We start from the raw sequence: 113,370 nt of genomic DNA, 5'->3' as shown, positions 1-113,370 counted from the left end.
TGATGGTCGCCACCCACCGGCCGCGCGGACTGTCGTGACCTTCGAGCTGGCCGCCGTGATGCGTCGGCGCGGACTGGAGGTCGCCTTCACCGTGTCGCCGGGCGAGACGGTGGCGCTGCTCGGCTCCAACGGGGCCGGCAAGTCCACCATCGTCGAGCTCTGCGCGGGTCTGCTGCGGCCCGATTCGGGTCGGGCCACCCTCGACAGGCAGGTCTTCTTCGATCTGGCGGCCGACGGTGCAGACCGTGTCGGCGGTGCAGACCGTGCCGACGGTGGGCGGCCGGGCATCTTCACACCGCCGCACGCCCGACGCACGGTGCTGCTCGCCCAGGAGCCGCTGCTCTTCCCGCACCTGAACGTGCGCGACAATGTGGCGTTCGGGCCGCGCAGCGCGGGGGAATCCCGGGCTGCGTCACGACTTCTCGCCGACGAGTGGCTCGCCGCCGCCGAGGTGTCCGACTTCGCCGACCGGCGGCCCGGGATGCTGTCCGGCGGCCAGGCCCAGCGGGTCGCGGTGGCCCGGGCTCTCGCGGCCAGCCCGCGGCTGCTGCTGCTCGACGAGCCCATGACCGCGCTCGACGTGGCGGCGGTGCCCGCCCAGCGCCAGTTGCTGCACCGGGTACTGCTCGATCGGTCCGTCATCCTGGTCACCCACGACCCGCTCGACGCCCTCGCGCTGGCCGACCGGGTGATTGTGCTGCAGGGCGGGCGCATCATCGAGGAGGGGCCGACCCGCTCGGTGTTCGCGCACCCGCAGGCCGAGTTCACCCGGGCCCTGACGTTCGGGCTCGACCTGTCTGCCTCGCCGTGACACCCCTGTCAGAGTTCGGTGTGCATTGCCCGGGGGAGGGAATACGCTGGTTGATATGACGTCTTCCGCTTCACCGTCCACCCGTGCGATGGCTCGCCCGCTGACGGACGAGGAAGTCGACCGCATCCGCAACGACTTCCCGATTCTCGATCAGCTGGTCAATGGGCATCCGCTCAATTACCTCGACTCGGGCGCTACCTCGCAGAACCCGCTCAGCGTCATGGAGGCCGAGCAGGAGTTCTACGAGCAGCGCAACGCAGCCGTGCACCGCGGGGCCCACACGCTCGCGTTCGGAGCCACCGAGACGTTCGAGGCAGCCCGGGCGACCGTGGCCGCGTTCATCGGGGCGGAGGCCGACGAGATCGTCTGGACGTCGAACGCGACCGAGGGCATCAACCTCGTCGCCTACGCCTTCTCCAACGCGTCGCTCGGCCTCGGCGGCCCCGCGGCGACACGATTCTCACTCGGCGCCGGCGACGAGATCGTCGTCACCGAGATGGAGCACCACGCCAACCTGATTCCGTGGCAGCAGCTCGCGTTGCGTACCGGCGCGACCCTGCGGTTCATCCCGGTTCAGGGTGACGGCACGCTCGACCTGGCCGCGGCGGCGGGAGTCATCGGAGCCCGCACCCGCCTGCTCGCGCTCACGCACGCCTCCAACGTGGTGGGCACGATCAACCCGGTCGCCGAGCTCGTAGCTCTGGCCCGCTCGGTGGGCGCGCTGGTGCTGCTGGACGCCTGCCAGTCGGTGCCGCATCTGCCTGTGGATGTCGCCGCCCTCGACGTGGACTTCGCCGTCTTCTCCGGGCACAAGATGCTCGGCCCGACCGGCATCGGTGTGCTCTACGGCAAGGCCGAGCTGCTCGCGGGCATGCCGCCGTTCCTCACCGGCGGATCCATGATCACCACCGTGGACATGCACACCGCCGAGTTCCTCGCCCCGCCGCAGCGGTTCGAGGCCGGTACCCAGCGCATCTCCCAGGCGATCGCCCTGGCCGCCGCGGTGGAGTACCTGACCGAGACCGGGATGGAACGCATCGCCGCGCGCGAGGCCGAACTGGGGCAGCGCCTCGTGGCCGGGCTCGTCGGCATTCCCGGGGTGCGTCTGCTCGGGCCGCCGGCCGGAGTCGACCGCATTGGTCTGGCCAGTTTCGACCTGGCCGGGGTGCACGCCCACGATGTCGGTCAGTACCTCGACGAGGCCGGTATCGCGGTGCGCGTCGGGCACCATTGCGCCCAGCCGCTGCACCGCCGGCTCGGCGTGACCGCGTCGACGCGGGCGAGCACCTACCTGTACACGACCACCGACGAGGTGGACCGGTTCCTGGCGACCCTGGCCGAGGTTGCCCCGTTCTTCGGAGTGAAGTCATGACCCAAAGTGCCATGCAGCAGCTCTACCAGCAGATCATTCTCGACCACGCCAAGGCCCGGCACGGTGCCTCGGCGGAGAGGCTGCCACCCCTCGAGGAAGCCGGGACTGCTGCCGGTGCTTCCCCTGCCGGTGCGGGTTCCGGGTTGCGCGTGACGGAGTCGCACCAGGTGAACACGACCTGCGGGGACGAGGTGACCGTGCGCATCGGCCTGCGTGCCGGTGAATCCGGCGGCTCGCCCGCGTCGGCCGGCGAGCCTGCCGACGACGTCGTGATCGAGGAGTTCGCCTGGGCCGGCGACGGATGCTCGATTTCGATGGCCTCGGCATCCGTGCTGCACGACATCGTGCGGGGCGAGAACGTCGCCACCGCGCGGGCCGTGCTGAACACCTTCCGCGAGATGCTGCGCTCGCGCGGCACGATCGAGCCCGACGAGGACGTGCTCGGTGACGCTGCCGCCTTCGCCGGCGTCTCTCGTTACCCGGCCCGCGTCAAGTGCGCGATGCTGCCGTGGGTGGCGTTCGAGGCGGCTCTGCTCGCGGGGTAGGGCTCGTGTAGGGCTTGTGTAGGTCTGCGCAGGGATCGCGCAGGCTCGGAGGCTAGGGTGGGCCGAGGCCGCGCGACGCGGCTCCGGACGACGGTTCAGTACCCGGCACGCGACAAGACTGGCCACGGGAGCTGTTGTCATGTCGTGGATCATTCTCATTGTGTCCGGGGTTCTGGAAGCGGTCTGGGCCACGGCGCTCGGTAAGTCGGCCGGGTTCACCCGACTGTGGCCATCCGTCGTGTTCGCGGTGGCGCTCGCGCTCAGCATGGGCGGGCTGGCCTTTGCCATGCGGGACATCTCGACCGGGACCGCGTATGCCGTCTGGGTCGGGATCGGTGCGGCGCTCACCGTGCTCTACGCCATGGTCTTCGGCGCCGAGCCGGCTTCTCTGCTGAAGATTCTGCTCATCCTCGGCCTAGTGGGGTGCGTCGTCGGGCTGAAATTCGTCGACGCCGCACACTGAGACGGACGCTGAGCGCGTCCGACGCTGCGAGCATCAGAGCATCGGAGCATCGGAGCATCGGAGCATCGGAGCATCGGAGCATCGGAGCATCGGAGCATCGGAACGGTGGAACATCAGAACGGTGGCGGCTCGTCCGCTTCGGGTGGCCGAGACCTCGCGTCAGATGAAGGCCCCGGCTGCGGCCCCGGCTTCGGTCGACGCTCCGGCGCACGGATGATCGTGGCCGGCTCACTGATGAACGTGCGCCCGGTCGGCGATGTCCACTTCAGCGTGCCGTCCGGCAGGTGCACGTAACTCCACCGGGTCTCTGACTTCAGCGCATGGTCGGCCGAACACAGATGCGCCAGGTTGTCGTGCTCCGTCAGCCCGTCGAACTGCCAGTCGAGGGTGTGGTCGATGTCGCACTGTGTCGCCGCCCGGCGGCAGCCCGGCCACCGGCAGGTTTCGTCTCGCACCCGGAGGTACCGTCGCAGTTCCTTCGGCACCTTGTAGCGGGTGCGCCCGACCGAGAGCACCACTCCCGTCTCCGGGTGGATCAGGATTCGGATGAAGCCGGGTGCCCGAGCCGCGATCTCGCGTGCGGTGTCGGGGTCGATCGGTCCGTATCCCTCGAGGTGGCCGGGTTCCTCGGAGTGGCCGAGGAGCGTCATCACCGGGACGGTCACGTGCACCGAGCCCCGGATTCCCTTGCCCACCCCGGAGGCGGTGACCCCGTCGAGGATGAGGTCTTCGAACACGTCCGCCCGCAGCTGCGTCAACGCGCGGGTCTCGTTCGGGCCCTGCAGGCTCATCCCCATCACGGTGAGGCGGTCGTACCCGGCCTTCACCTTCTCCGCCGAGTCGAACCAGTACAGCGACGCCATCCCGTCGGGCTCCGGCTCGAAGACCACCGTGCGGTCGGCCACCGATTTCTGGTGCCGGGCTGTGATCGACTCCGGGTGCTGCCGTTCCCGCATGACGCGTGCCTTGTACTTCAGGTTGGCCACGGTCAGGTGCGGAGCGGATTTCAACAGCGCCTCTTCGAACCCGGCCAGTGCCTCGGCGGGGAGTGACCAGGCCTGGTTCATGATCGCCTGCGCGTGCCGGTACGTGATCGACCCGTCCTGCAGCGCGGCCCGGGTGGCGGGCAGCTCATTCATCAGGGTCTGGCTTTCGGCGATCAGGGTCTCGGTCGAGCGCACCGGCAGCCGCAGGGTGCACGCCAGCTCGGTGACGAACTCCCGTTTGGCGACCATGGCGGCATCCCACCGGGCACGAGGCACCCCGGCCGTGACCCCGGACATGGCCGGAGGACCTTCCCGAGCCTTGTCTTTGGCTGCCTGGACCGCGTCCCGGGCCAGGGCCTCGGCGAACCGGCGGGCCTGATCGACCTGCTCGGCCAGGCGGGCGTCGACCCGGGCGGACTCCGCCTGCGTCTCCCGAATCGCATCGAAGTGACGACCCAGGCGTTCTAGCTGCTCACGGTATGAGGGCTTCATGAGTCACACGTTACGGGCGGCCACTGACATTCGTGGGGCCAGATCGACACCCGTCAGTACCCTGTGGATAACCTGATCACACCCGTATTGTGGAGGAGTAGAGCAACGCGCCCAGGGCCCGCTACGGGCATCCGCTACTGGGCCGGCGGCACGCATCCGTTGTCACGTAAACGCGGAGATTTCTGGCAAAACACCGGTTGTGGTCGCTGGTTGCCCGGCGTGTCGCGAGAATCTCCGAGGTCAGCGAATTCGACCGAGACGGATGCCCCGGCGAACCTCTGGAGGTCGACGCACCGGGTCTCGACAAGCTCGACCACCGGGCCGACCACCGGGGCTGGCCATCGGAAACGGCTCTTCACTCGGGCGGGCCTTCGGCGTATGTTTGAGGTGGAAAAAGCGAAAAGTCAACGCCCGCCGGGATGGTCAACCTACCCCTGCTGGGCGAAAAGTTCCGGCCACGATTCGCGCTCACCGCTTCACCGACAGTCGGCACTCCGCCTCGGTAGCACGCCCTGATCGACATCCAGTGCGGCGCGGGATGCCCGATACGCGGCGGCTTCAACGTCTACCCCTCCACACGCGGCACGAATCACCTGCACCACCAAGGAGGCGTTTCACAACGATGAAAGAACTGCACACCGTGTTACCGGCGGCGGAACTCAAACGAGCCCAGTCGTTCTACCACGACGCGCTCGGCCTCGACCCCGACGAAACCCACGAGGGAGTCCTCGTGTACCACGTCGGGTCGGGATCGGTCTTCGAGATCTACGAGACCAGTAAGGCCGGCACGGCCCAGAACACCCAGATGGGCTGGATCACGGATGACCTCGACGCCGAGATGAGCACGCTCCGCGAACGCGGAGTCGTCTTCGAGGAATTCGACATCCCCGGCATGAAGACGGTGAACGGGGTCGTCACGGCCGACGACATGAAATCGGCCTGGTTCCGCGACACCGAAGGCAACTTCATCTGAATCTCGCAGACGATCTAGCCACCCCAGTCACCCCACTCACCGATCCCGGGCGGCGCGGAGGCGCCGCCCGGTCCCTCGCTTGGCCGTCATGCTCGGCGCGTGCTCAGTGCGTGCTCAGTGCGTGCCCGGCGCATGCTCGGCGCATGCTCGGCGCGTGCCCGGCGCGTGCTCGGCGCGTACTCAGTGCGCGCCCAGCCGGTGTACCAACTCGCGAAGCACCACGACCAGGCGGTCGCCGAAACCCTGCGGGACCTGCTGCGGCAGGGCATCCGTCGGCCACCAGGCGACGTCTTCGCTCTCGTGGCTCGTCACGGGCATCGCATCGGCCCGTGCGACAGCCGCGAAACCGATGTCCCAGTGCGTGGTGCAGCGCCCGAACCGCGAACTGAGCGCGTGCCGGTGCACGTCGACCGGCAACGGGTCGCCGGTCCCGGCAACGAGTCGGCCGTCGAGAGGACTGAGTTCGGCGATGCCGCCCTCTTCGCGGGCCTCGCGCAGTGCGGCCGCGGCCACGGAGGGGTCGGATGCCTCGATGTGCCCGCCGAGTTGCAACCAGAACCGGCCCTTTTTATGGAAGCAGAGCAGCACGCGACTCAGGTCCGGAGTGAAGACGAAGCAACTCGCGGTCAGATGCTCGGCGCCGCCGTCGCGGTCGAGCGCAGAACCGCGGCCCGCCCGCACGAAGTCGATATATTCGCTTCGCAACCGGGCCTGGGCCGGGTCGACCGGCATCCAGCCGGCCAGGAGCGTCTCAACGTCGAGTGCTGCGGGGAGGTGGTGTGCGCCGCAATGCAGATCGATGCCCTGGGTCATATCCGAAGGCTATCCGCCGGGCGACACCCAGCAGTGCAGCCACTCGGTCGCCAAGCCGGCAGGGTGAGCCGTCCGGTCAGGCCGAGCGGGCACCCAGCTCGGCGCGGAGCGGCCAGTCCTGGCCGTCGAGGATGATCTGCGCCGAGCGACCGGACGCGGCATTGACGACGATCGGCGCCATCAGGTTCACGGTCGTTCCGTCCTCGCCGGGGTTCGTCACCACGAGCAGCAGCGCGTCATCCGGCCCGGTCAGGTCGAGCGATGCCGCGTGCTCGTCGCTGATCACGGGGGAGTAATCGGGCAGGTAGACGGATGCGTCGAGCACGAACAGACGGGTTCGCTGGTCCTCTGCGGACTGCAGCGAGAACAGGCCGTCGGCGCCGGGAATCTCGGTCAGGCTGAACTCGGTCAGCGGGTCCAGCCCGGGCGGCGGGGACACGAAGCTCAGGGCTGCGGTCACGGTGCCGGCGGTCGAAACGGCGCTCATCGGAGGAAGTCCATCAGCGTCGGCTGGAGCACCCGGGCGGTGACCGACAGGGCCGCCTGATAGGTGACCTCCTGCAGTTTCAGGTCCAGGATGGCCTGGCCGAGGTCGATATCCTCGATTCCGGCCCGCTGGGCCTCGAGATTTCCCTTGTGCTGCACGAGTGCTTCCCCGGCTTTCTGGATCTGGGCCTGACGCACACCGACATCGGTCTGCGCCGTGAGCACGGTCTTCATTGCCAAGTCTATGGCTGTGAGGTGGGCACCCACGTTCGTGCCGGCGCGCAAGTCGTCGGCGATGGTGCCGATCAGAGCAAAAATCGAATTCGTAGCCGTGCCGAAGATGGCGGCGCCGTCGGCGTCGACCCTCACGGTGGTGTCCGCGCCGATGCGGCGGTCGACGCTCGCGGTCGCGGTGCCCGTGAAGGTGAAGTCGGGGTCGTCCCGGAAGGCGAGCCCGGCATCCGAATTTCCGGCGAAGACGCTGCGGCCCAGGTAGTCGGCGTTCGCCTGCGCGAGCAGGTTCTGGGTGAGGCCGTCGAGGCGGGCCGCGATGGCCTCCTTCGCGGCGGGGGAGAGAGCGCCGTCGTTGGCACCCTGCACGGTCAGGTCGCGCACCTGGTTCAGCAGGTTCGTGGCCTCGGCCAGTGCCATGCTGGCGGTGGTGAGCCAGCCGTCGCCGTTGTCGGCGTTGCGGGCGTACTGCGTGACCGCGCGCTGCTCGGCGCGCACGGTGAGGGAATCGGCTGCCCGAGCGGGGTCGTCGGAGGGGCGGGCGATGGCCTTGAGCGTGGTGGCCTGCTCCTGCAACTGCGCCATCCGGGCGAGGTTGGCCTGCAGATTGGTCTGCGCGGAGCGCATCTGGGTCTGGGAGGTGACGCGGGCGATCATGGGTTACCTTCCCACCAGTCCGGTGCGATTGATCAGGGTGTCGAGCATTTCGTCCACGGCGGTCAGTACCCGGGCGGCGCCCTGGTACGCGTGCTGGAACATAAGAAGGTTGACGTTCTCCTCGTCGAGATCGACGGAGGAGTTCGACAGCTGAGCGCCCACCGCGGCGGTCGAGGTGAGGTCGGCGAGGGATGCCTGGCGCAGCGCGTTCTTCGTGGTCACGGCCAGCGAGGTGACAATGTTCGACCAGTCGGTGCTGGGGGACCGCACCGGGTTTCCCGCGGCGTCCACGGCCGTGCCGGCGCCGAGCTGGGCGATCCTGTCGGCGATGGAGCCGTCGAGGGCGCCGTTCGCGGTGAGCCCGGTTGAGAGCTCGGCGGCGTTCGTCGGCAGGACGAACAGGCCCAGCGCGGCCGGTCCCGTGCCCGCTGAGCCGAAGAAGGGGCCGGGGCGGGTCGAGTTGTCGCCGGTGGAGTAGATCGCGTTGACCTTCGCGGCCAGGCCCGTGGCGAAGGAGTTGTACGCCGCGGCGGCTTCGGCGAGGGCGCCGCCGGTGCCGGCGGCATCCGTTTTCGTGAGCAGGGAGAGCGCGCCGGCGAGCTCGCCGCCGTCGACGGGGATCGCGCCGGTGCGGTCGGCCCACTCCACGCGCACGGGCCCGGCGGTGCCGGCCGGGTCGGTGAGGCCGTTCGGACCGTCGAGGGTGCGCGCACCGAGCGCAACGAGTGGGCGGGCGGTGTCGCCGGTGACCAGCGCGTTGCCGCCCACGAGCACGTCGACGGTGCCGTCGGGGCGGTTGACGACGGTGCCGCCGGTGAGGGCGGCCAGGGTCGTGGTGAGACCGCTGCGCTGGTCGATCAGCTCGTTGGCGTTTCCGCCGCCCGCAATCGACTGACGGATGCGCGCGTTCAGCTCGGCCACCTGGGCGGCCGCGCCGTTGATCTCGGCGACCATGGTGTCCACGCTTCCGCGTTCCGACGACCACTTTGCGGCGACCGCCTGGTACCCCTGCCTGATCTGGGTGGTGACGGCGCCGGCCTGGGACAGCAGCACCCCGGCGGGCGCGGTCTCACCGGCGGCGTTGGCCACGTCGTGCCAGCCGGCCCAGAATTCCTGCAGCTGGGCGGAGAGCCCGTTCTCGCCGGGCTCCTTCAGCGAGGCCTCGACGGAGCTCAGCGCGTTCGCCCGCACCGCGGAGTATCCGGCGACCGCGGCGGTGCCGCGCACCTGGGCGTCCAGCGACGCGCTGCCGAGGCGGGCGATTCCGTCGACGCTGACACCCTGGCCGGGGCGCACCCCGGAATTCATCAGGCCCACACGGGTCGACGCGTCCACCGCGGAGGTCGTCACCCGCTGCCGGGTGTACCCCTCCGTGTTCGCGTTGGCGATGTTCTGGCCCACGACGTCGAGACCCTGCCGGGCGGCGACCAGGCCGGTGTAGGCGGTGTTGAGTCCTCCGAAGGTGCTCATCGCGGCATCCTCACAGAATCTGGTCGAAAAGTCGGGAGCCGGTGGGGCGCGCACCGGCGGCCCCGGTGGCGTCATACGTCTGGGTGTTCGCGCGCACGTCGGCCAGGGTCTCCTGGCTGGAGCGGGCGGCGGAGCGCAGCAGCTGCTCGTTGGCGTCGCGCAGTTCCTTGATCTGGGTGGTCAGTTCACCCATCGCCTTGAGGTGCGCGGCCATGATCTCGGACCACGGGCCGGCGGGGGCGTGAGCCACGAGCTCGCGCAGGGTGGCGTCTTCGGCCGTTCCCCAATCGAGGGCGACGGCGGCAACCTCGACCGAGCGGGCGAGGCCGGCATCCCGAACGTGGCCGAGCACCTGCTCCACCTCACGGGTGCCCTGCTGCAGCCAGCGGGTCTTGCCGTTGGTCAGCAGCAGCTGTTCCTCGTCGAGTTTGAAGACGAGCAGTTCGAGGAGCTCCCGCTCGCGCCACAGCAACGCTGATAGTTCATTGGCGCCCACGTCTCCTCCAACTGCCTGTCGTCTGGTGCGGCCGGTCCGCGCAAAATCGCGCAGGTCAACGGCTTGTTACTACGACTATCGGCAGGTGACGGCCCCCGGTTAGCCACGGTGTGGATTCAGACTGCCAGCCGAGACTGAAGGTGTCCACTAAAGGGAGGACACGATTCCGGCAGACACCGGATGCCTGGCCCCCGTTGCGGGGTGATCCGCCCCGATGTGGGGGTGCCTGGCCCCGTTGTGGGGGCACCGTTGCGCATTCGGCCACCGACCGCGCCTTTACGTTTTAATCATGGCCGCGAAGTTCTGTGGCCTGGGCCCCGAACCCCGGCGTCACATCCCCGCTTTCTCGCAACGTCCCCGTGCCTACCCGGCCACTCGTTCGACCAGGCCCTTGCCTGATCGATCGGGACAATTCAGGTGTCAAGCACTCAGGGAGTTCCGTGTGAATCGTGCAGAACGCAACCAATTGGTGATCGACAACCTCCCGCTCGTCGGCTACCTCGTTTCCGAAACCTGGGCCAAGGCCCGGCACCTCTCCCGCGACGACCTGGCCTCGGCCGGAGCTCTCGCCCTGATCACCTCGGCGGATGCCTTCAACGCCGACCTCGGCGTTCCGTTCGGAGCGTTCGCACGGCGCCGCATCATCGGCGCCTTCGCCGACGAGATGCGCTCCAATGACTGGGCCACTCGGATGGCCCGCCGCCGCATCAAGGAGACCCGTGCCGTTCAGCAGACGCTGGCCGGCGCCCTCGGCCGCGCGGCATCCGTCGACGAGGTTGCCGCCGCCCTCGGCGTCGACCGGGAGACCGCGATCGCCGGCCTGTCCGACTCCGAGCGCACCGTCTCGACCCTCGACGACGCCACCGCCGAGTTCCTGGTTTCCGGAACCGAACTCCCCGGCGACTCGCTGCTCTCCGCCGAGCGCCTGGCCTACCTGCACGCCGCCATCGCGGCACTGCCGGATAAGATGCGCGTGATCGTGCAGCAGGTCTACTTCGACGACCGCTCGGTCAAGGAGATCGCGGTCGAGCTCGGAATCACCCACTCGGCGGTGTCTCAGCAGCGGGCGGAGGCCATCCGTCTGCTCCGCGACGGCCTGGGCACGCACTACTCCGACGACGCCGAGGTGGAGTACGTTCCCGAGTCCCGAATTGCGCCGGCCCGCCGCAGCGCCTACCTCGCCCGCCTCGCCGACCAGGCCATGCTCGGCCTGGCGACCGCGAGCGGGGTGGCGTACGCCGCCGGGTCGACGGATGCTGCCGATCCTGCCGGTTCAGACACCCGGGAAGTTTTTTCGATCAACGGCTAACGCGGTCTCAGCAGAGGCCGATAGCTCACTGTGTCAGGCCATGGATGGCCTGGCGTTCACCACCCAATCACGGAGGATTTAATCATGGGTATGCAGATCAACACCAACCTCGCGGCCAACAACACGTACCGCAACCTAGCCGCCACGCAGAACGACATGTCCAAGTCCCTGGAGAAGCTCTCCAGCGGCCTCCGCATCAACCGCGCAGCGGATGACGCGGCCGGCCTGGCCATCTCCGAGGGCCTCAAGTCGCAGGTCGGTGGCCTCACGGTCGCCAGCCGCAACGCCCAGGACGGCATCTCGGTCATCCAGACCGCTGAGGGTTCCTTGAACGAGGTCACCTCGATCCTGCAGCGCGTTCGTGACCTCGCAGTCCAGGCCGGCAACGACTCGAATAACACCGATTCGCGTACCGCGATCACGACCGAGGTTCTTGCCCTGGGCAAGGAACTTACCCGTATCGGTGCCTCGACCAACTTCAACGGTACGGCCCTGCTCGACGGCGTCAAGGCGTCGCTGACCTTCCAGGTCGGCGCTGGCAGCGTCGCTGCAACCGACCAGATTGTCGTGAAACTCACGAACGTGTCTACTATTGGCGCCGCCATTGAGGTGCTGGGAACTGCAGCGACTGACGGTTTCAAGGACGCAGCAACGGCCCTGTCCACCATCGCCGCACTGGACCTGAACATCAAGGCCGTGTCCACGTCACGCGCCGAGCTTGGCGCGAACCAGAACCGGTTCGAGAGCGTCATCAAGAACCTGGCCGTCTCCAAGGAGAACCTCACCGCTGCCGGCTCGCGCATCCGCGACACCGACATGGCCGAGGAAATGGTCAAGTACACCCGTTCCAGCATCCTCTCGCAGGCCGGTACCGCCATGCTCGCGCAGGCCAACCAGTCCGCTCAGGGCGTGCTGTCGCTGCTCCGCTAACCCTGAGTAGCTGAACCTTTCGGGAAACCGCACGGTGAACTATGGCTGGTGGTGACCTAAGAGATGAACTGGACCTCATCCCTCGGCCGCCACCAGCCATTCACGTTTACACCCGCACCATCCAGCTTGATCGCAGAAACGTAAGAAGGGGAAGACATGACGAACGCCATCGACGGACTCGTCTCCGGGCTCGACACCACCTCCCTGATCAACTCCCTGATGCAGGTCGAAGCCGTTCCGCAGACGCTGCTGAAGGCCAAGGTCTCCTCGTCGCAGAACCTGATCTCGGCGCTGCAGGGCCTCAACACCCAGATCGCCGGCCTGGCCGATCTGGCCGGCAAGGCCGCGAAGCCGGCCGCACTCGATCTCTACTCGGCCACCAGTACCTCTCCCACCGTCACAACGGCGGTCTCGGCCAACGCCAGCGCCGGGCAACTCGACGTCGTCGTCGGGGCCCTCGCTCGCAGCCAGGTCGGCGTCTCAGCGGCCATGACCGCCTGGCCCGCCGACCCGGCCGTGCTGACCATCGTCTCCGGCGGTGTCACCACCGAGATTTCCGCCAGCTCGACCTCTCTCGACGCCGTCGCCACGGCGATTAACGCCGCCGGCACCGGGGTCACCGCCACGAAGGTCGCGTCCGGAGTGGATGCCGGCGGCGTCGCCCAGTACCGGCTCCAGCTCACCGGGAATGACTCCGGTGCGGCCAAGGCCTTCACGGTCCATCAGGGCACCGCCGCCGAGGTCACGGCGAACACCGCGCCCGACCTGCTGGCCGCCGCGGGTGCCGCCATCATCCGGACCGCCCAGAATGCCAGCGTCACCCTGTGGGCCGGCAGCGCCGCTGCCCAGACGATCACCTCGGCCACCAACACGTTCGCCAACCTGCTGCCCGGCGTCGCGATCACCGTTTCCGCGGCATCCGTCGACCCGGTCACCATCAAGGTCGCTCGTGACGACGCCCAGATCGGCTCCCTGGCCTCGGGCCTGGTCAGCTCCCTCAATGGCGTCTTCGCGCTGATCTCCACCAAGTCCGCGGTCGTCAACAGCACCAACGCGTCGGGGGCAGCCGTGTTGTCGGCCGGCATCTTCACCAGCGACAGCACCGTGCGCGACGTGAAGCAGCGCATCCTCACGGCCGCCTCGGCACCGATCAACGGTCACTCGCCCTCGGAATACGGCATCAGCATCACGAAGTCCGGAACGATGGAGTTCGACGCGGCCAAGTTCGCCGCGGCCCTCGCCAAGGACCCGGTGACCGTCAAAGCAGCAGTGCAAGAGATCGCGACCCGCGTCGCGGCAGCGGCGTCATCGGCGTCGGACAAATACGACGGGCAGATCACCGCGAAGATCACCGGTCAGCAGTCCACGGTTAAGAACCTCGGCGACCGCATCGCCGACTGGGACCGCAGCCTGGCCACCCGCCGGGCGACCCTGCAGAGCACCTACACCGCACTGGAAACCCAGCTCAGCGCCCTGAAAGCACAGTCCTCGTGGCTGAGTGCCCAGGTTGCCGGACTCCCGACCTCGAGCACAGGATGATGATGGCTGTTATGAGCATGATGGGTGGGGCACAGGCCCGGCGCGCACAGTTGAACCGCGAAGCGGTGCTCTCGGCCACGCCGGTGCGCCTGCTGACGATGCTCTACGACCGGTTGCTGCTCGACCTCGGCCGCGCCGAGATCGCCCAGAACATCGAGGACTGGGCCGTCGCCTCGGAGCACCTCCTGCACGCCCAGGCGATCGTCTCCGAACTGTCGACCTCGCTCAACGTGGAGGCCTGGGAGGGCGGCGAGGGTCTGTTCGCCCTGTACACCTACGTGTCCAACGCGTTGATGAGCGCCAACATCCATCGGGATGTCGCCCGCACCCGGGAGGCCATCGCCCTGCTCGAGCCGCTGCGGCAGACCTGGCACGAAGCGGCCGAGCTGCTGCCGGCCCAGAGCGCGGCGCGTGCCGGTGGGGAGTACGGTCTTGCCTAGGGTTCTGCTCGACACCCACGAATCTGCGAACGAGCGCCAGGAATGGCTGGATGTGCTCGACCAGCTCGAGTCGAGCCTCGGCTCGGGCGCCCGCGACGCCGTGCTGGCCGGCCCGGGGGAGCGCTTCTCTACCGGCGTGCAGTGGCGTGCGCCCGAACACCTGGGCCAGCTGCCCGCCGACCTCGAGACGCGCGCCCGGCGCCTGCTCTCCGGCCAGCTCGAACTGATCAGCGAGATCGAGGATGCCCGGCGCTCCGCCGGCGTGCACCTCGCCGCCGTGCGCACCATCATCTCGGCCCAGCACACCGACCAGGCCGTCTACCTCGACATAGCCGGCTGACTGCCCGCCCACCTCGCGCCCGTTGCCGGCTACCGCCGATGCGGGCCAACTGTTGCCCGCTCGGACATTTGTTGCCCGTGCGCGGGCAACAGTTGTCCGTTTCGACGACAGTTGCGGGGTCCCGCTCGAAAACGTGAGGAAAGAAGTTCCGCGACAACTCCTTACGCGCCTCGGCCACCGGCCGATAGCTAGGAGCGAGCAGGGATTGCTCGACCACAGGCCACGGATCGGCCGCCCTCGTTTTGCCGACGAATCGGGTATCCGTGTTTGAATCCGTGACCATGACGGCGCTCTCCAGCGCGCTGGACGGGCTGGCCCTGCGCCAGCGCACCATCGCGAACAACATCGCGAACGTGAACACGCCGAACTACCACGCCAAGCGTGTGGCGTTCGAGGATGCCCTGGCGCAGTCTGTGCAGGCCGGCAGCGGCAGCACTGTCGCCACCACCGCCAGTTCCCTCGAGCCCACCCGCCTCGACGGCAACAACGTCAACCTCGACACCGAGACCCTCTCCAACATCGACACCGTGCTGCGGTACCAGTTCGCGGCGCAGGCCGTCAACGGACCGTTCACGGCCATGCGCTCCGCGATGCGAACCAGCTGATGACCCTCGACGCCATTGGGATTGCCGGCAGCGGCCTCACCCTGCACCGCAAATGGCTCGACGCCGTCGCGGACAACATCGCCAACGCCAACACGGTCACCGCCACCGACGGTGACGCCTTCCAGGCGCGCTACATCGTCGCCCAGGCCGGCCAGGGCACCACCGGCGCCTATGCGGCCGGGACGGCACTCGGCGACGCCGAGGGAATCCTGACCTTCGACCCGAGCAACCCACTCGCCGACGAGGCCGGCTACGTGCGCCGCCCGGACGTCGACATGGCCGAGCAGATGGGCGCGCTGATCATGGCGCAGCGCGGCTACCAGGCCAACGCCGCCGTCGTCGACCGTGCCAAGACGACCTACGAAGCCGCACTCCAGATTGGACGCTCCTGATGACCATCGGTTCGATCAACCCGATCCAGTCCGTGACCGGCACGGGATACCTCTCCGGCGTGCAGGGCATGCAGGGTGTGCAGGGAACCACAGGGAGCCAGGGCACCGACGGGTCGGCCTTCGGCAGCGCCTTGGTCGGCGCCGTCGACAATCTGCAGCAGCTGCAGGCCACCTCCAACACCCTCACGGTGCAGGCCGTAACCGGAAACCTGACCGACATCCACTCGGCCGCCCTGGCCTCGACCCGCGCCCAGGTCACCCTCGAACTCGTGGCCGCCGTGCGCAATAAGGGTGTCGACGCGTTCAACGAGATCATGAGGATGCAGGCCTGATGCCCCGCCCGATCACGTCGGCCTTCGCACGCCTCGGCCAGAGCATCCGGTCCTTCTCCGTCGCCCAGCGCACGGTCGCCATCATCGGCGTCGCCGTGCTTGCCCTGGGCATCGCCGCCCTGAGCATGTGGGCCACCAAGCCGGCCTTCACGCCCCTGTTCTCCGGGCTGAGCGGTTCCGACGCGAATACCATCGTCGAGCAGCTTCGCACCGACGGCGTCGCCTACGAGCTCAGCGACGGTGGCGCGACGATCCTGGTGCCGCAGCAGAACGTCTACGACGAGCGCCTCAAGGCCGCCGCAGCCGGCCTGCCGTCCTCCAGCACGGGCGGCTACGGGCTGCTCGACACCATGGGTGTCACTTCCAGCGAGTTCCAGCAGTCGGTCACCTACAAGCGGGCGCTCGAGGGCGAACTCGCCAACACCGTCAAGGCCATGAAGGGCGTCAAGAACGCCTCAGTGCGCCTGGCGATCCCCGAAGAGACCGTGTTCGCGTCGGAGCAGAACGACCCCACGGCATCCGTCTTCGTGGAGACGGCCACCGGCAGCACCCTGAACGCCGACCAGGTGCAGTCCATCGTGCACCTCACCTCGGCCTCCATCGCCGGAATGGCACCCACCGACGTGGCCGTCATCGACTCCAAGGGTGTCGTGCTCTCGGCGGTCGGCGTGGGAGCGACCGGATCCGCCGACCAGCAGGCCGGCGCCTACGAGGACCGCGTGCGGGGGGCCGTGCAGGCCATGCTGGACAAGGTCGTCGGGCCCGGCAACGCCACCGTCGTCGTGGCCGCCGACATGAGCTACCAGTCGGCACAGCGGGTTGAGGAATCGTTCACCACCCCGACGGATGCCCCGGCCCTCAACGAGGCCGTCAAAACCGAGTCGTACACGGGCTCTGGCGGCTCCGCGGCCGGCGTCCTCGGCCCGGACAACATCGCCGTCCCGGCGGGCACCGAGGGCGATGGAACCTTCACCTCCGAGGACACCACCAAGAACAACGCGGTCAACAAGGTGACCGAGACCCGCACCATCCCGGCCGGGGAGATCAACCGGCAGACGGTCTCGGTGGCCGTGAACGCCGACGTCGTGGGTCAGCTCAACGTCGCCGACGTCACCTCGCTGGTGGCCTCGGCCGCCGGCATCGACGTGCAGCGCGGCGACGCGGTCACCGTCGAGGTAGTCAGCTTCAACGGCGGCGCGGCAGAGGATGCCGCCGCGGCCCTCGCGGCGACCGAAGCGGCGGCCGCCGCCGACCGGTTCGCAGAGATCATGCGCATCGCCATCATCACCGCGGGGATTGTCATCACTTTCGTGCTGGGGCTCATCCTCTACGCGCGTCGTTCGCGCCGCCAGAGCCGCGAGTCCATCGAGCTTGACGAAATGATGGAGGTCCGGCCCGCGCTGTCCGTGCCGGAGGTGCCGTTCCCGCTGAGCGCCCCGATCGCGCCGATCATGATCGACCCCACCCCGACCGTGGCCTACCTGCCGCCGGCCTCCGACCGGATGCGGGTGGAGATCGACGCACTCGCTCAGCGTGACCCCGCGAAGACCGCGGAATACCTCCGCGGCCTGATGGATGACCGGCAGCCCGCATGATCGACGCCCAGCCGGCCCTGACCGGCACGCAGAAGGTCGCCGTGGTGCTGATGAGTATGGAGCACCAGCGCGCCACCGAAGTGATGAAGCAGTTCACCGAGGCCGAGGCGGCCGATATCGCCGCGGAGATGGTGCAGTTGCGCCGGGTCGACCCGGAGGTGACCGAAACCACCGTTCTGGAGTTCCACGAACTCACGGTCAAGGGTGCCCACACCCGGCGCGGCGGTCACGCCTACGCGATCGGCCTGCTTGAGGCATCCTTCGGCGCGGAACGAGCGGCCGGCGTCATGGTCAAGGTGGCCTCGTCGATGGCCGGCAAGGCCTTCGAGTTTCTCGACGCCGCCGAGCCGCTGCAGATCCTCACCCTGCTTGACGGCGAACTGCCCCAGACCATCGCGCTCGTGCTCGCGCACCTGCGCCCCGGTCACGCCTCCGCCGTGCTCGGCGGCCTCGACGCCGACCTGCGCGCGGAGGTGGCGCAGTGTATCGCCGGCATGGGCACGGCCACCCCCGAGGCCGTGCGCGTGGTCACCGAGACCCTCAAGGCCCGGGTCGGCGCCGTCGCCTCCTCCCGCGACTCGGTGGAGATCGTCGGCGGCATCCAGCCGCTCGTCGAGATCATCAACCGGGCCGATGTGGCCACCGAACGCGCCCTTCTCGAAGCCCTCGATGCGCGCGATCCGGCCCTGGCCGAAGAGGTCCGGTCACGGATGCTGACCTTCGCCGACATCGTCAAGCTCGAAAACCGAGACGTACAGCAGGTGCTCCGCGGCATCGACGCGGGCATCCTCGCCATCGCCATGAAGGGCTCCGCGGACTCTGTGGTCTCGATCATTCGCACCAACCTGTCCGAGCGCAACCGGGAGATCCTCGACGACGAGGTCAAAGCCATGGCGCCCGTGCGGGTGTCGCAGGTCGAGGAAGCGCGCGCCACGATCGTGCGGGCCATCCGCGACCTCGAGGCGCAGGGGAGCATCACCGTGCAGCGTGCCGAGGAGGACGACTATGTTGTTTGACGCAGCGACCGCCCGGTCGAACTTCTCCGCCGTGACCTTTCCCAGCCTTCAGGGCGAGCGGGACGCAGGCGGCGACGCCTCCCGGGCCCGGGGGCACGCCGCCGGCTACACCGCGGGACTCCGCGCGGCCGCCGCCGAGGTGGATGCCCGGATCGCGCGGCTCGACGCCGAGCAGGCCGCCGCCGGTGCCATCGGCCAGGCGCGGATCGACCGGGCGGTCGCGCTGCTGGGTGCCGCCGCCGCCGCGCTGCACGAGCGCACCGTTCCGGTGATCCAGGAGGCGGAGGACACCCTTGTCGCGACCGCGCTGGAACTGGCCGAAGCGATCCTCGGCTACTCACTCGGCGACGCCGACGCCTCGGCGCGGGCCGCACTGGGCCGCACCCTCGCGACCGGAGCGACCGTCACCACCGGCGCACTCGGTACCGTTCGCCCGCACTCCGTGCGGATGAACCCCGCCGACCTTGCTCTGATCGACCTGATCACCCGCGCGGATGCCGGCGTGGACTTCACGGCGGACGCCGACCTCGCCCGTGGCGACGCGATCGCAGAGTTCCCCGATGGATTCCTTGACGCCCGGATCGGCACCGCGCTTACCCGCGCGAAGGCCGCCCTCACCGGAGCCCGGTCGTGACCCTGGCGCAGGCCCCCGCCTGGCGTCCGCGCGCGGGAAAGATCCGCTCCGCCCTCGACGCCGCGCGGCCCCAGCGGGTGGGCGTCGTCTCTTCGATCGTCGGTCTCGGTCTGGAGGTGCGCGGGCTCAATTCCGCGATCGGCGATCTGGTCACGGTCGGCGACGGCGGGGAGATCGACGCCGAGGTGGTCGCCACGACGCAGGGCGGCATCCGGTGCATGCCGCTCGGCCGGATGACCGGTATTCGGATCGGCGCGCCCGTGCGCTCGGACGGAACCCCGCACCTCGTGCCCACCGGCGCCGGCCTGTTCGGGCGCGTCATCGACGGCCTCGGCCGGCCCATCGACGGCAAAGGCCCTCTCTCCGGTGCCCGGTTCGTCGGCCTCGATCACGACAGCCCCTCCGCGATGGCCCGCTCCCGCATCCAGACGCCGCTCCAGCTGGGTGTGCGCGTGCTCGACACCCTCACCACCGTCGGGAAGGGACAGCGGATGGGCCTGTTCGCCGGCTCCGGCGTCGGCAAGTCCTCGCTGCTTTCGATGATCGCCCGCGGCACCGACGCGGAGGTCTCGGTCATCGCCCTGGTGGGGGAGCGCGGCCGCGAGGTGCGCGAATTCCTTGAAGACGACCTCGGACCCGAGGGGCTCGCCCGTTCGATCGTGGTCGTGTCCACCTCCGACGAACCGGCCATGATGCGGCTGCGCGCCGCCTTCCTGGCCACCCGGATCGCCGAGTCGTTCCGTGACGACGGAGCCGACGTGATGCTGATGATGGATTCACTCACCCGGGTGGCGATGGCCCAGCGCGAGATCGGCCTCTCGGTCGGCGAACCCCCCGCCACCCGCGGTTATCCGCCCTCGACCTTCTCCCTGCTCGCCCGCCTACTCGAGCGGGCCGGCACCGACGAAACCGGGTCGATCACGGGCGTCTACACGGTGCTCGTCGACGGCGACGACCACAATGAACCGATTGCGGATGCCGCCCGCTCGATCCTCGACGGACACGTCGTACTCGACCGCAAACTGGCTGTCCTCGGCCATTTCCCCGCTGTCGACGCGCTCTCCTCGATCTCCCGCGTCGCCTCCCGGGTCAACAGCCCCGAGCAGAACCAGGTCGCCGGCCTGTTGCGCCGGGTGCTCGCCGCACGCCGCACCGCGCAGGACCTGCTCGACGTCGGCGCGTACCGGCGGGGCACGAACCCGCTTGTCGACGCCGCCGTCGACAACGAGGGCGCCATCAACGCGTTCCTCCAGCAGCGCATGGACGACCAGACCTCGGCCCCGCTCGCTTGGGACCAACTCACGACACTTACTCGAACGCTGGGGGCGCTCTGATGAAACGCACTTTCGCTTTGGCCGGGCTCCTCCGGCTACGGCACCTGCAGCAAGACCAGGCCGCCGGCGACCTGGCCCAGGCCAACGCCGTCGTTCAGGCGAACGCGGCTCGCCGGGCCGCAACCAGGGCCACCCTGCGGCACACGCCGAGTCTGGCCAGCGGGGCTGACACGCTGACGGCGATCGCCTCCGCCCGCGCCTCGGCGCACAGCATGTTGGCCGACATGGAGGCCCTCGGCCGCAACTACCAGGTTGCCGTCGGCGAGGCGCAGGTCGCCTTCGACGCGACCCGTGCCGATACGGTGCGGTTGGAGAAGCTCGAGGGCCGGCACGGAGCCCTGGTCGCGGCCGACGACCTGCACCGCGAACAGGCCATCCTCGACGAGATTGCGTCGACCGGCTGGCACCGCAACCGGGGCGCGGACGGTGACCCGCGATGACCATGATCGCGGCGATGAGCCGGGTCAGCGAGATCCAGGCGACACTCGTACAGCTCTCGGCCGGGGCGAACGCCCAGAAGGCGCAGGCCACTGCCGCAGCCGGCAGCGCCACCGCCGGTGCGGGCGCGAGCACCTCGGCGAACACCTTCGCCGACGCCCTCGCGACGGCGTCGGGCGCCGCCGCGGTCCGCCCGGCCGCGCCGAACCCGGGCGGGGCCACCGGCGCCGACGTGGTCGACGCCGCGAAGAAGTACCTGGGCGTGCCCTACGTCTTCGGCGGTGAAGACGCCAGCGGCATGGACTGTTCCGGGTTGGTGCAAACCGTGTATGCCGAAATGGGCATAGACGTGCCGCGCCTCGTCTCGGGCCAGATGAAGATCGGCACCGAGGTCGGTTCCCTCGCCGAGGCCAAGCCCGGTGACCTGATCGTCACCGGCGGCGGCGAGCACATCCTGATCTACGCCGGCGACAACAAGGTCATCCACGCGCCCTACGAGGGCCGCACGGTCTCACTGGTCGAGGCCTACATGGACGACTCCGAGATCGACACCATCCGCCGTGTGATTCCGGATGCCCCGGCCGCCACCGCGAGCCCGGCGTCCTCGAGCACGGCCTCCGCTTCGTCAGCCGCCGGCAGCCAGCTCAGCGCCGCACTGGCCTCATTCATGAACGGAGCCTCCCGATGAGCGCCACGTCCGTCCGGCTGGCGCCGGCGCCCCACACCGCGGCGCAGGCGCTGGCATCCGCGTCCTCATCCGCCGCCGCGTCCTCATCCGCCTCCTCCGCCGCCTCCCCCTCGGCTTCGCGTGGCCCGCTGGGTGCCCGCCCGGGTGCCGGCTCATTCGCGTCCGTGCTGCAGGACACCCTCGCGGGCCCGCGCACCTCCGCGATCGCGTCTCCGCCGGGTTCCGCATCAACCTCATCCCGGGCTCCCGAGCCGACCTCGGAGCGCACCGCCGAACCGGCCTCCGGACCGACCACTGATCTGAGGAACGCCCAGACCGGCGCGGCGCCGGCCCCGGAGCACCAGCAGCCGAGCGCCATCCTGCCTCCCGCCGGGTTCAGCCGTCCGCCACTGCCGACCGGTGCGAAAGCCACCGGGGCGATAGCCACCGGAGCCGACAGTGCTGCCCTCGCCGACTCCGTCGGGACCGAGGCCGTGACCATCCCGACCGCCGCCGCCGGCACCGCCGCCGCCGAGACTTCCACCATCGTTGCCACCGAATCCGTAGCCGACTCAGACTCCACGGAGACGTCCGCCGCAGACTCCAACACTTTCACCGCAGCGAACGCCGCTGGCGGTACCGCGCTTCCGGCCGGGGCTCTCGCTGCCCCGGTGCCGGTGCCACCGGCACCCGCCGCCGTAGCGCCCGTCGCCACCGCAGCGCCCGGTGCCACCGCAGGGCCCGTAGCCGGGACGGCATCTTCCGCCGGAGCGACTGTCGCGGGCACGGCGCCCACGGGCCTCACGGCGCCCACGGGCCTCACGGCGCCCACGGGCCTCGGCGCGACCGCAGGGACATCCGTCGCCGGTGACCGCGCGGCCACCGTGAACCTGAACCAGGCCGAAGCCTCGGCGACTGCCGCCCTGCTCGTGCCGCTCGGCACCCCGGCCACGGCGGCCACCCCGGCCACCGCCCCCCTTGTGCCGCCCGGCGCCCCGGCCTCGGCCCCGGCAGCACCGCCCGCGCCACTGGCCGGCCAGGTGTCCCGACCCCTGTTCACCCTGGTGGGCGCCGCCAACGGCGACCACGTGCTGACCATCAGCGTGAGTCCCGACAATCTGGGCCCGGTCACCGTGCGGGCTCACGTGCGCGGGGAGCACATTCGGGTCGAGCTGTTCGCGCCCACGGACCTGGCCCGAGAGGCGCTCCGGGCCATCCTGCCCGACCTGCGCCGGGACCTGTCGGGCGGCGGGCTGAACGCGCAGCTCACCCTGTCGGCCGACGCCCGCGCCTCGGACCCCTCGGCCTCCCGACAGGGCGGACCCGACGCCCGCCAGGAGCGGCCGGCCGAAGACGACAGGGCGACCCGAGGCGACCGTGCGGCCGGCCCTGCCGTCGACCGTGCCGCCGACCGTGCCGCCGACCTCAGACTGTCTTCCCTGCGCGCCGCCGGCTCACACACCACCATCGACGTTCTCGCCTGACCTGCTGCCACCTCAGACCCCACCGACACAGACCCCACCATCCCAGAAAAGAGATCCTTTGACCATCGACGCAGTGGCAGCAGCCGCCCCGGCCGGGATGTACTCGACCGCCCCCGTGCGCGCCCCGAAACAGACCCTGGATTCCGAGGCGTTCATGTCGTTGCTGGTCACCCAGCTGCGCAACCAGGATCCCAGTTCGCCCATGGACACCAACCAGATGATCTCTCAGACCACGCAGCTGGCCATGATGGAGAAGCTGGCGGCGCTCTCAACGACCGCCGACGAGAATTTCTCCCTGCAGATGCGCGTCGCCGCAGCGGCCCTGGTCGGACAGGACGTCACCTTCACGAGGGCTGACGGCACTGTGGGCACCGGTACCGCCTCGAGCGTCTCCTACGCCGGGGCCGTTCCCCAGGTCACCGTCGACGGGACCCTCGTCGCCCTCGACCTGGTGACCGGCGTCACCTCGGGCGCGAGCGCCGCCGCCGGCACCACTCCCGGCCTCTCCGCCTGACCCACACCTCACATCCGTTCTCGTTCTCGTTTCCCACCGAAAGGCAGCACCCCATGCTTCGCTCCCTGTACTCCGGCATCTCCGGCCTCCGCTCGCACCAGACCATGCTCGACGTCACCGGCAACAACATCGCCAACGTCAACACCACCGCGTTCAAGGCGTCGGCCGTACAGTTCCAGGACACCCTTTCGCAGCTGAAGCAGGGTGCGGGCGGCCCCCAGGAGCAGGTGGGCGGCACGAACCCGGCTCAGGTCGGGCTCGGCGTGCAGGTGGCCGGGATCGCCACGAACTTCTCCCAGGGCTCCGCGCAGTCCACCGGGCGGGCCACCGACATGGCGATCTCCGGCGACGGGTTCTTCGTCACCCAACTGGCCGGCGAGACGCTCTATAGCCGTGCGGGTGCCTTCGACTTTGACGCCGAGGGTCGCCTGGTCTCCCCGGACGGTGCGATCGTGCAGGGCTGGAACGGCGCCAACGGGCAGATCAACGAGGGTGGCCCGGTGGGCAACATCACCCTGCCGCTGCAGGCCATGATCCCGGCGAAGGCAACCGGTGGCGTCACCATGGTCGGAAACCTGCCGGCGGATGCGGCGGCAGGCTCCGTCATCGTGCGCGACGTCAAGGTCTACGACGCGCTGGGTGCCGCCCGTACCCTGTCGGTCACCTTCGCACGTACGACCACCGGCTGGATCGCGAGCGGCACCGACGCAGTGGGTACCGGCTCCACGGCCTTGACCCTCGATGCAGAAGGTGTGCTCACGGCAACCGGTCCGTTCATCGTGAACGACGTCAAGGTGAATCTGACCGCCCTGACCGGGCAGGCGGGCCTGAGCACGGCCACGATCAGCAGCCAGGACGGTTCCACGGCGGGTTCCCTCCAGTCCTTCACCCTCGGCAAGGACGGAACCCTGGTGGGCCTGTTCAGCAACGGCAGCCAGACAGCCATCGCCCGCATCGCCCTGGCCACCTTCACCAACCCGGGCGGCCTCGAGAAGTCCGGTTCCTCGGCCTACCGCGCCACCTTCAACTCGGGCCAGGCGGCTCTCGGCGCCCCCGGTGACGGCGGCCTCGGCTCGCTCAGCGGCGGCACCCTCGAAATGTCCAACGTCGACCTGTCGCAGGAGTTCACCAACCTGATCGTCGCCCAGCGCGGCTTCCAGGCGAATGCGCGCATCATCACCACCTCCGACGAGGTGCTTCAGGAGCTCACCAACCTGAAGCGGTAGCGCCTACGCCGATAACCGGCGTCGGCGGGTCGTCAGGCCGCACATTTTTGCGCGCCATACTGGAATGACTGACGTTTCAACTGAGGAGCAAAGATGCAAATCCTGGTCAACACCGACAACAACATCGCGGGTACGGACGCAGTCGTGGCGGAGGTGGAGTCCTCGGTCAAAATTGTTCTGGCCCGGTTCAGCTCCCGGTTGACGCGGGTCGAGGTCCACCTCAGCGACGAGAGCGCAGGCAGGGCGACGACCGACGACATCCGTTGCCTGCTCGAGGTGCGTCCCGCCGGGGGCAACCCCCTCGCGGCAACCGACCATTCCTCCACGATGACCGGGGCCGTCAGCGGTGCGCTGCACAAGCTGGCCAGCGTGCTCGAGACCACGTTCGGTCGCATGGACGACCACAAGGGCGCATCCGCCATGGGTGACGACCACACGCCCTGAACCGCCTGCCTGACACGGTAAAGTTGGCCGTCCGCCTCGCCCGGGGGCTGAACCGAACCCGAGAGGACGGCCACAGTGAGCCTGATCAGGCTGAACGACGTCAGTATCCGTTTCGAGAACACCCAGATTCTGCGTGAGGCCTTCTTCCGACTGGAACCAGGCGACCGGGTTGGACTGATCGGCCGCAACGGGTCAGGTAAGTCGACGATTCTCAAGCTGGTCCTCGGCCAGGTGAGCGCGGATGCCGGCACCGTCACCCTCGAGGCCGGCACCCGGGTGGGCTACTTCTCCCAGTTCTCCGAACTGAACGGCGAATCCACGATCACCGAGGTGCTCGACGGCCTGTTCGCCCCGATCAAGGCCCTTGAGGCCGAGCTCGCGTCGATCGACGCCCAGATCGCGGCGGATTCCGCGCAGAGCGCCGAACTCGACCGGCTGATCCACCGCCAGGCCGAGTTGTTCGAAGACATGGACCGCCTCGATGGTTGGGACTACCCGCGGCGTATCGACGCCGCGCTGACCACCCTCGGGTTCGACGAGGCCCACCGCGTCTGCGCCATCGATTTGCTGTCCGGCGGTTGGCGCAACCGGGCGGCGCTGGCGAAGATCCTGCTCGAGCGGCCCGACGTGCTGCTCCTGGACGAACCAACCAACTACCTGGACGTCGCCGGCGTCGAGTGGCTCGAGGCCTGGTTCCGCTCATTCCGCGGTGCGGCCATCATCGTCTCGCACGATCGCCGGTTCCTTGACGGGGTCGTCACCCGCATCATTGAGGTCGAGAACTACCACCTGCACGAGTACCCCGGCAACTTCGGCGACTACGTGGTGCAGAAGCAATTTCGCCTGAAAACCCTCGAGCTGCAGTTCCTGCACGAGTCGGAACTGCTCGCTTTCGAGGCGGAGGGGATCAGCGACCGCCGCGAGGCCGCAAAGGCTGCCAGCCGCACCCTCGACAGCCAACTCGCGCACATCAAGAAGACCCGCAGCCCGCGGCCCGTCGACACGATCATCACCGAGATCTACGGCGGGCTGCACGTGAAGGACTCGCTCTGCCGCATCGAGTCGCTCAGCAAGTCCTACGGCGAGAAGGCGCTGTTCGCCGACCTCACCTTCGAGATCCGGCGCGGCAACCGCATCGTGGTCCTGGGCTCCAACGGCAGCGGCAAGACCACCCTGCTACGGGTTCTGGCAGGGGAGGAGAAGGCCGATTTCGGCGAGGTGGCCTGGGCCTCCGGCGCCGCCGTGGTCTCCTACAACCAGGTGCTCGACGGCCTTGACGACGATGACACCGTCAGCCACTCCGTGAACGCGATGCCGGGCAGTCTCGCCTTCACAGCGACCCGCAAGTCGGTCAACCGGTTCCTCGCGATGTTTCAATTCTCCGAGGCCGACCTCAAGCAGAAGATCGGCAACCTCTCCGGCGGGCAGCGGGCCCGCGTCGCCATGGCACAGTGCTTGCTGTCGGGGGCCGCTGTGCTCCTGCTCGACGAACCGACGAACCACCTCGACATGGCCAGCACCCAGGTGATGGAGCGCGCCCTCATCCACTTTCCGGGGGCCGTGATGGTGGTCAGCCACGACCGGTTCTTCACCGACAAGATCGCCACCCGACACCTGATCTTCGGCAGCGACGCGGCCGCGCCCGGCGAGATCCTGGTGCGCGCGGCGTAACCAATTCGACGGAGATTTTCGCGACAGAGCGCGGTTTTCTCGTCTTTGAGTGCGTTTTGGGCAGAATCTCCGTCGAATCAGTTCGACGGAGATTCTGGCTCTCCACACTCTTCCGTGTGTGCCGCCCCGGCGGAGCCCGTGTGTGCGGCCAACTCAGGACATCCGGCGGCCGGGTTGACCGTCCGCCGCGGACCTGTGCGGAAGCAGACCGGATTTCCGGCTCGGCCAGACGGATCTCCTGAGTTGGCCACAATCGGCGACGGATGTGGTCGTGCGGCTTTCCAGGTCAGGTCACGGGCTCAATGCGGCCGGCAGCTAACGCGCCCGGCCGGGCGGCCGACAGTGAGGCGTAACGGTTGCTGGAACCGTTCTGAACCCGGGGTGGACACCATGATCGTTGTGACGCGGCTGAACAACAGCCAGTTCGCGATCAACCCGGACCTGATCGAGCGCATCCACGCGAGCCCCGACACGACCCTGGTCATGGTCGACGGCGCCAAGTTCATCGTCACGGAGACCCTCGACGACGTCATCGAGAAGATCGCCCGGTTCCGGGCCCATGTGATCTCGCTGGCCTACCTGACGCCGGATGCCGACTACCGGCCGGGCATCCGTTCGCTCGAAATCGTCGAGGGGCCGCACGCGATCGAGGAAATCATCGAACCGGGCAGCACGGTTCCCGCCCGCCCGCGGAGGCTCTGATGGATCCGGCAACTCTGGTCGGCATCGCCATCGCCTTCGGCTCACTCTTCGCCATGATCACCCTCGAGGGCAGCAGCCTGCACTCGATCCTTCTGCCGGCACCGATGATTCTCGTGTTCGGCGCCACCATCGCGGTCGGCATCGCCGGCGGCACGATCAGGGACGCGATCTCCGCGTTCAAAGCCGTGCCCGCCGCCTTCATCGGCAAGACCACCCCGCCGCAGCAGGTCATCGACCAGGTCGTCGGCTTGGCCGAGAAGGCGCGCAGTTCCGGTCTGCTCGCCCTCGAGCAGGAGGCTGATAACGTCGCCGACCCGTTCCTGCGTGGCGCCCTGCAGAACATCGCCGACGGCACCGACGGCGATGAACTGCGCATCCTGCTGGAAGACGAGCTCGCGACCGCCACCAAGGAGAGCCGCAACGCTGCCAAGTTCTTCACCAGCCTCGGCGGCTACGCGCCCACGGTCGGCATCATCGGAACCGTCGTCTCGCTCACGCACGTGCTCGAGAACCTCGACACCCCGTCCACCCTCGGCCCGATGATCGCGGCCGCGTTCGTCGCGACCCTGTGGGGCCTGCTCACGGCCAACTTCCTCTGGCTGCCGATCGGCAGCCGGCTCAAGCGCCTCAGCGACATCGAAGTCGAACGGATGACCCTGCTCCTGGAGGGTGCGCTGGCCGTGCAGGCAGGCAGCCAGCCTCGGCTCCTCGGCGAGAGACTGCGCGCCATGGTGCCCGCGCCGGCCTCCGCCAGGGCAGGCAAACCGGGCAAACCGGGCAAACCCGGCAAGGGCCCCAAGGCGGACAAAGTGGACACGTCCCTGCCGAAGGCCGCATGAGCGGGCACGGACGCGGGCACGGCCGCAGGCGGGGCCTCGAGGAGGAGCACGTCGAGCACGTCGACGAGCGGTGGATGGCGTCGTACATGGACATGGTCACCGTGCTGATGTGCATGTTCATCGTGCTGTTCGCGATGTCTTCCGTCGACCAGGAGAAGTTCCTGCAGCTGAAGAACTCGCTCGCGACCGGGTTCGGGGCCACCGACGTCGGCAAGGTCGACACGGCCAAGGGCGTGGTCGTGACCAAGGACAAGGTCGCCCAGTCCGAGGTGACCGGGTTCACCGACATCGACCTCGCGGCGGCAGAGGTCACGGACCTCACCGCGGTGAAGGACGCCCTGCAGGCCGCAGTGGATGCCCAGGGCGTGGCCCAGCAGGTGCAGTTCACCATTGACGACCGCGGCCTGGTCATCGGGCTGATCGGCTCCGAGGCGTTTTTCGAACCCAACCTCGCCAACCTGAGCCGCCAGGCCGTGCAGGTCCTCGACGCCGTGGCGCCGATCCTCTCCGCCAACACCCGCGAGGTGAAAGTGGAGGGCCACGCCGACCGGCACGGCGTCACCACCAACTACCCCACCGACTGGGAGCTGTCCGCCGGCCGGGCGACCGCCGTACTCCGCCGCCTGGTCGAGTTCGGCGGCGTGGGTCAGGAACGGATCTCCGCCGTCGGCTACGGCTCGGCCCGGCCGGTCGCGGAGGGAGCCGATCTGGCGGCCCAGGCGCAGAACCGACGGGTCGACGTGGTGCTCCTCTCCAGCCAGCCGGAGGCGGTGCGCACGCTGATCCCCGACATCGTCTCGGGTTTCACCGCCGCCGGCACGGAACCTGCTGAAGACACGGGAACCACGGAAACCGTGGACACCACGGAAAAGACGAAAACCACGAAGACCGCGGGAACCGAAGTCGACAAAGACGCGGAAAAAGCACACTGAGCTGCTAACCATCCGTTTGCCCTGACCGATAGTCCTCACCGTGACGGTCCAGGAACAAGCAGTGATTGGTGTGCCCGCTTCGGCGAAGCGCACGGTCGAGGTGTACGACTTTCGTCGCCCGACAACGCTCGCACGCGAGCACTCCCGGGTGCTCGAACTCGCCTTCGAAACCTTCGCGCGCCAGTGGGGCACCCAGCTCACCGCCAAGGTGCGCGTCATGTCCCAGGTGAAATGCGACCACGTGCTCATGCGCACCTACGACGAATACGCGTCGTCGCTGCCTGCCACGACCGCCATGGTGCTCTGCCCGGTGAGTGGCATCCCCGCGAAAGCCGTCGTGCAGTTCCCGACCTCCGCGGCCCTGTCCTGGGTGAGCCACATGCTGGGCGGAACCGCGGTCACCATGCCGCCGGAACGGGCGTTCACCCAGATCGAGCTGGCCCTGGTGCGCCGGCTCATGGACGACGCCCTCGAGGACCTGCGTTACTCGCTGGGTTCCCTGCTCGTGCACACGATCACCGTCGGCGGCATCCAGTACAACTCCCAGTTCGCCCAGGCCGCGGCCACCGCCGACCTGATGATCGTCGCCAGCTTCACGATGCGCATCGGCGACGCGTCCTGCGCCGCCACGGTCGCCCTTCCGGCGGAGGCACTGTTGCCTCAACTCGTCGAGTCGGCTCCGGAGGCCGGAAGTGCCGACCCGGCCGACCTGCTGCGCGCCCAGCTGGCCCAGGTTCCGGTGGATGTCTCCTTGCAGCTGACGCCCGCGCTGGTTCTGCCCAGCGTCGTGCTGGGTCTCGCCGTGAATGATGTGCTGCCCCTTCCGCACCCCCAGCACCGCCCGCTCGACGTGGTCGTCGACGGCCACACGCTCGCCCGCGCCGCCGTCGGTTCCAACGGCTCCCGACTGGCCTGCATCGTCATCGACACCGAGGAGTCCACCCCATGACCGTCATCCCCATCGCCGTGCAGACGGCGGCCGTCGAGGCCCTGCTGGACGTGCTCCCCACCGTGACGCGGCTCCGGGCCGAGCCCTGCTCCGGTGCCGCTCTCGCCGGCCGGCTCGGCACCGCCGCGGTCGCCTCCTTCGTCGGCGTCACCTCCGCGGATCTCGCCGTCGTGCTTGCGGACCCGGCCGCGCTCGACTCCGCGTCCGGCCTCGATTCCTCGCTGATCTCCCGTCAGGACGTGCTGCGCCCGGCGTTGGAGAGCGCGTCCGGCGTCTTCGGGATCGGGGTCCTGGGGGACACCCGGTCCGACGACGCCACGGCCCTGTTCGCGGATCCCGCCACCAGCGTCTTCGAGCTGTCCGGCGACGGCCAGATCACCGGCTGGTTCGCCGTGCGGCTGCGTGACAACGGCGTCTCCAACGGTGCGGCCAGGTCCAGCCAGTCCGTGTCCGGCAAGCTCGGCCGGATCAACAGCGTGCAGATGTCGTTGACCGTGGAAATCGGGCGTACCCGCATGTCGGTGCGCGACGTGCTCTCGCTCGAACCGGGGGCCGTCATCGAACTCGACCGGTCCGCCGGGGCTCCCGCGGACATCCTGCTCAACGGCCGGCTGATCGCGCACGGCGAGATCGTGGTCGTCGACCAGGACTACGCGGTGCGGATCACCCAGATCCTCGATGTGGCCGAGAGCCTGACCTAGGTGGACACCATCCTGGTCGCGCTCCGGGTGGCGCTGTCCCTGGTCGCCGTGCTGGGGCTGCTCTGGGTGCTCCAGCGCAAGCTGACGAAGGGCTCCCTCGGTGGCCGCATCCCGAACCTGGTCACCGTGGTGGGCCGGCAGGGCGTCGGCCAGAAGGCATCCGTCGTCGTCGTCGACATCGAGGGCCGCCGGTTCGTGCTCGGCGTGACCGAGCAGTCGGTCAGCGTGCTGCACGACGGTCAGGCGCCGACGGATGCCGCGGCGCCCCTCCCGGCGCCCCTCACCGCCGCCCTCGCCGCCACCCTTCCCGGACGCCGCGCGCACCACGCCGCGGCCGACTTCGCCCGCGAGCTCGACCAGGCGACGCACGCCGCGCACGACGGCGCCACTCACGACGGCGCCACTCACGACGGCGAGGAACTCACGCCGCCGCTCATCCTCCGGCCGCGCCGGGACCGCGCCATTCCGGGCCGGATCGGCGGGTCGATCTTGTCTCCCGCCACCTGGCAGCAGACCGCTGCCGCCCTCCGGCAGGGCCGGTGACACTCGCGGCCGTGCGCACGGATCGAAGCCGGGACATCGCCCGGTACCTGATGATGGCGGCCCTCGTGCTCGTGATCGTCGCGGCGTTCGTGCTGCTCGTGGCGCCGGCGGGCCATGCCGCCCCGACGGATCCGGTCACGCCGACCGACCCGGTCACCCCCACGGAACCGGGCGGCGGCGGGCTCAACGTGCAGATCAACGGCCCGAACGGCGAACCGTCCTCGGCGATCGTGACCCTGATCGGGATCACCCTGCTGTCGGTCGCGCCGGCCCTGCTGCTGATGATGACCAGCTTCACGAAGATCTTCGTCGTGCTCGCGATGACCCGCAACGCGCTCGCACTGCCGTCGATCCCGCCGAACCAGGTGCTGGCCGGCCTGGCCCTGTTCCTGTCGCTGTTCATCATGTCGCCCATCCTCACCGACATCAACGACGGCGCCCTGCAGCCGTACCTGAACGGCACCATGTCCTTCGACGACGCCGTCACACTCGGCTCGAAGCCGCTGCGCACGTTCATGCTCGCGCACACCCGGGAGGAGGACCTCGCCCTGATGACCCGGGCCGCCGATCAGCCGAACCCGGAGACCCGCGAGGCCGTGTCGCTGCTCACGCTGATCCCGGCGTTCATGATCTCCGAGCTGCGTGCCGCGTTCATCATCGGGTTCGTCATCTTCGTGCCGTTCCTGGTGATCGACCTCGTCGTGTCCGCGGCGCTGATGTCGATGGGCATGATGATGCTGCCGCCGGTGATGATCTCGCTGCCGTTCAAGATCCTCCTGTTCGTGCTCGTCGACGGCTGGGGTCTGATCATCACGACCCTCGTCTCCAGTTACCGGGGTGGCTGATGGATACCAACGCCGTCCTCGACATCGGACTGCAGGGCATCCTGATCGCCGGCAAACTGTCCGCGCCGATCCTGATCACCGCCCTGGTCGTCGGTTTCGCCATTTCCCTGCTGCAGTCGATCACCCAGATCCAGGAGGTGACGCTGTCGTTCGTGCCCAAGGCCATCGCCGTGGCTGTGGCGCTGATCATCTCCGGGCACTGGATGATCTCCGAGATGGTGTCCTTCACGGAGATGCTCTTCGCCAAGATCCCCGGCCTCATCGGTGGCGGCTGATGAACATCACCCTTGACTTCGCCTGGATCGAAGCCACCATGCTCGCGGGCGTGCGGATGGTGGCGTTCCTCGTCGTGGCGCCGCCGTTCTCCTACAACGCGTTCCCCCTGCGGATCAAGGGCATGCTCGCCCTCGGCCTGGCCCTGGCGGTTTCGCCACGGGTCACGCCGGGCTGGGTCTCGCCCGACACCGGCGGTTTCTTCGCCGCCCTGCTCCTCGAGATCGTGGTCGGCGGCGTGCTCGGCTTCTTCGTGCTCGTGGTCTTCTCCGCCATCCAGTCCGCCGGCAACCTGATCGACATGTTCGGCGGCTTCCAGCTCGCTCAGGGCTTCGACCCGCAGGCCATGGTCAACGGTGCCCAGTTCACGCGGCTGTACCAGATGACCGCACTGGCGCTCCTATTCGCCTCGGGCGGCTACCAGCTGATCCTTGGCGGCATCATGCGTACGTTCGCGGCCCTGCCGATCGGGGGCGGCATCGACCTCGCGGTGCCGATGCAGACCATCACAGTCGCGGTCGGCCAAATGCTGCTCTCCGCCGTGCAGATCGCCGGACCGCTAATCGTCGTCCTGTTCCTCGCCGACGTCGGCCTCGGCCTGCTCACCCGGGTGGCCCCGGCCCTCAACGCGTTCGCGCTCGGGTTCCCGCTCAAGATTTTGATCACGTTCACGCTGGGCGCCGCCGGGTTCGTGGCCCTGCCGCGCATCGTCGCGTCGCTGACCGACGACGCCGTCGCCACCATGCTGGGGGTGAGATAGCTGTCCGACTCCGGTGAGAAGACCGAACAAGCCACCGACAAACGGATGCGCGAGGTGCGGTCCAAGGGCCAGCTCTCCAAGTCCCAGGACCTGACCGCGTGGATCGGCATCGGCGCGGCCGCCGCCATGACCCCCGTCACCATCGGTCTGGCCGCGGACGCCGGAACCGACCAGATGATCCGTATTCGCAGCCTGGTCGCCAACCCGCAGCCGGACCTCGCCGTGCAGATGCTGGTGGACTCGCTGGCCTCGATGGGAACCATCCTCACCCCGATGCTCGCGACGGTCTTCGTCGTCGTCCTCGTGGGCGCTGTGGCGCAGGGCGGCGTGCACTTCAAGAAGGTCGCCGGAAAATACGAGCAGTTCAACTTGGTGACCGGCCTCGGCCGCACCTTCGGCGGCCAGGCCGTCTGGCAGGGCGTCACGGCGCTGCTCAAGACTATCGCCGTGGGTCTCGTGCTGGTGCTCGTGGTGCAGGGTCTCGCGCCCATCCTGATGACGGCCGGGGGACTGCCCGTCTCCGTGCTGATCGGAGCGGCCAGTGACGGCGCGACCGCTCTCGTGCAGTCGGCTGTCATCGCCGGCCTGGTACTCGCCGCCGCGGATGTGTTCGTCGTGATGAAGCGCAACCGCAAGCGCACCCGCATGACGAAGAAGGAAGTCACTGATGAGAACAAGAGTTCCGAGGGTGACCCGATGGTGAAGTCGCAGCGCCGGGCCCGGCAGCTCGCCATGAGTCGCAACCGCATGATCGCCGCCGTCGCCACGTCCGACGTCGTGCTGGTCAACCCCACCCACTTCGCCGTCGCCCTCCGCTACGAGCCGGGCAAGTCCGCCCCCCGGGTCGTGGCCACGGGAGCGGGAGTGATCGCGGCGCGCATCCGGGAACAGGCGGAGACCGACCGGGTCCCCATCGTGCGGGACATCCCGCTCACCCGTGCCCTGCACAGCGCCTGCCAGCTGGGTGACGAGATCCCGGTGGAGCTCTACAACGCCGTCGCGCAGGTGCTCGCCTTCGTGCTCGCGCTGAAGTCTCGCGGCTCTGGAGCCGGCGAACGCACCGGCCGCGGTTCCCGCGCGCACACCCTCAACGATCGTGTCCTGACGGCCGGAGGCCACCGATGAACAGCAATCTCGCCAAACTCGCGGTGCCGGTCGGGGTTGTCGGTATCATCCTGCTGCTCGTCGTGCCGGTGCCCGCCGTGCTGCTCGACGTGCTGATCATCGTCAACATCCTCCTGGCGCTGGTCACACTGCTGACCACGATGTTTGTCAAAAAGCCCCTCGATTTCTCCGTTTTCCCGTCGCTGTTGCTCGTCGCCACCCTGTTCCGGCTGGGCCTGAACGTGGCCTCGACCCGGCTCGTGCTCAGCGACGGCTACGCCGGGCAGGTGATTGCCGCGTTCGGCGACGTCGCCGTGGGCGGGTCGCTCATCATCGGCGCTGTGATCTTCCTGATCCTCGTCGTGATCCAATTCGTGGTGGTCACCAAGGGTGCCGAACGCGTCGCCGAAGTCGGTGCGCGGTTCACCCTCGACGCCATGCCCGGCAAACAGATGGCCATCGACGCCGACCTGAATGCCGGCCTGATCACCGACGTGCAGGCCAGGGAACGCCGGGCCGAGGTCTCCGCCGAGGCGGACTTTTACGGTGCCATGGACGGCGCGTCGAAATTCGTCAAGGGTGACGCGATCGCCGGCATCGTCATCATCATCATCAACCTGGTCGGCGGCATCGCGATCGGCATGATTTCGCTCGGACTGTCCGTCACCGAGGCCATGAGCACCTACTCCCTGCTCACCATCGGCGACGGCCTCGTGACGCAGATCCCGGCCCTGCTGATGGCGGTCTCGACCGGCATGATCGTGACCCGCTCCAACGCGGAGTCCGACATCGGCGAGGCAGCCTCCGGCCAGCTCACCCAGTCCCGCAACGCACTGATGATCGCGGGCTGCGCGGCCCTCCTGATGGCCCTGATCCCGGGCATGCCGATCATCCCGTTCGTGGTGATCGGGCTGGGTCTGATCCTCTTCGCCCGCCGGATCAAGGCAGGGGAGAGCCGCGACCAGGCGGGCCGGGATGCCGGTGTCGCCGCCGAGGCGATGGCGCCCCGCTCCGACACGCCAGAAGACCTGATCGAAACCATGCGGGTGCACGCCCTGGAGATCCTGCTGGCCCCTGACCTCGTCGACCTTGTCTCCGGAGCCCAGGACGACCTCCTGGCTCGCGTGCGTGCCCTGCGCCGCAAGGTTGCCATCGACCTCGGCGTGGTGGTGCCGCCCGTGCGCACCCGCGACAGCATGGACCTGCCCTCCTCCACCTATTCGATCCGGATCGCCGGCGTGGAGGCCGGCCGCGGGGTCGCCCCGGCCGGCAAGGTGCTCGCCCTCGGCGACGCCCTCGACTCGTTGCCGGGCCAGGCCACGGTGGAGCCCGTGTTCGGCCTCACCGGCAAGTGGGTGCCCAGCGAGATGCGGCACAGCGCGGAGATGACCGGGGCCACGGTCATCGACCGGGTGTCGGTGCTCATCACCCACCTGTCCTCGATCATCACCGGCAACGCGGCGAGGCTCCTCACCCGCGAGGACGTGCGGGTGCTCACCGAGGGGGTGCGGCTGGTCAATCCGTCCGCCGTGGAGGATCTGATCCCCGGGCTGCTCTCCCTCGCCGAGGTGCAGCGCGTGCTGCAGGGTCTGCTCGCGGAGCAGATCCCGATCAACGACCTGCCCCGCATCTACGAGTCCCTCTCCCTGCGCGCCAAGGTGTCGAATGACCCGGAGGGCCTGATCGAGACGGCCCGTCAGGCGCTGGGCCCGGCTCTCACAGCGCAGTATCTCGACGACGGGCTGCTCCGAGTGATCATGATCGAGCCCGCCTTGGAGCAGTCCATGCTCGAGGGGATGCGTCCCTCCGACCAGGGCACCCAGATCATGTTGGAGCCGAACCGGGTCGACGCCATTCTCGGGTCGCTGAAGGAGGCGCTGGGCAAAGTGGAAGCGGCCGGACTCTCCGCGGTGCTGGTCTGCGCGCCGGCGCTGCGCCCGGCCATCCGTCGACTGGTGTCGGCGCAGTCCGGCGGTATCTCCGTGCTGTCCTATCAAGAGGTCACCTCGGCGAACGTGGCCATCGAAACGGTGGGAGTGGTACGTGGAACCGAGTCGATTTCAGCTTGAGGGTTCATCCCTCCAGGAGCTCAAGGCACGCATCCTCGCCGAGCACGGGGCGGATGCGCGCATCGTGGCCGCCGAACGGGTCACCGTCGGCGGCATCAAGGGCTTCTTCGCCCGCCGGCACATCGAGGTCACGGTCGAGGTGCCGGAGCGGCGACGGCGCGCGGCGCACTCCCGGCTCGACGTGCAGGCCCGGCTCGGCATCGCCGCGCTTCTCGACGATGCCGACGCGGCGGAAGCGGGCCTTCACCGCGCCGCGGCACCCGTCTCCTCCCCGCCCCTGTCGACCGCGACGGACGGCTTCGCCCGCCTGATGGACGAACTCACCTTCGCCACCCAGGAACCCCACCCGCCGGTGCTGCCCACTCCCGCGCCGCCCGCCCCCGACCCGGCGGCCGCCCAGGGGGGCGGCAGGCGCAGGGACGCCCGGCTGAGAGAGAGCGAGCAGGCGGCCGCCGAAGCGGCGGTGCCGCGGCCGCTCCCAGGTGTCGGAAACCTCGTTCTCGTCGTCGGGTGGCAGGATGCCGCGGTGCGGATTGCGCGGGAGCTGGCCGTGGCGCATGGTTCGGCTGAGGTCCTCGTGGCCGGCGCGATCGACGTCGGAGCGCCTGCCGCGGCCGGGCTCGCGCGCATCCTCGACCGGCGCACGGCGCTGGAGGCACGGGCCAGGGGAGTCAAGCTCGGACAGACCGGAATTCTGGCCTTCGGTCTGGGTGCCGACCCGGCCACGGCGGACATCTACGCCGCATTGGTGGCCGCGCTCGGTGCCGAGCAGGTCTGGCTGGTCGTCGATGCCGGCCGCAAGCCCGCAGACACCGCCCGGTGGACGGCCGAGGTTGCCCAGAGCGTGCACGTCGACGCGATCGCGGTGACGGGCTATGGCGACACCGTCTCGCCTGAGACCGTCGATGAGCTGCAGATCCCGATCGGCTGGGTCGACGGCGCCCCGGCCGAGGCCAGCACCGTGGCCGGAATGCGGCGACGGCTCGCGGGCCGGCCCGACCGGTCAAGCTAGGCTGGACGAGTGCTGGTTCTAACACGCAAACAGGGGGAGAAGATCCTCATCGGTGACGACATCGTCATCACCGTTCTCGACGTGCGCGGTGACAGCATCCGGATCGGCGTCGACGCTCCCCGGGGCGTGCGCATCCAGCGGGACGAGGTGCTCCGCGCCGTGACCGAGGCGAACATCGCGGCGAGTCTCGCGGGTCAGGGCGACGACGACGCCGAGGCCCGCCNGTCAGGGCGACGACGACGCCGAGGCCCGCCTCAAGGCCACCCTCGCCCTCCTTCCCACCGCCCCGCCCGCCGAGTAGCGCGCCGCGCCCCGCCGCGCCCCGCCGCGCCCCGCAGCCCCCGCCGCCGCCCCCGTCCCGGTGGTCGAGCCTGTCAAGACCCGGTGCCAGAGCCACGCCCTACAGCCCCACCGCCTTGCTCGGCAGTGCGATCAGTGTCTGCTCCGGATCGTTCTCCACCGGTGGCCGCAGCCAGTATTGCGTTCTCGTGCGGGTGATCTTCCAGTGCTGGTTGTGCAGCAGCAGATGGTGCGGGTGGCAGAGCAGCACTCCGTCGGCGAGGTTGGTGTCTCCACTGTCTGTGAGCCATTCGTTGATGTGGTGGGCTTCGCTCCAGGCCGGTGATCGGTCGCAGCCGACCCAGAGGCATCCACTATCGCGCACTCCCATCGCGGCGCGCTGTGCCTCCGTGAAGAGTCGTTCGTCACGGCCGACGTCGATGATCTGGCCGATGTCGTCGAATTTGATGCCGCGGGTGCCGGTGTCGCAGAGCAACCGGTCGATGGTTTCCTGCGAGATCGGGATCGGGTTGCCCTCGATCTGCCCGTGAGCGGCGGGTTCGGCGGGACCCGGCTCGCCGGTCTCAGCCGTGAGCGCTTTCTCGGTCACGATCACGCGCACCGCCGGGCGGCGTCCGCCGAAGACCCGGCCGGGGTCGGCTTCGCCGGCGATCGTGAGCAGCTGCACGAGGGAGTCCGCGTTGATCTGCTCGGTGCTGCGCGGGTCGTCCTGCATTTTCTTTGCCCAGGCGGCGCGTTCCGGGTCGACGAAGCGCACTCCGCCGCGGCGGGGTCCGGTGATGGAGTCGAAGGTGGAGAGCACGAACTCGCCGTCTTCGGGGGCGAAGAGCCCGTTCAGGCGCACGTTGCCATTGCTCAGCCGGTAGACCTTCAGGTAGCGGTCGTCGTGGGCCTGCTTCTCCCGGGCGGCGATGCCGGCCTCATCGAGGTGGTCGCGCATCCGGCGGGCCCGTTTGAAGACCTCGTCGGCATTCAACGTTGACGCCTCGGTGAGGAGCGCCGCGAGGGCCACCCGGAGCTTCTCCGCGGTAACTGCCGCGTCGATCTGGCCGAGCCCGGCCCGGATCGACTCGGCCGCGTCAACCGAGAGCGTGCCGGCGGTCACGGCCCGGGCGATCGGCGCCTGCCAGGGCACCCTCGCGGCGAACGCCGCGACGTCGACAGCATCGGCGTCGGCGTCGGGCGTCGAGAGCGTCGAGAGTGCCTCTTCGACCAGCTTGTCGGCCGCCTCGGTGTCGGCCATCATCGTGCCGACCGCGACCAGCTTGTAGGCGTCACCTGTGGATGAGCCGGTCCAGTTCTGGATCAGGGCCTCGGGCGAGAGGAACCCCTGCTGCGCGGCCAGCCCCGAGTGGCCGAGTTCCGGGCGGGAACGTTCGGCGATGGTTGCGGCCATCAACGCGGCATAGGTGTCGAGCAGACGGCGCGCGCAGGCGATCCGCTTCTGGCCGGCCAAAGCCTCGGCGTCGGGAAGAGCCGCGAGGTCGGCGCTCGAGGAGCCCAGCAGGGCGACAGCGTCGGCCGCCCGCCTGAGGTCATCCGCGAGGTTCGTCATGTTATGAGGATACCTTAAGGAGCACACGTAGTCGAGTGTCACTCACCTTTTGTGGATGCGAGTTCCGTATCTTTGTTCGACCGCACGGCTGTTTGGCCGCGCGGCGCCACCGATGATCGTTTGCAGCGTCAGCGGTGAGCCTGCTTCCAGACCCTGCGCCACGAAAGCCGAAGGCGGCCTCCCGGGGATGAGCCCCGGCGAGACCGCCACCAACCGACAAGCGCTCAAGCGCTCAAGCGCGCCAGCACCTGAGTCCCTACGCGCCTACGAGCCCACGCGATCCAGGCGCGCCACGCCGATCTTCGAGTCGGCCATGCCGTAGAACACGAACAGCTGCCCCGCGATCTCCTCGATCGCGGTCGGAAACACCACGTTCGGCACGATGCCGCTGATCTCATCGGGCGTCTCCGCCTTGAGCAGCGGCTCCGACGTGCGCTTCAGCACGATGGTCGGGTCGTCCGCGTCGAGAATCATCGCTCCGGCCGAGTAGTTCACCTTCTGCTGCTGCGAGAACGCGCCGTCGATGGTTCCGGTGACGCCGTGGTGCATCAGCAGCCAGCCCTCCGGCACCCGCAACGGGGCAGGGCCGCCGCCGATCTTCAGCTCTTCGAACGCGAACTCCGGCCCGGCCAGGAAACGGTGGCCGCTCCAGAAGGTGAGCTTCGTGATGTCGGCGAGCACATCCGCGACCGGCAGATAGCTGATCCAGATGCTCTGCCGGGTGTCGGTGACGCCGGCGGGAACACGGATGCCCTCACCCGGCTTGACCTCGCCCAGATCCCACATCGGGCGGTGCAGCACGGCGAAGCACTCGACTCCATGCGGGCCGGCGACCGGCTCCGGGAAGAACACGGTGTCCTTGTTGTGGAACAGGTTCAGGTCCATGTCCAGCGTGTCGTCGAAGGCGAACAGCGCCGGACCGAGCCGGCGCCACTCGCGCAGGTCCGAGGACACGGCAACGGCCGTGCGCGGGCCGAGGGGGCCGTAGGCGACGTAGGTCATCACGTGTAGGCCGAGCCGGGGAACGAAGGTGATCCTGGGATCTTCCACTCCGGCGTTGTTCGCGCCGCGCTCCCAGCCGCGGTCCGGTGCAAGAACGACACCCTCGCGTTCGACGCCCGTGGGCACGCCGTCGGTGATGATGACCTTTGCGAGTCCGACGCGGGAGACGTTTCCGGTGGCGACCAGTCGGGGGAGCAGATACAGAGTTCCGTCGGCAGAGTGCCCCGTGCCGGGGTTCAGCACCCCCTCAGCCTCGAGGTCGTTGCCCGCTTCGGGCGTCATGATGACGCCCATTCGGGTCAGGGTGTAGGGGAATTCAGTGGGGTTGGGCATTTCTAACCTTTCACGCCGGAGCCGATATTGTTCGACACGAAGTGCCGTTGGAAGAGGATGAACAGGATCACAGCAGGGGCGGCCAGGACGCAGGCCCCGGCGAGAACCGCCCCGAACGGGTTCGCCGCTGTGGCGGCGATATTGCTGAGGTAGTTGGCGAGTGACACGGCGAGAGGCTGGAGGGACGCTTCCTTGGTGATCAGGAACGGCCAGAGGAATTCGTTCCACGGTCCGATGAAGGTCAGCAGCACGACGGTCAGCAGGGCCGGCCGCACCAGAGGCAGGGCGATCCGCCGCAGGATCCGCAGTTCGCCGGCGCCGTCGATGCGGGCGGCATCGAACAGATCCTTCGGAATCTGCAGGAAGTACTGCCGGAAGATGATCACGGCCGTCGAGTTGATGGCGAACGGCAGGATCATGCCCAGATAGTTGTCGGCCAGTCCGTAGTCCCGGGCGATCATCACGTAGAGCGGGATCATCAGCAGCTGGAACGGCACGACCTGCACGAGCAGTGCGAGAGCGAAGGTGACACCGCGTCCGCGCCACTGCAGCTGGGCGAGGGCGTAGCCCACCAGAACACCAAAAACCACGGTGCAGAGAATGACGCCACCCGTGAAGATCCCCGAGTTGAGCAGCCCCTGCAGCAGGTTAATCCGGCTGTTGATGTCACCGTAGTTGTCGAGCGTCAGGTTGGCGGGGTTCGGGAACGCGCCGGTGACAGTCGGGTCCGGTTCCTTCTGAAGCGAGCCGATGACCATGTAGTAGAAGGGGAACAGGAACACAAGCGCCCCGACCGTGAGCACCACACCCCGCAGGATGTTCTGCCCGCGGCTCATGATTCGTCACCGCCTGCAAGCTTGCGCTGGATGAACGCGAGGATGAGAACTCCGATCACGAGGATGACGCCGATCGCGGCCGCCGTGTCGGGCGACCCCTGTTCGATCCCGCGCTGGTACATCATCAGCACGGGTGACGAGGATGCCCCGTTCGGGCCGCCGCCGCCGGTGAGCAGGTACGGCTCCGTGAAGAGGTTGGCGCCGGTGACCGTCGAGAGCAGCAGCACGAGCACAGTCGCCGGGCGTACGCCCGGCACGGTGACCGAGAAGAAACTTCGGATCCTGCCCGCGCCATCCGTTGAAGCAGCCTCGTACAGTTCCTCCGACACGTTCTGCAGGGCGGCCAGGTAGAGCAGAATGAAGAATCCGAGGCCCTTCCAGGTCACGAAGATCGCGATGGTGGGCATGGCCCAGTCCTCGTTGATCAGCCACGCCGGATCGGGCGCGAGCGGCCCGAGAATCTGGTTCACGAGGCCGTTGCCGCTGAACAGGAAGATCCAGACGCCGACGACGGCGACGCTCGCGGTCACATAGGGCACGTAGTAGGCAACGCGCAGGAAGGTGCGGAACCGCACGGCCTTGTTCAGGGCGGTGGCGAGCATGAGCGAGAGGATGACCGTCAACGGCACGTTGATCAGCAGGAAGACTCCCACGTTGCCGAAGGAACGGATGATGGCCGGGTCGGCCAGCACTTCCCGAAAATTGTCCAGGCCGACGAATGGCCGGTCCACATCGGCGCCGGGTGCTGCGAAGAAGTAGTCGTGAAACGACATCCAGAAGGCGAAGACCAGCGGGTAGGCGAAGACGGCCAGAACGAAGATGAGGTAGGGGGCGCTGAGCAGGAGCCCGAATGGGTTCTTGCCCAGAAGGGGGTGTTTGCGCCGGCGGGGGCCCCCGCCGGGAGGAGTTGTGCTCCTCCCGGCGACGGTCCGACTCGCGGTTGACTGGGACATCCGTTACGGCTTGGAGATCAGGGTTTTGATCTTCTCGGCGGCGGAGTCGAGGGCGGCGGGGATCTCACCCTCGCCGGTGATGACCGACTTCGTGTACGCGTCGCGGAAGGCCTGCCAGGCGGCGACCGAGCTGGAGACGTTGGGAACCTCGACCATGCGGGATGCCTGGTCGCCGAACTGCTCGTAGGCCGGGTTGGCCGCGAAGTACTCCGGATACACCGTTGGGAGGTCCTCGCGGAGCGGCATCTGGCCGGTCAGCTCGAGAAGCTGTCCGTCCTGGTCCTCGCTGGTGGCGAATTTCAGCACATCCCAGGCGGTGGCCTGGTTCTCGCAGGCCGTGAACATTCCGACGTTCTTCGCGTCACTGAACGTGTAGGTTTCCTCGGCCGGAGTGCCCTCGCTGGTGGGAACGGGAACCGCACCCCAGTTCACGGCGTCCTTGTACACCGACACGGCCCACGGTCCGACGATGGACATCGCGGCCTGGCCATCGGCGAACGAGTCGCCCTGGTACTGCTCTTTGCCGGCGAGACCCTCGGCGTACAGGGTCTTCCAGAACTCCGCGACCTTCGCGCCGTCCTCGTCGTTGAAGGTGGCCTCACCGTCTTCGATCAACTGCGTGCCACCGGTTTCGGCGGCGTAGAGCGGGTAGAAGTCGAACCAGCTCTGGAAGAACTGGCTGGTCGGGGCCGGGTAGATGGCGTTCGGCGCGGCGCCGCTCTCGACGAGGGTGCGCGAGGTGGCGAGGAATTCGTCGTAAGTGGCCAACTGGGGGTTCTCGGCGTCGAGTCCGGCGGCGGTGAACATGTCCTTGTTGTAGAAGATCATGACGGGGTTGGACTTCCACGGCATCTGGAAGTACTTCGCGTCGGCGCCCTGGTACTGCTCGGCCGTGTCGCCGCTGCGTGCCTCGATGTAGGCGGCGCCGTCCTCGAAGCTGGAGAGGTCGACGAGACCACCCTGCTTCTCGAACTGCGGCACCGCGACCGGGGCCGTGTTGAATACGAGGCAGGGGGCGTTGCCGGCCGTGATGGCGGCACCGATGACCTCCTCGCTGCTCTTACCGGCCGGGATTTCCTGCGCCTTCACCTTTTCGTCCGGGTTCTCGGCGTTCCAGGCCTCCACCATCTGCTTGCCCCAGGCGATCTCGGTTTCGTTGTTCGAGTACCAGATCGTGATCGGCCCGCGGTTGGTGGCCGCGTCACCCGTCGTCCCCCCGGACGCGCAAGCGCTTAGTGCCAAGGCCACTGTGGCGGATGCCGCCGTAACGGTGAGAATCCGCCTGGCCATTCCATTGCTGTGCATGTGGTGCTCCATTTCTCAAAACCCGCAGCAGCCTTGCTGCGGTAAACATGTGTCAGCGCTGTGGGTCAGCCGTGGGGCGGGGCGGTCGACCCGCGCACCACGAGCCGGGCCGCCGGGAGGTCCACGTCGTCCGCCGAGCCGTTCTCCATCAGGGCCAAAAGCGTGCTCGCCGCCGCGCGCCCCCACGCCATCGGCGCTGCGCTGACGGTGGTCAGGGGCGGGTACACGTAACGGCAGAAGTCGATGTCGTCGTAGCCCGTGATCGAGAGGTCGTCGGGGACCCGCACGCCCAGCTCGTGCGCCATGCCGAGACCGGCGATGGCCATCGGGTCGTTGGCATAGACGATCGCAGTCGGGGGCGTGTCCTGGGTCAGGAGGCGCCGAGTGGCATCTGACCCGGCGCCCACGGAGAAATCGGTCTCGACGGTCTGCCCCCCCGGCAGGCCCGCCTCGCGCAGGGCGGCGGCGAAGGCCGCGCGCCGGCGGCTGCCGTGCAGCAGCGTCGAGCTGCCCGCGACGTGCGCGATGCGGCGGTGGCCGAGGGTGGCGAGGTGAGCGACGGATGCCATCACACCAGGTGTGTCGTCCACGGTCACCGCAGGGAAGGGGCTGGGCCCGTCGGGGCGTCCGAGCGTGACCGCCGGCAGACCAAGCTCGGCGAGGAGCGGGATGCGCGGGTCGCCGTGGCGGAGGTCGCTGAGAAAGACCCCGTCGACGCGCCCGTCGGCCACGAGTGAGCGGTAGGTCTTCAACTCGGTCTCCTCGTCGGGAACGACGCTGAGCACGAGGGCGCGACCCTCCGGGGCAAGGATGCTCTCGACGCCCGCGATGAAGGAGGGGAAGAACGGGTCGGAGGCAAGCACGTCCGGGTTGCGGGCGATCACGAGGCCGAGCGCGTAGGACCGCTGCGTGGAGAGCGACCGGGCGCGGAGGGACGGCTTCCAGCCCAGCTCCTTGGCGACCTGAAGGATGCGCACCCGGGTCTCGGGGGCGACGCCGGGCCGGTTGTTGAGGGCGAAGGAGACGAGGCCCTTGCTGACGCCGGCCCGCTTGGCGACCACCTCGATGGTGACCTTTGGGGGGTTCGCGACCGACTTCGCGGCGGACTGAGCGGTGGGCTTCACGGTGGTGGTGGCACGAATATTCGCAGGCACGTTTCTGGGCCTCCTCATTGACAGCCGACCCAACCTGAACCGGTTTAGAAAGGCTATACCGGTTTAGTTCCCCCCGTCAAGGGGGCGGCTTCGATTACAGCCGGTCCGATTGAACCCAGGCCGGGGAAGGCCTAGATTGTGCTCAAATGGACTGGTTCGGGGCCGGAGAATACGAGATCGCGCGGCAGGTGCTGCAGCGCGGGGTGGCTGCCTGCTACCTGATCGCCTTCGTTTCGGCCGTCAACCAATTCCCCGCGCTGCTCGGCGACCATGGCCTGCTCCCGGTGGCCCGTTTTGTGGCCCGCGTGAGGTTCAGCGAGTCGCCGAGTATTTTCCACTGGCATTACTCCGACCGGATGCTGCGTTCCCTCGCCTGGTCCGGCGCCGCCGTGGCGGCCACGCTCGTGGCCGGCCTGCCGCAGTTCGGGCCGCCCTGGCTGCCGATGGTCGCTTTCCTCCTGCTCTTCGTGGGCTACCTGTCGATCGTCAACGTCGGCCAATCCTTCTACTCGTTCGGCTGGGAGAGTCTGCTGCTGGAGGCCGGTTTCGTGGTGGCCTTCCTCGGCTCCGAGCAGGTGGCCCCTCCGCTCTTCGTGATCCTGTTCTGCCGCTGGCTGCTCTTCCGGCTGGAATTCGGCGCCGGCCTGATTAAGATCCGCGGCGGCCGGGAGTGGCGAGACCTGACCGCCCTCTATTACCACCATGAAACGCAGCCGATGCCGAACCCGCTCAGTTGGTTCGCACACCACCTGCCCCCGTGGTTCCACCGCGGGGAGGTGATCGGCAACCACTTCGCGCAGTTGGTCGTGCCGTTCTTCCTCTTTGCGCCCCAGCCCGTCGCATCCGTCGCGGCCCTGATCGTAATCCTGAGCCAGTTCTGGCTGGTGCTCACCGGCAACTTCGCCTGGCTGAACTGGATCACCATCGTGCTGGCCTTCTCTGCCGTCGACGACGCCACGCTGCGTGCGGTGCTGCCGTGGCTGCCGGCCGGGGAGGCCGCACCGGATGGCCCGCTCTGGTTCGTGATCGTGGTCAGCCTGGCCACCGCCCTGCTCCTGGTGCTCAGCTACTGGCCGCTTCGCAACCTGGTCGCCCGCCGGCAACTGATGAATGCGAGCTTCAACCGGTACCACCTGGTGAACGCCTACGGTGCGTTCGGCACGGTCACCCGGCAGCGCCACGAGGTGGTCGTCGAGGGCAGCGACGCCGCCGACCCGACCGACGAGACGGGCTGGCGCGCCTACGAGTTCCGCGGCAAGCCCGGCGACCCCGAGCACCGGCCCCGCCAGTTCGCGCCGTACCACCTGCGCCTGGACTGGCTGATGTGGTTCCTGGCGCTCGGCGACCCGGGCACCCGCTGGTTCGAGATGTTCCTGGCCCGCCTCCTCGAGGGCGACCGACCCACGCTGCGGATGGTGCGGGTCAACCCGTTCCCGCAGGCCCCGCCCCGCTACGTGCGCGCCCGGGTCTACCGCTACCGCTACTCCACTCCGGACGAACGCCGAGAGACCCGAGAGTGGTGGGTGCGCTCGGAGGTCGGCCTGCTCGTGGCCCCCATCACCCTGGCCTGGAGGTCCCGTGCCTGACGTCGACGTGGTTGGAGCCGGGCCCAACGGGCCGGAGGCGGCGCTCGTCCTGGCCCGGACCGGGCTGAGCGTGCACGTCACCGAGCGGGAGAGCCGGCCCGGCGGCGCCCAGCGCACGGAGAAGCTGAGCATCGTCGACGGCATCCGGGAAGACGCCGGTTCCTTGGCTCTACCTCTGCTTGGCCTCCACCCCGCCGGGCCCGGCCGTGCGCGGCATGAACGGCAGGTAGGCCGCCACCCTGGCCGCGCCCGTCTGGCTGCGATTCCACCGTCGTTTCGGCGGAGAGCCAGAACGAGGGGTGAATGTCCGAACCGCACCGCCCGGCTGCACGGGCGGTGATGTGGCACATCCTGCGACACGCGAGCTCGGCCGGGCCTGACCCACGACTGAGCCGGGACGCTGCTACTCGTCGTCGGGGCCCGGCGGCAGCACCTCGGGCGCCCGAAGCTTGTCGATCTCGCGGCGTTCGCGCTTGGTGGGACGGCCGGCGCCGCGGTCCCGCATCGGGAGGAGCGCCACCTCCTCGCGCGGGGGCGGCGGGGGAGTCTGGTCGACGAAGCACTCCGCCGCGACTGGCGCGCTGACCCGTTTGACCATGATCTTCGACACGACCAGGATGCGGTCGAAACCGCTGATGCGTACCCGCACCTCGTCGCCGATCCGCACGGTCTGCGCGGACTTGGCCCGCTCGCCGTTCACCTTGACGTGACCGGCTCGGCAGGCGGCCGTGGCCTGGGAACGGGTCTTGAACATCCGCACGGCCCAGGTCCAGCTGTCGACACGGGCGGTGGTCAGAGGCTCCATCCCTCGACTCTACGGCTCGCAGGCCCGAACGGCCCGCACCCTAGAAAGGCCCGAGCTTCACCCAGGCGATCAGCAGCATGGTCACCAGGAATCCGGTCAGGAAGTTGAGCCAGAGAAAACGCGTCCAGCCGGCGTTCGCGGTCTCGGACCGCTCGTCCGACACCGACCGGAACGGCCAGGCCGCCAGAATGTAGGGCACCGCGAGCACCGAGGCCAGCAGCCCGGGCCAGCCGGTCACAAGCATGAGCAGCCCGGCCAGGGCCCAGAATGCGATCGCGAGGCGCACGGTCCGCGCGGCGCCGAGCGCGGTCGCGATCGAGGCGATGCCGCCTTCCCGGTCGGGCACGACGTCCTGCACGGCGCCGAAAGCGTGGCTGGCCATGCCCCAGAGGAAGAACGCGGCGAGCAGGGCAACCAGGCCGGGCGTCGCGACGGCGCCGGCCACCACGAGACCGTAGACGGCGGGGCTGACGAAGTGGGTGCTCGAGGTGATCGAGTCCACGATCGGGCGCTCCTTGAACCTTAGTCCCGGAACGGAGTACGCGGCCACCGCGAACAGGCTCACGACCAGAATGAACCATGACCACGGATGCTCCGCGCCGGCCAAGACGAGCATCGCCACCAGCATGGGCACAGCCGTCACGATCCCGGAGACGAGCACCGTGCGGTGAAGGACCGGGTCCAGCATGGCTCCCTCGACGCCGCCCTTGCGCGGGTTGCGCAGGTCGGACTCGTAGTCGAAGACGTCGTTGATTCCGTACATCAGCAGGTTGTACGGAATGAGGAAGAAGAGGGTGCCCACCAGCAGCAGGGCGTCCACCCGGCCGGTCGTCACCACATACGCGGCGGCAAACGGGAACGCCGTGTTGATCCAGCTCAGCGGACGCGACGAGAGCAGCACCTGCCGGGTCTTCCAGAGCGGCGGGGTGCGAGTCTCAGTCATTCGGTTTTCTTTCCAGCAGGGCCCAGAGCGCGGGCAGCAGGAGCGCTGCCGCAACGGGATAGGCGAAGTCTTCGATCGGGGCCAGGCCGATCCGCAATCCGAAGATGCGGCTGGGATCGTAGTCGACCAGTCCGACCCCGATCATAATGCTGTCGAAAACGGCCGTGAGCACGAGCACGGTGGCCACGGCGATCCCGGCGGCACGGATCCTGTGCCGGGAGAGCCGGCCGCGGCGCACGGCCGCGAGGAACACAGCCGTGGCGAGCAGAAGGAAGACGGTGTTCAGGAGCAGGTAGGTCACCCGTCGCTCCCCTCGTCGACGCCGGCCCGTTCGGCCCGGGAGGCGAGCAGCAGGCGCGCCCCCTGCACGGCGTTCATGGTGAGGTAGCAGAGGAAGGTGAGGAAGAAGAACTCCTCCACGGGCAGCTCCGGGGCCAGCTGCAGACCGGTCATCAGGGTCGTCTCGCCCCGGTAGAAGATGCCCAGGCCGATTCCGAAGAGGTCCCAGACGAGGAAGTACACCAGTCCGGCGCCGAGCACGATGGCCGCTCGCACCGGGTTCCGCCAGAAGAACAGCCGGAAGCGACGGTCGAGCAGCACCATTGCCCCCAGGCTGAGAAGCAGGGTCAGCAGATACGCGAACGTCACAGCACTACCGGATTCACTGTGCTGCCGAAGTCACTGGGCTTCCGGCAGCGGCGCCCGCACGGAGTTCGGCAGCGGTTCCGGGAGCGGTCCCGTGCTCGTGTCCGAGTTGATCCGCTTGAGGAGAATTTCAGCGCTGATCAAGCACATCGGAAGTCCGATGCCCGGGATGGTGGTGCCGCCGGCGTAGAACAGACCGTCGACCTTCGCGGAGGCGTTGGAGCCGCGCAGGAATGCGCTCTGCCGCAGGGTGTGCGCCGGGCCGAGGGCCCCGCCGCGCCAGGAGTTGAGGTCGTCGGCGAAGTCGCCGGGTCCCACCGTGCGGCGCACCACGATCCGCTCCGCCAGGTCGGGAATGCCGGCCCAGTCGCTGAGCTGTCTGACGGTGTCATCCGCGATCTTCTCGATCGCGGCCGAGCCTTGGCCGTTGATCCCGCCGTGGCCGAGGCCCGGGTCGGCGGGGATCGGCACCAGCAGGAACATGTTCGTGTAGCCCTCAGGGGCGACTCCCGGGTCGGTGGCACTGGGCATACAGGCGTAGAAGGAGGCCGGCGAGGGCACGCTGGTCTTCTTGCCGAAGATACGGCCGAAGTTCTCGGCCCAGTCCCTGGTGAAGAACAGACTGTGATGTTTCAGCTCGGGCAGGTCTCCCTTGATGCCGAGCATCACGAGCACGGCGCCCGGACCGGAGACGCGCTTCTGCCACCAGCGCTCGGGGTAGGTCTGCGCGGATGCCGGCAGCAGCTCGGTCTCCGTGTGGTGCAGGTCGGCGGCCGAGACGACCGTGTCGGCGTCGAGGGTGACACTGGTGCCGTCGCCCGTGCGATAGCTGACCCCGGCGACGGCGGTCGCGGCGCCCGGGGTGGTGTGGATCGCCGTCACGGTCGCCTCGGTGATCACGGTCACGCCCTGCGCTCTCGCGATGTCGGCGATGCTGTCGATCAGCCGAGTGAACCCACCCTGCGGATAGAGCACGCCGTCGGCCATGTCGAGGTGGCTCATCAGGTGGTACATCGACGGGGTCTGGTCGGGCGAGGAGCCGAGAAACACGGCCGGGTAGCCGAGGATCTGGCGCAAACGGTGGTCCTTCACATAGCCGGCCACGAACTTGTCCAGCGGCTGCAGCAGCAGTCGGGCCAACCGACCGAGCCGCTTCAGCACATCCGGAACCAGCAGGGGTGTGAAGGAGGCGAAGCTTGTATACAGGAACCGTTTGACTGCCATGTCATATGTCTCTTTGGCCGAGACGAGGTAGCGGTCGAGGGCCGCGCCCGCACCGGGTTCGAGGCTTTCGAACAGACGGATGTTGTCGGCCCGCTCGGCCGCGATGTCCACCGGCTCCGTCGTGCCCTCGAAGAAGACCCGGTAGCCCGGGTCGAGGCGGGTCAGGTCGAGCTGTTCCGCGGAGGATGTGCCGAACAGCCGGTAGAAGTGGTCGAACACCTGCGGCATCAGGTACCAGGACGGCCCGGTCTCGAACCGGAAGCCGTCGACGTCCCAGAAGCCGGCCCGGCCGCCGAGGGTGGCCTGCGCCTCGAGCAGGGTGACCTGGTGGCCGTCCCGGGCCAGCAGCGCGGCGCTGGCCAGTCCGGCGATGCCGCCGCCGATGACAACGGTGTGCCTGGTCGGTGCGCTCATCGCTTCCACGCTCCCGGTCCGAACGACGCGGTGAGTGCAATCATGATTTTCTCCGGATCCGGCACCCGTACCCGGGCGCTCATCAGTTCTCGCGCGGGGGTGACTCGCAGCTTCGCCGACAAGCGGGCGAAAAGGTGGTGTGCAGCGGTGACCGCGCGGCGGCTCCCCACCGGGAGCATGGGCAACACGCGGGCCGCCGCGTCGAGGTCGGCGTCCATGTCGTCGAGGAGTTCGTTCTTCTGTGTTTCGGTCATGGTCAGCAGGTTCACACCGGGAAAGTAGTTGCGGCCGAGGGCGTCCCGGTCGGCGGCGAGGTCGCGCAGGAAGTTGACCTTCTGGAACGCCGCGCCGAGGCTCCGGGCACCGGCCTCGAGAACCTGGAGCTCATCGGTCGTGCACCGCGTGTCCTGCACGAAGCAGCGCAGACACATCAGCCCGATCACCTCGGCCGAACCGTAGATGTACTCGGCCACTCCGGCCGCGTCGAACGGCAACGGGTCGAGGTCCCGGCGCATCGAGGCGAAGAAGGGTGTGGTCAGGCTGGTGTCGATTCCGGCTTCCCGGGCGGTCGCCGCGAAGGCGTGCACGACCAGATTGGTGCTGAAGCCCGACCCCATCGCCTGGCTGGTCTCCCGTTCGAGCGCGTCCAGCAGGTCGCGCTGGCCGTCCACGTTCACGCCGGCCTGGCTTGCGGCGCCGTCCACGATCTCATCGGCGACCCGGACCAGGGCGTAGATGGTGCGCACCTGGCTGCGCACGCGCGGCTCGAGGAGACGGGCCGCGAGGCCGAACGAGGTGGAATAGTGGCCGATGACCGTGGCGGAGCTGGCCCGGGCCGCGGCGTTGTACTTCGCGATGCCGGTGTGGTCGTCGGGGCTGTCACGTTTCATCGGCTGCGATTCACGGCGGTGCCTGCCAGGGTGGTGAGCAGCTCGCGCAGGGGCGCCGGTACGGCGGCCGTGTCGAGCGCGGCCACGGCGCGAGTGCAGTGGTCGGTGGCCAGCTCATCCGTTGCCTGCAGGGCGCCGCAGTCACGAAGCAGGCCGCGCACGGTGTCCGCTTCCGCCTCGGTGAGGTCGGCCTTGCCGATGAAGGGGGCGATCTCTGGCCAGCCGCGGGTGGTGCCCGCGTGGGCGATCAGGGTCGTCTGCTTGCCTTCCCGCAGGTCGGTGAGCACGCTTTTGCCGGTCTTCTCCGGGTTGCCGAAGACCCCGAGGACGTCGTCGGTCAGCTGGAAGGCCACGCCGATCAGGCGGCCGTAGGCGCCGAGCACGTCGATCGCCTCGGCCGAGCCGCCGGCCAGGATGGCGCCGGCCTGCAGGGGAGCCTCGAACGAGTAGACCGCCGTCTTCTGCTCCAGGGTGGAGATGACCTGGGCCACCGTGAGCGGATGCTTCGACGCGGCGTTGGTGACGTCCGCCAGTTCCCCGGCAGCGGAGACGAACACCGCTCGATCGAGCAGGTCGAGCAGGCGGCCGCGCAGTTCGAGCTCGACCGGCAGCATCGCGAGGGCGCGGTGGGCCTCGCTCAGCGCCAGGTCGCCGGCCAGGATCGCGGCCGTCGCGGCCCACGCCCCGGCCTGGTCGCCGGCTCCGTGGGCGAGGGCGCGCTCGGTGAACTGCCCGGCGATGTTGGCCACGCCGCGGCGGGCGAGGTCGTGGTCGATCACGTCGTCGTGGATCACGAAGGCCGTGTGCAACAGTTCGAAGCTGACCGCGACCGGAGTGGCCAGGGTGAGGTCGGTGCCGCCGAGGCCGGTGAACGCGGCCAGCACCAGTGCGGGGCGCACACGCTTGCCGCCGCTGCTGGCCTGCTCAAGAGAGTCCCAGAGCGCGACATAGTGTTCGCCGTAGTCGCTGGCGCGCAGGCGGGCGGCAGCGAAAAAACGCTGCAACTCCGTCCCTACCCCGAGCGTCTGGATTTCATGCATCGAAACTGGTCAATTCCTGGAGCTGCAGCCCCAACCAGGGGCTGAACGCCCACGGGGCGTCCCGCACCGAGCGCTGCAGGGCGGCCGGCTCCACCCAGGCAAATTCCATGACCTCGTCCGGGTTGGGTACGGGTTCGCCGGTGGCGCGGGCCAGGTAGACGGGGCAGATCTCGTTCTCGACGATGCCGCTGCTGTCGACGGCGCGGTAGCGGAAGTCAGGCAGGGTGACCGTCAGGTTCGCAATCGAGAGTCCGAGCTCGAACAGCGCGCGCCGCTCGATGGCAGCGGGAAATTCCTCGCCCGGGAGCGGATGGCCGCAAAAGGAGTTGGTCCAGACGCCCGGCCAGGTCCTCTTCGACAGGGCGCGTCGGGTAACGAGAACCTCGCCGGCCGGATTGAGCACATGGCAGGAGAAAGCGAGGTGGAGCGCGGTGTCCGTGTCGTGCACACTGAGCTTCGGGGCCGTGCCGATTTCGCGGCCGGACTCGTCCAGCAGGACCACGAGTTCTTCGAGCACTTCGACCGGCCGCATTAGCCATCCCTTCGGGTGATTCAGTCAAGATACCGGAAAAAATACCTAATCTGATTAGCTAAATTCGAGGCTAGCACGGGGCCCTGTCCGAACCGTCCATTGCGGGGCGTCGGGAGGCCCGCACGGCATCCGTCGGCCGCACGCTTAAACTCGTGGGGTGCCCACCCCCGCTGCAGACCATGTCAACGCCCTTCTCGCCTCGTACCAGGATTTCCCGCAAGTGGGCATCCTCTTCCGCGACCTCAACCCGGTGTTCGCCGACGCCGCCGCTTTTCGAGCGCTGATCGACGAGCTCGCCGGCCGGTTCCAGGGTGAATTCGACGCGGTGGCCGGCATTGAGGCCCGCGGCTTCCTGCTGGCCGCGGCGATCGGCTACGCGGCGGATGTCGCCGTGCTCGTCGTGCGCAAAGGCGGCAAGCTCCCCGGATCGGTGCTGAGCGAGGAGTACGACCTCGAGTACGGCTCGGCCTGCCTCGAGCTCGAGATCGGCCAGCTCGCGCCGGGTGCCCGCGTGCTGGTCGTCGACGACGTGCTGGCCACCGGCGGCACGATCGCCGCGACCGCCCGGCTCATCGAGCGCGCCGGCTACCGCCTGACCGGCGTCGGCGTCGTGCTGGAGCTGACCGAACTGGTCGGCCGAACGCGCCTCGGCGACGCTCCTGTGCACGCCATCGTCGCCCTCTAGCCCGCCCAGGTACCCACCCGGCGCGGCTCGCTCGTCGTGGCGCATCTTCTGGAAGCGGGCGCACGTTCTACCGTGCGCCACCATCCATAGCCTGCGCCGCGAGTCGAACGCGACTCAACACGGTGCGTATTCACGGGACCGTGGCGCATGCTTGACCCATGAGCACAAACGGTGACGGGTGGGTGTACGGGCCCGACGGCCGCAAGTTTTGGGGTCTTTTCGGGGCGGCCGGCCTGCTCGTGCACCACGAGGAGCTGGGGGTGCTGCTGCAGCACCGCGCGCTTTGGAGCCACCAGGGTGACACCTGGGGGCTGCCCGGCGGGGCGCGCCACGAACACGAGAGTGCGCTCGAGGCGGCTCTGCGGGAGGCCCGCGAAGAGGCTGGCGTGCCCCCGGAGCTGGTCTCCGTGCAGTTCAGCTCCGTGCTCGACCTCGGTTTCTGGTCGTACACGACGGTCGTGGTGCGCGCCACGGAGCGCTTCGAACCCGTGATCAGCGACCATGAGAGCATCGCGCTGCGCTGGGTACCGCGCCACCAGGTCGACGCGCTGCCGCTGCATCCGGGCTTCGCCACCAGCTGGCCGGCCCTGCTCGCCCGCCTCTGAACCCGCACCGCCATTAAACCCGCACCACCTCGCCCGGTGACTTGTCCGGCCGCCAGCCGCGCCAGACCGGGTGGCGCAGTCGCCCCGTGCCGGTCCATTCGGAGAATTCCACCTCGCCCACCAGCAGCGGGCGCACCCACCGCGCATCGCGGGCGCCGGCGGGCGGGATGCCGGTGAAGGGGTTGTCCACCGCAGCGATGGCATCCAGTCGCGCCCGCAGGTCCTCGAGGTCTGCGTCCCGGAACCCGGTGCCGACCCGGCCGATATAGGTCAGCGTGTCTCCGTCCGGAATCCCCAGCAAGAGGGAGCCCACGGTGTCGGCTCGGCGCCCGTTGCCCGGTCGCCACCCGCCGATCACCGCCTCCTGGGTGCGATGGTGCTTGATCTTGATCCACGATCGGGACCGCCGACCGGCCTCGTAGCGCCCGTCCCGGGTCTTGGCGACGATCCCCTCGAAGCCGAGCTCGCTGCTGGTCGCCACGGCCTGGGCGGAGTCGCCCGTGAAGACCGGCGGCACCTGCACCGCACCGGACCCGGTGACAATCTCCTCGAGCACGCGGCGCCGGGCCGTGTACGTCAGGTCGAGCAGCGGCTCCCCGTCACGTTCGAGCACGTCGAAAGCCAGAAACCGCACCGGGGTGGATGCCTCGGCCGCTTCGATCTGTCGGCGACCGGTCAGGCCCAGCCGCGTCTGCAGCAGCCCGAAGTTCGGCCGCCCGCCCGCGTCCATCGCGACGATCTCCCCGTCGAGCACCGCAAAGTCGGCCGAAACCGCTCCCGGCAACGCGCGCACCAGCTCGGGATACAGGTGCGTGATGTCGTTGCCGTTCCGGGTGAACAAGCGCACGTCCGGGCCTAGGCCGGCGGCTCCGAGATAGGCGAGCGCACGGATGCCGTCCCACTTCATTTCGTAGGTCCACTCGTCGTCCTCGGACAGGTCGGCGATGGAACCGGGCGTGGCCAGCATGGGCCCGTACCGTGTGCGGCGTGCGGACCGGCCGCCCGTTTTGGCCGTCGCGCCCGCCCCGGTGCCCACGTCCCCGGCCCGCCGGGCCGGCCGTGTCTTCATCAGGTGGATCAGCCAGTTCCGGTCGGCCACGTCCGTGCCCTTCGTGCGGATCAGGGCAAAGCGCCGCGTGCCACCGAGCCTGCCGCCCGGTTCGCCGTGCAGCACGGCGATTACCTCGTCATCCCGCCACTTCTCCAGCTCGTAGCTGCCGTGGTCCCAGATGCTCATGGTGCCGGCCCCGTATTCGCCGGCCGGGATATCACCCTCGAACGTGGCGTATTCGAGCGGGTGGTCCTCGGTGCGCACGGCGAGCCGATTCTTCGCCGGATCGGTCGGCACCCCGCGCGGCAACGCCCACGACGTCAGCACCCCGTCGTGCTCGAGCCGAAAGTCGTAGTGCAGGTTGCGGGCGTGGTGCTCCTGAATGACGAATGACCGACCCGCGGATGCGTCCGGCGCACCGGTCGGCATCGGCTCCGAGGTGCGGGAAGCGTCTCGTTTGCCGAGGTAGACGGCCAGCGCACCGGCTCCCGCCCCGGCGCCTTTACCGGTCTCGTCACCGGCACCACCGGCATCCGTGGTGCCCCGGCCGGAATGTGCCTCGAGCAGCGCGGCCAGCGGGTCCCCGCTACGCTGCACCCGGTGCATCGCCTGCTTGTAGTCGATCTGTGCGAGCCCGGGGGAGGCCAGTTCCCGCCAGGTGCGCGGCATGGCCACCATCGGATGCAGCGTTCCGCGCAACGAATAGGGAGTGATGGTCGTCTTGTGGACGCTGTTCTGGCTCCAGTCCACGAACACCCGCCCCGGTCGAAGAGCCTTCTTCATATCGCTGACGATGAGGTCCGGATGGTCGGCTTCGAGCGCGCGGGCCAGCTCGTGTGCGACCTGGGAGACCTGGTCCGAGGTGTGCGTGAGGTCCAGCGGTGCGTAGAGGTGGATGCCCTTCGACCCGCTGGTGACCGGCAGCGGGTCCAGGCCCATGTCCCGCAGGATGGCCCGGGCCAGACGGGCGACCTCCGCGCACTCGTCGAGGGTGACCCCGTCGCCGGGATCCAGGTCGATCACCAGTCGGTCCGGGTTGCGCGGGCGTCCACCCCGGCCGAACTGCCACTGCGGAACGTGGATCTCCAGCGCCGAGATCTGGGCGAGCCAGGTCAGCGTGGCGAGGTCGTTGACCAGCGGGTACTCGCTCACGTGGTTCGAATGCTGGATCGGCCGGCGTTTCACCCAGCTCGGCGTCGCCTGGTCCAGGTTCTTCTGGAAGAACACGTGTCCGGGTGCGTCCCGGGTGCCCACACCGTGTACCCACCTCTTCCGGGTCGCCGGGCGATTCGCGGTGTGCGGGATCATCACGTCGGCGATGAACGCGTAGTAGCCGAGAACGTCGGCCTTCGTGGTCCCCGACTCCGAGTAGAGCACCTTGTCGAGATGCGTGAGTGTGATCCGGTGTCCGCCGACGGTGACGACCTGGCGGGAGTCGGGGGAGGGCGGCCGCTCGTTCATGGCTCCAGCATGCTCTCGCGGCCACAGCGTGCCTAGCCCTCTCGGCGCACCGGGTGTGTACTGAAGTGATGAGATCGATCTGGAAGGGCGCGATCACCTTCGGGCTGGTCAATGTGCCCGTCAAGGTCTACAGCGCCACCGAAGACCACGACGTCGCCCTGCACCAGGTGCACGACGCCGATGGCGGGCGCATCCGTTACCAGCGCCGGTGCGAGCGCTGCGGACGGGTCGTCGACTATGCGCACATCGACAAAGCCTGGGACAGCGGCGACAAGACGGTTGTCATCACCGACGAGGATCTGCGCACGCTGCCGGCCGAGAGAAGCCGCGAGATCGAGGTCGTCGAGTTCGTGCCGAGCGACCAGCTCGACCCGATCATGTTCGAGCGCAGCTATTTTCTCGAACCCTCCGGCTCACCCAAGGCCTACGTTCTACTGCGGCGTGCGCTCGACGCCACCGACCGCACCGCGATCGTGCGGTTCGCGCTGCGGCAGAAGACCCGACTCGGTGCCCTCCGGGTCCGCGGGGACGTGCTGCTGCTGCAGTCGCTGCTGTGGGGCGACGAGGTGCGGGCCGTTGAATTCCCGATGCTCCAGGAGTCGGTGCGCATCTCCGCCCAGGAGCTTGAGCTCTCGGCCGCACTGGTCGACTCCTTCGCCGCCGAGTTCTCGCCGCAGGATTTCCGGGACGACTACCAGGACCAGCTCCGCGAACTGCTCGAGGCGAAGCTCGCCGCGGGCGAAGCCGTCGACACCGAGCTCACCTTCGGCCGCGAACCCCGGGAAGGCGAGGAAGGCGGGGGAGAGGTGCTCGACCTGATGGAGGCCCTTCGCCGCAGCGTGGAGCGCAGCCGCGGCCAGGCGAAGCCGGACGCGTCGGATAAATCCGAGAAACGCGCCGACAAGGGGCGAAAACGGGTGTCGGGAAACTGACGAGGCCGCATTCCGGTTCGGCCGCCGCGTCGGTAGACTCGGTGATTGTGACAGGGGCAGAGGGAACCGGCGTCAGCTCAAAGGTGATCACCCTGCCCAATCTGCTCAGCATGCTGCGCCTTGCGCTGGTGCCGGTCTTTCTGGTCGTGTTGGTGCGGGGAGAGGATGCCTGGGCGCTCCTGGTGCTGATGGTCGCCAGCCTCACCGATTTCCTCGACGGCTACCTGGCCCGGAGGTTCGGCCAGATCACGCGGCTCGGCCAGCTGCTCGACCCGGCCGCCGACCGGCTGTACATCTTCGCCGCCCTCCTCGGACTGGCCTGGCGCGACCTGGTGCCCTGGTGGATCGTCCTGGTCATCGTGGGACGGGACGTGTTCCTGCTCGGACTCGGCGTCATCCTCGCGAATTACGGATTCGGGCCTCTGCCCGTTCACCAGCTCGGCAAGGTCGCCACCTTCTGCCTCTTCTACGCCCTGCCGATGATCATGCTGGGAGAGGCCTTCCCCATGGTGTCCTGGTGGTCGCTCCCGGTGGGCTGGGCCTTTGGCATCTGGGGAGCGTTTCTTTACTGGTGGGCAGGCATAACCTACGCCGTCGAGACCGTCCGGGTGATTCGCATTCCGCGGGCAATTCAGCCCGTTCCATCCGATACGCTGGAGGACCAGGAGGTGTACGGTGAACGATTCCAAAAAGACGAATGAACCCCAGCGCAAGGCCGCGCCCGATAACTATTCCAATACCGACACGACGATGACGTTCGGGCAGGAATTCGCGGCCCAGCTGGCATCGCTCGACGGTGACGTCACGGCCGAAGAACAGGAAGCCATCGCGGCTCTGCCCTCCGGCTCGGCGCTGCTCGTCGTCCGGCGCGGCCCGAACGCCGGCGCTCGTTTCCTGTTGGATGCGGACGTGACCACTGTGGGCCGTCACCCCAATGCGGACATCTTCCTCGACGACGTCACGGTATCTCGTCGGCACGCGGAGTTCCTGCGCCACGAATCCAAGTTCGAGGTGAAAGACCTGGTGTCCCTCAACGGCACGTATTTCGACGGGGTCCGCATCGACACCGCGCTGTTGCACGACGGCGCCGAAGTCCAGGTCGGTAAGTTCCGGCTGACGTTCTACGCCTCGCGGCACGACCTCAAGCTTCAGGCGAGCGAGTAGTGCCCGCGTCCGCAGCCCAGGCCAGAGCGCCGGGCGCGACGTCACTGCTCAGCATCGGACAGGTGCTTGCCCGGCTCACGCCGGAATTTCCGGAACTGACCCCGTCCAAACTTCGGTTTCTGGAGGAACAGAGACTGGTCGCGCCGGCGCGCACGGAGTCTGGCTACCGCAAATTCTGCGCCGGTGACCTGGACCGGCTGCGCCTGGTCCTCTCCATGCAGCGCGATCACTACCTCCCCCTCAAGGTCATCCGGGGCTACCTGGCCGACCTCGACGCGGGCCTCTCGCCTACCCTGCCCGGCGGGGTGACGCCGGGACCGTCGATGCTGTCGACCGCCCGCCGGCTGGACCGCGACGAACTGCTGCGCGAAGCAGGGGCCTCCGCGATGCTGCTGCACGACGCCGTTTCCGCATCGATCATCCTGCCGGCCGACTTCTACGGCGACGACGCGCTCAGCGTGCTGCGGGCCCTGGTCGAACTGCAGCGCAGCGGAATCGAGCCCCGCCACCTGCGCGGATTCCGCGGCGCGGCCGAACGCGAGCTCGGCCTGATCGAGAGTGCCCTCGTGCCGCTCTCCCGCCGTAAAGACGCATCGAGCCGGGCTAAGGCCGCCGAAATGGCGGTCGAGATCGCCGGCCAGCTCGAAGTGATCCGCGGCAGTCTGATCCGTTCTGCCCTGGGGCGCCTGACCAAGTAGTCGAGTCCGACACGCCAATTTACTCGACCGGATGTCGTTGATCAGGACGGTCCCCCTCGGTAGCGTGGATGCAGCGATCATCCGTATCGCAGACCCACCTCCGAGAGGCGATCGTATGAGCGAGCTGAATCAGCGTGACGATGCCTCGCGCTACGGACTCGGCCTTCTCTTCACCGACGGAATGCCCGAGCTCGACGACAACCTCGGCTACCGTGGCGCCGTGGCGGCCCGGGCCGCCGGAATCAGCTACCGTCAGCTCGACTACTGGGCCCGCACCGACCTGGTCCAGCCCACCGTGCGCGGTGCTGCCGGCTCGGGTTCCCAGCGTCTCTACGGCTTCCGGGACATCCTGGTTCTGAAACTGGTCAAGCGGCTCCTCGACACCGGCATCTCCCTGCAGCAGATCCGCACCGCGGTGAACCAACTGCGCGAGTCGGGGGTCAGCGACCTCGCCCAGACCACCTTGATGAGCGACGGCGCCAGCGTCTACCTGTGCACCTCCGACGACGAGGTCATCGACCTCGTCAGCCGCGGTCAGGGCGTGTTCGGCATCGCCGTGGGCAAGGTGCTGCGCGAGGTCGAGACGAGCCTGGTCGAACTGGAGACCCTTCCGATCGACCCGTCGGACGAGCTGTCCCTTCGCCGGGGCAGCCGCAAGGTCTCTTAGCGGAGCGTTCACACGCAGTCGACACGATCGGCTGACGCTGTGCGGCTGACACTATCCGGTCAACGTTGTCCAGTTAACGTTCCCTGGCTAGTGCTGTTCCGCGTACTCGCCGATGCGGGCCGTGCGCAGCACGCGTTCGAGCAACTGATCGAAGTAGCGCGCCATTTCCTGGGCGCTGTCGCCGGGCCAGGTGTGCAGCGGCTTCGCGGCGCCCTGCGCCTGCTGAAGCGAGGTGCGTTCCGGCAGTTGCGGGCTGAGTACGAGCGGGCCGAACATGTCGCGGAGTTCCTTGATCCGGAACTGGTGCTCGAGAGACGCCACGCGGGCACGGTTGACGATGATACCGAGCGGCTGCAGACGAGGGCTGAGTCCGCGGCGGATCTCTTCGATCGCGCGCAGCGCCCGGTCGGCCGCGGCCACGGAGAATAGGCCGGGTTCGGTGACCACGGCAACGCGGTCGCTGGCCGCCCACGCGGTGCGGGTAAGGGCGTTCAGCGACGGAGCACAGTCGATCAGAACCAGGTCGTAGTCCTTTTCGACCGTGGAGAGTGCCTCTTCGAGCTTCCAGATGTCGCGGATGCTCGGGTGCGGCCCGTCGAAATTAATGGCCGACGGGCTGCCGATCATCACGTCGATGGTGCCGGGGCGGCCGCGCGTCCAGCCGCTGGGAACGATGGCGGCGCGAACGATCTTCTCCTTAGGAGAGGCGAGCACATCGGCGATGTTGAGGTGGCCGGTGACCTCGATGTCCATTCCGGTTGACACATCCGACTGCGGATCAATGTCCACCACCAGGGTTCGCACGCCGCGGGCGAAGGCAGCAGACGCCAGACCCAGGGTAACCGTGGTCTTGCCTACTCCTCCCTTGAGGGAGCTAACGCTTAGTACGTGCACAAGTAGATACGTTACCTTCACTAGTCTTGGAGAACCTAACCGTCAGCTGTGCGCGACGTCACGCTTGAAAGGTCTGCATGTTTACGAAAATTCTTGTTGCCAACCGCGGGGAAATCGCGATCCGGGCTTTTCGGGCGGCTTATGAGCTGGGTGCCAAAACCGTGGCGGTGTTCCCCTTCGAGGACCGCAATTCGCTGCACCGCCTGAAGGCCGACGAGGCGTACCAGATCGGCGAACCGGGGCACCCGGTGCGCGCCTATCTCACGGTGAGCGAGATCATCCGGGTGGCCAGGGAGAGCGGCGCCGACGCCATCTACCCCGGTTACGGCTTCCTTTCGGAGAACCCCGAGCTGGCCCTCGCGGCCCGCCAGGCCGGCATCACCTTCATCGGCCCGGGCGAGCACGTGCTCGAGATGGCCGGCAACAAGGTCACCGCGAAGGAGCACGCCATCGCGGCGGGCGTTCCGGTGCTGGGGTCCAGCGCGCCCTCACGCGACGTCGACGAGCTGATCGCCGCGGCCGACGATATCGGGTTCCCGATCTTCGCCAAGGCCGTCGCCGGCGGCGGCGGCCGCGGCATGCGCCGGGTAGCTCAGCTGAGCGATCTCCGCGGCTCCCTGGAGGAAGCCATGCGCGAGGCCAACAGCGCGTTCGGCGACCCGACCATGTTCCTCGAGCAGGCCGTACTGCGGCCGCGTCACATCGAGGTCCAGATCCTGGCCGATGCGTCCGGCGAGACCGTGCACCTGTTCGAACGCGACTGCTCCGTGCAGCGCCGCCATCAGAAAGTCATCGAGATCGCTCCGGCGCCGAACCTCTCCGACGAGATCCGCCAGCGTCTGTACGCCGATGCGGTCGCCTTCGCCCGCTCGATCGGCTACGTGAACGCGGGCACGGTCGAGTTCCTGCTCGACACGGTCGGCGAACGCGCCGGCCAGCACGTGTTCATCGAGATGAATCCGCGCATCCAGGTCGAGCACACCGTGACCGAAGAGGTGACGGATGTCGACCTCGTGCAGTCCCAGATCCGCATCGCCGCGGGCCAGACGCTCCGTGAGCTCGAACTCACGCAGGACAAGATCGTGTTGCGCGGGGCGGCCCTGCAGTGCCGCATCACCACCGAGGACCCGACCATGGGATTCCGCCCGGACACGGGCAAGATCACCACCTACCGCTCGCCCGGCGGCGCCGGCATCCGGCTCGACGGCGGCACAATCAACCCCGGTGCCCAGATCAGCCCGCACTTCGACTCGATGCTCGCCAAGCTCACCTGCCGGGGCCGGGACTTCCCGTCCGCCGTGACCCGATCCAAGCGCGCCCTGGCCGAGTTCCGTATCCGTGGCGTGTCCACGAACATCTCGTTCCTGCAGGCCGTGCTCGACGACCCGGACTTCGCGTCCGGCAACCTGAGCACCTCCTTCATCGACGAGCGCCCGGAGCTGCTGCGCGGCCGCGCCTCCAAGGACCGCGGCACGAAGATCTTGAATTGGCTCGCCGACGTGACCGTCAACAAGCCCAACGGGGTGCCGCTGACCCTGCTGAACCCGGCCGAGAAGCTGCCGAAGCTCGATCTGTCCGAACCGGCTCCGGCCGGCTCCCGCCAACGGCTCCAGCTGCTCGGCCCGGCCGGCTTCGCCGCGGACCTGCGAGCCCAGACCGCCCTGGCCGTGACGGACACCACTTTCCGCGACGCCCACCAATCACTGTTGGCAACCCGGGTGCGCACCCGCGACCTCGTCGCCGTGGCCCCGTATGTGGCCCGGATGACCCCGGAGTTGCTGTCGATCGAGGCCTGGGGCGGCGCCACCTATGACGTGGCGCTGCGCTTCCTCGGCGAAGACCCCTGGGAACGACTGGCGTCGCTGCGAGAGGCCCTGCCGAACATCAACGTGCAGATGCTGCTTCGCGGCCGCAACACGGTCGGCTACACTCCGTACCCGACCGAGGTGACCGATGCGTTCGTGCGCGAGGCCGCCAAGACAGGCGTCGACATCTTCCGCATCTTCGACGCCCTCAACGACGTCTCGCAGATGCGCCCGGCCATCGACGCCGTGCTGGCGACGGGCTCCTCCATTGCCGAGGTCGCGCTCTGCTACACGGGCGATTTGCTCGACCCGGCCGAGACGCTTTACACCCTGGACTACTACCTCCGGCTCGCGGAGCAGATCGTGGAGTCCGGCGCGCACATCCTCGCGATCAAGGACATGGCCGGCCTGCTGCGCCCCGCCGCGGCCGAGAAGCTCGTCACCGCCCTGCGGTCACGCTTCGACCTCCCGGTGCACGTGCACACGCACGACACTCCGGGCGGCCAGCTCGCCACGCTGCTCGCGGCCAGCCGCGCCGGCGCCGACGCGGTCGACGTGGCCAGCGCCCCGATGGCCGGCACCACCAGCCAGCCGTCGGCGTCGTCCCTCGTTGCCGCGCTCGTCCACACCGAACGCGACACCGGCATATCCTTACAGGCCGTCTGCGACCTCGAGCCGTACTGGGAAGATGTACGCCGGGTCTACCATCCCTTCGAATCCGGTCTGCGCGCGCCCACCGGCCGCGTCTACAAGCACGAGATCCCCGGCGGCCAGCTGTCCAACCTGCGTACGCAAGCGGTCGCGCTCGGCCTCGCCGACGACTTCGAACTGATCGAGGACATGTACGCCGCGGCCAACGACATCCTCGGCCGGGTGCCGAAGGTGACGCCGTCCTCCAAGGTGGTCGGCGACCTCGCCCTCTACCTCGCCGCCGTGCGTGCCGACCCGGCCGACTTCGCTGAGAACCCGGGCAATTACGACGTGCCCGACTCCGTGATCGGCTTCATGGCGGGGGAGCTGGGCGACCTGCCCGGCGGCTGGCCCGAGCCCTTCCGCAGCAAGGTTCTCGCCGGGCGCAACGTCCGCGTCGGAATCACCGAGCTCACCCAGGAGGAACGCGCGGCCTTGGGCAGCGACGGCCTCACCTGCCGGGCGATGCTGAACCAGCTGCTCTTCCCGGCGCCCACGCGCCAATTCGAGCAGATCCGGGAACTCTTCGGTGACCTGTCCGTGCTCGACACGGTGGACTACCTCAACGGTCTTCAGCAGGGCATTGAGCACGCGGTCGAGATCGACAAGGGCGTGCGCCTCTACGTCGGGCTTGAGGCCATCGGCGAGGCCGATGACAAGGGTATGCGCACCGTCATGACCACGCTGAACGGACAGCTCCGACCCGTGTTCGTGCGGGACCGCAACATCACGGTCAGCATCAAGGTCGCCGAAAAAGCGGATGCCAACCGGCCGGGCCAGATCGCCGCGCCGTTCTCCGGGGTGGTCACCCTCCAGGTCGAGGAGGGCGACACCGTCGAGGCCGGGCAGGCCGTCGCCTCGATCGAGGCCATGAAAATGGAGGCCGCGATCACCTCGCCCATCGCGGGAAACATCGAACGGGTGGCCGTGCCGCGAACCCAGCAGGTCGACGCGGGCGATCTGCTGGTGGTGGTGCGTCCACGCTAGGCTTGGTTCGATCTATCGACGAAGGGACTGATCTTTTTGTCAGATAAGCGCACAGGCGCCGAGGCGTCCGGTCCGGACGCCTCCATCGAGCCTCTCGCCGAGCCGGGAGACGAGTACCATAGCGAACTACCGCCGCACACGATCGTGAACCTGGCGGCGGCCCTGCCGGAGAACCTGAAACGCCCGGCTACGCACACGATCGAGGTCAGCACCCCGGCCGTGGCGCGCGCCGATCGGTTGTCCGCAGCCGTCGCGGGGGCGGTCCGCGCCCTCTCCGGTCCGGCCGTGAGCGACGCCGTTCCGCACACCCGCCGGGAGAGTCTGCGCCCCGCCGGCGGATCGGCGCCCGAGACCGCCACCATGCTCACGCCCGATCGGCTGCTGGCCGTCAACCGTCGCACCAAACCGCCGCCCCGCGGAGCCTGGAACAGTTTCGTCTACTCGGCGACCCTGCATCTGGTGAACCTCGGCGACTCGGCCACGGTGCGCGCCTCCAAACAACTCGACGAGCGCATCCGCAAGGATTTCGAGGGCGGCACCCGCTTCGTTCCGATCCTCACCCGCAAGGGCGGGGTCGGCAAGACGACCGTCACCGCACTGATCGGCATGGCGCTGGCCGATGCCCGCGAAGACCGCATCATCGCCGTCGACGCGAACCCCGACCGGGGCACCCTCTCCGAGCGGGTCACGAAACAGACCCGGTCCACCGTGCGCGACCTGGTCACGAAGGCCGCGTCGATCGGCGGCTATACCGATTTCTCGTCGCTGGTCTCCCGCGACGCGACCCGGCTCGACATCCTCGCATCCGACACCGACCCGCTCCTCTCCGAGGCCTTCGACGAGAACGACTACAACGTCGTCGCCGACCTGGCGGCGCGGTACTACTCGATCATGCTCACGGACTGCGGCACCGGAATCGTGCACTCCGTCATGCGTGCCACGCTGCAGCGGGCCGATTCGATCGTCATCGTCTCCGGGGGCAGCATCGACGAGGCCCGGCTGGCGTCCGAAACGTTGACCTGGTTGGAAGCCAACGGCTACGGCGACCTGGTTCGCAACGCGGTCGTCGCGCTCAACACGGCGACACAGGGCACGAATCTGGTGAAGCTGGAAGAGATCGAATCGCATTTCCGCTCTCGGGTGCGGGAGATCGTGCGCATCCCCTGGGACCCGCAACTCGCCGCGGGCAGCATCATCTCCTTCGACGATCTGAAGCCCATCACCCGGCTCGCGGCCCGCACCCTCGCGGCCGTCGTCGTGGAGGGTCTGCCGGCCGACCGCGGCGTCTAAACCGATCCGGTACCCCCGTACCCCCGCATCCATGACTTGGAGTCACCTTTGCCCGAGCGCCAGATCCGTCTCTTCGGAGATCCCGTCCTCAAAACCGTCTCCGACCCGATCGGCACGATCGACACCCGGGTGCGGAGCCTGATCGAGGACCTGGTCGACAGCGTGCGACTGCCCGGCCGGGCCGGCGTCGCGGCCTCCCAGATCGGCGTGAATCTGCGCGCATTCAGTTTTAACGTCGATGGCGAGATCGGGTACATCCTCAACCCGGTCCTCGTGGAGGTCTCGGGGGAGCCCGAGCTCGTCGACGAGGGCTGCCTGTCGGTGCCGGGCCTCTGGTATCCCACGAAGCGGTACCCGTTCGCCCGGGTGACCGGCATCGACCTCGACGGCACGGCGGTCGAACTCTCCGGATCCGGGATCATGGCCCAGGCCCTGCAGCACGAGACCGACCACCTCGACGGTTTGCTCTACCTGGACCGCCTCGACAAGGAGAACCGGCGGGCCGCCATGAAAGAGGTCCGCGAGTCGAGCTGGTTCTGACCCCAGTCGTTCGGGTCCGAGGCCCTAAAGGGCCTCCGCCCCACACGAATTCGACGGAGATTTTGCCGGAAACGCCCCCACACGTGCAGAAACGGCAGTTCTATGGCAGAATCTCCGTCGAATTGGTTCGACGCCGGGCACGGCGCTGGGGCTCCCTTATCTACTGGTTCCGACCCAGGCGGCCGGACGACGCGAAACAGGTCCCGTCGCCACTGTGACGACGGGACCTGTTTCGGTCGTCGCGGGGAGTGCTAGCTGCTGACCGGGTTCGTCCCGGTCACCGGGGCGCCCAGGTACATCGCCTCGATCTGATCGGCGTAGTCCCGCAGGATGATGTCCCGTTTGATGCTCAGCTTCGGGGTCAGGTACCCGGCGGCTTCGGTCAGTTCGGTCGTCAGCACCGTGAACTTGCGGATCGACTCCGCCCGTGACACGTGGTCGTTGGCGTGGTCGATGGCGCGCTGCACCTCGGCGAGAACCTTCGCGTTGACGGATGCCTCGGCCAGCGTCATTCCCGCGTCCTCGCCGTTGTTGTTCAACCAGACCGCGAGCATGTCGGGGTCGAGCGTGACCAGGGCGGCGATGAACGGCTTGCGATCGCCGACGACGACCACCTGGCCGATCAGCGGGTTGGACCGGATCGGGTCTTCCAGCGCCGCCGGGGCGACGTTCTTGCCGCCGGCCGTGACGATGATCTCCTTCTTGCGCCCGGTGATGGTGAGGAAGCCGTCGCTGTCCATGGCGCCGATGTCACCGGTGCGGAGCCATCCGTCGTGGAAGGTGGCCGCGGTGGCCACGGGATTCTTCCAGTACTCCGTGAAGACGTTGACGCCTTTGACCTCGATTTCGCCGTCGTCCAGGACGCGCACCGAGACGCCGGGAAGCGGTGGGCCTACGGTGCCGATCTTGAACTTGGTGGCCAGACCCACAGTGGTCGGCGCGGTTGTCTCGGTGAGGCCGTAGCCCTCCAGGATCTTGATGCCGAGGCTGTGGTAGAAGTGACCCAGGTGCATGCCGAGTGGAGCCGAACCGGAGACGGCGTACTTCACGTTGCCACCCATGGCCGCGCGCAGCTTGCTGTAGACCAGACGGTCGAAGAGCGTGAACTTGAGCTTGAGCATCAGCGGAACGCTCTTGCCCTGATCGACCAGCATCGAGTGGTCGACGGCAACCTGGGCGGCCGTCTCGAAGATCTTGCCTCGGCCGGCGGTCAGCGCCTTCTGCTCGGCGGAGTTGTAGACCTTCTCGAACACCCGCGGCACTGCGAGCAGGAAAGTGGGCTTGAAGGTGCCGAGCGATTCGAGCAGCTTCCGGGTATCGGGCTGGTGACCGACGCGCACACCGGCGTGCACGCAGAGAACCGAGATGAACCGGGCGAAAACGTGCGCGGTGGTGATGAACAGCAGCGTGGAAGCGCCGTTCGCGTCGGTGAGCACCTCTTTCAGCGCCACCGCCGAGTTGCGCGACGTCTCGACGAAGTTGGAGTGGGTGAGCACGCAGCCCTTGGGACGGCCGGTGGAACCCGAGGTGTAGATCAGGGTGGCGATGTCCGAACCCACGGCCAGCGAGCGACGCCGCTCGATTTCGGCATCCGGCACGTCGACCCCGGAGGCCGCGAGCTTGTCGAGGTCACCGAGGTCGATCTGCCAGACCTTCTGCACGCTGCCGAGCTCGGGGTGCACCTCGTCGAAGCGGGAAAAGTGCTCGGCGGTCTCGACGATCACCGCCGCGGCGTCGGAGTCGCCCAGGATCCACTGGATCTGGATGGGGGAGCTGGTCTCGTAAACGGGGACCAGCACGGCACCGGCGAACCAGGTGGCGAAGTCGATCAGCGTCCACTCATACCGGGTCTTGCACATCAAGCCGATTTTGTCTCCGGGCTGGATTCCTGCCGTGACGAGCCCCTTGGCCAGCGCGACGACCTGGGCATGAAACTCCGTGGTGGTGACGGGGGACCAGGCTCCGTTTCTCGGCAGTGAGAACAACACGGAGTCGGGCGTCCCCTTGAGGCGTTCGACCAGGAGATCGGTGACATTGGCTTGTGGGTCTGCGGGAACGATGGCGGGCAGATCGTACTGTTTCACGGTAACTCCTCTGGTACCGGGCGGGCGATTTGCCCCACTCTATCCACGTCACTTCGTGGAAGCAGCCGTTTCGCCTGGCCGTGTCTTGGTTCACTACACTCTAGGGGGACGCACCGGCTTCGTTGTCTCGCCTCGCAGAGCGCCCCACTTTATCCATCGACGAAAGAAGTCCGCTGTGCACGCCATTGGTATCGACATCGGCGGCACCAAAATCGCCGCGGCCCTGGTCGACGAATCCGGAACGATCATCCGCTCGGATCGACGCCCGACCACCGCGAGCGATCCTCGCGGGATCGAAGACGCCGTCGTCGACATGATCACGGAGCTCTCGGAGGGCGAGGAGGTCGTCGCCGCCGGGATCGCCGCGGCCGGCTTCATCGACGCCGCCCAGTCCACCGTTTACTACGGGCCCAACGTCAACTGGCGCCACGAGCCGCTTCGGGTTACTCTCGAGGCGCGGCTCGACCTGCCCATCCTGATCGAGAACGACGCGAACGCCGCGGGCTGGGCGGAATTCACCTTCGGCGCCGGCCGGGGCTACACCGACATGGTCACCCTCACCATCGGCACCGGCGTGGGCGGAGCTATCGTCGCCGACAACCGTCTCTTCCGCGGTGGCTTCGGCTGTGCCGCCGAGCTCGGGCATCTGCGCGTGGTGCCCGGCGGTCGCCTCTGCGGCTGCGGCGCCCACGGCTGCATCGAACAGTACGGTTCGGGTCGCGCCCTGCTTCGAATTGCCACCGAGCTGGCGGATGCCGGCGGAATCGGCCTCGGCCTCGCGACCGCCCGTGAGCGCAAGGGCAAGCTGACCGGCAAAGAGGTCGGCCGGCTGATCCAGGACGGTGACAACGGCGCCCTGGCCGCCCTGAGGCAGTTGGGCGGCTCGCTCGGGCAGGCCTGCGCAAGTCTGGCGGCCGTACTTGACCCGCAGATCTTCGTCTTCGGCGGGGGCGTCGCCGCTGCCGGTGAACTGCTGCTCGAGCCCATCCGCGCCGCGTACCTCGAAAATCTGCCGGCCAGGGGCTTCCACCCGGAGGCCGAATTCGCCATCGCGCAGCTCGTCAACGACGCCGGTGTCGTCGGTGCGGCCGACTTGGCGCGGAAACACGTTTTCGCGCAGTAGGATTTCCGCGTTACCGAGGGAGCAACGATGTTCTACTGGCTCATGAAAAACATTGTCATCGGCCCTCTGCTGCTGGCTATCTTCCGGCCCTGGGTGGTCGGGCTCGAAAACATCCCCAAAGAGGGCGGTGTGATCCTGGCGAGCAATCACCTGTCCTTCATCGACTCGGTGTTCCTGCCGCTGGTCGTGCCGCGTCGCGTCGTCTTCCTCGCCAAGAGCGAGTACTTCACGGGCAAGGGGCTCAAGGGCTGGGCGACACGCCAGTTCTTCAAGGCCACCGGCCAGCTGCCGATCGACCGGTCGGGTGGCAAGGCATCCGAGGATTCCCTCAACACCGGCCTGCGCGTCCTGGGTGCCGGCGGCGTGCTCGGCATCTACCCTGAGGGCACCCGCAGTCCCGACGCGAAGATGTACCGGGGCCGCACCGGCGTGGCGCGGATGGTGCTCGAGGCCGAGGTCCCGGTCATCCCCGTGGCCATGATCGACACTGAGAAGGCCATGCCGACGGGCACCCGCATCCCGAAGGTGCGCCGGATCGGCATCGTGATCGGCGAACCCCTCGACTTCAGCCGCTTCGACGGCATGGAGGGCGACCGGTTTGTGCTCCGGTCCGTGACCGACGAGCTGATGTACGAGCTGCAGGCCCTCAGCCGGCAGGAGTATGTGGACGTCTACGCGACCAGCGTGAAAGAAAAGCGGGCCAGCCTGACCCGATAGAATCAGACGGTTGCCCAGGGGCCGACAGACCCCGACCCGATAGCCCGGCCCGCAATATTATTCTTGCCGGACCAGACAAAAAAGGAATAGTCCCGTGGTAGACCCCACCGAACCAGTCGTGCTCGCAGATCGATCTGTGGTTGCCGGCCTGGACTATTGGCGCACCCTCCCGATCAAGCAGCAGCCGACCTGGCCCGACGCGGATGCGGTTGCCGCGGCATCTGCCGAACTGTCCACGCAGCCGCCGCTCGTCTTCGCCGGCGAGGTCGACATTCTACGGAACCGGCTCGCCGAGGCCGCCAGCGGCCATGCCTTCCTGCTGCAGGGCGGGGACTGCGCCGAGACCTTCAGCGGCGCCACCGCGGAGCAGATCCGCAACCGGGTCAAGACCGTGCTGCAGATGGCCGTCGTGTTGACGTACGGCGCGTCGATGCCCGTGATCAAGATGGGCCGGATGGCCGGCCAGTTCGCCAAGCCACGCTCCAGCGATTTCGAGACCCGGGGTGGCGTCACCCTGCCGGCTTACCGCGGCGATATCGTCAATGGCTACGATTTCACACCCGAATCGCGCGAGGCCGACCCGGCCCGCCTGGTCAAGGGCTACCACACCGCCGCCTCCACCCTCAACCTGATCCGTGCCTTCACGCAGGGCGGTTTCGCCGACCTGCGCCAGGTGCACAGCTGGAACCAGGGCTTCGCCGCCAACCCGGCCAACCAGCGCTACGAGAAGGTGGCCAAGGAGATCGACCGCGCGATCAAGTTCATGATCGCGTGCGGCGCCGACTTTGAAGCCATGCGTCGGACGGAGTTCTACACCAGCCACGAGGGTCTGCTGATGGACTACGAGCGTCCGATGACCCGGATCGATTCCCGCACGGGCACGCCGTACAACACGTCCGCGCACTTCATCTGGATCGGGGAGCGCACCCGTGACCTTGATGGTGCGCACGTCGACTTCCTCTCCCGGGTGCGCAACCCGATCGGGGTCAAGCTTGGCCCGAGCACGTCAACCGACGACATGCTGCGCCTGGTCGACAAGCTCGACCCGAACCGCGAACCCGGTCGTCTCACGTTCATCACCCGGATGGGTGCGGGCAAGGTGCGCAGCGCCCTGCCGCCGCTGCTGGAGGCGATCAAGGCCAGTGAGGCCAAGCCGCTCTGGGTCACCGACCCGATGCACGGCAACGGTGTGACCACGCCCACCGGGTACAAGACCCGTCGTTTCGACGACGTCGTCGACGAGGTGCGCGGCTTCTTCGAGGCGCACCGCAGCGTCGGCACACACCCGGGCGGCGTTCACGTCGAACTTACCGGCGACGACGTCACGGAGTGCCTGGGTGGTTCCGAGCACATCGACGAGGCCGCGCTGGCGACCCGCTACGAGTCGCTCTGCGACCCGCGCCTGAATCACATGCAGTCGCTCGAGCTCGCCTTCCTGGTTGCCGAGGAGCTTGCCGCTCGCTAACCCGTCCCCGCGGCCCCGGGTGCCCGCTCCGGCATGGGAACCGCCGGGTACGGCCGGCCCGGCCGTGACGGCTGTCTAGCCGAATGGGTTCGTCGGCTTGAGGGTGATGGTGCTGTTCTTGGGCGCGTCGGCGCCGGCTTCGGGATTCGTCGATGCGACGCTCAGGAGCGGTGCGATGGCATCCGCGCCGAGATTGTAGCTCAGCTTGAATCCCAGGTCGGTGAGCACCTGCTTGCCCTCGTTCCACGGGAGGCCGACGATGTTGGGCACCGTGACGGGTTCCGGGCCGAGGGAGGTGGTGAGAGCATAGGTGTCGCCGGTGCGCACGGAACCCTCGTTCACGGGGGCCGCGCTGACGACGTCTCCCTCGGCGATCGTCTCACTGTAGACCTCGTCGCCGGGGGTGACGAGCAGCCCCTTCTCCGCCAGGATCGCGGTGGCGTCCTTGACGGATTCGCCGGACACGTCCGGTACGGGGCCGAGTGAGAGAACCAGATTGACGTTCATGCCCACGAAGTAGTCCCCACCCTGGGAGACGTCCCCGGCGTCGGTTTCGCGGCTCGCGGAGATGACCAGGCCCGATTCCACCGTGTCGTCGAAGAGGGAATCGGTCGCCCCGATGCCTGCCTTCAGCTCCGTGACGGCGGAGGTCGCAGCATCGGCCGTCAATCCCGCCAGCACGGGCAGAACGATCGGCTGCGGGCCCTGGGATACACGCAGCGTCACCGTGCTGCCCTTCGCCACGCGGGTGCCTGAATCCGGGTTGGTGCTGGAGACGAGGCCGGCGGGGATGGTGCCGCTGAACTCGGTGCCGAGCGCCGCCTCCAGCCCGAGCCCGGTGAGCTGGGCGGTCGCGTCGTCGGGGGACACCGAGACGAGGGCGGGAATCGGGACCTCCGAGCCGGGGCCGTTGCCGAAGAACCAGCCGGTTCCGCCGGCAAGGGCTGCCAGCATGAGCACCAGCGCGAAGAGCCAGAAGCCGCGGAACTTGCGTGTGCGGGCCTTGTCGGCCAGGAGAATGGTGGTGGCGGGTGCCGAGGCAGAAGCCGCCGTGGCCACGCCGGCCACCGCCGGGGCGAGCGGGGCACCGCCGAGGATCTGGGTGTCCGCGTCGGCCACCGCTGCGGTCACGCCGCCGGGCAGCACCATGGTCGCGGATTGTCCGGTCGCCGGGGGAGCCGGGCGCACGAGCTTGTCGAGGTCGAGCAGCTGATCGAGCATGACACGTGCGTCCCGGGGGCGCTGCTCCGGGTCGCGGGCGGTGGCCCAGAGCACCAGTTCGTCGAGCTCGTGCGGAATCGCGGGTATCCGCGCGCTTGGCATGGGCACGGTGTCGTTCGCGTGCTGGTAGGCGATCTGCATGGGCGCTTCGCCGACATAGGGCTGCTCGCCGGTAAGCATCTCGTAGGTCATGATGCCGAGCGCGTAGATGTCGCTGCGGGCATCCGCGATGCCCCGCGTGACGAGTTCGGGGGAGAGGTAGGCGATCGTGCCGAGCAGGGCCTGCCCGGTGGCCGTGTTGTTGTTGACGGCCCGGGCGAGTCCGAAGTCGCCGATCTTGATGCGGCCGTCGTCGGCCAGGAGAACGTTCTCCGGCTTGAGATCGCGATGCACGATTCCCGCTTTGTGCGCGGCGGCGAGGCCCGAGAGCACCGCCTCGAGGATGTCCATCGTCTGCTCACTGGTGAGCCGGCCGTAGTCCTTGAGCAGGTCGCGCAGAGTGATGCCGGGCAGGTATTCCATGACCAGATAGGCCATATCGGCATCCTGGCCCTGGTCGTAGACGTTGACCACGTTCGGGTGCGCGAGCCGGGCGGCCGAGCGGGCCTCCTGCACGAACCGGGCCTTGAACGTGTTGTCGTCGGCGAGGTGCCCGTGCATGATCTTGATGGCGACCCGGCGTTCGAGGCGCAGGTCGGTCGCGAGGTACACGGTGGCCATGCCACCGCGGGCGATCCGGGAGCGCACCTGATAGCGGCCGTCTATCAAACGGCCGACCATGGGATCGGCAGGGGTATCGCTCACTAGTCGAGTCTAGGGATTGCGAAGCCGTTCCTTGTGCCGGAACACTCGCAAGTCAGGGTTTTCAAGCCTGAGCGGATGCGAGCTGCAGGTCAGCCGAGATCGGCCAGCCAGGCCCGGGCCGATGTTTCCCACTTCGCGTAGTGGTTCGGGTGAGCCGAGATCTGCACGGTCTGCGCGGCCTCGGTCACGGTCATCGACTCCCAGCCGGGGATGTCGAGCAGTCCGCGCGTGATGCCGGGGTTGGGGTTCACGGGGCCGCCGAAGAAGGCGAGGCTGGCCCGCTCCGGGTCGAGCACCTGCTCGGGGGTTCCCCAGCCGAAACTGGGGCGTTGCTGGAAGAGGCCGAGGGAGTCGCGGTCGCCGTACTGCACGTTGCGCAGCCCGGATTCCTGGGCCGCGGCGGCCAGGGCGATCACGATTGCGGAGTCGCCGGCACCCGCGCGGCGACCGCTCGCGATGATGATTTCGGCGTGCCGGCGCATGTCCTCGCTGAGCGGCGTGACCTCGCCGGGCGCTGCAGACGGCGCAGGGGCGGCCTCCTCGATGAGGATCGCCGATTCCATCGCCGGCGCCGCGGGAACGGAGCCGGACGGGATCGACAGGACCTGGCCGGGGTAGATGATGCTGGACCAGCCGAGGCCGTTGGCGTCGAGCACGGATTGCACCGAGACACCCGCCGCGGCCGCGAGGGCTCCGATGGTCTCGCCGGCGGAGATCGTGTGCGTGCCGGAAGCATTCAGCGGGGCGACGGCTGCGGCCGGCGCGGCCGAGACCGGCGCGGCACCGTCGCCCGGCGGCAGCACCACGGCCTGCCCGGGGAAGATGATGCTGCCCGCGTCGAGCCCGTTCACGCGGAGCAGGGCCTCGAGGGAGAGCCCGTGCGCGGCGGCAACGCCGGAAAGCGTGTCCCCGCTCTGGATCAGGTACCGCGAGATCTCGGCGGCGACGGGCGCCGGAGCCGGAGTGGACGGCTGTGCCAGACCGGCCAGGGTCAGCATCTGGCCCGGGAAGATCACCGCGGACCAGCCAAGGCCGTTGAGGGCGAGCACGGATGCGGTGGAGAGACCGAATCGTCCGGCCACGTTGCTCACGGTGTCGCCTTCGACGACCTGGTACTGGGTCGGCGCCGCGACGGCGGCGATACTCTGCCGACCTGCGTCGGCGGGCACCGCGGTCGGCAGGATGCTCTTGCTCTTGAGCGGCTTCTTCGCGATGGTGGCGGCATCCGCCGGCGACGCCAGGTTCAGGCTGATCGCGATCGTGCTGATCAGCACGAGCGGGACGGTGACCAGGACGCCCAGACCCCGTCGTTCGGTGGCATGCCGGTGGCGGCCCGCCCCGGGCGTCGAAGAATTCACGTTGCTGGTGCTGCTGGCTGGACTGTTCCTGCTGGCTGGTGCCGACATTCCGCTCCCGTCGATTGCGTGCGACAGCGTTGCTGGCACAGTATTGCCCAGTCAATCAGGTTGGCCCCCATTCTGGGCATCAACACGCGCGTTTGCGCCATGAGAGTTTGTCCGCCCTGTCGAATCATGGGAGGCTTGACGAGTGACCGAATCGTTCTCAGATCAAGAGTGGCTGTCCATCGCCGACCTCGTCCGGGTGCTCGGCGTCAGCCAGAGCCGCGTGCGTCAGCTGATCGACGACAAGCAGCTGCTCGCCATGCGCCGTGACAACGGCCCCTTGCAGGTTCCCGCCGCGTTCCTCAGGGACGGCGCCCCGCTGCCTGAGCTGCGCGGCACGCTGATCGTGCTCTCCGACGACGGCTTCAGTGACGAGCAGGCGATGCGCTGGCTCCTTGAGGTCGACGGCAGTCTCGGCGTTCCCCCGGTCCAGGCACTGCTTGCCGGCCGTAAGGCCGAAGTGCGCCGGGTCGCCCAGGCGCTCGCCTGACTTTTCGGCGCTCCTAGAACGCGCGGCGGGTCACCGTCTCGGCCAGCTCCTTCAGCCGCGTCGTGACCGCGCCGCTGATCGGTGATCCCTTGAGAGCTGCGAGGGCCTCGGCGACGTTCGAGTCGATGAGCGCCTCGATCCGCTCGACGGCGCCGCTGTCGACGATGGCGCGCTGCAACATCCCGATCTGTGCTTCCGTCAGCAGCGGGTCACCGAGGAGCGCGTCCAGGTTCTCGCGGGCCGTGTCCGTCAGGTTCTCGCGCGCCAGAGCGACCAGTACAGTGCGTTTGCCCTCGCGGAGGTCGTCGCCGCTCGGTTTGCCGGTGACGGAGGCGTCGCCGAACACCCCGAGCAGGTCGTCCCGAAGTTGGAATGCGATGCCGAGCGGCAGTCCGAAGGCGCGCAGGGCGTCGAGGTGGTCCGGGCCGGCGCCGGCCAGGGCTGCGCCGATCACGAGCGGCGCTTGCACGCTGTACTTGGCCGACTTGAAGACGATGACCCGCAGCGCCCGGTCGAAGAGTTCCGATTCGGGCTGGGTGAACCAGGCGCGTTCTTCGAAGATGTCGAGGTACTGGCCCACGGTGACCTCGGTGCGCATCCGGTTGAATTCTATCCGTGCCCGGACCGCGACCGACGCGTCGGTGGCTGCCGCGAGCCCCTCGTCGAGCAGCTCATCGCTCCAGCCCAGCAGGAGGTCGCCGAGAAGGATTCCGGCGGCCCGGCCGAACGCGACCTGGCTGCCTGCCCATCCGCTTTGGCCGTGCATGCCCTCGAAGAGTTTGTGGGCGGAGGCCGCGCCGCGCCGGGTATCCGAATTATCGATGATGTCGTCGTGGACGAGTGCTGCCGCATGGAAGATTTCCAGGGCCGCCGCCGCGGAGATGACCGGCACCAGCGCGGTCAGGGCGTGGTCGGAATCCCTGTTCGCACCAGTGGATCCGCCTGTGCCGACGCTCTGCCAGCCCCAGTAGCAGAACAGCGCCCGGAAGCGTTTGCCACCGCTGAGAAACTGCCGTGAGAACTCCACCAGCGGCGTGAGATCGGGGCTGATGGTTGTCACAATTGGTAAACGAGTTTCGAGGAATTCGTCGATGCGAGAATGAACCAGATCGATCAGATGATTGCTTTGCGCCACTTGCCTAGCCTAGCCATCACGGCGGGGTTAGACTCGGTGAAGCACAGCGCGATCCTAAATAGGAGGAATGAGATGCCGCTTTCGGAACAAGAGCAGCGACTCCTCGAAGAGATGGAGCGCGGCCTTTACCACAATGACGCCGACTTCGTGGCGACCGTCGGTGGCAGCAACCTCCGGCCCGACTACCGCTCGATTTCCATCGGGGTTCTGGCCGCGGTTGCCGGCATCGGTGCTCTCATCGCCGGCGTGGCCATCCAGCAGCTCTGGCTCGGCGTCCTTGGCTTCATCATCATGTTCGCCGGGGTGTTGTTCGCGACCACGCCCAGCAAGTCCGCCCGGCGGATGTCCGCAGCCGCTCCGCGCTCCCGTCCGAACCAGCAGCAGCGGTCGTCTCAGCGCGGTTTCATGGATCGCATGAACGAACGCTGGGATCGTCGCCAGGACGGCCAGCAGTAACCTCCTCACCACCGCTCGACTGCACTTCCGCTCCACCGCACCTCGCAGAAAGGGCCGATCATCCGATCGGCCCTTTTTTTGTGCCCGAAAACGGCGCGGAATGAATCCCGGCGTTGGATTTCCCTCCACTCTGCTTTTCTCCGTGTTCATGCGGATCAGTAGGGAGAATGTCTCCAATATTTGCGCGTTTATTCTGTTTGGTGGATCGAAGTGGAGTAAAGTGGAGCAAGATCTGGACCGTGACCGGATGAGAGGGGGAGATGAATGTTCTTTGGCACGTACGCCCCCAAGCTCGACGAAAAAGGCCGCATCATCCTTCCCGCAAAATTCCGGGACGAGCTGTCTCCCGGGATCGTCATGACCCGAGGCCAGGAGAACTGCCTCTACGTGTTCACGACCCGGGAGTTCGAGGCGTACTACGCGAAGATCTCCCAGGCGCCGCTCACGGACCAGAGCGGGCGCTCCTTCAGTCGCATGATGTTCTCCGGCGCGAGCGCAGAGCAGCCCGACAAGCAGAACCGGGTGACCATCCCCGCGAACCTGCGCGCCTGGGCCGGGCTCGACCGGGACCTCACCGTGATCGGCGCCGGCAACCGGGTCGAGATCTGGGACACCGCCGCCTGGGACGCGTACCTCTCCGAACAGGAAGAACCATTCGCCAACATCACGGAGGAGGTGATTCCGGGACTCATCTAGCTCCTGACGCCTGACTCCCAGCCGTTCTGCCTGACACACTTCCCCGGTGGCAGAGACGAATGGATGGGGATCAGGAATCAGGAACCACCCGGGACTATGGCCATCAACGACATCCACACCCCAGTTCTGCTCGACCGCTGCGTCGAGCTGCTCGCACCGGCACTGGAACGACCCGGCGCCGTGCTCGTCGACGCCACTCTCGGCATGGGCGGGCACGCCGAGGCGTTCCTGCAGCGATTCCCCGGGCTCGTCCTGGTCGGACTCGACCGGGATCTCGACGCCCTCGCGATCGCCGAGGAGCGGCTGAAGCCGTTCCGCGACCGGGTTCACCTCGTGCACACCGTCTACGACGGTATCCAGGACGCGCTGGCCGGCCTCGGCATCCGCGAGGTGTCCGGCGTGCTCTTCGACCTCGGCGTGTCCTCGCTCCAGCTCGACCGGGTCGAGCGTGGTTTCTCCTATTCCAAGGACGCGCCGCTGGACATGCGCATGGACAACACCAGCGACCTGACGGCCGAGCGCATCGTGGCCACGTACAGCGAGCAGGAGCTGCGCCGGATCTTCCACGAGTACGGCGAGGAGAGGCTGGCGGCACGCTACGCCAAGGCCATCGTCGAGGCCAGGGAGACCACCCCGTTCGTGCGGTCGGCCCAGCTGGTCTCCGTGATCACCGCCGTCACACCGGTCGTCGTTCAGCGCGCCGGACACCCCGCGAAGCGGGTCTTCCAGGCGCTGCGCATCGAGGTCAACCAGGAACTCGCCGTGCTCGAGCGCGCCATTCCCGCAGCGCTCGATTCGGTCGCGGTCGGTGGGCGCATCGTCGTCATGGCCTACCAGTCCCTCGAGGACCGGATCGTGAAGAAGACCCTGGCGAAGGCATCCGGCTCCACCGCCCCTGCCGGATTGCCGATCGAACTTCCCGAACACAAACCACTGTTCAAGCTTGTGATCCGAGGGGCCGAATTGGCCTCGGACGAAGAAAAGGCGAGAAACCCGCGCGCAGCGCCGGTTCGCCTTCGCGCCGCCGAGCGACTGAGGAGAGCCGCATGAGTGACAACCTCGCACGCGCACCACGACCCAATTGGGAGAGCACCGCCGACACCGTTTCGGTGCCGGAGCCTCGCCACATCGAGATCGTCTCGCCGCGCAGCCAGCGTCACGCGCGTCCGAAGATCGTCTACGCCCTCTCGGCCGTCACCGGCGTGGCCGCCATCGTGCTCGCCCAGCTGCTGCTGAGCGTCGGGATCTCCCAGTCCGCCTACGAGGTGTCCCGGCTGCAGGCCAGCCAGGTCGAACTCGGGCGCACGGCGGAGAGCGTCACCGAGGACCTCGTGCGGGTCTCGTCCCCGCAGAGCCTGGCCGCGAACGCGGAAGCACTCGGCATGGTCAGCAACTCCAACCCGGTGTACCTCCGCCTGTCCGACGCCGCCGTTCTCGGCGCGCCCGCCTCCGCCAGCGGAAGCTCGGCCGGTACGGCGAGTCTGGTGCCCAACTCGCTCCTCGCCGGCGTACCTTTGGTCACGGAACTGCCGCAGAACACCGGTCAGGGAGCCAGCCTCGGCGGTTCACCGGCCGAGGTCCCCGCGGCGGTCGCCCCGGTTGCCCCGGCAGCCGAACCCAACGCTCTGCCGACGCCCACGACCCGCTAGCCCGCCCCGGTTCGCCCGTCTCGCGAGGGACGTCCCGCCCGCCTCCCGTTAGTTTCGTTCCCAGAACGCGCCCAACCCGCGGCTCCGGCCGCAGTAAGGAATCGCAGTGGCGAGCAGCTCCCGGTCCAGCAGGCGGCGCAGTGCCGCGACGATCCTGATCCTGTTCGTGTTCGTGGCCGTATTCGTGGTCAGGCTCGTCGACATCCAGGTCGTGCGCGCCGAGACGCTCAGCGCCGACTCGCTGGGCAACCGGTCGGTCGAGCAGCCCGTCTACGGAGCCCGCGGAGACATCGTCGACACGAACGGGGTCGTCCTGGCCGGCACGGTCATGCGGTATGACATCACCCTGTCTCCGCGGAACGCCGCGGAATTCGACCGCACCACCGACGATGGGGCCGTGACCGTGACGGTCGCGCAGGCGGCCGCGGAGGTGGGCGCCCTCACCGGGCAGACCGGCGACGAGATCCTCCAGATCATCTCCGGCTCCCTGGCCGCCGACAAGGACTCCGACTACGCCGTCGTCGTGCGGGCCGTGGACGTCTCGGTGTTCCGGGCTATCGACCAGCTCGACATCCCGTGGATGTACGCCGAGAAGAACCCGGGCCGGGTCTACCCGGACGGCGCCGTGGCCGGCAACCTGGTCGGATTCGTCTCCTCCGGGGGAGAGGCTCAGGCCGGCATCGAGCTCGGGCAGGACGCCTGCCTCGCGAGCACCAACGGCACGGAGACCTATGAGAAGGGAGCGGATGGCGTGCGCCTGCCCCAGAGCACCGTCACCACGGTCCGGGCCAAGGACGGCGGCGACGTCGTCACGACCATCGACTCCGACCTGCAGTGGTTCGTGCAGCAGGCGCTGGCCGAACAGGCCGTCGCCACAGGCGCGGCCTGGGGCAACGTGGTGGTGCAGGAGGTGAAGACCGGGAAGCTCGTCGCGGTCGCCGACTACCCGTCGGTCGACCCCAACAACGTCAACGGCACCCCCGACGCCGAGGACCGCGGCTCCCGGGCCTTCACCGCCCCCTTCGAGCCCGGTTCTACGTACAAGGCGCTGACCACGGCATCCGTTCTCGACGCGGGGGCCGCCACCCCGCTGAGCCGGGTCGTCGCGCCCTACCGGTACCTGCCTCCCAACGGTGCCAACGTGAACGATAGCTCCAACCACGCCGACCTGAACCTCACCCTCACGGGCGTGATGATCGAGTCTTCGAACACGGGCATGTCGAAGTTCGGCGAGTTGATCAGTGACCAGCAGCGCTACGACTATATGAGTAAATTCGGTGTGGGCTCGGCCTCGGAGTCGGGTTTCCTCGCCGAGGAATCCGGCACCCTGCGCCCCTTCGAAGATTGGGACAACCAGACCAAGTACGCGACCATGTTCGGTCAGGGGCTCACCACCACGGCCATCCAGGTCTCCAGCATCTACCAGACCCTGGCCAACAACGGCGTGCGGATGCCCGTGCAGCTGGTCGCAGGCTGCCGCCACGCTGACGGCAGCATGACCGACGTGCCCGAAGCGGTCGGCACCCCGGTCGTGTCGGCCGCCGCCGCCCGGGAGACCGCAGACATCCTCGAGATGGTCTACCAGAAGGCCTGGCTGGCCAAGACGTGGGAGATTCCGGGCTACCGGGTGGGCGCGAAGACCGGGACGGCGCAGATGCCCGATGGTCGGGGTGGGTACACCAAGGGGTACCTGGTGTCGGTCTCCGGCTTCGCTCCGGGCGACGATCCGCAGTATGTCGTTTCGGTCAGCCTCGCCGACCCTGTTAAACTGAACTCTTCCGCGGCATCTGCTCCGATCTTTCAAGAGGTCATGAGTCAGGTGCTGAAGAAGTACCGGGCAGTCCCCTCGGGCGCCACCGCGCCTGCCCTTCCCGGTACCTGGTAAGAAAGCGAGCCCCGTGACCGAATTGGCACCCTCGGCTCTCCGTCCTCAGCATCCGGTCCCCAGATCGTTGTCGGGACTGGTCGATGAATTCGAACTGTATGTGCACGGCGATGTCGATGGCCTCGAGGTCACCGGCGTGAGCCTGAGCTCCCGAACCGTTCAGCCCGGAGACCTCTATGTCGGCGTTCCCGGGCGCGCGAGTCATGGCGCGACCTACGCCGCCGGCGCCCGCGAGTCCGGTGCGGTCGCGATTTTGACCGATGAGGCCGGGGCGGTGCTGGCCGCCGACAGCGGCCTGCCGATCCTGGTGACCCCGGACGCGCGCGCCGCGCTCGGTGCCGTCGCCGCCTGGATCTACCGCACCGACGCCAATCCGGCCACGCTCTTCTCCGTCACCGGCACCAACGGCAAGACCAGCGTGGTCTACCTCCTCTTCGCCCTGCTCAACCAGCTGGGCGTCGTGGCCGGCCTCACTTCGACGGCCGAGCGCCGCATCGGCGACCTCGCCGTGGTGAGCTCGCTGACAACCCCGGAGGCAACCGAGCTGCACGCCCTCCTCTCCCGCATGCGAGAGGCCGAGGTGCGCGCCGTTGCGATCGAGGTGTCCGCCCAGGCGCTGACCCGCCACCGCGTGGACGGGCTCGTCTTCGACGTCGCCGGGTTCACGAATCTGAGTCACGACCACCTCGACGACTACGCGGGCCTCGACGAGTACTTCCAGGCCAAACTCGAGCTGTTCCAGCCCGACCGCTCCCGGCGGGGCGTCATCACGGTCGACTCCGACTGGGGCCGCCGCATCGTCGACGAGTGCCGCATCCCCGCCACCACCCTGAGCAGCAACCCGGACGTCGCCGCCGACTGGCACATGTCCATCGTCTCCGAGAGCGCGCTGTACACCGAGTTCCTGCTCGAGGGCCCCGAAGGGCGCCGCCTGCAGACCCGGGTTCCCCTGGTCGGCTGGTTCATGGCCGCCAACGCCGCCCTGGCCATCCTGATGCTGGTCGAATCCGGCTACGACCTCGAGGCGATCGCCCATTCCCTCGATCGTGACGGCGGAATCGACGTCTACATCCCCGGGCGCGCCGAGCGCATCTCCGGGGACACGGGACCGCTCGTCTACATCGACTACGGGCACAGCCCGGACGCGTTCCTGAACACCCTCGCCGCCATCCGTAAGTTCACTCCCGGCCGACTGATCATGGTCTTCGGCGCCGACGGCGACCGCGACACCACGAAACGGGCGGACATGGGGGCGATCGCTGCCCGCGGGGCGGATGTCGTCGTGATCACCGACTTCCACCCTCGGTTCGAGGACCCCGCGGCCATTCGTGCCACTCTGCTCACTGCCGCACGGGAGGCCGTGCCCGGCGGAGAGTTCCATGAGGTGCCCGACCCCCGGACGGCGTTCCGGACGGCGCTGTCCCTAGCGAAAGAAGGCGACGCGATCTTGTATGCGGGACCCGGCCATGAAAATTACCACGAGGTTGCCGGCGTGAAGATTCCGTACTCCGCCCGGGACGATTCCCGCCAGGCGCTGCGCGATGCGGGGTGGCTGTAGATGATCGCCCTGACCCTGGGCCAGATCGCCCTGGCCGTCGACGGCACGCTCCACCTGGACGGAACCTCTCGGAGCATCGACTCCGTGACCGACGGAATGGTGCACACCGACTCGCGCGACACCGTTCCCGGCTCCATCTTCGTGGCCAAGCCCGGTGCGGTGACTGACGGCCACCTCTTCTCCCCGGCCGCCGTCGAACGCGGCGCCACCCTGCTGATCGTCGAACGACACCTTGATCTCCCCGTGGCGCAGATCGTCGTGCCGGACGCCGTGCTCGCCCTCGGCGCCCTCGCCACCGACGTCGTGGCCCGCGTGCGGGAAGCCGGCAACCTCAAGATCGTCGCCGTCACCGGATCCAACGGCAAGACCACGACGAAGAACCTGCTCCGCGCCGTGCTCGAGCGCGTCGGCCCGACCGTCGCGGCCCGCGCATCTTTCAACAACGAGGTCGGCGCGCCGCTGACCATGCTCGAACTGACCCGCGACACCCGTTTCCTGGTGGCGGAGATGGGCGCGAGCGGCGTCGGAGAGATCGCCCGGCTCATCCGGATGGCCCGTCCCGACATCGGGATCGTGCTCAAGGTCGGCCTCGCACACGCCGGCGAATTCGGAGGCATCGAAGCCACGGTCCGCGCGAAGACCGAAATGGTCACCGAGCTGCTGGCGACGGATGTCGCCGTGCTGAATACCGACGACCCGCGCGTCGCCGGTATGGCCGCCTCCACCCGGGCCCGGATCGTCTGGTTCGGCCAGTACGGCGACGAGGGAGTGCGCGCGACCGCGGTGCACGCCTCCGCGTCCGGAACGACGTTCACGCTGCACCTGGCCTCGGGCCAGTCCCGCCCGGTGGCGTTCCAGGTGCTCGGCGAACACCATGTCATGAACGCTCTGGCCGCCGCCGCCGCCGCCGAGATCCTGGGGGTCGCGATCGACGACATCGTCTCCGCCCTCGAATCCGTGCAGACCGCCGAACGTTGGCGCATGCAGGTCATGGGCGGCCGGGACGGGGTGACCGTCATCAACGACGCCTACAACGCCAGCCCGGACTCCATGACGGCGGCGCTCAAGACCCTCGCCCAGATCGGTGTTCCCGGCCGGCGCACCATCGCGGTTCTCGGCGAGATGAGCGAGCTGGGCGAACTGGCTGGTGAGGAACACGACCGCGTCGGGCTGCTCGCCGTGCGCCTCAACATCTCCCAGCTCATCGTGGTCGGGCGCGGCGCCCGGCGCATGCACATCAGCACCATCAACGAGGGATCCTGGGACGGGGAGTCGGCCTTCGTCGAGAATGCCGACGAGGCCTTCGACCTGCTCTGCGCCACGGTGCAACCGGGGGACACCGTGCTGGTGAAATCCTCCAATTCCGCCGGCCTGAGATTTTTGGGCGACCGTCTGGGAGAGTGGTTCTCGTGAGAGCACTTTTGATGGCCGGAGCCTTCTCCCTCGTCTTCACCCTGTCGCTGACGCCGCTGTTCATCCGGCTGTTCAAGAAGCTGGGCTGGGGACAATTCATCCGCGACGACGGCCCGCAGAGCCACCACGCCAAGCGCGGCACGGCCACCATGGGTGGCATCATCATCATCCTCGGCGCCGTGGTCAGCTATTTCTCGGCGATGTGGCTGACCGGGTCCCCGGTCACGGCGTCGCCGCTGCTGGTGCTGTTCATGATGGTGGGCCTCGGCATGGTCGGCTTCGTCGACGACTTCCTGAAAACGCGGAACCAGCGCAGCCTCGGGCTCGGTGGCTGGGCCAAGATCACCGGCCAGGTTCTCGTGGCCGGCACGTTCGCCATCCTGGCCATCCAGTTTCCGAACGCCAACGGCGTCACGCCGGCGTCGACCCAGATCTCGTTCCTGCGAGATCTGCCGCTGGACTTCATGCAATTGGGCAGCATCATCGGCATCTCCCTGTTCGTGCTGTGGATCTGTCTGATCGTGACGGCCACGTCCAACGGCGTCAACGTCACCGACGGCCTCGACGGGCTCGCCACCGGGTCGTCGATCCTGTCGATCGGCGCGTTCATCGTGATCGGCTTCTGGCAGTCCAACCAGGCCCGCTTCGGGGGAGCGGACATCGCCGACCTCTACCGCGCCTACGACGTTCGGGACCCGCTCGACCTGGCCATCGTCTCCGCGGCCATCGTCGGCGGCCTGATCGGCTTCCTCTGGTGGAACACCTCGCCGGCCAAGATCTTCCTGGGCGACACCGGTTCGCTCGGCATCGGCGGCGCCCTCGCCGCCCTGGCCATCCTGAGCCGCACCGAACTGCTGCTCGTGCTGATCGGCGGCCTGTTCGTGATCGAGGCCGGATCGGTGATCGTGCAGCGCGCCTACTTCAAGGTGACCCGCGGCCAGCGCATCTTCCTGATGAGCCCCATCCATCACCACTTCGAGCTCAAGGGCTGGGCCGAGGTCACCGTGGTGGTGCGTTTCTGGATCATCGGCGGGCTGTTCGTGGCCGCCGGCGTCGGCACCTTCTACCTCGAATGGCTGGCCAGCTAGTGGCTGGTCGCCACGCCGATGAGGCCGGGTCCGCTGGGGCTGACGCCGCGCGCCTCGACGGGTTGACCAGCTGGCACTCCGACTGGTCCGGCCTCCGTGTCGCCGTGCTCGGTCTGGGCGTCACCGGCTTCGCAGCCGCCGACACCCTCGTCGAACTGGGCGCGGATGTGCTCGTCGTGGCGGGGGACGCCCCTGCCGACACCATCCGCCTGCTCGACGTGATCGGGGCGGGACTGGTGCGGGCCGCGCCGGGCGTCGTTCCGCATGAACTGACCCGGCACCGGCCGGAGGTTCTGATCGCCTCGCCCGGCTACCACCCCGACCACGCTCTGCTGCTCTGGGCCGCTCGGGCCGGGGTACCGGTCTGGGGAGACATCGAGCTGGCCTGGCGCCTGCGGGACAAGGTCGGGCCCGCGGCCGAGTGGATCCTCGTCACCGGCACCAACGGCAAGACCACCACCGTGCAGCTGACGGCCACCATGCTCGCCGCCGCCGGCCTGCGCGTCGCACCCTGCGGCAACATCGGTGTGCCCGTCCTCGACGCCGTGCGCGACCCGCAGGGCTGGGACGTGCTCGTGGTCGAACTCTCCAGCTACCAGCTTCACCACCTGCCCCGCACCGGTCCCGGCGCCCTCGTGCCGTTCTCCAGCGTCTGCCTCAACATCGCCGACGACCACCTCGACTGGCACGGTTCGGCCGAAGCGTACCGCGATGCGAAAGCCACTGTCTACGCCAATACCCAGGTGGCCTGCGTCTACAACAAGGCGGATGCCGCGACCATCCGCATGGTCGAGGACGCCGACGTGCAGGAGGGTGCCCGGGCCATCGGCTTCGGCCTCGGCGCCCCCGGGCCCAGCGACTTCGGCATCGTCGAGGGCATCCTCTGCGACCGCGCGTTCCACGAGGACCGGTTCGAGACCGCCATCGAGATCACCACCGCGCCGGAACTCCGGGCCCGCGGGCTCAGCGCGCCGCACCTGCTCGCCGACATCCTCGCTGCCAGCGCTCTGGCCCGGTCCTTCGGCGTCGCGCCCGGCGTCATCCACGACGCCCTGGAGGGTTTCCGCCTCGACGCGCACCGGATCGAGATCGTTGCCGAGTTTGCCGGCATCCGCTGGATCGACGACTCGAAGGCCACCAACCCGCATGCGGCGGATGCTTCGCTCACCGCTTTCGAGACCGTCGTCTGGCTGGTCGGCGGCCTGCTCAAGGACGTCGACGTCGATGACCTGGTAGCCCGGCACGTCGGCCGCCTGCGCGGGGCCGTGATCATCGGAGCCGACCGCTCCGTGTTACGGGACGCATTCGCGCGACACGCGCCGGAGCTGCCGGTGTTCGAGATCGACGCCGACGACACTGGTCAGGTGATGCCCGGGGCGGTCCGCCTCGCGGCCGGTCTCGCAGAAACCGGCGACGTCGTGCTGCTGGCCCCGGCCGCGGCGTCTATGGACCAGTTCACCGACTACGCCCAGCGGGGCCGGTTGTTCGCAGAAGCCGTACGGGAGCACCTGGGAGGTGAGGCGGATGAAGACTCCGCCTCGAACCCCGGCGCCTAGGCAGGCCGCGCCCGTCGCCTCCACCCGAATTCATTTCGGCCGGGTGTTCAAGGCCGAGTCCGCGAGCTATTTCCTGCTGCTCGGCACGACCCTGTTCCTCGTCGTGTTCGGCCTGGTCATGGTGCTGTCGTCTTCCTCGGTCGACTCCTACCTGGAGAACACCGGCTTCTTCGGCACCGTCCTGCGCCAGGGGGGATTCGCGCTGATCGGCGTTCCGGTGATGCTGATGATCAGCCACCTGCCGCTGAAGTTCTGGCGGCGTGTGGCCTGGCCGATGCTCATCGTCGCCTGTCTCCTGCAATGCCTGGTCGTGTTCACGCCGCTGGGCGTCGAGGTGGCCGGCAACACCAACTGGCTGTCGGTCGGCGGAGTCCAGTTCCAGCCCTCCGAGGCGATCAAACTCGCCCTCGTCGTCTGGCTGGGCATGATCCTGTCGCAGAAGGAGAAACGGCTCGACGACTGGCGCCACGTGTACATTCCGGTCTTCGGCGTGGGCGGCGGCGCCGTGCTGCTCGTTCTCATCGGCGGTGACCTCGGAACCGTCCTGATCATGGCCGGTATCCTCTTCGGAGCCCTGTTCTTCGCCGGCGTGCGACTGCGCCTCCTGGCAGTGCCTCTCGGCGCCGGGGTCGTGCTCGCGGTTCTGATGGCGTTGACGAGCACGAACCGGATGACCCGCATCCTGAGCTTCATGGGAGCCGGTTGCGAAGAGCTCGACGGCCCCATCTCGGCACCCTGCTGGCAGCCGCTGCACGGCACCTGGGCACTCGCTAACGGCGGGATCTTCGGCGTCGGGCTCGGCAATTCCAAGGCCAAGTGGTCCTGGCTGCCCGCGGCCGACAACGACTACATCTTCGCCATCGTCGGCGAGGAACTCGGACTGATCGGGGCGATCGTCGTCCTATTCATGTTCATCCTGCTGGCCTTCGCGTTCCTGCGCATCATGCGCACCGGCACGAGCCTGCAGGCCCGCGTGTCGACGGCCGCCGTGCTCGTCTGGCTGATCGGCCAGGCCTTCGTCAACATCGGCGTGGTCCTGGGCGTGTTCCCGGTGCTGGGTGTTCCGCTCCCGCTGGTGTCCGCCGGCGGCACCGCCCTGCTCACGACCCTCGGCGCGATCGGCATCGTGCTCTCATTCACCCGGGGCGACCACGCGGAGCCGCCACGATGCGCCGCCATGTCAACCGACACGTCAGGAGCCCGACAGTGACCACCTATCTGCTGGCCGGGGGCGGAACCGCCGGCCACGTGAACCCGTTGCTGGCCGTCGCCGACACCATCATGAGCCGGGAACCGGATGCGACAGTCATCGTTCTCGGCACCAGGGAGGGCCTCGAGGCCCGCCTGGTGCCGGCCCGCGGCTACGAGCTCGTCTTCGTTCCCCGATTGCCTTTCCCACGCCGGCCGAACCGACAGGCCCTCTCCTTTTTGCCACGGCTGAACCGGGCCATTGGCGACGTGGCCGATCTGATCCGGTTCCGCACGGTCGACGTCGTCGTCGGGTTCGGCGGCTACGTATCGACCCCGGCCTACTTCGCGGCACGCCGGGCCGGGGTGCCGATCGTCATCCACGAGGCCAATTTCCGGGCCGGGCTGGCCAACCGGCTCGGCGCCTGGTTCACCCACCACGTCGCGGTGGCCTTTCCCGGCACCCGGATCCGCCACCCGCACGTCGTCGGGATGCCGCTGCGACCCGAGATCGCCGAGCTTGACCGGGCTCAGGCGCGCCCGGAGGCCTTGGCGCTCTTCGGCCTCGACGCCGACCGCCCCACCCTGCTGGTCACCGGCGGATCCCTGGGCGCTCGGCGCCTGAACAACACCATCGCTTCCTCGGCTCCCGGTCTGATCAAGGCCGGCTGGCAGGTGCTGCACATCACCGGTGAGAAGTCGGAGGTGACAGACCCAGGTCTGCACCACTACCGCCTGATCTCCTACTGCGACCGGATGGACCTGGCGCTGTCCGCGGCGGACTTCGCGGTGTCCCGGGCCGGCGCCGGAACCGTGTGCGAACTCAGCGCTCTCGGCATCCCGGCCGTCTACGTGCCGTACCCCGTCGGCAACGGCGAGCAGCGCTTCAACGCGGCGGACGTCGTGCGCGCCGGCGGCGGGATCCTCGTCGACGATGTGGACTTCGTGCCGAACTGGGTGCAGCACGAGCTCGTTCCCGTGCTCACCGACCGGGAGCGCGTGCGCCGGATGGGCGTCGCGGCGGCATCCGTCGGGGGACTCGACGGCTCGGCGCGAATGACCGACTTCATCCACGCCGCCCTCGCCTGATCACAGCGGCTAACGTTGTTCCAGCACCAGAACACCAGCACCGAACGCACACCAGCATTCGTCTCCGACTGAGAAGAGCCAGCAACCGTGATCAAGCCCGACCTGAACCTCACCATTCCCCGTGACCTCGGCACGGTGCATTTTGTGGGCATCGGCGGCTCCGGGATGAGCGGGATCGCACGGCTGTTCCTCGCCGCCGGGCATACCGTGACCGGCTCGGATGTGCGCGAGTCCGACAACGTGCTCGCCCTGCGCGAGCTGGGAGCCCACATCGCGATCGGCCACGCCGCTGAGAATGTCGGCGAAGCCGACAGCCTCGTCGTCACGGGGGCACTCTGGCAGGACAACCCGGAATACGTGCTGGCGAACGAACGCGGTCTCCCCGTGCTGCACCGCTCCCAGGCGCTTGCCTGGCTGATCGAGAAGCACCGCCTCGTCGCCGTCGCGGGCGCCCACGGCAAGACCACCTCGACCGGCATGATCGTGACCGGCCTGCTCGGCCTGGGCACGCATCCCAGCTTCGTCAATGGCGGTGTGATCGAATCGCTCGGCGTGTCGGCCGGCGCGGGCACCGACGACCTCTTCGTGGTCGAAGCCGACGAGTCGGACGGCTCGTTCCTGCTCTACAACACGGCCGTCGCCCTGGTCACCAACGTCGACCCTGACCACCTCGACCACTACGGTTCGCTCGAGGCCTTCGAGGCCGCGTTCGTCGAATTCGCACAGAACGCGACCGAGTTCGTGGTCATCTCCTCCGACGACGCCGGCGCGGTCAGCGTGACGGGCAAGCTCGCCGGCAAACGGGTCATCACCTTCGGCGAGGACGCCGCGGCCGACGTGCGCGTGCACTCGGTCGTCACCGACGGACCGGTGCGTTTCGGCGTGGCCTGGGCCGGAAGCGATTACTTCGCCACCCTCCGAATCCCAGGTCGGCACAACGCCATCAACGCCGCCGGCGCCTTCGCGGTGCTCGTCGGCCTCGGTTTCGCCCCGGAGGCGTCCCTGGCCGCCATCTCGGATTTTGGCGGCACCGAGCGCCGCTTCGAATTGCACGGCACCGTGGGTGGGGTCAGCGTCTACGACGACTACGCCCACCACCCCACCGAGGTGGCCGCGGCGCTGTCCGCCGCCCGCACGGTGGTCGGCGGCGGCCGGATCATCGCCGTGCATCAGCCGCACCTCTACAGCCGCACTCGGCTGTTCGCCCAGGAATTCGCCCAGACGCTTGAGGAGAAGGCGGACCAGACCGTCGTCCTCGGCGTGTACGGCGCCCGGGAAGACCCGGAGCCCGGCGTGACCGGCGCCCTCGTTTCCGAACGGTTCACGGATGCCGGCAAGGTCGTCTACGTGCCCGACTGGCAGGAGGCCGCCGACTACGTCGCCTCGATCGCCCGGGACGGCGACTTCGTCGTCACCCTCGGCTGCGGCGACGTCTACCGGATCGTTCCCCAGCTGCTCGCCTCGCTCACGCAGGCGCGCGGATGACCCGCCGACGATCATGAAGCGGCCCGAGGGCTACGACCGCCCGCCGGCAGGCGCTGAGCGGGCCGCCGGGCCGAAGACGACCGCCGCGAAGAGTGCCGGGGCGAAGCCTGCCGCAGCGAAGACAGCCCGTCCCAAGCCGGGAGGACGCCAGTCGAGCGGTCACAGCGACCACACGAACACCGAGCCGATCACGTTTCCCGCCGCCGACCCGATCGCACCCGTGTCCCGGCTGCGGGCGCCGGACTCTTCCCTTTCGTCCGCGCCCGCACCCACGGAGCCCCGCGACTCTGCACTGACTCCGGCCGGGGCCAGACGCAAGCTCCGGGCCGCCCGTCGTGCCCGCAAACTCTATGAACGGGAGGAGGTGCGCCGCTTCACCTGGCGCTCCCGTCGGCGGCGCAACGTCTGGCTGGCGGCGCTCGGCACCCTGGCCGCGCTCGTCGCCTTCGTGCTCGTCGGCACCTTCTCGCCTCTGATGGCGCTTCACACCATTGAGGTCGTCGGGGCGAACCGGGTGCCCGCCGAGAAGATCCGATCGGCCCTCGACGACCAGTTGGGCACGCCGTTGCCGCTCGTGGACTTCGACGCGGTGAAAAAGGAGCTGTCCGCCTTCACCCTGATCCAGAGCTACGTCACCGAGAGCCGTCCGCCGAACACCCTTGTCGTGCGCGTCGTCGAGCGGGAGCCCGTCGGCGCCCTCGTGACCGAGTCCGGGTTCGACCTGGTCGACGCGGCCGGGGTAGTGATCCAGAGCAGCGCGGAGCGCCCCGCCGGGTACGCCACGATCGATGCGCGGGCCGGGGTCGGCAGTGCCGGCTTCCGGGCGGCGGCTGCCGTGATCGCGGCCCTGCCGGCAGACATCCGTTCCACCCTCGACACCGTCACCGCCGCCACCACGGACGACGTCACCCTCACGCTCGTGGGCGGCGCGCGCGTTGTGTGGGGGAGTGCGGAGAAGTCGGACTTCAAGGCGGTCGTGCTCGCGGCCCTGATCGTGAGCCACCCGGTCGGCAGCGTCGGCGAGTACGACGTGTCCTCCCCGGATAGCGCCGTTCTCCGCTGAGATGTTGGTTGGATCTTCGCGACACGCGGGCGCGCCTCCCCGAGCCTGATCGGCTGGCGCATAACTTTCTAAGCAGGAATTGCATACTCAGCATAACTTTAAACTTCGACAAGAGGTTTAGGGTTCCACCGGAGGCCGGACGTGTCAACAACAAATCAGAACTACCTCGCAGTCATCAAGGTTGTTGGAATCGGTGGCGGCGGTGTCAACGCCGTCAACCGCATGATCGAGCTTGGCCTCCGCGGAGTCGAGTTCATCGCCATCAACACGGATGCCCAGGCGCTGCTGATGAGCGACGCCGACGTCAAACTCGACGTGGGCCGCGATCTCACCCGCGGCCTGGGCGCCGGCGCCGACCCTGAGGTCGGCCGCCGCGCCGCCGAGGATCACGCCGAAGAAATCGAAGAGGCTCTGGCCGGCGCGGACATGGTCTTCGTCACGGCCGGCGAGGGTGGTGGAACGGGCACCGGCGGTGCGCCGGTCGTCGCCCGCATCGCCAAGTCCATCGGCGCGCTCACCATCGGTGTCGTCACCAAACCCTTCGGCTTCGAGGGCAAGCGCCGCCAGGCTCAGGCCGAGGCCGGCGTCGCCTCCCTCAAGAACGAGGTCGACACCCTCATCGTCGTGCCGAACGACCGCCTGCTGGAGATCAGCGACCGCGGAATCAGCATGCTCGAGGCCTTCGCCACGGCTGACCAGGTGCTCCTGGCCGGCGTGCAGGGCATCACCGACCTGATCACCACCCCCGGTCTCATCAACCTCGACTTCGCCGACGTCAAGTCGGTCATGCAGGGTGCCGGCTCCGCGCTGATGGGTATCGGCTCGTCCCGCGGCGCGGACCGAGCCATCAAGGCGGCCGAACTCGCCGTTGCGTCCCCGCTGCTCGAGGCCTCGATCGACGGCGCCCATGGCGTGCTGCTCTCGATCCAGGGTGGCTCCAACCTCGGAATTTTCGAGATCAACGACGCCGCTCGCCTCGTGCAGGAAGCCGTGCACCCGGAAGCCAACATCATCTTCGGTGCCGTCATCGACGACACCCTGGGTGACGAGGTGCGGGTCACCGTCATCGCTGCCGGATTCGACGGCGGTGAGCCCGGTGCCAAGGCGGTCGAGGTGCGCCGCGCAGACCTGGTCGCCGCCGGTGTCGCGGTCGGCGCGGGTGTGGGCACGGCGGGCGCTGCGGCGGCCGGCGCGACCGACTCGGCTCCCTACACGGATGCCGCGGCCTCGTCGGTCTGGTCCGGCGTCGAGCCCGGTGCGGCAGTGGCCGACCCGGCCTTCGAGGAAGACCCGGACGACCTGGACATCCCGGACTTCCTCAAGTAGTGCCGCAGGCAGCGAGAGTGCCGATGGCAACCAGATGAGTGAGTCGGTCAGGCCCGGGGTCGGTGTCCTCGCGGAACGGTTGACCGCCGTTCAGGGTGGGATCGTCGCCGCGGCTGCCGCCGCCGGGCGCGACCCGGCGGAGCTCACGACGATCGTCGTGACCAAGTTCCAGCCCGTCTCGCTCCTCCAGGAACTTGCCGCGCTCGGCGTGCGCAACTTCGGGGAAAGCCGCCACCAGGAAGCCCAGGCCAAGGCCGCCGAGCTCCTCCAGCTCGACCTCGTCTGGCATTTCGTGGGCCAGGTGCAAGGGAAGAAGGCCCGGCAGGTGCGGGCCTACGCCGACGTCATCCACTCCGTGGATCGAGCATCACTGGTCGATGCATTGGCGTCGGAGGATTCCGTCGTCGACTGCTTCGTGCAGGTGAACCTCACGGATGACCCGTCTCGCGGAGGAGTCGCTCCGGGGGAGCTGCCCAAGCTCGTCGAGCACGTGCTCTCCACGGCCGGGCTGCGGCTGATCGGGCTGATGGCGGTGGCCCCGCTCGGTGCCGAACCGCGCCCATCCTTCGCCCGGGTTCGCGAACTGGGCGAGCAGATTCAGCAGTTCGCGCCGAACGCGAAATCCTTGTCCATGGGCATGTCCCAGGACTACGCGGAGGCGATCATCGAAGGGGCGACACACCTTCGAATTGGCACAGCAATCACCGGGAATCGCCCGGTATCCGGTTAATCTGGACAAGAAGAATCACCAACACGGAGGTCGAGATGTCCAACCCGCTCAAGAAAACCATGGTTTACCTGGGTCTGGCAGACGAGGAACTCGAGTACGAGGCGCCCGCTGCTGCGCCCGCATCGACGGCCACTCACTCGACGGCGACCGGCGCTGCGGCATCGAAGTCCGCTGCTCCCCACTCCGCCCCGAATTCCTCGCACGCCGCGTCGTCCGCGTCGTCGTCACACACCGCCGGCGCATCCGCCTCGGCCGGTCGCGCATCGGTGACACCGCTGCGCAAGACCTCCGCTCCGAAGAATGTGGCTGCCTCAGACATGAATGAAATCCTCACCGTCCACCCGCGTCAGTATAAGGACGCTCAGGTGATCGCGGAGTCCTTCCGCGATGGAATCCCGGTCATCATCAACCTGTCTCAGATGAGCGACGCCGATGCGCGCCGCCTGATCGACTTTGCCAGCGGACTGTCCCAGGGTCTGTACGGGAAGATCGAGCGCGTCACGGCGAAGGTCTTCCTGCTTTCCCCGTCCCACGTTGTCGTGTCCGGCGACAATGCCGCGGAGGACTCCGATGCCGAGACGTCCTTCTTCGCGCAGTCGTAGTTACCGCCGTGTTTGCCGTCAGCCTGATCGGTGCGATCGCCTACTACGCCCTCTTGCTCTACTTCTTCGTGATGTGGGGTCGGTTCATCATCGACCTCGTACGCAGTGTCAACCGGTCCTGGCGGCCGCAAGGCCCCCTGCTCGTCGTGATCGAGTTGGCCTATTCCCTGACCGACCCGCCGATCAAGTTCTTCCGCCGGCTCCTGCCGCCGCTTCGGGTCGGCCCGATCGCCTTCGACTTCGGCTGGAGCATCACCATGCTCTGCGTCATCGTCGGCATGTCGATCACCGGGCTCATGCGCTGACCGATACCTCGCGCCCCGGACTGGGCATGTATTCTTGTCCGACGGCGTGCCGGGCTGACGCGGTCCGACTACGCGTCGGACCTTGATAGCGTTGGTTGAACGCAAACACAATGTTCGCAACTCTAGTTTTAAGGGTGGAAAGCCATGGCGCTAACTCCGGAAGATGTAGTCAACAAGCGGTTCCAGTCGACTAAGTTCCGCGAAGGATACGATCAGGACGAGGTCGATGACTTCCTCGACGAGGTCGTCGTTGAACTTCGCCGACTGACTGCGGAGAACGAGGAGCTCAAGGCTCGCGTCAGCTCTGGCGGCGCAGCGGAGGTCGCACCGGCGCCCGAGGCCGTCGCTGAGCCCGTCGTGGCTCCCGCCGTCGTGGCCGCACCGGTTGTCGCCGGGCCCATCGACGAGACCGCCGGCACGACCAACCTTCTCCAGCTGGCTCGTCGCCTGCACGAGGAGCATGTCAAGGAGGGTGCCGAGAAGCGCGATGCACTTATCGCCGAAGGCCACGCCACCGCAGCCCGTCTCGTTGCCGAGGCCGAAGCCAAGCAGCGCGCGCAACTCAGCATCCTCGACCAGGAGCGCTCCGTCCTCGAGACCAAGATCGACGATCTGCGCACCTTCGAGCGCGAGTACCGCCAGAAGCTGAAGAGCTACATCGAGACCCAGCTGCGCGACCTCGACGCCACGTCGCCGGTCGAGTCGAGCAACGCTTCGAAGTCGAGCTTCCAGAGCTTTGGCGCCTAAGGTTCGAACGAAGAAGCGCCCCGGTGCGTTGATCCTCCTGGCCGTCGTAGCCCTGGGGATTTACGCTCTGGATCAGATCAGTAAGTACCTCATCGTCAGCAGACTGACCGAGGGTGACATCGTCCGGGTTCTGGGAGACGTGCTGCAAATGCACTTCGTCCGGAACCCGGGCGCTGCCTTTTCCCTGGCAGCCGGCATGACGTGGATCTTCTCGATCATCGCCGTGGCCGTGGTGGTGCTCATCGTCTGGTTCGCCGGGCGCATCCGCTCTTTGGCCTGGTCTGTCGTCTTCGGGCTCCTGCTCGGCGGCGTGCTCGGCAACCTGACCGACCGGCTGCTGAGGGAGCCGTCCTTCGGCCTCGGTCACGTGATCGACTTCATTTCCACGCCCTGGCTGATCCCCGCCATCTACAACGTGGCGGACATGGCGATCGTGTCGAGCATGATCATCTTCATGTACCTGACCATTCGCGGAATCGGCCTCGACGGTCGCCGCACCGGCGCCTCGGACCCGTCCGAATCCACCCCTACCCAGATAGCATCCTGATTCTCGCCATGGAAACACGCTCCCTTCCTCTTCCGGACGGACTCGCCGGAGTCCGCGTCGACGCCGGCATCGCCAAGCTCTTCGGCTTCTCGCGCAGCTTCGCGGCCGAAGTCTGCGAGGCCGGCGGAGTCACGTTGGACGGGGTCGTGGCCGGTAAATCCGACCGGTTGCACGGCGGTGCGTGGCTGGAGGTGTCCTGGCAGCCCAAGGAGGCCCTGGCGATCGTGCCCATCCCAGTGCCGGATCTCACGATCGTGCATGACGACGAGAGCATCGTGGTCATCAACAAGCCGTCCGGGGTTGCCGCGCATCCGAGTGTGGGCTGGACCGGTCCCACCGTGGTCGGCGCGCTCTCCGCGGCCGGCTACCGCATCGCCACCTCCGGGGCCAGCGAGCGGGCCGGGATCGTGCACCGCCTCGACGTGGGTACCAGCGGTCTGATGGTCGTCGCCAAGTCGGAGACCGCGTACACGGCGCTCAAGCGCGCCTTCCACGACCGCGAGGTCGAGAAGATCTACCACTCCGTCGTTCAGGGCCACCCCGATCCGAGCACGGGCACGATCGACGCGCCGATCGGGCGCCACCCGCGGTCGGACTGGAAGTTCGCGGTCATCGCCGGCGGCAAGGATTCCGTCACGCACTACGAGACGCTCGAGGCCTTCCCCTCGGCGTCACTGGTGGAGGTGCACCTGGAGACGGGGCGCACACATCAGATCCGGGTGCACATGGCCGCCCAGCGACATCCGTGCGTGGGTGACGCCATGTACGGCGCGGATCCCTCGATCACGGCGCGCCTCGGCCTGACCCGCCAGTGGCTGCACGCCAAGCAGCTGGCGTTCCACCACCCGGACACTCGGGAGTGGGTCACCTTCACCACCGACTACCCGGCCGACCTCGCGCACGCCCTCGACGTGCTGCGCGACGCCTGACGCGTAGCGCCCAATTCCAACACCTCGGAGCCGTTTTGTCCTCTCAGAATAAGTCGGGTGGATCGACAGATTCCTTCGTGCACCTGCACGTGCATAGCGAGTACTCGATGCTCGACGGCGCGGCGCGGGTCAAACCGCTGATCAACGCGGCCATCGAGCAGGGAATGCCGGCGGTCGCCATCACCGACCACGGCAACGTGTTCGGTGCGTTCGATTTCTGGCGAACCGCGACCGAGGCCGGCATCAAGCCGATCATCGGCACCGAGGCGTACATCACCCCCGGAACCAACCGGCGGGACAAGACCCGGGTGCGCTGGGGAACCAGCGGTCAGAACCGTGACGACGTCGGTGGCGCCGGTTCGTACACGCACATGACGCTGCTCTCGGAGACTACGGCCGGTATGCACAATCTGTTCCGGCTGTCGTCCAAGGCCAGCCTGGAGGGGTACTACTTCAAGCCCCGGATGGACCGGGAACTGCTCGCCGAGTTCTCGGACGGGCTGATCGGCACGACCGGGTGCGTGGGCGGCGAAGTGCAGACCCGCCTGCGCCTCGGCCAGTACGACGAGGCGAAGAAGGCGGCCGGGGAATTCCAGGACATCTTCGGTAAGGAGAACTTCTTCTGCGAGATCATGGACCACGGCATCGACATCGAGCGCCGCACCATGACCGACCTGCTTAAACTCGCCGGCGAACTCAAACTGCCGCTCGTGGCCAGCAACGACCTGCACTACACCCACGCCCACGACGCGACCGCCCATGCGGCCCTGCTCTGCGTGCAGTCGGCCTCGACCCTCGACGACCCGAACCGCTTCAAGTTCGACTCGAACGAGTTCTACCTGAAGACCGCCGCGCAGATGCGGCATCTCTTCCGCGAGCACCCGGAATCCTGCGACAACACGCTGCTGATCGCCGAACGCTGCCAGGTGGAGTTCAACACTAAGGCCAACTACATGCCCCGGTTCCCCTGCCCGGAGGGGGAGAACGAGGAGAGCTGGTTCGTCAAGGAGAACGAGATCGGGCTGGCCAAGCGCTACCCGAACGGCATCCCGGACGATGTGCGCAAACGAGCCGACTACGAGATCGGCATCATCATCCAGATGGGCTTCCCCGGCTACTTCCTCGTCGTGGCCGACTTCATCATGTGGGCCAGACAGCAGGGCATCCGGGTAGGTCCCGGCCGTGGGTCGGGCGCCGGTTCGATGGTCGCCTACGCCATGGGCATCACCGACCTGGACCCGCTCGTGCACGGGCTGATCTTCGAGCGGTTCCTGAACCCTGACCGCGTCTCCATGCCCGACTTCGACGTGGACTTCGACGAGCGCCGCCGCGGCGAGGTCATCCACTACGTGACCGAGAAGTACGGCGAGGAGCGCGTCGCCCAGATCGTCACCTACGGCACGATCAAGGCCAAGCAGGCCCTCAAGGATGCGTCCCGGGTGCTCGGCTTCCCCTTCGGTATGGGAGACAAGCTCACCAAGGCCATGCCGCCGGCGATCATGGGCAAGGACGTGCCCCTGACCGGCATGTTCGACAAGGACCACGCGCGCTACCGCGAGGCCGCCGATTTCCGCGCCGTGATCGAGTCCGACCCCGAGGCCCGCACCGTCTTCGACACCGCCCTCGGCCTGGAGAACCTCAAGCGTCAGTGGGGCGTGCACGCCGCCGGGGTGATCATGAGCTCCGACCCGCTGATCGACATCATCCCGATCATGAAGCGTGAAGCGGATGGCCAGGTCGTCACCCAATTCGACTACCCGGCCTCTGAGGCCCTCGGCCTGATCAAGATGGACTTCCTGGGATTGCGCAACCTCACCATCATCGACGACACCCTCGACAACATCGCCGTGAACCGCGGGCACCGGCCCGTACTCGAAGAGTTGGGGCTCGAAGATCCGGCCGCCTACGAACTGCTCGCCCGTGGCGATACCCTCGGGGTGTTCCAACTCGACGGCGGGCCCATGCGGTCGCTGCTGCGCCTGATGAAACCCGACAATTTCGAAGACATCTCGGCCGTCATCGCGCTGTACCGGCCCGGCCCCATGGGTGCCAACTCACACACCAACTACGCGCTGCGGAAGACCGGCCAGCAGGAGATCATCCCGATCCACCCGGAGCTCGAGGAGGCGCTGGCCGACGTCATCGGCACCACCTACGGCCTGATCGTGTACCAGGAGCAGGTCATGTCGATCGCGCAGAAGCTGGCCGGGTTCTCCCTCGGCCAGGCCGATCTGCTGCGCCGCGCGATGGGCAAGAAGAAGAAGTCGGAGCTGGACAAGCAGTTCGAGGGCTTCTCCGGCGGCATGGTCGCCAACGGCTACTCCATGGAGGCGGTGAAAACCGTCTGGGACATTTTGCTGCCGTTCTCCGATTACGCATTCAACAAGGCGCACTCGGCCGCCTACGGGGTGCTCTCGTACTGGACCGCGTACCTCAAGGCGAAGTACCCGGCCGAGTACATGGCCGCGCTGCTGACCAGCGTCGGCGACTCCCGCGACAAGCTCGCGCTGTACCTGAACGAGTGCCGCCGGATGGGCATCCAGGTTCTGCCGCCCGACGTGAATGAATCGATCGGGTACTTCGCGGCCGTGGGCACGGACATCCGTTTCGGGCTCGGCGCGGTGCGCAACGTGGGATTCAACGTGGTCGACGCGATCCGCGCCGCCCGCACCGAGAAGGGCGCGTTCGAATCGTTCCACGACTTCCTGCGCAAGGTGCCGATCCCGGTGGCGAACAAGCGCACGGTCGAGTCCTTGATCAAGGCCGGCGCATTCGACTCGCTCGGCGCGACCCGCCGGGCCATGTTCGAGATCCACGAAGCCGCGGTCGAATCCGCCGTCAAGATCAAGCGCGACGAGCAGCACGGCATGGTCGGCTTCGACTTCGACAGCCTCTTCGACGACCCGCAAGAGAGCGAGCAGGTTCCCGACCGTCCCGAATGGAGCAAGAAGGAGAAGCTCGCGCTCGAACGCGACATGCTCGGGCTCTACGTCTCCGACCATCCGCTGGCCGGGCTCGAGCTCCCGCTGGCCAAGCACGCCAGCACGACCATCGTGGACCTGGTGGGATCGGAGCAGACGCAGGATGCCGACACCGTCACCATCGCCGGGCTGATCACCAGCGTGCAGCACCGGATCGCGAAGAAGTCGGGCAACCAATACGGCATCATCCAGGTCGAGGATTTCGGTGGGGAGATCGCCGTGATGTTCATGGGCAAGGCCTATCAGGAGTTCTCGTCCGACCTGGTCAGCGACTCCGTCGTGGTCGTGCGGGGCCGGGTGAGCCTGCGCGACGATGGCATGAACCTGCACGCGTACAGCATTTTCGCGCCCGAACTCGGCTTGGCCTCGGACACCGGCACGCTGACCGTCACGCTGGCGGAATCCCGGGCCACGACCGACACCGTGACGGCGCTGGGCGAAGTCATCACCCGCCACATCGGCAGCTCCGAGGTGCGGATCAAGCTGGTGAAGGGCCATACGGCGCGAGTGTTCGAGCTGCCCCATCATGTGAAGATCAGCGCCGACCTGTTCGGGGAGCTCAAGAGCCTGCTCGGGCCGAACTGCCTGACCTAAAAGAGCGAGACCTAGCCGACCGCTGGTGTCGCCCTCGGCAAGTCAGAGCTGACGGCACGCCGTGGACGCTGTTCCTCACCGGTGACGCGAAGTGCCCGGTGTTGAACCAATTCGACGGAGATTCTCGTGTGAAACCGCTTTCGCGGGGTGGAATGGGGCCGATTCGGCCAGAATCTCCGTCGAATTCGTTCGGGACAGACCTGACTGGCAGCACCGTGAGGTGCGCTGCCGTCAGGCTCTGCCGACGTAGGCCGCGAGGTGCTGGCCGGTGAGGGTGGAGCGGTCGGCGACCAGGTCGGCCGGTGAGCCCTCGAAGACGATCCGGCCGCCGTCGTGACCGGCGCCGGGTCCGAGGTCGATGATCCAGTCGGCATGAGCCATCACGGCCTGGTGATGCTCGACGACGATGACCGACTTGCCGGAGTCCACGATTCGGTCGAGCAGGCCGAGCAGCTGCTCGACGTCGGCGAGGTGGAGTCCGGTGGTCGGCTCGTCGAGCACGTAGACGCCGCCCTGCTCAGCCAGGTGGGTGGCCAGCTTGAGCCGCTGGCGCTCGCCCCCCGAGAGTGTCGTGAGCGGCTGGCCGAGGCTGAGATAGCCGAGCCCAACGTCGGCAAGCCCGCCCAGGATGGCGTGGGCGGCCGACGTGCGCGCCGCACCGGCGCCGAAGAACTCCCGGGCCGCGGTCACCGACATCGCGAGCACCTCACTGATATCGCGGCCGCCGAGGCGGTACTCCAGCACGGATGCCTCGAACCGCTTCCCCGCGCAGACCTCGCAGGTGGTGGCGACGCCCGCCATCATGGCCAGGTCGGTGTAGACGACGCCGGCACCGTTGCAGTTGGGGCAGGCACCCTCGGAGTTGGAGCTGAACAGCGCGGGCTTCACGCCGTTGGCCTTCGCGAAGGCCTTTCGGATCGGGTCGAGCATTCCCGTGTACGTCGCCGGATTGCTTCTGCGGGAACCGCGGATGCCGCCCTGATCGATGGACACCACGCCGGCGCCGGCGGGGATCGACCCGTGCACGAGCGAGCTCTTTCCGGAGCCCGCGACCCCCGTCAGCACGACGAGCACGCCGAGCGGGATATCCACGTCCACATCCTTCAGGTTGTTCTTCGTCGCGCCGCGAATCTCCAGCGTGCCCGTGGGAGTGCGCACCGCGGGCTTGAGTGCCGCGCGATAGTCGAAGTGGCGGCCGGTGAGGGTGCCGCTGGTGCGGAGACCCTCCACGGTGCCCTCGAAGCAGACGGTGCCGCCCGCCGCACCGGCGCCGGGTCCGAGATCGATGACGTGGTCGGCGATCACGATCGTCTCCGGCTTATGCTCCACGACGAGCACCGTGTTGCCCTTGTCCCGCAGCTGCAGCAGCAGTGTGTTCATGCGCTCGATGTCATGGGGATGGAGCCCGATGGTGGGCTCGTCGAAGACGTAGGTGACGTCGGTGAGTGAGGAGCCCAGGTGCCGGATCATCTTGGTGCGCTGGGCCTCCCCGCCTGACAAAGTACCGGCCGGCCGGTCGAGCGACAGGTAACCCAACCCGATCTCCACGAACGAGTCGAGGATCTGGCGCAACGCCTGCGTGAGCGGGGCCACCGACGGCTCACTCTGGCCGCGAACCCACCCGGCCAGGTCGCTGATCTGCCAGGAACAGGCGTCGGCGACGCTCACTCCGGAGATCTTCGACGAGCGAGCCGCCTCGCTGAGGCGGGTGCCGCCGCACTCGGGGCAGGTGGCGAACGTGACCGCACGCTCCACGAACGCGCGGATATGCGGCTGCAAAGCGGCGACATCCTTGGACAGGAACGACTTCTGAATCTGCGGGATGAGGCCCTGATACGTCAGGTTGATCCCGTCGACCTTGATCTTGGTCGGCTCCTTGTAGAGCAGGTCGTCCAGTTCCTTCGTGCTGTACCGATGAATTGGCTTGTCCGGGTCGAACCAGCCGCAGCCGCGGAAGATGCGGCCGTACCAGCCGTCCATGGTGTAGCCCGGGATCGTGAGCGCGCCCTCGTTGAGCGACTTGGAATCGACGTATAGCGCGGAACGATCGATGTCGTTGACGGTGCCCATGCCCTCGCAGCGCGGGCACATGCCGCCGGTGATGCTGAAGCTGCGCCGCTCCTTCACGGTCTTCCCGCCGCGCTCGAGCGTGACCGCCCCGGCCCCACTGATCGAGGCGACGTTGAACGAGAACGCCTGGGGCGATCCGATGTGGGGCTGACCGAGCCGGCTGAAAAGGATGCGCAGCAGCGCGTTGGCGTCGGTGGCGGTCCCGACCGTGGAACGGGAGTTGGCCCTCATTCGCTCCTGGTCGACGATGATGGCCGTGGTCAGACCATCCAACACGTCCACCTCGGGGCGCGCCAGGTCCGGCATGAATCCCTGCACAAACGCACTGTAGGTCTCGTTGATCAGCCGCTGCGACTCGGCGGCGATCGTGCCGAACACCAGTGAGCTCTTGCCCGAGCCGGAAACGCCGGTGAACACCGTCAGCCGCCGCTTCGGGATGTCGAGGCTGACATCCCTGAGGTTGTTCACGCGCGCGCCCCGCACCCGGATCCGGTCGTGGCTGTCGGCCACGTGCGGCGCGGGCATGCTCGTGCTCGCGGCGCTGCTCAGGTCAATGCTCATCGTGTCTCCCTCTGGTGGCCGGGCCGCCCACGTGGTCTCGGTGGTCGTCGCCTGGTCGAGTCAACCAGCTTCAAGGCCGGTTGCTGCGGTTCCGCCGTGGATGATTCCAGTGTCAGTGCGGTCGAGGCTGTGTGCAAGCTCCATAACCGACGACACAGACGGGGGTGGAAGTTCGCGGCGCAGGTTCTGGAGCCGGGCGAGCGTTAGAACGTGCGCCCACGTCCACGGGGTGCGCCGCGAGTGCGAGCCGGGTCCCGAAAGGCTCGTGCGACGGACGCGGAAACCCGCACGCAGGTCGTAGCCTTGAGGGATGAGCACAGGCACTCGGGAACCTCTGTACACCACGGCGATTCTGGCCGGGCGGGCCGTGTTCGGCCTGCTGCGGCTGAAGCCATCCGTGACCGGTCTGAAGAATCTTCCGGACACCGGGGGGGCGGTGCTGGCGATCACCCACTTCGGCTACATGGACTTCGCCCTGGTCGAGTGGATGCTGTGGCACAAGAACCGACGTCACATCCGTTTCATGGCCAAGAAGGGCGCGTTCGACCAGAAGCTCGTGGGCGTGCTGCTGCGCGGCATGCGTCATATCTCGGTCGACATGAAGGCAGGGGCGGAGGCTTACGGCCAAGCCGTGACCGCGCTGCGGGCGGGCGAACTGCTCGGCGTGTTCCCGGAAGGCGGCGTGAACGCCTCCTTCACCGTACGCGAGTTGAAGTCGGGTGCCATCCGGATGGCCGCCGAGGCCGGGGTCCCCGTGATCCCGATCGCGGTCTGGGGCGGGCACCGCGTGCTCACGAAGAACCACAAGCCGGCCCTGCGCGAGGTGTTCGACGTGCCCATCCGCTTCGCCGTCGGCGAGCCGTTCACGGTCGCGGCGGGGGAGGGCACGCAGCCGATGACGCTGGCACTCCACGACACACTGCAGGGTCTCGTCGACAAACTGCAGAAAGCCTATCCGGTGGACGGCGCCGGCCAGTGGTGGCAGCCGCGGCACCTGGGTGGCACCGCGCCCACACCGGAGGAGGCCGCCGTTGCCGAGGCCGAGCGGCGCCGGCGTCGCGACGAGGCCGGCGCAGCCCCGTCCAGAGGCTAGGCAGGGGCGCCGGGCACGCGGTAGGTGCGCTCGTAGTACAGCAGGGCCTCGTCGTTCTCGCCCATGCCGCCTTCCTCGATCTTCACGACCACGACGGCGCTGTTGTGCACCAGTGTGCGTTCGATGATTCGGCCGACCATCCACGAGGTGACGCCCTTCAGCACGGGCAGGCCGTGGGGTCCGGGCTGCCAGTGGTCGCCGACGAAGCGCTGGTTCGCGGGACCCGACATCACCTCGGCGACGGCACGATTGTGCGCCCCGAGGATGTGGATGACGACCCGGTCGCTCTCGGCGATCGCCGGCCAGGTGCTGGCTGACCGGGCCATGTTGAAGGTGGCCAGCGGCGGAACCGACGACAGCGACGCCAGCGAGGTGGCGGTGAATCCCACCGGGGCGCCGTCCGGGCGCAGCGCGGTGATCACCGCGACACCGGCGGCGTGACGCCGGAAGGAATGTTTGAAGGCGGCCAGGTCCAGCGGTGCATTGGGATCTTCGGCCAGCGGTACGGTGGCGGGCTGGGGTACTTCGGTGTCGCTCATGTGACTGAATCAATCTCCTCGCCATTGAGCCTATTCCCGGTGCACGGGAGTTGATGGCTAGGCTGGAACGCGATGATCCAGACTATTGACCTCCGAGGGACCCGGCCCACTCCGGCGGAATTGCTTGCAGCCGTCCCGCGTGCGCTCACCGACGTGACCGCGGCCAGCGACGTCGCAGCCGAATTAATCGACGATGTGCGGGCCAGAGGCGAGGATGCCCTCCGCGACCAGGCGGAACGCCTCGACCGGGTGCGTCCGTCCCATGTGCGGGTTCCCGCGTCCCACGTCACCGAGGCACTGGCCGGGCTCGACCCGACGGTGCGCACGGCCATCGAGGAGACCATCCGTCGCGTGCGCATCGCCAGCGCGGCCCAAGTGCCGCCGCAGGTGACCACCACGATCGCCGACGGCGCCACCATCACGCAGCGCTGGCAGCCGATCAACCGGGTCGGCCTGTACGTTCCCGGCGGCAAGGCCGTCTACCCGTCGAGCGTCGTGATGAACGTGGTTCCGGCTCAGATCGCCGGCGTCTCCTCGATCGCGCTGGCGTCGCCGCCGCAGAGCGACTTCGACGGACGCGTGCACCCCACCATCCTCGCCGTGGCGAGCCTGCTCGGCATCGACGAAATCTACGCCATGGGCGGAGCCGGCGCGGTCGGCGCCTTCGCCTACGGCGTTCCGGGGCTCGGCCTGGACCCGGTGCAGCTCGTCACCGGCCCCGGCAACGTCTATGTGGCCGCCGCCAAGCGGCTCGTGCGCGGGGTGACCGGCATCGACTCCGAGGCCGGCCCTACCGACATTCTGGTCATCGCGGATGAGACCGCCGACCCCCGCATCGTCGCGGCCGACCTGGTCAGCCAGGCCGAGCACGACGAGCTGGCCGCCGCCATGCTGGTCACCGATTCGGCCGAGCTCGCCGACGCCGTCGCTCTGCACCTGGTCGACCTGATGCAGAGCACGACCCACAGCATCCGTGTCACCGCGTCCCTGAACGGGCGCCAGTCGGGGATCGTGCTCGTGGACGACCTCAACGCCGCGGCCGCGTTCAGCAACGCGTTCGGTCCCGAGCACCTCGAGATCCAGACGAGCGACCCGGATGCCGTGCTCGCGCTGATCGAGAACGCCGGCGCCATCTTCCTCGGCCCTCATTCGCCCGTGAGCCTCGGCGACTACGTGGCCGGCTCGAACCACGTGCTGCCGACGGGAGGCCAGGCCCGGTTCTCCTCCGGACTCGGCGCATACACCTTCCTGAGGCCCCAGCAGGTCGTCACGTACAGCCGGGAGGCACTGCGCGAGGTCGCGGACCACATCGCGGCCCTGTCCACGGCGGAGGCGCTGCCCGCGCACGGCGACGCCGTCACGGCCCGTTTCACGACGGCGCTGTAAGCTGGCCACACGATGTTCTGCCCGTTCTGCCGCCACCCGGACTCCCGAGTCATCGACTCGCGCACGAGCGACGACGGACTTTCCATTCGCCGACGTCGACAGTGCCCCGAATGCGGCCGGAGGTTCAGCACCACCGAGACCGCCAGCCTGAACATCGTCAAGCGCAGCGGGGTCGTCGAGCCGTTCAGCCGCGACAAGATCGTGGCCGGCGTGCGCAAGGCCTGCCAAGGTCGTCCGGTAACGGATTCCGACCTGGCCATGCTTGCCCAGCGGGTGGAGGAGACCATCCGGCAGACCGGCGCGTCGCAGGTGAAGGCGAACGAGGTCGGCCTCGCGATCCTGCCGCCGCTGCGCGAACTTGATGAGGTGGCCTATCTCCGCTTCGCGAGTGTCTACCAGGCATTCGATTCGCTCGAGGATTTCGAGACCGCGATCGCCCGGCTGCGCACCGAACACGGCTCCCGCACCGAACACGGCTCCCGCCCCGAGCAGGGCAGCGCCGCGGGCGCCGCACACCCGTCCGAGTCGTAGGCGGCACCGTGTACCCGCTGATCTTCTCGCTGTTCCTGACCCGCCTCGACCCCGAACGAGCCCACCACCTCGCCTTCACCGTGATCCGGGCGCTGCCCGCGTTCGGTGTCGGCCGGGTCGTGCACCGCTTCACGCGCCCGCGTACCGACCTCGGTGTCCAAACCCTGGGTCTGCGATTCCAGTCGCCGTTCGGCGTGGCCGCCGGCTTCGACAAAGACGGTGAAGCCGTGCTCGGGCTCGGCCAGCTCGGGTTCGGGCACGTGGAGGTCGGCACCATCACCGCCGTTCCTCAGCCCGGCAACCCGAAACCGCGCCTGTTCCGCCTGATCCCCGACCGCGCGGTCGTCAACCGGATGGGCTTCAACAACGCCGGTGCCCGCGCCGCCCGGGTGCGCCTCGCGCACGTTCGCTCCGCTGCCGGTCGCCCGGTCCTTGGCATCAACATCGGCAAGAGCCGCGTCACCGCGGTCGAGGACGCCACCGCCGACTACCTGGTCAGCGCCGCGCTGCTCGCGCCCCTGGCCGACTATCTCGTCGTGAACGTCAGCTCGCCCAACACGCCCGGGCTACGCGGACTGCAGGAACTCGACCGGCTCGCCCCGCTGCTTCGGGCGGTCAAGACCGAGGCCGGCGCCACGCCCCTGCTGGTAAAAATCGCCCCCGACCTCGCCGATGCTGAAGTGACCCGAATCTCCGAACTCGTGGTGGAGCTGGGTCTCGACGGCATCATCGCCACGAACACCACGACTTCCCGCGCCGGACTGAAAACGGATGCCGCGACCGTCGAGGCTGCCGGCGCCGGCGGTCTCTCCGGTGCCCCGCTCCAGGCGCGGTCCCTGGCCGTGCTGCGCGTGATCCGGGCCGCTGTGCCCCGCGAGCTGTGCGTGATCTCGGTCGGCGGCGTGGAGACCGCGGAACACGTGGCCGAGCGCCTCGCCGCGGGCGCGACGCTCGTTCAGGGCTACACCGGGTTCCTCTATCGAGGGCCGCTCTGGGCTCGCCAGATCAACCGTGGCCTCGACCGCATCCTCGCCGCAGAACTGTAGAGAACTGAGACAGGCCGTCGAGCCCGCAACACGCCGTCGCGCCTAGATCAGACCGCGGTCCGCGAGCTGCCGGGCCACGGCCGAGCCGTCCGGCCCGTACACCCAGCGGGGATCGCGGGGCGCGGGCGCGGCATCCTTCGCCCGGCGACCGGCCAGAACTGCCTGGCTGGGGGAGAGCTGGCGGATCGCGACGGCCTCGACATTGTCGGGGAAGTCTCGCTGGAACTCGCTGTAGATGGCCTCATCGTGCTGGCCGTCGTCGCCGAACAGGATCCAGCGGATCTCCGGGAATTCCTGGGCCAGACGGCGCAGGTTGGCCCTCTTGTGGTCCTGACCGCTCCGGAACCAGCGGTCGTGGGTCGGACCCCAGTCGGTGAGCAGGAGAGCCCCCGACGGGTACAGGTTGCGGTTCAGGAACCGGGTCAGGGTCGGGGCGACGTTCCAGGCCCCGGTCGACAGGTAGATCATCGGGGCACCCTCGTTGACCGCGGCGAGGCGGTCGAGGAGGACCGCCATGCCCGGCGTGGGAACTCGGGCGTGCTCGTCGAGCACGAAGGTGTTCCAGGCGGCGAGCAGCGGGCGGGGAAGGGTGGTCACCATGACCGTGTCATCGACGTCGGACAGGATCCCGCGGCGTACCGTCGGGGCCACGATGAAGAGCGGGGCCTCGACCGGCGCGGCCGTGTCGTCGGTGTGCAGCCGGGCCATCTGCCAGCCCGGGGTGAGCGTGACCGGAATGACGGTGTCGACCACGCCCCCGCGGTCGGCCTGCACCCGGTGGGAGAAACCGTTGATCTCGATGGTCACCGTCACATCGTTGACCGGAACGCTCGTGAAGCTGTGCCAGCCGCGAATTCCGGCCTCGCGGCGGTCGGCGTGCCAGTGGCGGTGTGCCAGCTTGGAGCCGGGCTTGGCCGGTTTGGCCAGAAGCACCCGGCACAGGATGCGCACCCACTCGGTCGAGCCGTAGCCGGCATAGGGGATGACCGTGGGCAGGTAGCCGCGTTTGCGGGCGTGGCGTTCGCGCTTGAAGTGCAGCCAGTCCTCGATGCGGGCTGCGCGATGCATCATCTTCGCTGGCGTGCCCGTGGGCGGGATTCGAGGATATGTCGGCACGTCCCTAGTCTGGCATGCGCACGACGCTACCCGGCATCGAAGTCGGGTCGCCCGGAGAGCCGAGGGTTATTCCTGCCCAATCGGGCGAGACACGCTGTCACGTCACAACGAGGGGGACATTGCCGCCTAGTATTAGTGACTTAGTCTCAAGGAGGACAAGTGTCACTCAGTGACCTTTTTGGGGGGGATCCTTTTGTGCCGGCCCAGCAGGCCCGCACCGAGCCGATCCAACAGCGCAGCACGGCACGACTGTCCGGTCTGCTCGACGCCGCCGCCGTCGTCGTGGACGAGGTCGGCTTCGACCGCATCACGACCGCGATGGTGGCCGAGCGCGCGGGCGCGTCGATCGGGACCGTGTACCGGTACTACCCCGATCGCGTCGCGGTGCTGCAGGCTCTGCGAGAGCGCGCGGTGCTGCGATTCCGGAGCCGAGTTGCGGAGCAGCTGAAGACGAACGCTCCCCAGGGCTGGTGGCAGGCCGTCGACGTGGCCATCACGGCCTTCGTCGACCTGTACCGCTCTGAGCCGGGGTTTCGCATCATGCATTTCGACGACCGGCAGGGTGTGCCTGTCGTCGAAGACCCCGACACGGGTTACTTCGCCCGCCGGGTGGCCGGCATGCTGGTCGAGGAGTTCGGCCTCGAGGGCGGCGACGAACTGATCTTCCGGCTTGAGGTCGCCGTTGAGATGGGCGACTCGATTCTGTCGCGGGCGTTCCGCTCCGACCCGCAGGGCGATGAGCGGTTCATCGAAGAGTGCCGCGTGGTCACGCATGACTACCTCGCCGGATACTACGGGCCGAGCGTTCGCTAGGAATTCCGCGATCCGGTTGGCTCGCGGCGCCGTGCGATGGTTGGGTGGTGTACGTGCCTCCCGTGTTGTGTCGACTTCGGTCGAGAAATGAGCCATTTCCATGATCGAGTTCCGCTCGGTGAGCAAGCAGTTCCCGGACGGCACACTCGCCGTCGACGATTTTAGCCTGACCCTCCCGTCGCGCCAGACGACGGTGCTCGTCGGCTCCTCCGGCTCGGGCAAGACCACCCTGCTGCGCATGATCAACCGGATGGTCGACCCGAGCAGCGGCACGATCGAGATCGACGGGGCCGACATCGCCCAGCTCGAGCCGGTGCCGCTGCGGCGCGGCATCGGCTATGTGATGCAGAACTCCGGCCTGCTCCCGCACCGCACGGTGATCGACAACGTCGCGACTGTTCCGCTGCTGCGCGGGGTGCCGAGAAAGAAGGCCCGCGCCGAGGCCCTCACCCTGCTCGACACGGTGGGCCTGGACCAGACCCTGGCGGACCGGTACCCCAGCCAGCTCTCCGGCGGGCAGCAGCAGCGGGTCGGGGTGGCGCGCGGCCTCGCGGTCAACCCAAACATTCTGCTGATGGACGAGCCGTTCGGCGCCGTCGACCCGATCGTGAGGGCCGAGCTACAGCAAGAACTGATCCGGCTGCAGAGCGAGCTCGGCAAAACGGTCGTGTTCGTCACCCACGATATCGAGGAGGCGTTCCTCCTCGGTGACCAGGTCGTCATCCTGCGTGACGGCGGACGGATCGCCCAGGTGGGGGCGCCGACCGAGATCCTGGCGAACCCGGCCGACGACTTCGTGGCCAGCTTCGTCGGAGCGGATCGCGGCAAGCGTGCCCTGCATCTGGAACGCCGCGGCGACTCCGACCTGCTGCTCGACAGTGAGGGCCGCCTGGCCGGTGTGCTCGTGGAGCCGGGGCAGACCGCGCACTCCCCGCATCCCCAGGCTCCGCGGTGACCTGGATCTGGTCGAATCTCGACCTGCTGTGGGATCGCACCCTGGACCACCTGATTCTCAGCGTGCCGCCGATCCTTCTCAGCTTTCTGATCGCCGTGCCGCTGGGCTGGCTCGCGAACCGGTACCGTGCCGGCCGCGGCGTGATCCTGACGGCCAGTGGGCTGCTCTACGCCATCCCGTCGCTGCCGCTGTTCTTCGTGATCCCGGCCATCGTCGGCACCAGCCTTCGCTCGCCGCTCAACCTGGTCATCGCCCTGACGATCTACGGCGTCGCGCTGATGGTACGCGTGGTGGCCGACGGGCTGGCATCCGTGGACAAGGATGTACGCCAGTCCGCTGTCGCCGTGGGGTATTCCGGCTGGAGCATCTTCTGGCAGGTTGAGCTGCCGCTGGCCGGGCCGGTGCTCCTGGCCGGCCTGCGGGTCGTGGCCGTCAGCACGGTCAGCCTCGCCACGGTGGGGGCCGTGATCGGCTCGCAGAGCCTCGGCAGCCTGTTCACGGATGGCTTCCAGCGCGGTATCCAGGCCGAAATCATCGCCGGGATCGTGCTGACCGTGGCGCTGGCGCTGCTGCTGGACGGCGCCCTCGTGCTGCTCGGGCGGGTTCTGCTGCCCTGGACCCGCCTGGCGGCGACCGACCGGAGGGCCGTCCGGGTCGCCCGGATCACGGAGGCATCCGCATGAACCTGTTCGTTGACGCGGTGAACTGGATCCTCGACCCGGCCAATTTCGCCGGGCCGGGCGGCATTCCGGCGCGGACGATCGAACACTTGGTGTTCACCCTCGTGACGGTCCTGATGGCCTCCGTGATCGCGATTCCGGTCGGTTTCCTGATCGGGCATACGGGTCGGGGACGCAGCCTCGCTGTAGCCACCGCCGGCGGGCTGCGGGCCATTCCGACCCTCGGCCTGTTGACACTGGTCGCGCTGTGGGTCGGGATTGGGCTCGGTGCGCCGTACGTCGCGCTCACGGTCCTGGCGATCCCGCCGATCCTCGCGGGCGCCTACGCCGGGTTCGAGGCCATTGACCGGTCCGTCATCGACTCCGCCCGGTCGGTCGGGATGTCGGAGAGCCAGATCGTGGGCACGGTCGAGATCCCGTTGGGGTTGCCGCTGCTGATCGCGGGCATCCGTTCGGCCACCCTGCAGGTCGTCGCCACGGCGACCCTGGCTGCCTACGTGGCAGATGTCGGCCTCGGCCGGTTCCTGTTCGCCGGGTTGAAAACCCGCGACTACGCGGAGATGCTGGGCGGGTCACTGCTCGTGATCCTGCTCGCCCTCGTCCTCGAGGGAATATTCACTGCTGTTCAGCGACTTGTCGTTCCCAGAGGCGTCGCGTCCGGACGTCCCCCAGTCGACCGTGCCAGGTCAGCCCGACCTGTCCCGGGGATGGATCCCGCCATCACGAAAGGAACCCACTAATGTTTACAGCTCACAGAGGCCGGCTCGCGGCGGTCGCCGCGGTCGCGGTTGGGGCCGTCGTAGCCCTTGCAGGGTGTGCGTCCGGTGACCCGCTGGACAGCGGAACTAAAGCCGACGAGGGGTCCACCACCCTGGTCGTCGGTTCGCAGGATTACTACTCGAACGAGATCATCGCCGAAATCTACGCCCTGGCGTTGGAGGGGAACGGCTTCACGGTCGACCGCCAGTTCAAGATCGGCCAGCGCGAGGTCTACCTGCCCGAGATCGAATCCGGTGCCATCGACGTCTTCCCCGAGTACAGCGGCAGCCTGCTGCAGGCCCTGAATGCAGATGCCGCCGGCGGCACCGCCGACGAGACCTACGCGCAGCTGCAGGACGAGCTGCCCGAGGGGCTGAGCGTGCTCGACATGGCCTCGGCCACGGACCAGAACTCCTGGACCGTCACGCAGGCCTTCGCCGACAAGTACAGCCTGACCGACATCGCGTCGCTCGCCGATGTCACCGAGCCGATCACCGTCGGCGGACCGTCCGAACTCCAGACCCGCCCCTACGGACCGACGACCCTGACGGAGAAGTACGGCATTCCCATCGCCGGCTTCACGCCCATTGAGGATGGTGGTGGCCCGCTCACGATCAAGGCTCTCGTCGACAACGACATTCAGATCACGAACGTCTACACGGCCAGCCCGAACATCAAGTCGGACAGCCTCGTCCCCCTCGACGACCCGGACGGCCTGTTCTTCGCGGACAACGTCGTGCCCGTCGTGTCCGACAAGGTCGGCGGGAAGGCCGCCGACGTGCTCAACGCCGTCAGTGCCGCTCTGACCGCCGAGGACCTGGTGGGCCTCAACTCCGAGAGCGTGAACGACCAGCTCTCGGCCGAGAAGATCGCGGCCGCTTGGCTCGAACAGGCGAACCTCTTCTAGGCACCAGCTGACTCAGGCGCTGCCTGACCAATTCGACGGAGATTCTGAGCCTACGGGCCGGTTTTGGAGCAAAACAGGCTCTGGGGCCGAGAATCTCCGTCGAATTCGTTAGGGGCGGGGGCAGGGGCAGAGGTAGGCCCGGGCTGGGGCTGGGGCTGGGGCTGG

General features: G+C 68.1%; 113 protein-coding genes and 1 riboswitch (1 of these 114 only partly in view). Of the genes, 84 read left to right on the top strand and 29 right to left on the bottom strand.

Annotated features, from left to right (window positions below; translation table 11 throughout):
- The 5 genes from CXY82_RS13280 to CXY82_RS13260 form a co-directional block, all read left to right on the top strand.
- Positions 1–38: the end of an ABC transporter permease gene (locus CXY82_RS13280; RefSeq protein ID WP_233199344.1), read on the top strand. Its footprint begins 727 nt before the window's first position; 38 of the gene's 765 nt are visible here — the last part of the coding sequence; the start codon falls outside the window, past its left edge; it ends in the stop codon at positions 36–38.
- A complete protein-coding gene (locus tag CXY82_RS13275; RefSeq protein ID WP_104171329.1) occupies positions 35–811 on the top strand; it encodes a sulfate/molybdate ABC transporter ATP-binding protein in 777 nt (258 codons plus the stop codon). Before CXY82_RS13280 ends, CXY82_RS13275 begins: the two co-directional genes overlap by 4 nt.
- A 55-nt stretch (positions 812–866) precedes the next feature.
- Positions 867–2,183, top strand: a complete 1,317-nt coding sequence (locus CXY82_RS13270) for an aminotransferase class V-fold PLP-dependent enzyme (RefSeq protein ID WP_104171328.1) — start codon at positions 867–869, stop codon at positions 2,181–2,183.
- Complete coding sequence (gene sufU, locus CXY82_RS13265) at positions 2,180–2,728, top strand: Fe-S cluster assembly sulfur transfer protein SufU (RefSeq protein WP_104171327.1); 549 nt, start codon at positions 2,180–2,182, stop codon at positions 2,726–2,728. Before CXY82_RS13270 ends, sufU begins: the two co-directional genes overlap by 4 nt.
- 63 nt (positions 2,729–2,791) lie before the next feature.
- Positions 2,792–2,855: riboswitch (guanidine-III (ykkC-III) riboswitch) on the top strand.
- A 12-nt stretch (positions 2,856–2,867) separates the two neighbouring features.
- Entirely contained in the window at positions 2,868–3,191 is a 324-nt protein-coding gene (locus tag CXY82_RS13260; protein ID WP_104171326.1) for a multidrug efflux SMR transporter, read from the top strand.
- 113 nt (positions 3,192–3,304) lie between these two features.
- On the opposite strand, the gene CXY82_RS13250 is transcribed toward CXY82_RS13260, so the two are convergent.
- The gene (locus CXY82_RS13250) at positions 3,305–4,669 is read right to left on the bottom strand and encodes an HNH endonuclease signature motif containing protein (RefSeq protein WP_104171325.1); all 1,365 of its coding nucleotides are present in this window, start codon (positions 4,667–4,669) and stop codon (positions 3,305–3,307) included.
- A 622-nt stretch (positions 4,670–5,291) separates the two neighbouring features.
- On the opposite strand from CXY82_RS13250, the gene CXY82_RS13245 reads away from it, so the two are divergent.
- Positions 5,292–5,642: a VOC family protein gene (locus tag CXY82_RS13245; RefSeq protein ID WP_104171324.1), complete on the top strand. Its 351-nt coding sequence runs from the start codon at positions 5,292–5,294 to the stop codon at positions 5,640–5,642.
- Positions 5,643–5,822: 180 nt separating this feature from the next.
- Here the strand turns inward: CXY82_RS13245 and CXY82_RS13240 are convergent, their stop codons facing one another.
- The 5 genes from CXY82_RS13240 to CXY82_RS13220 all read right to left on the bottom strand — a co-directional run bounded on the left by CXY82_RS13240 (position 5,823) and on the right by CXY82_RS13220 (position 9,795).
- Positions 5,823–6,455, bottom strand: coding sequence for an NUDIX domain-containing protein (locus CXY82_RS13240; RefSeq protein ID WP_104171323.1), 633 nt, complete (start codon positions 6,453–6,455; stop codon positions 5,823–5,825).
- 76 nt (positions 6,456–6,531) lie between these two features.
- Complete coding sequence (locus tag CXY82_RS13235; protein ID WP_104171322.1) at positions 6,532–6,942, bottom strand: flagellar assembly protein FliW; 411 nt, start codon at positions 6,940–6,942, stop codon at positions 6,532–6,534.
- On the bottom strand, positions 6,939–7,829 hold the full coding sequence (gene flgL, locus CXY82_RS13230; RefSeq protein ID WP_104171321.1) for a flagellar hook-associated protein FlgL: 891 nt from the start codon (positions 7,827–7,829) through the stop codon (positions 6,939–6,941). Before flgL ends, CXY82_RS13235 begins: the two co-directional genes overlap by 4 nt.
- A 3-nt stretch (positions 7,830–7,832) precedes the next feature.
- Entirely contained in the window at positions 7,833–9,299 is a 1,467-nt protein-coding gene (gene flgK, locus CXY82_RS13225; RefSeq protein ID WP_104171320.1) for a flagellar hook-associated protein FlgK, read from the bottom strand.
- A gap of 10 nt (positions 9,300–9,309) precedes the next feature.
- A complete protein-coding gene (locus tag CXY82_RS13220; protein WP_104171319.1) occupies positions 9,310–9,795 on the bottom strand; it encodes a flagellar protein FlgN in 486 nt (161 codons plus the stop codon).
- A gap of 442 nt (positions 9,796–10,237) precedes the next feature.
- On the opposite strand from CXY82_RS13220, the gene CXY82_RS13215 reads away from it, so the two are divergent.
- The 32 genes from CXY82_RS13215 (at position 10,238) to csrA (ending at position 37,932) form a co-directional block, all read left to right on the top strand.
- A complete protein-coding gene (locus CXY82_RS13215; protein WP_104099368.1) occupies positions 10,238–11,104 on the top strand; it encodes a sigma-70 family RNA polymerase sigma factor in 867 nt (288 codons plus the stop codon).
- An 84-nt stretch (positions 11,105–11,188) separates the two neighbouring features.
- A complete protein-coding gene (locus tag CXY82_RS13210; RefSeq protein WP_194088386.1) occupies positions 11,189–12,034 on the top strand; it encodes a flagellin in 846 nt (281 codons plus the stop codon).
- A gap of 156 nt (positions 12,035–12,190) precedes the next feature.
- The gene (gene fliD, locus CXY82_RS13205; protein WP_104171317.1) at positions 12,191–13,573 is read left to right on the top strand and encodes a flagellar filament capping protein FliD; all 1,383 of its coding nucleotides are present in this window, start codon (positions 12,191–12,193) and stop codon (positions 13,571–13,573) included.
- An 11-nt stretch (positions 13,574–13,584) separates the two neighbouring features.
- Entirely contained in the window at positions 13,585–14,013 is a 429-nt protein-coding gene (fliS, locus tag CXY82_RS13200; protein ID WP_104171316.1) for a flagellar export chaperone FliS, read from the top strand.
- On the top strand, positions 14,006–14,353 hold the full coding sequence (locus CXY82_RS13195) for a hypothetical protein (protein WP_134543495.1): 348 nt from the start codon (positions 14,006–14,008) through the stop codon (positions 14,351–14,353). Before fliS ends, CXY82_RS13195 begins: the two co-directional genes overlap by 8 nt.
- A 263-nt stretch (positions 14,354–14,616) precedes the next feature.
- Positions 14,617–14,958, top strand: a complete 342-nt coding sequence (locus CXY82_RS13190; RefSeq protein ID WP_104099364.1) for a flagellar basal body protein — start codon at positions 14,617–14,619, stop codon at positions 14,956–14,958.
- Positions 14,958–15,350, top strand: coding sequence for a flagellar basal body rod protein FlgC (locus tag CXY82_RS13185; protein ID WP_104099363.1), 393 nt, complete (start codon positions 14,958–14,960; stop codon positions 15,348–15,350). The genes CXY82_RS13190 and CXY82_RS13185 overlap by 1 nt, the downstream gene beginning before the upstream one ends.
- Positions 15,350–15,682, top strand: coding sequence for a flagellar hook-basal body complex protein FliE (fliE, locus tag CXY82_RS13180; RefSeq protein WP_199180966.1), 333 nt, complete (start codon positions 15,350–15,352; stop codon positions 15,680–15,682). The genes CXY82_RS13185 and fliE overlap by 1 nt, the downstream gene beginning before the upstream one ends.
- A complete protein-coding gene (fliF, locus tag CXY82_RS13175) occupies positions 15,682–17,277 on the top strand; it encodes a flagellar basal-body MS-ring/collar protein FliF (RefSeq protein WP_104171314.1) in 1,596 nt (531 codons plus the stop codon). Before fliE ends, fliF begins: the two co-directional genes overlap by 1 nt.
- On the top strand, positions 17,274–18,293 hold the full coding sequence (gene fliG / locus CXY82_RS13170) for a flagellar motor switch protein FliG (RefSeq protein WP_104171313.1): 1,020 nt from the start codon (positions 17,274–17,276) through the stop codon (positions 18,291–18,293). The genes fliF and fliG overlap by 4 nt, the downstream gene beginning before the upstream one ends.
- Complete coding sequence (locus tag CXY82_RS13165) at positions 18,283–18,927, top strand: FliH/SctL family protein (RefSeq protein WP_104171312.1); 645 nt, start codon at positions 18,283–18,285, stop codon at positions 18,925–18,927. The genes fliG and CXY82_RS13165 overlap by 11 nt, the downstream gene beginning before the upstream one ends.
- Positions 18,924–20,261, top strand: coding sequence for a FliI/YscN family ATPase (locus CXY82_RS13160; RefSeq protein WP_369828378.1), 1,338 nt, complete (start codon positions 18,924–18,926; stop codon positions 20,259–20,261). Before CXY82_RS13165 ends, CXY82_RS13160 begins: the two co-directional genes overlap by 4 nt.
- Complete coding sequence (locus CXY82_RS13155) at positions 20,261–20,701, top strand: flagellar export protein FliJ (RefSeq protein ID WP_104171311.1); 441 nt, start codon at positions 20,261–20,263, stop codon at positions 20,699–20,701. Before CXY82_RS13160 ends, CXY82_RS13155 begins: the two co-directional genes overlap by 1 nt.
- Positions 20,698–21,387 (top strand): C40 family peptidase, encoded by a 690-nt coding sequence (locus CXY82_RS13150; RefSeq protein ID WP_104171310.1) that lies wholly within the window; start codon positions 20,698–20,700, stop codon positions 21,385–21,387. Before CXY82_RS13155 ends, CXY82_RS13150 begins: the two co-directional genes overlap by 4 nt.
- Positions 21,384–22,850, top strand: coding sequence for a flagellar hook-length control protein FliK (locus CXY82_RS13145; RefSeq protein WP_104171309.1), 1,467 nt, complete (start codon positions 21,384–21,386; stop codon positions 22,848–22,850). The genes CXY82_RS13150 and CXY82_RS13145 overlap by 4 nt, the downstream gene beginning before the upstream one ends.
- Before the next feature lie 58 nt (positions 22,851–22,908).
- Positions 22,909–23,364 carry a flagellar hook capping FlgD N-terminal domain-containing protein gene (locus tag CXY82_RS13140; RefSeq protein WP_369827908.1) on the top strand — a complete coding sequence of 152 codons (456 nt, stop codon included), beginning with the start codon at positions 22,909–22,911 and terminating at the stop codon, positions 23,362–23,364.
- Between the two features lie 53 nt (positions 23,365–23,417).
- Positions 23,418–24,590, top strand: coding sequence for a flagellar hook protein FlgE (locus CXY82_RS13135; protein WP_104171308.1), 1,173 nt, complete (start codon positions 23,418–23,420; stop codon positions 24,588–24,590).
- A gap of 93 nt (positions 24,591–24,683) precedes the next feature.
- Positions 24,684–25,034, top strand: a complete 351-nt coding sequence (locus CXY82_RS13130; protein WP_104171307.1) for an HPF/RaiA family ribosome-associated protein — start codon at positions 24,684–24,686, stop codon at positions 25,032–25,034.
- A 75-nt stretch (positions 25,035–25,109) separates the two neighbouring features.
- The gene (locus CXY82_RS13125) at positions 25,110–26,705 is read left to right on the top strand and encodes an ABC-F family ATP-binding cassette domain-containing protein (protein WP_104171306.1); all 1,596 of its coding nucleotides are present in this window, start codon (positions 25,110–25,112) and stop codon (positions 26,703–26,705) included.
- A 390-nt stretch (positions 26,706–27,095) separates the two neighbouring features.
- Positions 27,096–27,407 (top strand): flagellar FlbD family protein, encoded by a 312-nt coding sequence (locus tag CXY82_RS13120; protein ID WP_104171347.1) that lies wholly within the window; start codon positions 27,096–27,098, stop codon positions 27,405–27,407.
- Positions 27,407–28,246: a motility protein A gene (locus CXY82_RS13115; protein WP_104171305.1), complete on the top strand. Its 840-nt coding sequence runs from the start codon at positions 27,407–27,409 to the stop codon at positions 28,244–28,246. The genes CXY82_RS13120 and CXY82_RS13115 overlap by 1 nt, the downstream gene beginning before the upstream one ends.
- Complete coding sequence (locus tag CXY82_RS13110; RefSeq protein WP_104171304.1) at positions 28,243–29,178, top strand: flagellar motor protein MotB; 936 nt, start codon at positions 28,243–28,245, stop codon at positions 29,176–29,178. Before CXY82_RS13115 ends, CXY82_RS13110 begins: the two co-directional genes overlap by 4 nt.
- 61 nt (positions 29,179–29,239) lie before the next feature.
- Positions 29,240–30,127, top strand: a complete 888-nt coding sequence (locus CXY82_RS13105; protein ID WP_104171303.1) for a flagellar motor switch protein FliM — start codon at positions 29,240–29,242, stop codon at positions 30,125–30,127.
- Complete coding sequence (gene fliN, locus CXY82_RS13100) at positions 30,124–30,828, top strand: flagellar motor switch protein FliN (protein ID WP_104171302.1); 705 nt, start codon at positions 30,124–30,126, stop codon at positions 30,826–30,828. Before CXY82_RS13105 ends, fliN begins: the two co-directional genes overlap by 4 nt.
- The gene (locus CXY82_RS13095) at positions 30,829–31,371 is read left to right on the top strand and encodes a flagellar biosynthetic protein FliO (RefSeq protein WP_104171301.1); all 543 of its coding nucleotides are present in this window, start codon (positions 30,829–30,831) and stop codon (positions 31,369–31,371) included.
- Positions 31,372–31,421: 50 nt separating this feature from the next.
- Positions 31,422–32,216, top strand: a complete 795-nt coding sequence (gene fliP, locus CXY82_RS13090; RefSeq protein ID WP_104171346.1) for a flagellar type III secretion system pore protein FliP — start codon at positions 31,422–31,424, stop codon at positions 32,214–32,216.
- Positions 32,216–32,491: a flagellar biosynthesis protein FliQ gene (gene fliQ, locus CXY82_RS13085; RefSeq protein ID WP_104099307.1), complete on the top strand. Its 276-nt coding sequence runs from the start codon at positions 32,216–32,218 to the stop codon at positions 32,489–32,491. Before fliP ends, fliQ begins: the two co-directional genes overlap by 1 nt.
- Entirely contained in the window at positions 32,491–33,249 is a 759-nt protein-coding gene (locus CXY82_RS13080; RefSeq protein WP_104171300.1) for a flagellar biosynthetic protein FliR, read from the top strand. Before fliQ ends, CXY82_RS13080 begins: the two co-directional genes overlap by 1 nt.
- Positions 33,250–34,374 carry a flagellar biosynthesis protein FlhB gene (locus CXY82_RS13075; RefSeq protein WP_104171299.1) on the top strand — a complete coding sequence of 375 codons (1,125 nt, stop codon included), beginning with the start codon at positions 33,250–33,252 and terminating at the stop codon, positions 34,372–34,374.
- Positions 34,371–36,422 carry a flagellar biosynthesis protein FlhA gene (locus CXY82_RS13070; RefSeq protein WP_104171298.1) on the top strand — a complete coding sequence of 684 codons (2,052 nt, stop codon included), beginning with the start codon at positions 34,371–34,373 and terminating at the stop codon, positions 36,420–36,422. The genes CXY82_RS13075 and CXY82_RS13070 overlap by 4 nt, the downstream gene beginning before the upstream one ends.
- Complete coding sequence (locus tag CXY82_RS13065; protein ID WP_104171297.1) at positions 36,397–37,434, top strand: hypothetical protein; 1,038 nt, start codon at positions 36,397–36,399, stop codon at positions 37,432–37,434. The genes CXY82_RS13070 and CXY82_RS13065 overlap by 26 nt, the downstream gene beginning before the upstream one ends.
- Positions 37,435–37,443: 9 nt before the next feature.
- Positions 37,444–37,932, top strand: a complete 489-nt coding sequence (gene csrA, locus CXY82_RS18685; protein WP_199180965.1) for a carbon storage regulator CsrA — start codon at positions 37,444–37,446, stop codon at positions 37,930–37,932.
- Here csrA and CXY82_RS13055 read toward each other — a convergent pair.
- The 6 genes from CXY82_RS13055 to CXY82_RS13030 all read right to left on the bottom strand — a co-directional run bounded on the left by CXY82_RS13055 (position 37,835) and on the right by CXY82_RS13030 (position 44,872).
- Positions 37,835–39,289, bottom strand: coding sequence for a DUF222 domain-containing protein (locus CXY82_RS13055; RefSeq protein ID WP_104171296.1), 1,455 nt, complete (start codon positions 39,287–39,289; stop codon positions 37,835–37,837). The two genes, csrA and CXY82_RS13055, sit on opposite strands and share 98 nt — an antisense overlap.
- Positions 39,290–39,553: 264 nt before the next feature.
- A complete protein-coding gene (locus CXY82_RS13050) occupies positions 39,554–40,624 on the bottom strand; it encodes a glycosidase (protein ID WP_104171295.1) in 1,071 nt (356 codons plus the stop codon).
- A 2-nt stretch (positions 40,625–40,626) separates the two neighbouring features.
- Positions 40,627–41,460: a carbohydrate ABC transporter permease gene (locus tag CXY82_RS13045; protein WP_104171294.1), complete on the bottom strand. Its 834-nt coding sequence runs from the start codon at positions 41,458–41,460 to the stop codon at positions 40,627–40,629.
- On the bottom strand, positions 41,457–42,413 hold the full coding sequence (locus tag CXY82_RS13040; RefSeq protein ID WP_104171293.1) for a carbohydrate ABC transporter permease: 957 nt from the start codon (positions 42,411–42,413) through the stop codon (positions 41,457–41,459). The genes CXY82_RS13045 and CXY82_RS13040 overlap by 4 nt, the downstream gene beginning before the upstream one ends.
- A 3-nt stretch (positions 42,414–42,416) precedes the next feature.
- Positions 42,417–43,703, bottom strand: coding sequence for an extracellular solute-binding protein (locus tag CXY82_RS13035; protein ID WP_104171345.1), 1,287 nt, complete (start codon positions 43,701–43,703; stop codon positions 42,417–42,419).
- An 80-nt stretch (positions 43,704–43,783) separates the two neighbouring features.
- Complete coding sequence (locus tag CXY82_RS13030; RefSeq protein ID WP_233194130.1) at positions 43,784–44,872, bottom strand: LacI family DNA-binding transcriptional regulator; 1,089 nt, start codon at positions 44,870–44,872, stop codon at positions 43,784–43,786.
- 146 nt (positions 44,873–45,018) lie between these two features.
- On the opposite strand from CXY82_RS13030, the gene CXY82_RS13025 reads away from it, so the two are divergent.
- Both CXY82_RS13025 and CXY82_RS18330 read left to right on the top strand, forming a co-directional pair.
- Positions 45,019–46,458, top strand: a complete 1,440-nt coding sequence (locus CXY82_RS13025) for a lipase maturation factor family protein (protein ID WP_104171291.1) — start codon at positions 45,019–45,021, stop codon at positions 46,456–46,458.
- Positions 46,451–46,798 carry an NAD(P)-binding protein gene (locus tag CXY82_RS18330; RefSeq protein ID WP_104171290.1) on the top strand — a complete coding sequence of 116 codons (348 nt, stop codon included), beginning with the start codon at positions 46,451–46,453 and terminating at the stop codon, positions 46,796–46,798. Before CXY82_RS13025 ends, CXY82_RS18330 begins: the two co-directional genes overlap by 8 nt.
- A 63-nt stretch (positions 46,799–46,861) precedes the next feature.
- On the opposite strand, the gene CXY82_RS13015 is transcribed toward CXY82_RS18330, so the two are convergent.
- From CXY82_RS13015 to idi, 8 genes are read right to left on the bottom strand one after another with little or no spacing between them, the layout of a single operon-like run.
- Positions 46,862–47,263, bottom strand: coding sequence for an RNA-binding S4 domain-containing protein (locus CXY82_RS13015; protein WP_104099321.1), 402 nt, complete (start codon positions 47,261–47,263; stop codon positions 46,862–46,864).
- Positions 47,264–47,303: 40 nt separating this feature from the next.
- The gene (locus CXY82_RS13010) at positions 47,304–48,206 is read right to left on the bottom strand and encodes a prenyltransferase (RefSeq protein WP_104171289.1); all 903 of its coding nucleotides are present in this window, start codon (positions 48,204–48,206) and stop codon (positions 47,304–47,306) included.
- Positions 48,199–48,507, bottom strand: coding sequence for a lycopene cyclase domain-containing protein (locus CXY82_RS17385; RefSeq protein WP_134543066.1), 309 nt, complete (start codon positions 48,505–48,507; stop codon positions 48,199–48,201). Before CXY82_RS17385 ends, CXY82_RS13010 begins: the two co-directional genes overlap by 8 nt.
- Entirely contained in the window at positions 48,504–48,854 is a 351-nt protein-coding gene (locus CXY82_RS13000; RefSeq protein WP_104171288.1) for a lycopene cyclase domain-containing protein, read from the bottom strand. Before CXY82_RS13000 ends, CXY82_RS17385 begins: the two co-directional genes overlap by 4 nt.
- 30 nt (positions 48,855–48,884) lie before the next feature.
- Positions 48,885–50,489: a phytoene desaturase family protein gene (gene crtI, locus CXY82_RS12995; RefSeq protein ID WP_104171287.1), complete on the bottom strand. Its 1,605-nt coding sequence runs from the start codon at positions 50,487–50,489 to the stop codon at positions 48,885–48,887.
- Positions 50,486–51,379 carry a squalene/phytoene synthase family protein gene (locus tag CXY82_RS12990; RefSeq protein ID WP_104171286.1) on the bottom strand — a complete coding sequence of 298 codons (894 nt, stop codon included), beginning with the start codon at positions 51,377–51,379 and terminating at the stop codon, positions 50,486–50,488. The genes crtI and CXY82_RS12990 overlap by 4 nt, the downstream gene beginning before the upstream one ends.
- A complete protein-coding gene (locus tag CXY82_RS12985) occupies positions 51,376–52,419 on the bottom strand; it encodes a polyprenyl synthetase family protein (protein ID WP_104171285.1) in 1,044 nt (347 codons plus the stop codon). The genes CXY82_RS12990 and CXY82_RS12985 overlap by 4 nt, the downstream gene beginning before the upstream one ends.
- Positions 52,412–52,951, bottom strand: coding sequence for an isopentenyl-diphosphate Delta-isomerase (gene idi, locus CXY82_RS12980; protein WP_104099328.1), 540 nt, complete (start codon positions 52,949–52,951; stop codon positions 52,412–52,414). Before idi ends, CXY82_RS12985 begins: the two co-directional genes overlap by 8 nt.
- 157 nt (positions 52,952–53,108) lie before the next feature.
- On the opposite strand from idi, the gene CXY82_RS12975 reads away from it, so the two are divergent.
- On the top strand, positions 53,109–53,636 hold the full coding sequence (locus tag CXY82_RS12975) for an adenine phosphoribosyltransferase (protein WP_104171284.1): 528 nt from the start codon (positions 53,109–53,111) through the stop codon (positions 53,634–53,636).
- Between the two features lie 158 nt (positions 53,637–53,794).
- On the top strand, positions 53,795–54,241 hold the full coding sequence (locus CXY82_RS12970; RefSeq protein ID WP_104171283.1) for an NUDIX hydrolase: 447 nt from the start codon (positions 53,795–53,797) through the stop codon (positions 54,239–54,241).
- A 13-nt stretch (positions 54,242–54,254) separates the two neighbouring features.
- Here the strand turns inward: CXY82_RS12970 and CXY82_RS12965 are convergent, their stop codons facing one another.
- Positions 54,255–56,753 carry an ATP-dependent DNA ligase gene (locus CXY82_RS12965; RefSeq protein WP_104171282.1) on the bottom strand — a complete coding sequence of 833 codons (2,499 nt, stop codon included), beginning with the start codon at positions 56,751–56,753 and terminating at the stop codon, positions 54,255–54,257.
- 68 nt (positions 56,754–56,821) lie between these two features.
- Here CXY82_RS12965 and CXY82_RS12960 point away from each other — a divergent pair, with 68 nt between their 5' ends.
- The 5 genes from CXY82_RS12960 (at position 56,822) to CXY82_RS12940 (ending at position 60,214) form a co-directional block, all read left to right on the top strand.
- Positions 56,822–57,685 (top strand): Ku protein, encoded by an 864-nt coding sequence (locus CXY82_RS12960; protein WP_104171281.1) that lies wholly within the window; start codon positions 56,822–56,824, stop codon positions 57,683–57,685.
- Positions 57,686–57,732: 47 nt separating this feature from the next.
- On the top strand, positions 57,733–58,386 hold the full coding sequence (locus CXY82_RS12955) for a CDP-alcohol phosphatidyltransferase family protein (protein WP_255408591.1): 654 nt from the start codon (positions 57,733–57,735) through the stop codon (positions 58,384–58,386).
- A gap of 49 nt (positions 58,387–58,435) precedes the next feature.
- The gene (locus CXY82_RS12950) at positions 58,436–58,849 is read left to right on the top strand and encodes an FHA domain-containing protein (RefSeq protein ID WP_104099541.1); all 414 of its coding nucleotides are present in this window, start codon (positions 58,436–58,438) and stop codon (positions 58,847–58,849) included.
- Positions 58,849–59,547 carry a MerR family transcriptional regulator gene (locus CXY82_RS12945; protein ID WP_104171280.1) on the top strand — a complete coding sequence of 233 codons (699 nt, stop codon included), beginning with the start codon at positions 58,849–58,851 and terminating at the stop codon, positions 59,545–59,547. The genes CXY82_RS12950 and CXY82_RS12945 overlap by 1 nt, the downstream gene beginning before the upstream one ends.
- 115 nt (positions 59,548–59,662) lie before the next feature.
- On the top strand, positions 59,663–60,214 hold the full coding sequence (locus tag CXY82_RS12940; protein WP_104099539.1) for a MerR family transcriptional regulator: 552 nt from the start codon (positions 59,663–59,665) through the stop codon (positions 60,212–60,214).
- A gap of 87 nt (positions 60,215–60,301) precedes the next feature.
- Here the strand turns inward: CXY82_RS12940 and CXY82_RS12935 are convergent, their stop codons facing one another.
- Positions 60,302–61,108 (bottom strand): ParA family protein, encoded by an 807-nt coding sequence (locus tag CXY82_RS12935; protein ID WP_104099538.1) that lies wholly within the window; start codon positions 61,106–61,108, stop codon positions 60,302–60,304.
- A gap of 77 nt (positions 61,109–61,185) precedes the next feature.
- On the opposite strand from CXY82_RS12935, the gene CXY82_RS12930 reads away from it, so the two are divergent.
- The 3 genes from CXY82_RS12930 to def are packed head-to-tail and all read left to right on the top strand — an operon-like array spanning position 61,186 to position 66,420.
- The gene (locus CXY82_RS12930) at positions 61,186–64,590 is read left to right on the top strand and encodes a pyruvate carboxylase (protein ID WP_104171279.1); all 3,405 of its coding nucleotides are present in this window, start codon (positions 61,186–61,188) and stop codon (positions 64,588–64,590) included.
- 36 nt (positions 64,591–64,626) lie between these two features.
- Entirely contained in the window at positions 64,627–65,880 is a 1,254-nt protein-coding gene (locus CXY82_RS12925; protein ID WP_233199343.1) for a MinD/ParA family protein, read from the top strand.
- A 48-nt stretch (positions 65,881–65,928) separates the two neighbouring features.
- Complete coding sequence (def, locus tag CXY82_RS12920; RefSeq protein WP_104171278.1) at positions 65,929–66,420, top strand: peptide deformylase; 492 nt, start codon at positions 65,929–65,931, stop codon at positions 66,418–66,420.
- 251 nt (positions 66,421–66,671) lie between these two features.
- Here def and CXY82_RS12915 read toward each other — a convergent pair whose 3' ends face one another.
- Positions 66,672–68,504: a long-chain fatty acid--CoA ligase gene (locus tag CXY82_RS12915; RefSeq protein WP_104171277.1), complete on the bottom strand. Its 1,833-nt coding sequence runs from the start codon at positions 68,502–68,504 to the stop codon at positions 66,672–66,674.
- A 175-nt stretch (positions 68,505–68,679) separates the two neighbouring features.
- On the opposite strand from CXY82_RS12915, the gene CXY82_RS12910 reads away from it, so the two are divergent.
- The 3 genes from CXY82_RS12910 (at position 68,680) to CXY82_RS12900 (ending at position 71,809) form a co-directional block, all read left to right on the top strand.
- Positions 68,680–69,627: an ROK family glucokinase gene (locus CXY82_RS12910; protein ID WP_104171276.1), complete on the top strand. Its 948-nt coding sequence runs from the start codon at positions 68,680–68,682 to the stop codon at positions 69,625–69,627.
- 27 nt (positions 69,628–69,654) lie between these two features.
- Entirely contained in the window at positions 69,655–70,344 is a 690-nt protein-coding gene (locus CXY82_RS12905; RefSeq protein WP_104099533.1) for a 1-acyl-sn-glycerol-3-phosphate acyltransferase, read from the top strand.
- 94 nt (positions 70,345–70,438) lie between these two features.
- A complete protein-coding gene (locus CXY82_RS12900) occupies positions 70,439–71,809 on the top strand; it encodes a class II 3-deoxy-7-phosphoheptulonate synthase (RefSeq protein WP_369828376.1) in 1,371 nt (456 codons plus the stop codon).
- A gap of 75 nt (positions 71,810–71,884) precedes the next feature.
- Here the strand turns inward: CXY82_RS12900 and pknB are convergent, their stop codons facing one another.
- The gene (pknB, locus tag CXY82_RS12895) at positions 71,885–73,834 is read right to left on the bottom strand and encodes a Stk1 family PASTA domain-containing Ser/Thr kinase (RefSeq protein WP_104171275.1); all 1,950 of its coding nucleotides are present in this window, start codon (positions 73,832–73,834) and stop codon (positions 71,885–71,887) included.
- 89 nt (positions 73,835–73,923) lie between these two features.
- On the bottom strand, positions 73,924–75,192 hold the full coding sequence (locus tag CXY82_RS12890) for a LysM peptidoglycan-binding domain-containing protein (RefSeq protein ID WP_233199342.1): 1,269 nt from the start codon (positions 75,190–75,192) through the stop codon (positions 73,924–73,926).
- 190 nt (positions 75,193–75,382) lie between these two features.
- Here CXY82_RS12890 and CXY82_RS12885 point away from each other — a divergent pair, with 190 nt between their 5' ends.
- Positions 75,383–75,727: an Rv2175c family DNA-binding protein gene (locus CXY82_RS12885; protein WP_104171273.1), complete on the top strand. Its 345-nt coding sequence runs from the start codon at positions 75,383–75,385 to the stop codon at positions 75,725–75,727.
- A gap of 13 nt (positions 75,728–75,740) precedes the next feature.
- Here CXY82_RS12885 and CXY82_RS12880 read toward each other — a convergent pair whose 3' ends face one another.
- Entirely contained in the window at positions 75,741–76,862 is a 1,122-nt protein-coding gene (locus tag CXY82_RS12880) for a polyprenyl synthetase family protein (RefSeq protein ID WP_104171272.1), read from the bottom strand.
- A gap of 72 nt (positions 76,863–76,934) precedes the next feature.
- On the opposite strand from CXY82_RS12880, the gene CXY82_RS12875 reads away from it, so the two are divergent.
- The 21 genes from CXY82_RS12875 (at position 76,935) to dnaE (ending at position 100,749) form a co-directional block, all read left to right on the top strand.
- Positions 76,935–77,318: a DUF3040 domain-containing protein gene (locus tag CXY82_RS12875; protein ID WP_104171271.1), complete on the top strand. Its 384-nt coding sequence runs from the start codon at positions 76,935–76,937 to the stop codon at positions 77,316–77,318.
- 264 nt (positions 77,319–77,582) lie between these two features.
- Positions 77,583–78,014 (top strand): division/cell wall cluster transcriptional repressor MraZ, encoded by a 432-nt coding sequence (mraZ, locus tag CXY82_RS12870; protein ID WP_104099528.1) that lies wholly within the window; start codon positions 77,583–77,585, stop codon positions 78,012–78,014.
- Between the two features lie 96 nt (positions 78,015–78,110).
- A complete protein-coding gene (gene rsmH / locus CXY82_RS12865) occupies positions 78,111–79,064 on the top strand; it encodes a 16S rRNA (cytosine(1402)-N(4))-methyltransferase RsmH (RefSeq protein WP_104171270.1) in 954 nt (317 codons plus the stop codon).
- Entirely contained in the window at positions 79,061–79,663 is a 603-nt protein-coding gene (locus tag CXY82_RS12860; protein WP_104171269.1) for a hypothetical protein, read from the top strand. The genes rsmH and CXY82_RS12860 overlap by 4 nt, the downstream gene beginning before the upstream one ends.
- A gap of 106 nt (positions 79,664–79,769) precedes the next feature.
- Complete coding sequence (locus tag CXY82_RS12855; RefSeq protein WP_233199340.1) at positions 79,770–81,548, top strand: penicillin-binding protein 2; 1,779 nt, start codon at positions 79,770–79,772, stop codon at positions 81,546–81,548.
- Between the two features lie 13 nt (positions 81,549–81,561).
- Positions 81,562–83,106: a Mur ligase family protein gene (locus CXY82_RS12850; protein WP_104171268.1), complete on the top strand. Its 1,545-nt coding sequence runs from the start codon at positions 81,562–81,564 to the stop codon at positions 83,104–83,106.
- On the top strand, positions 83,107–84,519 hold the full coding sequence (gene murF / locus CXY82_RS12845) for a UDP-N-acetylmuramoyl-tripeptide--D-alanyl-D-alanine ligase (RefSeq protein WP_104171267.1): 1,413 nt from the start codon (positions 83,107–83,109) through the stop codon (positions 84,517–84,519).
- Positions 84,516–85,607, top strand: coding sequence for a phospho-N-acetylmuramoyl-pentapeptide-transferase (gene mraY, locus CXY82_RS12840; protein ID WP_104171339.1), 1,092 nt, complete (start codon positions 84,516–84,518; stop codon positions 85,605–85,607). Before murF ends, mraY begins: the two co-directional genes overlap by 4 nt.
- Positions 85,607–87,163: a UDP-N-acetylmuramoyl-L-alanine--D-glutamate ligase gene (gene murD, locus CXY82_RS12835; protein ID WP_233199339.1), complete on the top strand. Its 1,557-nt coding sequence runs from the start codon at positions 85,607–85,609 to the stop codon at positions 87,161–87,163. The genes mraY and murD overlap by 1 nt, the downstream gene beginning before the upstream one ends.
- A complete protein-coding gene (gene ftsW / locus CXY82_RS12830; protein ID WP_104171265.1) occupies positions 87,132–88,373 on the top strand; it encodes a putative lipid II flippase FtsW in 1,242 nt (413 codons plus the stop codon). The genes murD and ftsW overlap by 32 nt, the downstream gene beginning before the upstream one ends.
- On the top strand, positions 88,370–89,440 hold the full coding sequence (locus CXY82_RS12825) for a glycosyltransferase (protein WP_104171264.1): 1,071 nt from the start codon (positions 88,370–88,372) through the stop codon (positions 89,438–89,440). Before ftsW ends, CXY82_RS12825 begins: the two co-directional genes overlap by 4 nt.
- 87 nt (positions 89,441–89,527) lie before the next feature.
- A complete protein-coding gene (gene murC / locus CXY82_RS12820; protein ID WP_104171263.1) occupies positions 89,528–90,925 on the top strand; it encodes a UDP-N-acetylmuramate--L-alanine ligase in 1,398 nt (465 codons plus the stop codon).
- A gap of 13 nt (positions 90,926–90,938) precedes the next feature.
- Entirely contained in the window at positions 90,939–91,988 is a 1,050-nt protein-coding gene (locus tag CXY82_RS12815) for an FtsQ-type POTRA domain-containing protein (protein ID WP_104171262.1), read from the top strand.
- A gap of 141 nt (positions 91,989–92,129) precedes the next feature.
- Positions 92,130–93,314: a cell division protein FtsZ gene (ftsZ, locus tag CXY82_RS12810; protein ID WP_104171261.1), complete on the top strand. Its 1,185-nt coding sequence runs from the start codon at positions 92,130–92,132 to the stop codon at positions 93,312–93,314.
- A 34-nt stretch (positions 93,315–93,348) separates the two neighbouring features.
- The gene (locus CXY82_RS12805) at positions 93,349–94,044 is read left to right on the top strand and encodes a YggS family pyridoxal phosphate-dependent enzyme (protein WP_104171260.1); all 696 of its coding nucleotides are present in this window, start codon (positions 93,349–93,351) and stop codon (positions 94,042–94,044) included.
- A gap of 35 nt (positions 94,045–94,079) precedes the next feature.
- Complete coding sequence (locus CXY82_RS12800) at positions 94,080–94,646, top strand: cell division protein SepF (RefSeq protein WP_104171259.1); 567 nt, start codon at positions 94,080–94,082, stop codon at positions 94,644–94,646.
- An 8-nt stretch (positions 94,647–94,654) separates the two neighbouring features.
- Positions 94,655–94,951, top strand: a complete 297-nt coding sequence (locus CXY82_RS12795) for a YggT family protein (RefSeq protein WP_104099514.1) — start codon at positions 94,655–94,657, stop codon at positions 94,949–94,951.
- A 144-nt stretch (positions 94,952–95,095) separates the two neighbouring features.
- Positions 95,096–95,698, top strand: coding sequence for a DivIVA domain-containing protein (locus CXY82_RS12790; RefSeq protein WP_104099513.1), 603 nt, complete (start codon positions 95,096–95,098; stop codon positions 95,696–95,698).
- Positions 95,688–96,245 (top strand): signal peptidase II, encoded by a 558-nt coding sequence (lspA, locus tag CXY82_RS12785; protein WP_370443708.1) that lies wholly within the window; start codon positions 95,688–95,690, stop codon positions 96,243–96,245. The genes CXY82_RS12790 and lspA overlap by 11 nt, the downstream gene beginning before the upstream one ends.
- A gap of 8 nt (positions 96,246–96,253) precedes the next feature.
- Complete coding sequence (locus tag CXY82_RS12780) at positions 96,254–97,174, top strand: RluA family pseudouridine synthase (protein ID WP_104099511.1); 921 nt, start codon at positions 96,254–96,256, stop codon at positions 97,172–97,174.
- 107 nt (positions 97,175–97,281) lie between these two features.
- Positions 97,282–100,749 carry a DNA polymerase III subunit alpha gene (gene dnaE / locus CXY82_RS12775; protein ID WP_104171338.1) on the top strand — a complete coding sequence of 1,156 codons (3,468 nt, stop codon included), beginning with the start codon at positions 97,282–97,284 and terminating at the stop codon, positions 100,747–100,749.
- 231 nt (positions 100,750–100,980) lie between these two features.
- Here the strand turns inward: dnaE and CXY82_RS12770 are convergent, their stop codons facing one another.
- Positions 100,981–103,380: an excinuclease ABC subunit UvrA gene (locus CXY82_RS12770; protein WP_104171257.1), complete on the bottom strand. Its 2,400-nt coding sequence runs from the start codon at positions 103,378–103,380 to the stop codon at positions 100,981–100,983.
- Between the two features lie 310 nt (positions 103,381–103,690).
- Between CXY82_RS12770 and CXY82_RS12765 the strand changes: the two genes are divergently transcribed.
- A complete protein-coding gene (locus CXY82_RS12765) occupies positions 103,691–104,473 on the top strand; it encodes a 1-acyl-sn-glycerol-3-phosphate acyltransferase (RefSeq protein ID WP_104171256.1) in 783 nt (260 codons plus the stop codon).
- On the opposite strand, the gene CXY82_RS12760 is transcribed toward CXY82_RS12765, so the two are convergent.
- Positions 104,470–105,012: a flavin reductase family protein gene (locus CXY82_RS12760; protein ID WP_104171255.1), complete on the bottom strand. Its 543-nt coding sequence runs from the start codon at positions 105,010–105,012 to the stop codon at positions 104,470–104,472. The two genes, CXY82_RS12765 and CXY82_RS12760, sit on opposite strands and share 4 nt — an antisense overlap.
- Positions 105,013–105,084: 72 nt before the next feature.
- Here CXY82_RS12760 and hisD point away from each other — a divergent pair, with 72 nt between their 5' ends.
- The 3 genes from hisD to CXY82_RS12745 are packed head-to-tail and all read left to right on the top strand — an operon-like array spanning position 105,085 to position 107,975.
- On the top strand, positions 105,085–106,398 hold the full coding sequence (gene hisD / locus CXY82_RS12755) for a histidinol dehydrogenase (protein ID WP_104171254.1): 1,314 nt from the start codon (positions 105,085–105,087) through the stop codon (positions 106,396–106,398).
- Positions 106,399–106,410: 12 nt separating this feature from the next.
- Positions 106,411–106,929 (top strand): transcriptional regulator NrdR, encoded by a 519-nt coding sequence (gene nrdR / locus CXY82_RS12750; RefSeq protein WP_104171253.1) that lies wholly within the window; start codon positions 106,411–106,413, stop codon positions 106,927–106,929.
- Between the two features lie 8 nt (positions 106,930–106,937).
- On the top strand, positions 106,938–107,975 hold the full coding sequence (locus CXY82_RS12745; RefSeq protein WP_104171252.1) for a quinone-dependent dihydroorotate dehydrogenase: 1,038 nt from the start codon (positions 106,938–106,940) through the stop codon (positions 107,973–107,975).
- Between the two features lie 42 nt (positions 107,976–108,017).
- Here CXY82_RS12745 and CXY82_RS12740 read toward each other — a convergent pair whose 3' ends face one another.
- The gene (locus CXY82_RS12740) at positions 108,018–109,046 is read right to left on the bottom strand and encodes an App1 family protein (protein ID WP_233194124.1); all 1,029 of its coding nucleotides are present in this window, start codon (positions 109,044–109,046) and stop codon (positions 108,018–108,020) included.
- 204 nt (positions 109,047–109,250) lie between these two features.
- Between CXY82_RS12740 and CXY82_RS12735 the strand changes: the two genes are divergently transcribed.
- The 5 genes from CXY82_RS12735 (at position 109,251) to CXY82_RS12715 (ending at position 113,205) form a co-directional block, all read left to right on the top strand.
- Positions 109,251–109,904 (top strand): TetR/AcrR family transcriptional regulator, encoded by a 654-nt coding sequence (locus CXY82_RS12735; RefSeq protein WP_104171251.1) that lies wholly within the window; start codon positions 109,251–109,253, stop codon positions 109,902–109,904.
- A gap of 100 nt (positions 109,905–110,004) precedes the next feature.
- Positions 110,005–110,859 carry an ABC transporter ATP-binding protein gene (locus CXY82_RS12730; protein WP_104171250.1) on the top strand — a complete coding sequence of 285 codons (855 nt, stop codon included), beginning with the start codon at positions 110,005–110,007 and terminating at the stop codon, positions 110,857–110,859.
- The gene (locus tag CXY82_RS12725) at positions 110,856–111,542 is read left to right on the top strand and encodes an ABC transporter permease (RefSeq protein ID WP_104171249.1); all 687 of its coding nucleotides are present in this window, start codon (positions 110,856–110,858) and stop codon (positions 111,540–111,542) included. Before CXY82_RS12730 ends, CXY82_RS12725 begins: the two co-directional genes overlap by 4 nt.
- The gene (locus CXY82_RS12720) at positions 111,539–112,279 is read left to right on the top strand and encodes an ABC transporter permease (RefSeq protein WP_104171248.1); all 741 of its coding nucleotides are present in this window, start codon (positions 111,539–111,541) and stop codon (positions 112,277–112,279) included. Before CXY82_RS12725 ends, CXY82_RS12720 begins: the two co-directional genes overlap by 4 nt.
- On the top strand, positions 112,279–113,205 hold the full coding sequence (locus tag CXY82_RS12715) for an ABC transporter substrate-binding protein (protein WP_104171247.1): 927 nt from the start codon (positions 112,279–112,281) through the stop codon (positions 113,203–113,205). Before CXY82_RS12720 ends, CXY82_RS12715 begins: the two co-directional genes overlap by 1 nt.
- The last annotated feature ends 165 nt before the right edge of the window (positions 113,206–113,370 follow it).

Source organism: Cryobacterium sp. M23 (assembly GCF_002929655.1).
GTDB classification, from domain to species: Bacteria; Actinomycetota; Actinomycetes; order Actinomycetales; family Microbacteriaceae; genus Cryobacterium; species Cryobacterium sandaracinum.
This window is presented reverse-complemented; position numbering and strand designations above follow the sequence as displayed.

What these genes read in the sequence shown, in the direction of transcription:
- flgL (WP_104171321.1), bottom strand. Translation starts at nt 7,829, where the DNA reads ATGATCGCCCGCGTCACCTCCCAGACCCAGATGCGCTCCGCGCAGACC.
- CXY82_RS12740 (WP_233194124.1), bottom strand. Translation starts at nt 109,046, where the DNA reads ATGATGCATCGCGCAGCCCGCATCGAGGACTGGCTGCACTTCAAGCGC.
- CXY82_RS13080 (WP_104171300.1), top strand. Translation starts at nt 32,491, where the DNA reads ATGAACATCACCCTTGACTTCGCCTGGATCGAAGCCACCATGCTCGCG.
- CXY82_RS12860 (WP_104171269.1), top strand. Translation starts at nt 79,061, where the DNA reads ATGAGTGACAACCTCGCACGCGCACCACGACCCAATTGGGAGAGCACC.
- CXY82_RS12905 (WP_104099533.1), top strand. Translation starts at nt 69,655, where the DNA reads ATGTTCTACTGGCTCATGAAAAACATTGTCATCGGCCCTCTGCTGCTG.
- CXY82_RS12805 (WP_104171260.1), top strand. Translation starts at nt 93,349, where the DNA reads ATGAGTGAGTCGGTCAGGCCCGGGGTCGGTGTCCTCGCGGAACGGTTG.
- CXY82_RS12780 (WP_104099511.1), top strand. Translation starts at nt 96,254, where the DNA reads ATGGAAACACGCTCCCTTCCTCTTCCGGACGGACTCGCCGGAGTCCGC.
- CXY82_RS13055 (WP_104171296.1), bottom strand. Translation starts at nt 39,289, where the DNA reads ATGACGAACCTCGCGGATGACCTCAGGCGGGCGGCCGACGCTGTCGCC.
- CXY82_RS13015 (WP_104099321.1), bottom strand. Translation starts at nt 47,263, where the DNA reads ATGGAGCCTCTGACCACCGCCCGTGTCGACAGCTGGACCTGGGCCGTG.
- CXY82_RS13150 (WP_104171310.1), top strand. Translation starts at nt 20,698, where the DNA reads ATGACCATGATCGCGGCGATGAGCCGGGTCAGCGAGATCCAGGCGACA.
- CXY82_RS13130 (WP_104171307.1), top strand. Translation starts at nt 24,684, where the DNA reads ATGCAAATCCTGGTCAACACCGACAACAACATCGCGGGTACGGACGCA.
- CXY82_RS13270 (WP_104171328.1), top strand. Translation starts at nt 867, where the DNA reads ATGACGTCTTCCGCTTCACCGTCCACCCGTGCGATGGCTCGCCCGCTG.
- CXY82_RS12765 (WP_104171256.1), top strand. Translation starts at nt 103,691, where the DNA reads ATGAGCACAGGCACTCGGGAACCTCTGTACACCACGGCGATTCTGGCC.
- fliS (WP_104171316.1), top strand. Translation starts at nt 13,585, where the DNA reads ATGAGCATGATGGGTGGGGCACAGGCCCGGCGCGCACAGTTGAACCGC.
- hisD (WP_104171254.1), top strand. Translation starts at nt 105,085, where the DNA reads ATGATCCAGACTATTGACCTCCGAGGGACCCGGCCCACTCCGGCGGAA.
- CXY82_RS12715 (WP_104171247.1), top strand. Translation starts at nt 112,279, where the DNA reads ATGTTTACAGCTCACAGAGGCCGGCTCGCGGCGGTCGCCGCGGTCGCG.
- fliQ (WP_104099307.1), top strand. Translation starts at nt 32,216, where the DNA reads ATGGATACCAACGCCGTCCTCGACATCGGACTGCAGGGCATCCTGATC.
- CXY82_RS13045 (WP_104171294.1), bottom strand. Translation starts at nt 41,460, where the DNA reads ATGAGCCGCGGGCAGAACATCCTGCGGGGTGTGGTGCTCACGGTCGGG.
- CXY82_RS12790 (WP_104099513.1), top strand. Translation starts at nt 95,096, where the DNA reads ATGGCGCTAACTCCGGAAGATGTAGTCAACAAGCGGTTCCAGTCGACT.
- CXY82_RS13110 (WP_104171304.1), top strand. Translation starts at nt 28,243, where the DNA reads ATGAGCGGGCACGGACGCGGGCACGGCCGCAGGCGGGGCCTCGAGGAG.
- CXY82_RS12985 (WP_104171285.1), bottom strand. Translation starts at nt 52,419, where the DNA reads ATGCATGAAATCCAGACGCTCGGGGTAGGGACGGAGTTGCAGCGTTTT.
- CXY82_RS13185 (WP_104099363.1), top strand. Translation starts at nt 14,958, where the DNA reads ATGACCCTCGACGCCATTGGGATTGCCGGCAGCGGCCTCACCCTGCAC.
- CXY82_RS12940 (WP_104099539.1), top strand. Translation starts at nt 59,663, where the DNA reads ATGAGCGAGCTGAATCAGCGTGACGATGCCTCGCGCTACGGACTCGGC.
- flgK (WP_104171320.1), bottom strand. Translation starts at nt 9,299, where the DNA reads ATGAGCACCTTCGGAGGACTCAACACCGCCTACACCGGCCTGGTCGCC.
- CXY82_RS13235 (WP_104171322.1), bottom strand. Translation starts at nt 6,942, where the DNA reads ATGAGCGCCGTTTCGACCGCCGGCACCGTGACCGCAGCCCTGAGCTTC.
- fliF (WP_104171314.1), top strand. Translation starts at nt 15,682, where the DNA reads ATGCCCCGCCCGATCACGTCGGCCTTCGCACGCCTCGGCCAGAGCATC.
- CXY82_RS13250 (WP_104171325.1), bottom strand. Translation starts at nt 4,669, where the DNA reads ATGAAGCCCTCATACCGTGAGCAGCTAGAACGCCTGGGTCGTCACTTC.
- CXY82_RS13120 (WP_104171347.1), top strand. Translation starts at nt 27,096, where the DNA reads ATGATCGTTGTGACGCGGCTGAACAACAGCCAGTTCGCGATCAACCCG.
- sufU (WP_104171327.1), top strand. Translation starts at nt 2,180, where the DNA reads ATGACCCAAAGTGCCATGCAGCAGCTCTACCAGCAGATCATTCTCGAC.
- CXY82_RS12965 (WP_104171282.1), bottom strand. Translation starts at nt 56,753, where the DNA reads ATGAACGAGCGGCCGCCCTCCCCCGACTCCCGCCAGGTCGTCACCGTC.
- CXY82_RS12960 (WP_104171281.1), top strand. Translation starts at nt 56,822, where the DNA reads ATGAGATCGATCTGGAAGGGCGCGATCACCTTCGGGCTGGTCAATGTG.
- fliP (WP_104171346.1), top strand. Translation starts at nt 31,422, where the DNA reads ATGATGGCGGCCCTCGTGCTCGTGATCGTCGCGGCGTTCGTGCTGCTC.
- CXY82_RS13165 (WP_104171312.1), top strand. Translation starts at nt 18,283, where the DNA reads ATGTTGTTTGACGCAGCGACCGCCCGGTCGAACTTCTCCGCCGTGACC.
- nrdR (WP_104171253.1), top strand. Translation starts at nt 106,411, where the DNA reads ATGTTCTGCCCGTTCTGCCGCCACCCGGACTCCCGAGTCATCGACTCG.
- fliD (WP_104171317.1), top strand. Translation starts at nt 12,191, where the DNA reads ATGACGAACGCCATCGACGGACTCGTCTCCGGGCTCGACACCACCTCC.
- CXY82_RS12930 (WP_104171279.1), top strand. Translation starts at nt 61,186, where the DNA reads ATGTTTACGAAAATTCTTGTTGCCAACCGCGGGGAAATCGCGATCCGG.
- CXY82_RS13135 (WP_104171308.1), top strand. Translation starts at nt 23,418, where the DNA reads ATGCTTCGCTCCCTGTACTCCGGCATCTCCGGCCTCCGCTCGCACCAG.
- CXY82_RS13010 (WP_104171289.1), bottom strand. Translation starts at nt 48,206, where the DNA reads ATGACTGAGACTCGCACCCCGCCGCTCTGGAAGACCCGGCAGGTGCTG.
- rsmH (WP_104171270.1), top strand. Translation starts at nt 78,111, where the DNA reads ATGGCCATCAACGACATCCACACCCCAGTTCTGCTCGACCGCTGCGTC.
- CXY82_RS13115 (WP_104171305.1), top strand. Translation starts at nt 27,407, where the DNA reads ATGGATCCGGCAACTCTGGTCGGCATCGCCATCGCCTTCGGCTCACTC.
- mraZ (WP_104099528.1), top strand. Translation starts at nt 77,583, where the DNA reads ATGTTCTTTGGCACGTACGCCCCCAAGCTCGACGAAAAAGGCCGCATC.
- CXY82_RS13040 (WP_104171293.1), bottom strand. Translation starts at nt 42,413, where the DNA reads ATGTCCCAGTCAACCGCGAGTCGGACCGTCGCCGGGAGGAGCACAACT.
- CXY82_RS13145 (WP_104171309.1), top strand. Translation starts at nt 21,384, where the DNA reads ATGAGCGCCACGTCCGTCCGGCTGGCGCCGGCGCCCCACACCGCGGCG.
- CXY82_RS13070 (WP_104171298.1), top strand. Translation starts at nt 34,371, where the DNA reads ATGAACAGCAATCTCGCCAAACTCGCGGTGCCGGTCGGGGTTGTCGGT.
- idi (WP_104099328.1), bottom strand. Translation starts at nt 52,951, where the DNA reads ATGCGGCCGGTCGAAGTGCTCGAAGAACTCGTGGTCCTGCTGGACGAG.
- ftsW (WP_104171265.1), top strand. Translation starts at nt 87,132, where the DNA reads ATGAAGACTCCGCCTCGAACCCCGGCGCCTAGGCAGGCCGCGCCCGTC.
- murF (WP_104171267.1), top strand. Translation starts at nt 83,107, where the DNA reads ATGATCGCCCTGACCCTGGGCCAGATCGCCCTGGCCGTCGACGGCACG.
- CXY82_RS12990 (WP_104171286.1), bottom strand. Translation starts at nt 51,379, where the DNA reads ATGAAACGTGACAGCCCCGACGACCACACCGGCATCGCGAAGTACAAC.
- fliG (WP_104171313.1), top strand. Translation starts at nt 17,274, where the DNA reads ATGATCGACGCCCAGCCGGCCCTGACCGGCACGCAGAAGGTCGCCGTG.
- CXY82_RS12800 (WP_104171259.1), top strand. Translation starts at nt 94,080, where the DNA reads ATGTCCAACCCGCTCAAGAAAACCATGGTTTACCTGGGTCTGGCAGAC.
- CXY82_RS12970 (WP_104171283.1), top strand. Translation starts at nt 53,795, where the DNA reads ATGAGCACAAACGGTGACGGGTGGGTGTACGGGCCCGACGGCCGCAAG.
- CXY82_RS13210 (WP_194088386.1), top strand. Translation starts at nt 11,189, where the DNA reads ATGGGTATGCAGATCAACACCAACCTCGCGGCCAACAACACGTACCGC.
- CXY82_RS12720 (WP_104171248.1), top strand. Translation starts at nt 111,539, where the DNA reads ATGAACCTGTTCGTTGACGCGGTGAACTGGATCCTCGACCCGGCCAAT.
- CXY82_RS13245 (WP_104171324.1), top strand. Translation starts at nt 5,292, where the DNA reads ATGAAAGAACTGCACACCGTGTTACCGGCGGCGGAACTCAAACGAGCC.
- CXY82_RS12730 (WP_104171250.1), top strand. Translation starts at nt 110,005, where the DNA reads ATGATCGAGTTCCGCTCGGTGAGCAAGCAGTTCCCGGACGGCACACTC.
- crtI (WP_104171287.1), bottom strand. Translation starts at nt 50,489, where the DNA reads ATGAGCGCACCGACCAGGCACACCGTTGTCATCGGCGGCGGCATCGCC.
- CXY82_RS13155 (WP_104171311.1), top strand. Translation starts at nt 20,261, where the DNA reads ATGAAACGCACTTTCGCTTTGGCCGGGCTCCTCCGGCTACGGCACCTG.
- fliN (WP_104171302.1), top strand. Translation starts at nt 30,124, where the DNA reads ATGACCGTCATCCCCATCGCCGTGCAGACGGCGGCCGTCGAGGCCCTG.
- CXY82_RS12770 (WP_104171257.1), bottom strand. Translation starts at nt 103,380, where the DNA reads ATGAGCATTGACCTGAGCAGCGCCGCGAGCACGAGCATGCCCGCGCCG.
- dnaE (WP_104171338.1), top strand. Translation starts at nt 97,282, where the DNA reads ATGCTCGACGGCGCGGCGCGGGTCAAACCGCTGATCAACGCGGCCATC.
- CXY82_RS12875 (WP_104171271.1), top strand. Translation starts at nt 76,935, where the DNA reads ATGCCGCTTTCGGAACAAGAGCAGCGACTCCTCGAAGAGATGGAGCGC.
- CXY82_RS12950 (WP_104099541.1), top strand. Translation starts at nt 58,436, where the DNA reads ATGACGTTCGGGCAGGAATTCGCGGCCCAGCTGGCATCGCTCGACGGT.
- CXY82_RS13240 (WP_104171323.1), bottom strand. Translation starts at nt 6,455, where the DNA reads ATGACCCAGGGCATCGATCTGCATTGCGGCGCACACCACCTCCCCGCA.
- CXY82_RS12815 (WP_104171262.1), top strand. Translation starts at nt 90,939, where the DNA reads ATGAAGCGGCCCGAGGGCTACGACCGCCCGCCGGCAGGCGCTGAGCGG.
- fliE (WP_199180966.1), top strand. Translation starts at nt 15,350, where the DNA reads ATGACCATCGGTTCGATCAACCCGATCCAGTCCGTGACCGGCACGGGA.
- CXY82_RS13025 (WP_104171291.1), top strand. Translation starts at nt 45,019, where the DNA reads ATGGACTGGTTCGGGGCCGGAGAATACGAGATCGCGCGGCAGGTGCTG.
- CXY82_RS13035 (WP_104171345.1), bottom strand. Translation starts at nt 43,703, where the DNA reads ATGGCCAGGCGGATTCTCACCGTTACGGCGGCATCCGCCACAGTGGCC.
- CXY82_RS12760 (WP_104171255.1), bottom strand. Translation starts at nt 105,012, where the DNA reads ATGAGCGACACCGAAGTACCCCAGCCCGCCACCGTACCGCTGGCCGAA.
- CXY82_RS13050 (WP_104171295.1), bottom strand. Translation starts at nt 40,624, where the DNA reads ATGCCCAACCCCACTGAATTCCCCTACACCCTGACCCGAATGGGCGTC.
- CXY82_RS13260 (WP_104171326.1), top strand. Translation starts at nt 2,868, where the DNA reads ATGTCGTGGATCATTCTCATTGTGTCCGGGGTTCTGGAAGCGGTCTGG.